The sequence below is a fragment of the Barnesiella sp. WM24 genome, assembly GCF_004570975.1.
Lineage (GTDB): Bacteria > Bacteroidota > Bacteroidia > Bacteroidales > Muribaculaceae > Muribaculum.
In genome coordinates this window covers 1-115343 of the sequence record NZ_SPPC01000010.1, presented here as the reverse complement: position 1 = coordinate 115343, position 115343 = coordinate 1, and the positions used below count along the sequence as shown (strand labels likewise).

At 49.9% G+C, this 115343-nt stretch carries 98 protein-coding genes and 3 tRNA genes (1 of these 101 running past the window's edge); 52 read left to right on the top strand and 49 right to left on the bottom strand.

The features are described from left to right. The 3 genes in view from E4T81_RS11745 to E4T81_RS11735 are tightly spaced (each overlapping or abutting the next) and all read left to right on the top strand, a layout consistent with a single transcriptional unit that may run on beyond the window. Positions 1-286 carry the 3' end of an NADH:flavin oxidoreductase gene (locus E4T81_RS11745; protein ID WP_135044778.1) on the top strand. The gene continues 947 nt to the left of window position 1, outside the view, so 286 of the gene's 1233 nt are visible here — the last part of the coding sequence; the start codon falls outside the window, past its left edge; it ends in the stop codon at positions 284-286. After that, a complete protein-coding gene (locus E4T81_RS11740; protein WP_167761876.1) occupies positions 283-1077 on the top strand; it encodes an SDR family oxidoreductase in 795 nt (264 codons plus the stop codon). The genes E4T81_RS11745 and E4T81_RS11740 overlap by 4 nt, the downstream gene beginning before the upstream one ends. Continuing rightward, entirely contained in the window at positions 1074-1928 is an 855-nt protein-coding gene (locus E4T81_RS11735) for an SDR family NAD(P)-dependent oxidoreductase (protein WP_135044774.1), read from the top strand. The genes E4T81_RS11740 and E4T81_RS11735 overlap by 4 nt, the downstream gene beginning before the upstream one ends. Here E4T81_RS11735 and E4T81_RS11730 read toward each other — a convergent pair. From E4T81_RS11730 to E4T81_RS11690, 9 genes are all read right to left on the bottom strand, one after another. Continuing rightward, entirely contained in the window at positions 1873-2451 is a 579-nt protein-coding gene (locus E4T81_RS11730) for a TatD family hydrolase (protein WP_135044772.1), read from the bottom strand. The two genes, E4T81_RS11735 and E4T81_RS11730, sit on opposite strands and share 56 nt — an antisense overlap. Beyond that, the gene (yidD, locus tag E4T81_RS11725; RefSeq protein ID WP_135044770.1) at positions 2448-2669 is read right to left on the bottom strand and encodes a membrane protein insertion efficiency factor YidD; all 222 of its coding nucleotides are present in this window, start codon (positions 2667-2669) and stop codon (positions 2448-2450) included. Before yidD ends, E4T81_RS11730 begins: the two co-directional genes overlap by 4 nt. Continuing rightward, positions 2669-3058: a ribonuclease P protein component gene (locus E4T81_RS11720; protein WP_135044768.1), complete on the bottom strand. Its 390-nt coding sequence runs from the start codon at positions 3056-3058 to the stop codon at positions 2669-2671. Before E4T81_RS11720 ends, yidD begins: the two co-directional genes overlap by 1 nt. A 5-nt stretch (positions 3059-3063) precedes the next feature. Then, positions 3064-3813 carry a uroporphyrinogen-III synthase gene (locus E4T81_RS11715; RefSeq protein ID WP_135044766.1) on the bottom strand — a complete coding sequence of 250 codons (750 nt, stop codon included), beginning with the start codon at positions 3811-3813 and terminating at the stop codon, positions 3064-3066. Between the two features lie 21 nt (positions 3814-3834). After that, positions 3835-4611, bottom strand: a complete 777-nt coding sequence (locus E4T81_RS11710) for a DUF4271 domain-containing protein (RefSeq protein WP_135044764.1) — start codon at positions 4609-4611, stop codon at positions 3835-3837. Positions 4612-4631: 20 nt separating this feature from the next. Next, positions 4632-5204, bottom strand: a complete 573-nt coding sequence (locus E4T81_RS11705) for a TIGR00730 family Rossman fold protein (RefSeq protein WP_135044762.1) — start codon at positions 5202-5204, stop codon at positions 4632-4634. A 1-nt stretch (position 5205) separates the two neighbouring features. Next, positions 5206-5814 carry a riboflavin synthase gene (locus E4T81_RS11700; protein WP_135044760.1) on the bottom strand — a complete coding sequence of 203 codons (609 nt, stop codon included), beginning with the start codon at positions 5812-5814 and terminating at the stop codon, positions 5206-5208. 27 nt (positions 5815-5841) lie between these two features. Then, a complete protein-coding gene (locus E4T81_RS11695; RefSeq protein WP_135044758.1) occupies positions 5842-7131 on the bottom strand; it encodes an O-acetylhomoserine aminocarboxypropyltransferase/cysteine synthase family protein in 1290 nt (429 codons plus the stop codon). A gap of 174 nt (positions 7132-7305) precedes the next feature. After that, positions 7306-8598, bottom strand: a complete 1293-nt coding sequence (locus E4T81_RS11690) for an O-acetylhomoserine aminocarboxypropyltransferase/cysteine synthase family protein (protein WP_135044756.1) — start codon at positions 8596-8598, stop codon at positions 7306-7308. Between the two features lie 177 nt (positions 8599-8775). On the opposite strand from E4T81_RS11690, the gene E4T81_RS11685 reads away from it, so the two are divergent. Next, positions 8776-9243 carry an Lrp/AsnC family transcriptional regulator gene (locus E4T81_RS11685; RefSeq protein ID WP_371683049.1) on the top strand — a complete coding sequence of 156 codons (468 nt, stop codon included), beginning with the start codon at positions 8776-8778 and terminating at the stop codon, positions 9241-9243. On the opposite strand, the gene E4T81_RS11680 is transcribed toward E4T81_RS11685, so the two are convergent. Then, complete coding sequence (locus tag E4T81_RS11680) at positions 9228-9563, bottom strand: hypothetical protein (RefSeq protein WP_135044752.1); 336 nt, start codon at positions 9561-9563, stop codon at positions 9228-9230. The genes E4T81_RS11685 and E4T81_RS11680 overlap by 16 nt on opposite strands. A 79-nt stretch (positions 9564-9642) precedes the next feature. Further along, complete coding sequence (locus E4T81_RS11675; protein WP_135044750.1) at positions 9643-11208, bottom strand: mechanosensitive ion channel family protein; 1566 nt, start codon at positions 11206-11208, stop codon at positions 9643-9645. 91 nt (positions 11209-11299) lie between these two features. On the opposite strand from E4T81_RS11675, the gene E4T81_RS11670 reads away from it, so the two are divergent. The 7 genes from E4T81_RS11670 to E4T81_RS11640 all read left to right on the top strand — a co-directional run bounded on the left by E4T81_RS11670 (position 11300) and on the right by E4T81_RS11640 (position 16553). After that, positions 11300-11782, top strand: coding sequence for a hypothetical protein (locus tag E4T81_RS11670; protein WP_135044748.1), 483 nt, complete (start codon positions 11300-11302; stop codon positions 11780-11782). 91 nt (positions 11783-11873) lie between these two features. Beyond that, positions 11874-12176, top strand: a complete 303-nt coding sequence (locus E4T81_RS11665; RefSeq protein ID WP_135044746.1) for a septum formation initiator family protein — start codon at positions 11874-11876, stop codon at positions 12174-12176. Between the two features lie 9 nt (positions 12177-12185). Beyond that, positions 12186-12563: a hypothetical protein gene (locus E4T81_RS11660; RefSeq protein ID WP_135044745.1), complete on the top strand. Its 378-nt coding sequence runs from the start codon at positions 12186-12188 to the stop codon at positions 12561-12563. Positions 12564-12611: 48 nt separating this feature from the next. Next, a complete protein-coding gene (locus E4T81_RS11655; protein ID WP_135044743.1) occupies positions 12612-13343 on the top strand; it encodes a type III pantothenate kinase in 732 nt (243 codons plus the stop codon). Next, positions 13330-14568: a hypothetical protein gene (locus tag E4T81_RS11650; RefSeq protein ID WP_135044741.1), complete on the top strand. Its 1239-nt coding sequence runs from the start codon at positions 13330-13332 to the stop codon at positions 14566-14568. Before E4T81_RS11655 ends, E4T81_RS11650 begins: the two co-directional genes overlap by 14 nt. A 19-nt stretch (positions 14569-14587) precedes the next feature. Further along, the gene (lptC, locus tag E4T81_RS11645) at positions 14588-15265 is read left to right on the top strand and encodes an LPS export ABC transporter periplasmic protein LptC (RefSeq protein ID WP_135044739.1); all 678 of its coding nucleotides are present in this window, start codon (positions 14588-14590) and stop codon (positions 15263-15265) included. A 4-nt stretch (positions 15266-15269) separates the two neighbouring features. Beyond that, a complete protein-coding gene (locus tag E4T81_RS11640) occupies positions 15270-16553 on the top strand; it encodes a hemolysin family protein (protein ID WP_135044737.1) in 1284 nt (427 codons plus the stop codon). A 484-nt stretch (positions 16554-17037) separates the two neighbouring features. Here E4T81_RS11640 and E4T81_RS11635 read toward each other — a convergent pair whose 3' ends face one another. The 3 genes from E4T81_RS11635 to E4T81_RS11625 form a co-directional block, all read right to left on the bottom strand. Then, positions 17038-17724, bottom strand: a complete 687-nt coding sequence (locus tag E4T81_RS11635; protein ID WP_135044735.1) for a tetratricopeptide repeat protein — start codon at positions 17722-17724, stop codon at positions 17038-17040. Between the two features lie 153 nt (positions 17725-17877). Beyond that, a complete protein-coding gene (locus tag E4T81_RS11630; protein WP_135044733.1) occupies positions 17878-18573 on the bottom strand; it encodes a LytTR family DNA-binding domain-containing protein in 696 nt (231 codons plus the stop codon). A 12-nt stretch (positions 18574-18585) separates the two neighbouring features. After that, positions 18586-19614, bottom strand: a complete 1029-nt coding sequence (locus tag E4T81_RS11625) for a sensor histidine kinase (protein WP_135044731.1) — start codon at positions 19612-19614, stop codon at positions 18586-18588. Positions 19615-19755: 141 nt separating this feature from the next. Between E4T81_RS11625 and E4T81_RS11620 the strand changes: the two genes are divergently transcribed. From E4T81_RS11620 to E4T81_RS11610, 3 genes are all read left to right on the top strand, one after another. Beyond that, positions 19756-20619: a hypothetical protein gene (locus E4T81_RS11620; protein WP_135044729.1), complete on the top strand. Its 864-nt coding sequence runs from the start codon at positions 19756-19758 to the stop codon at positions 20617-20619. Positions 20620-20810: 191 nt separating this feature from the next. Then, positions 20811-23954, top strand: coding sequence for a TonB-dependent receptor (locus tag E4T81_RS11615; protein WP_135044727.1), 3144 nt, complete (start codon positions 20811-20813; stop codon positions 23952-23954). 12 nt (positions 23955-23966) lie between these two features. After that, positions 23967-25703, top strand: a complete 1737-nt coding sequence (locus E4T81_RS11610; protein WP_167761872.1) for a RagB/SusD family nutrient uptake outer membrane protein — start codon at positions 23967-23969, stop codon at positions 25701-25703. Positions 25704-25901: 198 nt separating this feature from the next. On the opposite strand, the gene E4T81_RS11605 is transcribed toward E4T81_RS11610, so the two are convergent. From E4T81_RS11605 to E4T81_RS11595, 3 genes are all read right to left on the bottom strand, one after another. Beyond that, positions 25902-27671: a RagB/SusD family nutrient uptake outer membrane protein gene (locus tag E4T81_RS11605; RefSeq protein WP_135044723.1), complete on the bottom strand. Its 1770-nt coding sequence runs from the start codon at positions 27669-27671 to the stop codon at positions 25902-25904. Between the two features lie 21 nt (positions 27672-27692). After that, a complete protein-coding gene (locus E4T81_RS11600; protein ID WP_135044721.1) occupies positions 27693-30746 on the bottom strand; it encodes a TonB-dependent receptor in 3054 nt (1017 codons plus the stop codon). 290 nt (positions 30747-31036) lie between these two features. Then, positions 31037-33769, bottom strand: coding sequence for a substrate-binding domain-containing protein (locus tag E4T81_RS11595; RefSeq protein ID WP_135044719.1), 2733 nt, complete (start codon positions 33767-33769; stop codon positions 31037-31039). 255 nt (positions 33770-34024) lie between these two features. On the opposite strand from E4T81_RS11595, the gene E4T81_RS11590 reads away from it, so the two are divergent. From E4T81_RS11590 to E4T81_RS16005, 6 genes are all read left to right on the top strand, one after another. Further along, positions 34025-35869, top strand: a complete 1845-nt coding sequence (locus tag E4T81_RS11590; protein WP_245207071.1) for a DUF4980 domain-containing protein — start codon at positions 34025-34027, stop codon at positions 35867-35869. Between the two features lie 46 nt (positions 35870-35915). After that, positions 35916-37085 carry an MFS transporter gene (locus tag E4T81_RS11585; protein WP_135044803.1) on the top strand — a complete coding sequence of 390 codons (1170 nt, stop codon included), beginning with the start codon at positions 35916-35918 and terminating at the stop codon, positions 37083-37085. A gap of 24 nt (positions 37086-37109) precedes the next feature. Beyond that, on the top strand, positions 37110-37988 hold the full coding sequence (locus tag E4T81_RS11580; protein ID WP_135044717.1) for a carbohydrate kinase: 879 nt from the start codon (positions 37110-37112) through the stop codon (positions 37986-37988). A 140-nt stretch (positions 37989-38128) separates the two neighbouring features. Next, positions 38129-38422 carry a co-chaperone YbbN gene (locus tag E4T81_RS11575; protein ID WP_135044712.1) on the top strand — a complete coding sequence of 98 codons (294 nt, stop codon included), beginning with the start codon at positions 38129-38131 and terminating at the stop codon, positions 38420-38422. A gap of 6 nt (positions 38423-38428) precedes the next feature. Next, positions 38429-39451 (top strand): vitamin K epoxide reductase family protein, encoded by a 1023-nt coding sequence (locus tag E4T81_RS11570; RefSeq protein WP_135044710.1) that lies wholly within the window; start codon positions 38429-38431, stop codon positions 39449-39451. Beyond that, positions 39435-39569, top strand: a complete 135-nt coding sequence (locus tag E4T81_RS16005; RefSeq protein WP_256371516.1) for a hypothetical protein — start codon at positions 39435-39437, stop codon at positions 39567-39569. Before E4T81_RS11570 ends, E4T81_RS16005 begins: the two co-directional genes overlap by 17 nt. A gap of 107 nt (positions 39570-39676) precedes the next feature. Here E4T81_RS16005 and E4T81_RS11565 read toward each other — a convergent pair. From E4T81_RS11565 to E4T81_RS11555, 3 genes are all read right to left on the bottom strand, one after another. Further along, positions 39677-39750 (bottom strand) — tRNA-Asn (locus E4T81_RS11565). Between the two features lie 28 nt (positions 39751-39778). Continuing rightward, positions 39779-39852, bottom strand: a tRNA-Asn gene (locus E4T81_RS11560). A 103-nt stretch (positions 39853-39955) separates the two neighbouring features. Then, positions 39956-40930, bottom strand: a complete 975-nt coding sequence (locus E4T81_RS11555; protein WP_135044708.1) for a polyprenyl synthetase family protein — start codon at positions 40928-40930, stop codon at positions 39956-39958. A gap of 93 nt (positions 40931-41023) precedes the next feature. Here E4T81_RS11555 and polA point away from each other — a divergent pair, with 93 nt between their 5' ends. Next, a complete protein-coding gene (gene polA / locus E4T81_RS11550) occupies positions 41024-43792 on the top strand; it encodes a DNA polymerase I (protein ID WP_135044706.1) in 2769 nt (922 codons plus the stop codon). 69 nt (positions 43793-43861) lie between these two features. Next, the gene (locus tag E4T81_RS11545; RefSeq protein WP_135044704.1) at positions 43862-44269 is read left to right on the top strand and encodes a DUF4332 domain-containing protein; all 408 of its coding nucleotides are present in this window, start codon (positions 43862-43864) and stop codon (positions 44267-44269) included. Positions 44270-44489: 220 nt separating this feature from the next. Here E4T81_RS11545 and E4T81_RS11540 read toward each other — a convergent pair whose 3' ends face one another. The 3 genes from E4T81_RS11540 to E4T81_RS11530 are packed head-to-tail and all read right to left on the bottom strand — an operon-like array spanning position 44490 to position 50236. Then, positions 44490-47660, bottom strand: coding sequence for an efflux RND transporter permease subunit (locus tag E4T81_RS11540; RefSeq protein WP_135044702.1), 3171 nt, complete (start codon positions 47658-47660; stop codon positions 44490-44492). 11 nt (positions 47661-47671) lie between these two features. Next, a complete protein-coding gene (locus E4T81_RS11535; protein ID WP_135044700.1) occupies positions 47672-48799 on the bottom strand; it encodes an efflux RND transporter periplasmic adaptor subunit in 1128 nt (375 codons plus the stop codon). A gap of 15 nt (positions 48800-48814) precedes the next feature. Further along, on the bottom strand, positions 48815-50236 hold the full coding sequence (locus E4T81_RS11530) for an efflux transporter outer membrane subunit (protein WP_135044698.1): 1422 nt from the start codon (positions 50234-50236) through the stop codon (positions 48815-48817). Positions 50237-50506: 270 nt separating this feature from the next. Here E4T81_RS11530 and E4T81_RS11525 point away from each other — a divergent pair, with 270 nt between their 5' ends. Together E4T81_RS11525 and E4T81_RS11520 are read left to right on the top strand one after the other, a co-directional pair. Beyond that, complete coding sequence (locus tag E4T81_RS11525) at positions 50507-52474, top strand: alpha-L-arabinofuranosidase C-terminal domain-containing protein (RefSeq protein ID WP_135044696.1); 1968 nt, start codon at positions 50507-50509, stop codon at positions 52472-52474. 40 nt (positions 52475-52514) lie between these two features. Beyond that, positions 52515-54053 carry an alpha-N-arabinofuranosidase gene (locus E4T81_RS11520; protein ID WP_245207070.1) on the top strand — a complete coding sequence of 513 codons (1539 nt, stop codon included), beginning with the start codon at positions 52515-52517 and terminating at the stop codon, positions 54051-54053. A gap of 135 nt (positions 54054-54188) precedes the next feature. Here E4T81_RS11520 and E4T81_RS11515 read toward each other — a convergent pair whose 3' ends face one another. The 8 genes from E4T81_RS11515 to nfo form a co-directional block, all read right to left on the bottom strand. Continuing rightward, complete coding sequence (locus tag E4T81_RS11515) at positions 54189-54641, bottom strand: hypothetical protein (RefSeq protein WP_135044695.1); 453 nt, start codon at positions 54639-54641, stop codon at positions 54189-54191. Positions 54642-55197: 556 nt separating this feature from the next. Beyond that, on the bottom strand, positions 55198-56505 hold the full coding sequence (locus E4T81_RS11510) for an inositol-3-phosphate synthase (protein ID WP_135044693.1): 1308 nt from the start codon (positions 56503-56505) through the stop codon (positions 55198-55200). A gap of 232 nt (positions 56506-56737) precedes the next feature. Further along, positions 56738-57454 (bottom strand): HAD family hydrolase, encoded by a 717-nt coding sequence (locus tag E4T81_RS11505; protein ID WP_135044692.1) that lies wholly within the window; start codon positions 57452-57454, stop codon positions 56738-56740. Continuing rightward, positions 57441-58397, bottom strand: coding sequence for a CDP-alcohol phosphatidyltransferase family protein (locus tag E4T81_RS11500; protein ID WP_135044690.1), 957 nt, complete (start codon positions 58395-58397; stop codon positions 57441-57443). The genes E4T81_RS11505 and E4T81_RS11500 overlap by 14 nt, the downstream gene beginning before the upstream one ends. 7 nt (positions 58398-58404) lie before the next feature. After that, the gene (locus tag E4T81_RS11495; RefSeq protein WP_135044688.1) at positions 58405-59268 is read right to left on the bottom strand and encodes a hypothetical protein; all 864 of its coding nucleotides are present in this window, start codon (positions 59266-59268) and stop codon (positions 58405-58407) included. Between the two features lie 41 nt (positions 59269-59309). Further along, complete coding sequence (locus E4T81_RS11490; RefSeq protein WP_135044686.1) at positions 59310-60014, bottom strand: NTP transferase domain-containing protein; 705 nt, start codon at positions 60012-60014, stop codon at positions 59310-59312. Positions 60015-60032: 18 nt separating this feature from the next. Then, complete coding sequence (gene pdxA / locus E4T81_RS11485) at positions 60033-61139, bottom strand: 4-hydroxythreonine-4-phosphate dehydrogenase PdxA (protein ID WP_135044684.1); 1107 nt, start codon at positions 61137-61139, stop codon at positions 60033-60035. A 58-nt stretch (positions 61140-61197) separates the two neighbouring features. Continuing rightward, positions 61198-62040, bottom strand: a complete 843-nt coding sequence (nfo, locus tag E4T81_RS11480) for a deoxyribonuclease IV (protein ID WP_135044682.1) — start codon at positions 62038-62040, stop codon at positions 61198-61200. A 123-nt stretch (positions 62041-62163) separates the two neighbouring features. On the opposite strand from nfo, the gene E4T81_RS11475 reads away from it, so the two are divergent. Then, positions 62164-62898 (top strand): potassium channel family protein, encoded by a 735-nt coding sequence (locus E4T81_RS11475; RefSeq protein WP_135044680.1) that lies wholly within the window; start codon positions 62164-62166, stop codon positions 62896-62898. Positions 62899-63132: 234 nt separating this feature from the next. After that, positions 63133-63888 carry a helix-turn-helix transcriptional regulator gene (locus E4T81_RS11470; protein WP_135044679.1) on the top strand — a complete coding sequence of 252 codons (756 nt, stop codon included), beginning with the start codon at positions 63133-63135 and terminating at the stop codon, positions 63886-63888. Here the strand turns inward: E4T81_RS11470 and E4T81_RS11465 are convergent. Together E4T81_RS11465 and E4T81_RS11460 are read right to left on the bottom strand one after the other, a co-directional pair. Beyond that, positions 63880-64413: a hypothetical protein gene (locus E4T81_RS11465; protein ID WP_135044676.1), complete on the bottom strand. Its 534-nt coding sequence runs from the start codon at positions 64411-64413 to the stop codon at positions 63880-63882. The two genes, E4T81_RS11470 and E4T81_RS11465, sit on opposite strands and share 9 nt — an antisense overlap. Before the next feature lie 10 nt (positions 64414-64423). Then, positions 64424-65464, bottom strand: coding sequence for a DUF6624 domain-containing protein (locus tag E4T81_RS11460; protein ID WP_135044674.1), 1041 nt, complete (start codon positions 65462-65464; stop codon positions 64424-64426). A 445-nt stretch (positions 65465-65909) separates the two neighbouring features. Here E4T81_RS11460 and der point away from each other — a divergent pair, with 445 nt between their 5' ends. The 7 genes from der (at position 65910) to E4T81_RS11425 (ending at position 72985) form a co-directional block, all read left to right on the top strand. Beyond that, on the top strand, positions 65910-67226 hold the full coding sequence (gene der, locus E4T81_RS11455; protein WP_135044672.1) for a ribosome biogenesis GTPase Der: 1317 nt from the start codon (positions 65910-65912) through the stop codon (positions 67224-67226). A 36-nt stretch (positions 67227-67262) separates the two neighbouring features. Continuing rightward, positions 67263-69035 carry a DEAD/DEAH box helicase gene (locus E4T81_RS11450; protein ID WP_371683048.1) on the top strand — a complete coding sequence of 591 codons (1773 nt, stop codon included), beginning with the start codon at positions 67263-67265 and terminating at the stop codon, positions 69033-69035. Between the two features lie 32 nt (positions 69036-69067). After that, positions 69068-69709, top strand: coding sequence for a DUF3256 family protein (locus tag E4T81_RS11445; protein ID WP_135044668.1), 642 nt, complete (start codon positions 69068-69070; stop codon positions 69707-69709). 7 nt (positions 69710-69716) lie between these two features. Continuing rightward, positions 69717-71009 (top strand): exodeoxyribonuclease VII large subunit, encoded by a 1293-nt coding sequence (gene xseA / locus E4T81_RS11440; RefSeq protein ID WP_135044666.1) that lies wholly within the window; start codon positions 69717-69719, stop codon positions 71007-71009. 27 nt (positions 71010-71036) lie between these two features. Continuing rightward, positions 71037-71246 (top strand): exodeoxyribonuclease VII small subunit, encoded by a 210-nt coding sequence (gene xseB / locus E4T81_RS11435; protein WP_135044664.1) that lies wholly within the window; start codon positions 71037-71039, stop codon positions 71244-71246. Between the two features lie 14 nt (positions 71247-71260). Continuing rightward, positions 71261-72178: a cation diffusion facilitator family transporter gene (locus tag E4T81_RS11430; RefSeq protein WP_135044661.1), complete on the top strand. Its 918-nt coding sequence runs from the start codon at positions 71261-71263 to the stop codon at positions 72176-72178. Between the two features lie 129 nt (positions 72179-72307). Continuing rightward, entirely contained in the window at positions 72308-72985 is a 678-nt protein-coding gene (locus E4T81_RS11425; protein WP_135044659.1) for a queuosine precursor transporter, read from the top strand. Position 72986: 1 nt separating this feature from the next. Here E4T81_RS11425 and E4T81_RS11420 read toward each other — a convergent pair whose 3' ends face one another. The 4 genes from E4T81_RS11420 to E4T81_RS11405 all read right to left on the bottom strand — a co-directional run bounded on the left by E4T81_RS11420 (position 72987) and on the right by E4T81_RS11405 (position 77975). Further along, positions 72987-73901, bottom strand: a complete 915-nt coding sequence (locus E4T81_RS11420) for a YafY family protein (protein WP_135044657.1) — start codon at positions 73899-73901, stop codon at positions 72987-72989. Between the two features lie 22 nt (positions 73902-73923). Next, positions 73924-75405 (bottom strand): sodium:solute symporter, encoded by a 1482-nt coding sequence (locus E4T81_RS11415; protein WP_135044655.1) that lies wholly within the window; start codon positions 75403-75405, stop codon positions 73924-73926. Beyond that, positions 75402-76601, bottom strand: coding sequence for an exo-beta-N-acetylmuramidase NamZ domain-containing protein (locus E4T81_RS11410; RefSeq protein ID WP_135044653.1), 1200 nt, complete (start codon positions 76599-76601; stop codon positions 75402-75404). Before E4T81_RS11410 ends, E4T81_RS11415 begins: the two co-directional genes overlap by 4 nt. A gap of 87 nt (positions 76602-76688) precedes the next feature. Further along, positions 76689-77975: a DUF2851 family protein gene (locus E4T81_RS11405; protein WP_135044651.1), complete on the bottom strand. Its 1287-nt coding sequence runs from the start codon at positions 77973-77975 to the stop codon at positions 76689-76691. A gap of 132 nt (positions 77976-78107) precedes the next feature. Here E4T81_RS11405 and rlmN point away from each other — a divergent pair, with 132 nt between their 5' ends. The 5 genes from rlmN to E4T81_RS11380 are packed head-to-tail and all read left to right on the top strand — an operon-like array spanning position 78108 to position 81446. Then, positions 78108-79163: a 23S rRNA (adenine(2503)-C(2))-methyltransferase RlmN gene (gene rlmN / locus E4T81_RS11400; RefSeq protein ID WP_135044649.1), complete on the top strand. Its 1056-nt coding sequence runs from the start codon at positions 78108-78110 to the stop codon at positions 79161-79163. Then, positions 79144-80253 (top strand): DNA replication/repair protein RecF, encoded by a 1110-nt coding sequence (locus E4T81_RS11395; protein WP_135044647.1) that lies wholly within the window; start codon positions 79144-79146, stop codon positions 80251-80253. The genes rlmN and E4T81_RS11395 overlap by 20 nt, the downstream gene beginning before the upstream one ends. A gap of 4 nt (positions 80254-80257) precedes the next feature. Next, positions 80258-80548, top strand: coding sequence for a DciA family protein (locus E4T81_RS11390; protein WP_135044645.1), 291 nt, complete (start codon positions 80258-80260; stop codon positions 80546-80548). Between the two features lie 6 nt (positions 80549-80554). Then, positions 80555-80833 (top strand): LysO family transporter, encoded by a 279-nt coding sequence (locus tag E4T81_RS11385; RefSeq protein WP_135044643.1) that lies wholly within the window; start codon positions 80555-80557, stop codon positions 80831-80833. Next, a complete protein-coding gene (locus E4T81_RS11380) occupies positions 80823-81446 on the top strand; it encodes a lysine exporter LysO family protein (RefSeq protein ID WP_135044641.1) in 624 nt (207 codons plus the stop codon). Before E4T81_RS11385 ends, E4T81_RS11380 begins: the two co-directional genes overlap by 11 nt. 1172 nt (positions 81447-82618) lie before the next feature. Here E4T81_RS11380 and E4T81_RS11375 read toward each other — a convergent pair. From E4T81_RS11375 to E4T81_RS11360, 4 genes are read right to left on the bottom strand one after another with little or no spacing between them, the layout of a single operon-like run. Further along, entirely contained in the window at positions 82619-84433 is a 1815-nt protein-coding gene (locus tag E4T81_RS11375; protein ID WP_135044639.1) for a hypothetical protein, read from the bottom strand. Between the two features lie 23 nt (positions 84434-84456). Continuing rightward, the gene (locus tag E4T81_RS11370; protein ID WP_135044637.1) at positions 84457-85341 is read right to left on the bottom strand and encodes a hypothetical protein; all 885 of its coding nucleotides are present in this window, start codon (positions 85339-85341) and stop codon (positions 84457-84459) included. Between the two features lie 33 nt (positions 85342-85374). Next, complete coding sequence (locus E4T81_RS11365; protein WP_135044635.1) at positions 85375-86970, bottom strand: RagB/SusD family nutrient uptake outer membrane protein; 1596 nt, start codon at positions 86968-86970, stop codon at positions 85375-85377. Between the two features lie 30 nt (positions 86971-87000). Then, positions 87001-90225 (bottom strand): TonB-dependent receptor, encoded by a 3225-nt coding sequence (locus E4T81_RS11360; protein WP_135044633.1) that lies wholly within the window; start codon positions 90223-90225, stop codon positions 87001-87003. A 292-nt stretch (positions 90226-90517) separates the two neighbouring features. Between E4T81_RS11360 and lysS the strand changes: the two genes are divergently transcribed. The 12 genes from lysS to E4T81_RS11300 all read left to right on the top strand — a co-directional run bounded on the left by lysS (position 90518) and on the right by E4T81_RS11300 (position 101665). Then, the gene (gene lysS, locus E4T81_RS11355) at positions 90518-92257 is read left to right on the top strand and encodes a lysine--tRNA ligase (protein ID WP_135044631.1); all 1740 of its coding nucleotides are present in this window, start codon (positions 90518-90520) and stop codon (positions 92255-92257) included. Further along, complete coding sequence (locus tag E4T81_RS11350) at positions 92254-93261, top strand: NAD(P)H-dependent glycerol-3-phosphate dehydrogenase (RefSeq protein ID WP_245207069.1); 1008 nt, start codon at positions 92254-92256, stop codon at positions 93259-93261. Before lysS ends, E4T81_RS11350 begins: the two co-directional genes overlap by 4 nt. A 38-nt stretch (positions 93262-93299) precedes the next feature. Beyond that, positions 93300-94643, top strand: a complete 1344-nt coding sequence (locus E4T81_RS11345) for a glucose-6-phosphate isomerase (RefSeq protein WP_135044629.1) — start codon at positions 93300-93302, stop codon at positions 94641-94643. 234 nt (positions 94644-94877) lie between these two features. Beyond that, positions 94878-94950 (top strand) — tRNA-Phe (locus E4T81_RS11340). Between the two features lie 251 nt (positions 94951-95201). After that, positions 95202-96182, top strand: a complete 981-nt coding sequence (locus tag E4T81_RS11335) for a DUF6043 family protein (protein WP_135044628.1) — start codon at positions 95202-95204, stop codon at positions 96180-96182. Positions 96183-96466: 284 nt separating this feature from the next. Beyond that, complete coding sequence (locus E4T81_RS11330) at positions 96467-96778, top strand: AlpA family transcriptional regulator (RefSeq protein ID WP_135044626.1); 312 nt, start codon at positions 96467-96469, stop codon at positions 96776-96778. Further along, positions 96775-97809 carry an AAA family ATPase gene (locus E4T81_RS11325; RefSeq protein ID WP_135044624.1) on the top strand — a complete coding sequence of 345 codons (1035 nt, stop codon included), beginning with the start codon at positions 96775-96777 and terminating at the stop codon, positions 97807-97809. The genes E4T81_RS11330 and E4T81_RS11325 overlap by 4 nt, the downstream gene beginning before the upstream one ends. A gap of 74 nt (positions 97810-97883) precedes the next feature. Next, positions 97884-98771, top strand: coding sequence for a toprim domain-containing protein (locus E4T81_RS11320; RefSeq protein ID WP_135044622.1), 888 nt, complete (start codon positions 97884-97886; stop codon positions 98769-98771). Further along, positions 98758-99237 (top strand): DUF3408 domain-containing protein, encoded by a 480-nt coding sequence (locus tag E4T81_RS11315; protein WP_135044620.1) that lies wholly within the window; start codon positions 98758-98760, stop codon positions 99235-99237. Before E4T81_RS11320 ends, E4T81_RS11315 begins: the two co-directional genes overlap by 14 nt. A gap of 184 nt (positions 99238-99421) precedes the next feature. Next, positions 99422-99808, top strand: coding sequence for a hypothetical protein (locus E4T81_RS11310; RefSeq protein WP_135044618.1), 387 nt, complete (start codon positions 99422-99424; stop codon positions 99806-99808). After that, positions 99789-100745: a relaxase/mobilization nuclease domain-containing protein gene (locus tag E4T81_RS11305; protein ID WP_135044616.1), complete on the top strand. Its 957-nt coding sequence runs from the start codon at positions 99789-99791 to the stop codon at positions 100743-100745. Before E4T81_RS11310 ends, E4T81_RS11305 begins: the two co-directional genes overlap by 20 nt. 2 nt (positions 100746-100747) lie before the next feature. After that, the gene (locus E4T81_RS11300; protein WP_135044614.1) at positions 100748-101665 is read left to right on the top strand and encodes a hypothetical protein; all 918 of its coding nucleotides are present in this window, start codon (positions 100748-100750) and stop codon (positions 101663-101665) included. A gap of 84 nt (positions 101666-101749) precedes the next feature. Here E4T81_RS11300 and E4T81_RS11295 read toward each other — a convergent pair whose 3' ends face one another. The 4 genes from E4T81_RS11295 to E4T81_RS11280 form a co-directional block, all read right to left on the bottom strand. Continuing rightward, the gene (locus E4T81_RS11295; protein WP_135044612.1) at positions 101750-103426 is read right to left on the bottom strand and encodes a hypothetical protein; all 1677 of its coding nucleotides are present in this window, start codon (positions 103424-103426) and stop codon (positions 101750-101752) included. Between the two features lie 11 nt (positions 103427-103437). Continuing rightward, positions 103438-103842 carry a hypothetical protein gene (locus tag E4T81_RS11290; RefSeq protein WP_135044610.1) on the bottom strand — a complete coding sequence of 135 codons (405 nt, stop codon included), beginning with the start codon at positions 103840-103842 and terminating at the stop codon, positions 103438-103440. Between the two features lie 162 nt (positions 103843-104004). Beyond that, positions 104005-104307, bottom strand: a complete 303-nt coding sequence (locus tag E4T81_RS11285; protein ID WP_135044608.1) for a hypothetical protein — start codon at positions 104305-104307, stop codon at positions 104005-104007. A gap of 143 nt (positions 104308-104450) precedes the next feature. Next, entirely contained in the window at positions 104451-106106 is a 1656-nt protein-coding gene (locus E4T81_RS11280; RefSeq protein WP_135044606.1) for a hypothetical protein, read from the bottom strand. A gap of 247 nt (positions 106107-106353) precedes the next feature. Here E4T81_RS11280 and E4T81_RS11275 point away from each other — a divergent pair, with 247 nt between their 5' ends. Beyond that, positions 106354-107073, top strand: a complete 720-nt coding sequence (locus E4T81_RS11275) for a DUF3800 domain-containing protein (protein WP_123478373.1) — start codon at positions 106354-106356, stop codon at positions 107071-107073. Beyond that, complete coding sequence (locus tag E4T81_RS11270; RefSeq protein WP_167761870.1) at positions 107066-107602, top strand: hypothetical protein; 537 nt, start codon at positions 107066-107068, stop codon at positions 107600-107602. The genes E4T81_RS11275 and E4T81_RS11270 overlap by 8 nt, the downstream gene beginning before the upstream one ends. 532 nt (positions 107603-108134) lie before the next feature. Here E4T81_RS11270 and E4T81_RS11265 read toward each other — a convergent pair. The 4 genes from E4T81_RS11265 to E4T81_RS11250 form a co-directional block, all read right to left on the bottom strand. After that, entirely contained in the window at positions 108135-109571 is a 1437-nt protein-coding gene (locus E4T81_RS11265) for a phage integrase SAM-like domain-containing protein (RefSeq protein WP_135044604.1), read from the bottom strand. Positions 109572-110500: 929 nt separating this feature from the next. Next, positions 110501-111814 carry an ATP-binding protein gene (locus E4T81_RS11260; protein ID WP_135044602.1) on the bottom strand — a complete coding sequence of 438 codons (1314 nt, stop codon included), beginning with the start codon at positions 111812-111814 and terminating at the stop codon, positions 110501-110503. A 429-nt stretch (positions 111815-112243) separates the two neighbouring features. Beyond that, on the bottom strand, positions 112244-112666 hold the full coding sequence (locus E4T81_RS11255; RefSeq protein ID WP_135044600.1) for a hypothetical protein: 423 nt from the start codon (positions 112664-112666) through the stop codon (positions 112244-112246). Between the two features lie 118 nt (positions 112667-112784). Next, a complete protein-coding gene (locus E4T81_RS11250) occupies positions 112785-115166 on the bottom strand; it encodes an Ig-like domain-containing protein (RefSeq protein WP_135044598.1) in 2382 nt (793 codons plus the stop codon). Between the last annotated feature and the right edge of the window lie 177 nt (positions 115167-115343).

Here is a 115343-nt window from a genome sequence, read left to right as displayed (position 1 = left end):
GAAGATGCCGCTGATATATGTGGGCGGGTGCTCTACGCGCAGCTCGATAGAGCGGGTGCTTGGCGAGGGCTTTGAATTTGTGCAGATGGCGCGCTCGCTCCTGACGATGCCCGACTTCGTAAGACGCATGCGGGAAGAGGAGCTTGAAAGCTCGGGATGTGACCACGTGAACTACTGCATAGGAAGGATGTATTCGCGCGAGATGGCATGCCACAAGTGTGTCAGCGACCTTACCCCCGGGCTGAAGCGCGAGATTGCCAACATCAAAGCGCGTCAACAGTCATGAAATGGGCGGTTGTCACCGGGGCGTCTTCCGGGATAGGTCTGGAATTTGCCCATCAGCTCGCCGAACGCCGCTACTCGCTGCTCATGGTCAGCAACCAGAGCAATGAGCTCGTGGCATGGGCGGAAAAGATACATGAACGCTACGGGGTAGCCACGATAGCCCACTGTATTGACCTTACCGCGCCTGATGCCGCCGGGAGTGTCAGGGGCGTGTTGCAGGCCAACGGGATTGTGCCGGAAGTGCTTATAAACAATGCCGGGATATTTGACTTCAAAAAAGTGGAGGAGCTCGGTAAAAGGCGCATCGAAGTGTATATCGACCTGCATGTAAGGGCGGTGACGATGCTTACCACGGAGATAGCGATGATGATGGCACAGGAGTCAAACGGCGGCTATATCCTCAACATGTCGTCGATGTCATGCTGGATGCCGATGCCGGGAATAGCGATGTACAGCGCGACTAAAGCCTACATACGCACATTCTCGCGCGCGATGCGAGTAGAGATGAAAGACTACGGAGTGTCAGTGACCGTCGCCTGTCCCGGCGGCATATCGACATCACTTTTCGGACTGCCAGAGAAGTGGAAGCGGTTTGCCGTGAGAATCGGGGTGCTGGTGACGCCACACACATTTGTGCGCCGCGCCATGCGCAAGATGTTCAGGCGCAAAGCCCAGTATATCAACGGCGGACTAAACCGCATGGCAATCGTAGCAGTCGCGATGCTTCCCGAGCGTGGCAGACTGATGATAAAACGCATAGGGCTCGACCGTCAAAAAAAGACCGACAAATGAGCGGAAAGACCTATATCGTAACCGGTGCCACGGGAGGCATAGGCAAAGCCATCGTAAAGGGGCTGACTGAACGCGGCGCGGCAAGAGTGATACTCGCATGCCGCAACATCGCGAAAGCCCGGAAACTTATCGAATCGCTGCAGCCGGGGATGACAGAACTGACTGCAATGGAGGTCGACCTGGAGTCGCTGGAGAGCGTGAGGCGGTTTGCCAAGGCGATTGCGGCGAGCGGCCTAAGCATAGACGGGCTCTTTAACAACGCCGGGACGATGCCGGGCGACGTCATTCTCACCGCCGACGGCTATGAATCGGCGACCCAGACCAATTTTCTCGCCACAGGGCTGCTCACGCGGCTTCTGCTCCCTTGCATGGCGGATGACGGGGCGATTGTGTTCACTACTTCGATGACGCGCCGCATAGCCCGCCTGCGTGACGACTGGCGCGAGCGCGCTGTGAGTCACCACCACCGGTTTACGACCTACGGGCGCAGCAAGCTTATGCTCACCCATTTCGCCCTTGACCTGTCAGCCGAGCTGCGTCACCGCCACATAAGAGTCAACTGCTCCGACCCGGGCATCGTGGACTCAGCCATTATCACGATGGACAACAAGGTAATCGACTATCTGAGCGACAGATTATTCCGCCCCGTCATTTCCACTCCCAGGCAGGGCGCGGCACCTGCACTCGCGGCGATGGAAAGCCGCCTGACGGGTCATATATTCACCTTGTCGGGACACAGCCCGATACCGGCTGGCTATCAGAAACAACGGTTGCACCCCATTGCCACGGATGCCGTCAGAGCGTTGCAGCAGGCATGTGAGGCAGGCGTGCCGCAATCTCGCCTATCGTAAGGGTGCTTTCGTCGGTCTCGGCAAAGAGCCTGTCAGGGGGGATAACCGCCGCGGCGGCTTGATTGAAATTCTCACCAAGCGATATGTAGAATCCGGCGCGCAGCAACTCGGCTGCAAGCTCCGGCTTTCCTCGGAAACCGTGGACTATCCAAGGCTGTGACGGCTTCAGTTCACGCTTCAGCCTGATTATTTCAGGAAATGCCTTGACGACATGAAGTATCATCGGTTTTTGCGCCTCTTCACTTATATCCGCCTGCCGGCGGAAGATTCCGGTCTGCCTTTCCATCGACGCGCCTCGCAGCCTGTCGATGCCCGCCTCACCGATTGCGACCACCTCCGGAAGACGCGACAGACGCCTCACCTCTTCAAGGCGCCGCTCAATCTCGTCATCAGGCAGCAAGGTGTCCCAGGGATGCACCCCCGATGAATACAGAAATCCCGGTTCAGGCAGTTCGCCGGGAGCAAGATTAATCACGGCATCACGGCGGTGATGATGGTGGGTGTGGACATCTGTCACTGTCATGGCACAGGGTCATAACCGCTGCCACCCCATGGATGACACCGCAATATACGCCTCACCGCAAGCCACAGCCCTTTCACGGGTCCATGCTTGCGCAGAGCCTCGATAGTGTACTGGCTGCATGTCGGCACATAGCGGCACGACGGGGGTAGCATCGGGGAGATGGCAAGCTGGTAGAAGCGCACAGGCAAGATAAGGATATTTACAATAAGCCTTTTCATCAGGAGGCGGCACAAGCATTTCTCACCTTTTCCAGAGCCTTGCACATCGCCGCGTGAATCAGCGCAGAAGGCAGCACCTTGTCGGCGACATATATAAACGCGATGTCGACCTGCATGTCGGCGACAGAGCCGAGAATCGCGCGGTTCAGGCGATATGCCTCACGGACACGACGACGCACCGTCACGCGGTCGACCGCATGACGGAGGCGTTTTTTGGGGACTGATATCATGAACTGCATACCCGACTGCCGGGCGGCGTTCTTGCGCCACACAAACCGCAACGGATAAGACGTAGAGGCAGCCGAGCCGCCTGAACGATCAAACAGCAAGTCTATAGCAGTGACCGAACACAGCTTCTCGCGCTTATACAGACGCCCCGAAGCAGCCATCGGAATCAATTGTTTTTAGCATCTTCCTTGAGGAAGAGATCAAGGGCGGCGGTCATTGAAGGAGCCTTCACCGAGGGGGCCTCCATGTCAAGACGAAGACCGGCATCGCGCACAGCCTTGGCGGTAGTGGAGCCGAAGGTGCCTATCTTGATTTCATCCTGCTTGAATTTAGGGAAATTCTTCAACAGCGAGTCGATACCAGACGGGCTGAAGAACAGCAGCATATCGTAGTCAAACGGCTCATCGGGACCGAAATCATTGCTCACCGTGCGATACATCACCGCCTTGGTGTAATTGATATTATTGTGGTCAAGCACGTTCAGGTCCTCTTTATGCACGCTGCTTACCGCATAGAGATAGCGTTCCTTGTTATGCTTTAGCAGGTAAGGCAACAGGTCGTCAAGCTTGCCTGTATTCACAAAAAATATCTTGCGCTTACGATACACGATGTATTTCTGCAGATAGTTGGCGATAGCCTCTGTCGTGCAGAAATATTTCATAGTGTCGGGCACTGTATATCGCATCTCTTCGCAAAGACGGAAGAAATGGTCGACAGCAGTGCGTGCTGTAAATATTATTGCCGTGAAGTCAGAAAGAGTTATGCGCGACTGGCGAAACTCCTTTGCACTAAGCCCCTCCACCTTGATGAAAGGACGAAACTCAATTTCAACTCCGTATTTCTCCGCAATTTCGTAATAGGGCGATTTATCTGATGTAGGTTTCGGTTGAGAAACAAGTACTTTTTTTACTTTCACTCTCTTATCGACTTGTGTAGATTAGCTAATTAAGTTACAACAAAGTGAAACCGTGCCATTAAATAGTAAAATGGGCGGTATAATTTCCACGCTGCAAAGGTACAAAATAAAATAAAGCAGAGAGGCAAAATTCTTATAAAAAATTCTAAATCCCTTATATATGAAGACTAACCTGATGCAAAAATACAATGAAACACTTGCAGTCAGCAACCATTTTGTAGCTGAGGGATAAAACAATATGGCAAGCGCAGGCACCAGCAGCAACGCACCGAGAATCGTCTGGCTCGCATTAAACCCCCGTAGCCACAGCGATGTTGAAAACTTGTCGGAAAACACGTAGCCGATGAATTTATAGACGACCACCTGCCACAGATAGTAGCATCCCGCCACTCCCGTGAGCAGCCCTACCACAAGGAGCAGCCGCGACGAAGGGATGACGACAGCGGTGTTTATCGCCGCGACGACAAGCAGCGCCTCGCAGATAAACATCAATATGACACACACGACAAATGCACGTGTCTCATTGACCGTACGGGCGTCAAACAGATGATTGCGCTCCTTCAGGCTCCAGAGATCATGAAACGTGACACTGAAAAACTTAGGATACTGCCGGATGTTGAACACGACAAGCAGCAACATTGCCATCACGACACACAGGATGTCGGAATTGTATCCGAGCAATTCGGGTCGCAACTCCACCGGCATGCCTTGAGTATAAGGCGTGACCACAGTATTGAACACCCTGCCGCCAACCTCAAAAGGAGCATCGGTAATATGACTCAACAAATCGCCACGCATAACTGACTCACAAAATGAGATTAATACTTCTCGCCGTCAAGGCAAAACTCACTCCGGGCTATCGCCATTTCCACGGCTTCCTCCGGTGACACCGCCACCTGCCACAGATCGGCGGCTCGCATGAAATGCTCGCTGTCAGTGTGGCGCAGATGCTCAAGCAGCAGGTCATAAAACCCGAACGCATTGGCAATCACCACATTTCCTTTATACAGTCCCAGCTGGCGCCAGGTGATAATCTCAAACAGTTCATCAAGAGTGCCCACTCCGCCCGGAAGCGCGATTGCCCCGCGGGAAAGCCGCGCCATCGTAGCCTTGCGCTCGTGCATGGATGCAGTCGAAATCATTTCGTGAAGTTCCGGATGATTCCACCCGCGCTCAATCATGAAATCAGGCAACACACCCGTCACCTCGCCGCCGGCTTCCAGTGCGCCCTCGATAGAGGCGCCCATAAGCCCCGCCCTGCCTCCGCCGTTGACAAGACGGTAACCGCGCCGGGCTATCTCCCTGCCCACCTCGCGGGCAAAGTCATAATAACGGCTGTCAATCTCGGCGCTTGAAGCACCATACACCACTATTCCAAGCGAATTATCCATATCACTCGCCGACCTCCATGAGACGCGCAAGATACTTGCCGATTATGTCAAACTCGATATTTACACGCGAACCTTCCGCGATACGGCAGAAATTAGTGTGTTCAAACGTATAGGGGATTATCGCCACACGGAAAGAATCAAGCTCGGAGTCACAGACAGTAAGGCTGACACCGTTGACTGTCACCGACCCTTTCTCCACAGTCACGTAGCCACGCTTAGCCATAGCCGGCTCAACCGAATAGCGGAAACGGAAATATGTGCTGCCGTCAACGGTCTCTATGTCGTCACACACTGCAGTACAGTCGACATGTCCCTGAACGATATGCCCGTCAAGACGCCCGTTCATCACCATGCTACGCTCGACGTTGACAAGGTCGCCCGGCTTCAAATCGCCGAGATTGCTGCGGTCAAGCGTCTCCTGAATTGCAGTTACGGTGTAAGTATTGTCGCCGGGAAGAGCCACAACAGTGAGACACACTCCGTTATGAGACACCGACTGGTCGATTTTAAGCTCATCGACAAAAGAGCAGGTGAGTGTAAGGTGTACATTTCCACCGTCACGCACTATCGCCACCACTTTGGCGGCTTCTTCAACTATTCCAGAGAACATTTCTATATCTAATTTATATAAACATTTTCACGCATAAGCGGCTTCAAGAGCCTGCTCTATGTCAGCGATTATATCGTCAGAGTTTTCAATACCCACAGAGAAGCGTATGAGGTCGGGGCGCACACCGGCTTCCATCAGCTGCTCGTCGGAGAGCTGGCGATGGGTATGGCTCGCCGGATGCAGCACGCTTGTACGCGCGTCGGCGACATGGGTGACAATCGCGGCAAGCTTCAGGCTGTCCATAAACCTGATTGCCACATCCCTGCCTCCTTTAAGCCCAAACGAAATCACGCCACACGACCCGCCGGGCATGTATTTCTCGGCAAGGGCGTGATAGGGATTGTCAGGCAGCCCGCAATAGTTGACCCAAGCCACTTTGTCGTTGGCGTCAAGATATTCGGCTACAGCCTGCGCATTCTTGCAATGCTGCGCAACGCGAAGATGCAGGGTCTCCAGACCTATGTTGAGCAGAAAAGCGTTTTGCGGCGACTGGATGCTTCCAAGGTCACGCATAAGCTGCGCGGTAGCCTTTGTTATATATGCTCCCTTGCCAAACGCCTTGGTATACGTAAGCCCGTGGTAAGACTCGTCGGGCGAACACAGTCCGGGGAATTTCTCAGCATAGGCATCCCAGTCAAAATTGCCGCTGTCCACTATAGCGCCGCCTACACTTGTCGCATGTCCGTCCATATATTTTGTGGTCGAATGTACCACTATGTCGGCGCCCCACTCGAAGGGACGGCAATTAATCGGCGTGGGAAATGTATTGTCGACAATCAGAGGCACCCCGTGCTTGTGGGCTACACGGGCAAACTTCTCAATATCCAGAACCTCAAGCGACGGATTGGAAATAGTCTCGCCAAAGAGTGCCTTGGTCTCAGGACGGAATGCAGCCGAAATCTCCTCTTCCGAGGCATTGGGGCTTACAAAGGTCACCTCAATGCCAAGCTTCTTCATCGTGACGGCAAACAGGTTGAATGTGCCGCCATATATGGCTGAAGAACTCACAAAATGGTCACCCGCCTCACAGACATTGAACACCGCGTAGAAGTTTGCCGCTTGTCCGCTTGATGTAAGCATGGCCGCCACTCCCCCTTCAAGCGCGGCAATCTTGGCCGCCACTGCGTCATTGGTGGGGTTCTGTAGACGAGTATAGAAATACCCGCTATCCTCCAGGTCAAAGAGTCGCGCCATCTGCTCGCTCGTTTCATATTTGAATGTCGTGCTCTGATATATCGGCAGCACACGCGGCTCCCCCTTGCCCGGCGACCATCCCGCCTGCACACAAAGAGTCTCCGGCTTAAATTGCTTGTCCATGATTTCGTAACTTCTGATTATTTAGTTTAATTACTCACAAAGTTACATAAATCACTCTGACTTTGCAAATCGCCTGCAACAGCCCGCCGCGATGCCCGGTCAGAAATGGGGTAAAAAAAGATGGCGTCACAATGATGTGACGCCACTTATCATAAAACCATTACTTATATTCCCCTAAACCTTGTCGAGTGCCTGAGAAAGATCGGCAAGCAGGTCATCTATATGCTCGGTACCGATTGACAGGCGCACTGTTCCCGGATATATCTGCTGGTCAGCCTTCTGCTCGTCGGTCAACTGCGAGTGGGTCGTTGTCGCGGGATGGATTACAAGACTCTTCACGTCAGCGACATTGGCAAGCAGGGAGAATATTTCAAGCGAATCGATGAAGCAGTGAGCCTCATTTTCCCCGCCGTCAATCTCGAAAGTGAATATCGAGCCGCCGCCGTTAGGGAAATAATGCTTGTACAGAGTGTGGTCGGGGTGGTCGGGGAGCGACGGATGGTTGACACGCTTCACCTTAGGATGCTTAGACAGGAAGTCGACCACACGGGAAGCATTATAGCTGTGGCGCTCAACCCTTAACGACAAGGTCTCGAGACCCTGAAGCAGGATAAACGCGTTGAAAGGGCTTATCGTGGCGCCGGTGTCGCGCAAAAGGACGGCGCGGATGCGGGTTACGAACGCGGCGGGACCGGCTACATCGGCAAATACCGCTCCGTGATAACTGGGGTCGGGCTCGGCAAGCTGCGGGAATTTACCCGAAGCCTTCCAGTCGAAGTTGCCGCTGTCCACAATCACACCACCGAGAGAAGTGCCATGTCCGCCGATAAACTTAGTCGCGGAATGTACTACTATGTCAGCCCCAAGTTCAATAGGACGAATCAGAAACGGTGTGCCGAAAGTATTGTCGATTATCAGCGGAATGCGATGCTGATGGGCAATCTCCGCCACAGCCTTGATGTCAATGATATTGGAGTTAGGATTTCCGAGCGTCTCGATAAAAATAGCCTTTGTCTCCGGGCGTATAGCCTTCTCAAAATTATTAAGGTCGGCGGGGTCGACAAAAGTCGTTGTCACTCCATAGGCAGGCAGGGTGTGGTCAAGAAGATTATATGACCCGCCGTAGATAGTCTTTGCGGCAACAATATGGTCGCCGTCACGGGTTATGTTAAGCAGGGCATAAGTGATTGCCGCCGCACCGGAGGCAACGGCAAGTCCTGCCACGCCGCCTTCAAGAGCGGCGACACGCTCCTCAAAGACCCCCTGGGTGCTGTTGGTCAGTCTGCCGTAGATATTTCCCGGGTCCTGCAGTCCGAAACGCGCAGCAGCGTGAGCCGAGTCACGAAACACATAAGATGTCGTCTGATATATAGGCACGGCGCGTGCGTCGGTTGCCGGGTCGGGCTGTTCCTGTCCCACATGAAGCTGGAGAGTCTCAAAATGAAGTTGATTTCTGTCGAGTGCCATAATTATATGATTTTTATTGTTAATATTTCGTTTTTGTTTTCTGCAAAGTTAGAGCCAATAGAAAATTTTGACAACAAAATCACCTTATTACAGAATAATCGGCTATATTTGCACTCCATATAAGAATTTTCATCACGAAACAACCGTAAAAAAGAGGGTCAAACAGAATAAATGACAATGCTAACCGAACAGCTTGACGACATAGATCTCGGAATATTGCGCGCCCTTCAAGACGACGGACGCCTTACCGTAAAGGAGCTCGCCGCAAAAGTACACCGCTCGACCACCCCCGTATTTGAGCGGCTCAAGCGTCTTGAGACCAACGGCTACATACGCCGTTACGTAGCGATAATAGACGCTGACAAGGTGGGGCAGGGATTCATGGTGTTCTGCCGCGTCAAGCTAAGCCACATGAATCGCGCCATAGCCACAGAGTTCACTAATTATATAAGCGACCTGCCCGAGGTGACAGAGTGTTATAATGTGTCAGGCGACTACGATTATCTTCTGAAAATATACTCCCCTTCGATGAGCGCCTATCAGGAATTTCTGCTAAACAAGCTTGGCGCATTTGAGGGGCTCGGCTCGATAGAGTCGACATTTGTGATGTCAGAGCTGAAACACGACTATCACCTGCCCTTTTGAGCTTTTATATAATTGGACATGTCAATCCGGTCATATATGTCCCACAACGCCCGGTCGGAATAGACACATCCATTGCCGTAAACGGCAATCACGCTGTCAAGGCAATCGTAGACATAGCCGTTGGCATACCGGCCCACGACCTCATTACGCTCGGTCATGATATACCCGTTGCGCGCATAGCCCACTACATCCCAGTCGGAGTCAAGTATATAGCCGTTACTGTAACGCGCTACAAATTCATCCATCCCGGTGACAGTCCTTACCGAGGCACAAGAACACATGATTGTCGCGGCAATTGCCGATAACAAGATTTTCTTCATTACTTCAATGATTATAAATGTTATAGTCTATCGACCGATGCAAAGATAGTCAACATCAACGACATTGGCAAACCGCCGCTCAGTCGGCGGGTGTGGGTGACGATGATGTCGATTCTCCCGGGACGAGAGGAGGCACAGTGCCCTCCGATGCCGGCATCATCGGTATGCCGGCGGCTTTTGCCTCCTTGACGGCAGCCGCTATCGAATCAGGATAAACCGGCTGCGTCGTGTAGGCAAATCCGTGGTCGCCCGATGTGTTGGGCGGCACCATGAAGTTAGTAATCGGGTCATAGGTAGCCATTTCCACCGGAGAGTCGCCGTTATAAGGCAATGCCTCCGGCTTAGGATTGGCGATATTGACCACGTCACGTCCGGTCGGCGACGAGAATGCCGACAGCCCGAATGCGGGAGCCACAGCCATGATATGCTCAAAGATGTCGCTCTGTATGCCTTCGTATGACACCCATTCCGTAGTGTTCAGATAACAGAATATCTGCAACGGCACCCCGGTTGCCGTCTGCTGCATCAGCCTCACCATGCAGGTAGGCCCGCCCATCGCCACATAAGGATGATGATGAAGGTAAAGCCCGACATAGGCGCGGTAACATCCGAGATTGGTAGAGATAGACCCGTTTACCTTTATGTCATCGTGCATCAGGCATGTAGCCTGTCCCTTGGCGGCGTCAGCCTGCATCAGCTCGATATACTCTTTCATGAAAGGCTGCTTTTTGAACTCTTCGAGCATGTCGGGGGTGGTGGGGCGCACCGTTGAAATGTCAATCCACACCGAGCGTTCAATCTGCCTGCGACCACGCTCCTTCATCTTGTTCCAGTTCTGAAATGAAGTCGACACAAGCGTATAGGGAGGCAGCGTCACGGTGGTGTTATCCCAGTTGCGTACCTTGACGGCAGTCAAAGAGACATCGGTGACAATGCCGTTGGCGATAGTGCCAGGCACGGAAATCCAGTCGCCTACCCTCAGCATGTCATTGACCGACAGCTGTAACCCGGCGACAAATCCGAGAATCGAGTCCTTGAATATCAACATAAGAGCGGCGGCAAACGCGCCAAGCCCCGTAAGCAGCACCGCCGGCGACCGGTCGACGAGTATCGACACCGCGATAATCGCGATAATAATCCACACAAGCCCTTTTGCCACATTAAGAATGCCTTTGAGAGGAAGGTTCTTAGTGTTTTCCTTACGGTCATAGTTGGTCCATATTATATTGAACAGGGAGCATATGGTCCATCCAAGCACCACGACAAAATACACCAGCACGACACGCTCTATGATTGCAAGGGTGTGATTGTCGGTCTGGAATGCAAAAGGTATCAGCCCGAGAAACACCAGCGGGGGAATCACATGGCTCATCTTGTTCACGATATTTTCATGCTGCAACTCCTCGACAAATATCGTGTGGCGCGAATACACCAGCTTCTGCACGACAGCGACAACCACTTTCCTGACAACCCAGCCGGCAAGCAGGGCTGTGGCGAGCACAATGATGGCATAAATTATCTCTTCAGCCGAACCCGACTGTTCAAGTCCGAGCCGCGTCAGAAACCTGTCAATCTGCATAAGCAGCCACGCGGCAACCTTATGGGTAGGAATCAGGTGGTGGGACATAAATAAATCGTGAGACATCGATAAATAGATTGAACGTGAATAATCATAGATAAATAACACGCCACATGATACATTGGTTTTGACAAATTATGGTTAACTTTGGACTGTCATGACATCACTCTGGATTGCAATAGGCGAAGTCGAGATATGTGTATTGCTGCTCATTCTCGCGGCGGCAGTGCTTGCCCTCGCCATACGTCCGGGCGCGAGACGCCCTGCCGAGACATATTTTTACTCCGGCGACCTCACAGTGACCGGCTCAGCCTCACCGTCAATATCGCTTGCGGTCGACGACGGCTACCGCGCAGTCCTGTCACGGTCAGGACTGGAGGGAATGGTCAACGCCGACGGCGCCGTAAGCCTTGCGGTGACAGTCGCCGGCACCGACGTGACAATAGAAGAGCGCGTAGTCGCCGGACACATGATGGCGCCCGACGGCATATATCCCGACAGCGCGATATTTTATCTTGACTGCCTGCCGCCCAACACCCGCGTCCACCTGCGCTATAATTCATCAGCGTCAAGCCGCTCGGCATCACTTACATTTACCGTAAAACCGGGATTCAGATACTCGCTGGACCTCAACCAATAGCAGGCGACACCGCCGCCTGCGGCAGTAGAAAATGCAATAGATTGTTAAATCGTTGGCAGTGACAAGGGATTTCGTTAAATTTGCAGCAATTATGAGTAATTGGGTACAAAAGAGCTGGGCATGGTGCCGCCGATATTTTTCGGTGACATTTATCTTTGTTGTCGCGTTCACTCTTCTTGTGCTGTTTTTTAATGACAATTCCATTATAAAGTCAATGGAATATGACGAGCGCATCAAGGAGCTGAAACGTGAGATAAAGGCTAACCGCGACACAATGGAGTATTATCGCCGGCTTAACCACAATCTCGACACCGACCGCGAGACGATGGAACGCATCGTAAGAGAGCAGTACCACATGCAGCGCGAAAACGAGGATGTCTACATAATTGAATAAAGCTACATCATGAATCAAAAAAATAAAAAAATAATATCCTGGGCAATCACTGCCGGAATGTTATTGATTGCAGCAGGGGTGTTGATGCCTTTGCTCGGCTACAGCATGGAAGTCTACAGGTGGATATTCTCGGCGGGCGCATTGATTACTCTTATCGGCAGAATCATGAACCGCTATGACGGCAATGTGCTTAGGGTGAAGCGACTGTATCGCATCGAAGTGTGGTCGTCCATATTCTTTTGCGCGGCCGCGTTTTTCATGTTCTACCCTTACGGAGCCGGGCGCGACTGGTTTGCATTTATCCTTGCCGGCGGCCTCATACTTGTCTACACGTCGATTATGATACCCCGCGAATTGGCAAAAGACCGCAATTCGACCAAAAAATAACCTGATGCAAGCCATTAATTCACGCGGAATTAGTAATTTTGTCACACAATGGGTTACAATCTTGTAATAGACCAAGGAAATTCGACAGCAAAAGTCGCTCTTTTTGAGGGTGACACGCTTATAGGGCATTATCGCCATGAGCGACTGTTGCCGGCTCATCTTGAAAAGATAGCCGACGGCAGACACATCGACGCGGCGCTATATTGCTCAGTCACCCAACATGGCGAAGACATCGTGGTAACGCTGCGTACAATCGCGGAGAGGGTATATGAGCTGACATCAATGCTTCCGCTACCGATAAGCATCGGCTACACGACCCCGACCACACTCGGACGCGACCGCATAGCCGCTGCTGCAGGCGCTTGTGCGCTGCATCCGGGAAGGACAGTGCTTGTGGTCGACGCAGGCACGGCAATCACCTACGACAGGCTGACTGCCGAGGGAGAGTTCAGCGGCGGAAATATCGCCCCCGGATTGTGGATGCGCGCCGAGGCGCTGAGGTCGATGACAAGCAGGCTTCCTTATGTGGATGTCGAGACCGGCGGCGACGTGCCTCTATGGGGCACTGACACCGTAAATGCCATAAAGGCAGGGGTAGTGAGAGGAGCCGTAGGCGAGATTTCCTATTACAGGTCGTTGCTGCCCGATGACGCCATAGTAATGCTTACCGGAGGCGATGCCGCACGTATCGCCCCGTTGCTTGATTGTGAAGCGGAGGTTGACCCGATGCTTGTATGTAAAGGACTTAACAGTATATTGAAATATAATGAAAATCTCTAAAAAAATATCGGCAATAGCACTGCTGCTTGCAAGCTGCCTGACAGCAGCCGCACAGACGCCCTACTCCATGTATGGCTACGGTATCCTTAACGACAACGCCACATCGGCACAACGCGCAATGGGCGGCGTAGGCTACGCAATGCAGTCGGGCAGGCAGATCAATGTCATGAACCCTGCAAGCTACGCGGCGATTGACTCGCTGACATTTCTTTTTGACATGGGCATAACAGCCACTGCCATGTGGAGCAAGGAAAACGGGACTTCCGGAAAAGACTTCGGCGGCGGTCTCGATTACATCACCATGCAATTTCCGATCACTAAATATCTCGGAGCCAGCATCGGACTGCTTCCTTATTCATCGGTAGGATATTCTTTCGGCTCAAAGATGGAAAACGGTGCTGACTCACGCACCGGCTCGGGCGGTCTCAACCAGCTCTATGTCGGAGTCGGAGGACGCCCGTTCAAGGGCTTCACCGTGGGAGCCAACATCGGCTACCTCTTCGGCACCACAATCAACGACATCTACGCTGTGCCTGAAGCCGCCAACAACGCGCTCTTTGAACGCGTCGTCCAAGTCAGGGACTATCATCTGCAATTCGGCGTGCAGTACACCCTTGACCTCAACCGCGACAACAAGCTGACCGCCGGCATCACCTACTCTCCATACAAGTCGCTGCTCGGTCACGCATGGCGTGTCAATTATTACAACATAGGCTCGTCGGATGTAAGCGCCGACACTGTCGCCTACACTTCACTGCGCGACAAATATACGCTGCCCGACACCTGGGGATTCGGATTAAACTACCAGTGGCGCGAGCGACTGATGCTGGAAGCCGACGTGACCTACCAGAACTGGAAAAATGTAAAATATGCCGAACTTGACCAGGAAAACGGCATGATGGAGTTTAACAACCGCCTGCGTTTCGGACTCGGTGCGCAATATGTGCCCTATCACCGAGGCAATTTCGCTCAGCGCGTCAGCTACCGTATCGGAGGATATTACAGCAACGACTATATAAAAATCGGAGCCAACGATGTCAAGGAGTATGGTGTGTCTCTCGGATTCGGACTTCCCGCCCCGGGCTCAAAGACGATGGTCAATCTCGGCTTTGAATGGAAACACCGCCAAGGCACCCCCAATGCCCTCATCAAGGAAGACTATCTCAGCATAACCCTCGGCATCAACGTAAATGAACTCTGGTTCTACCAGAACAAAATCAGATAAACGGAGACTCCCGACCGCCATGTCATCACGCATCAACCACAACCGTAGATTAGGCATGAGAGCCCTGCCGGTAGTGGGGGCAATGCTCCTGCTTGCCGGAGCATGCTCCGATGACAAGACCGATGTGGTACACCGCGCCACCGACGGCGACAGTGTGCCGACGATGATGACTCGCGACGTCACCACCCTCATTTCCGACTCCGGAGTGACACGCTACCGCATCACCACTCCGCTCTGGCTCGTATATGACGAGGCAAAAGTGCCCTGCTGGAAATTTCCCGAAGGACTTTTCATGGAAAAATTTGCTCCTGACTACACCACCGACGCCACTATCGTATGCGACTCGGCAACATACTTCAAGGACAAATCCCTGTGGCGACTCGACGGCGATGTCAACATACTGAACACCAACGGAGAGAAATTTCTCACCCAGCAGCTGTTCTGGAGCCAGCGCGACAGGAAAGTTTACTCCGACTCTTTTATACATATCGAACGCAACGACCGGGTGATTGAAGGCTACGGCTTCACTTCCAACGAGCGTATGACCACCTACACGATACACAAACCATCGGGCATATTCCCGGTATCAGACTTTAAAGGCAACGGTGGCGGAAACGACTCCACAGCTATAAGCCCCGACTCGGCAAGCACAGCCCCTGCGGCTCCTAAAAACGTCAAGGTCAACAAAACTGTCTGAAACAATGGACTCTACTACCCAATGGCTCATAATAGCCCTCGTGTCGCTCATATTCTCCGCCCTGTTCTCCGGAGTGGAAATCGCCTACATTTCGTCCAATCGCGTCAAAGTCGAGATTGATGTAAAACGCGGCGGACTTATCGGACACATCGTCAACCTGTATTACAAGCACCAGGACCTTTTTATCTCAACCATACTCGTCGGCAACAACATCATGCTTGTCATTTACGGCATGGGCGCGGCAGCGCTGCTTGACCCGTGGCTAAAGGAGATTTATGACAATGAAGTGTTTGTCCTGCTGATGCAGACCCTTATCTCGACAGGCGTCATCCTTATCACCGGAGAATTTTTCCCGAAAACGATATTCCGTATCAACCCCAACTCCTCTTTACGGTATTTCTCACTCCCCATCTTCTTCTTTTGGGTGATACTATACCCCATCTCTCAGTTTACGAGCTGGATTTCAAAGGCTCTGATGAAGATGGTAGGCATAAAAAACTCCGACACAACCCTCGGACTGCTCACCATAGGAGAATTGAACCAGTATATTGAAACTACCATCGACGAGACCGCGACACAAGCGAAAGTGGAAAACGAGGTGAAGATATTTCACAACGCCATTGACTTCTCTTCGACCCACATCCGTGACTGCATGACCCCGCGCAACGAGATTGTGGCAGTCAATATCGACGAGACCTCACGCGAAGAGCTTTCTCAGCTCTTCACCTCGTCGGGACGCTCAAAAATCCTTGTATATCGCGAAGACATCGACAATGTGCTCGGCTACATCCATGTGAGCGAGCTGTTCAATCCGGAGTCGGACTGGAAAGAGGCGATAAAACCGGTTATCTTTGCACCGGAGACGCTTCTTGCCAACAAGATGATGAGACGCCTGCTTGCCGAAAAGCGCTCCATAGCGGTTGTAGTCGACGAATTCGGTGGCACCTCCGGTCTCGTTTCACTTGAGGACCTCGTGGAAGAAATATTCGGCGACATTCAGGACGAGCACGACAACCGCCGCCTGACAGCACGCGAAATCGAGCCCGGAATATATGAATTTTCCGGACGATATGAGATAAGCGACCTACACGACAACTTCAATCTCGACCTGCCCGAGTCAGACGAATACCAGACTCTCGCCGGATTCATCTTAAACAACCTCGGAGAGATTCCCGCCCAGGGAGCCACATTCGAGCTGTCAGGAATGACATTCACCATCGTCAAGAAATCGGCGACGCGCCTTGAACTAATCCGCGTGACACTCCCCGCCACCGAAGAAGAAAAATAACCGCGCCATCCCCCATGATGATATAAAAACAGGGTGAAATCACCCGATTAACTTAATTTCTGCTTAAAAAATGGAGTGGTGAAGACACCTTCATCACTCCATTTTTCAGTAACTCCGATGACAACAAAGGAGTTAGCGATAAGTTCACGGTTTTTGATTATTTTAGATTTATTTCATAAACCGGTCATTGCTATCTCGCTAATAAGCAGTAACTTTGCATAAGCTTGATGAAAGCCACATTACTTAGGAAAACACAGTCGTAAAAACAACTTCATACAATCACTCTTCATTCTACATCTACCTACTCGGCTGCCGTTCCTAAGCGTTAGACGACAAGAAATATATATACTTGAATTTTGGTTATGAGGGAGTGTGCTTCTGTGAAGAAGTGCACTTTCGTTTTTTCATCCCATAGTAAAAAAAACATTTGCACCCCGGTTCTGAACTGAACCGGGGTGCAAATGAAAATATACAGATCAGATTTTTATTTCGATTCACCTGCCTGATATTTGGCACGTGCTATATATTTGTCAATATCGATGCGATAAGTTGCGGGATACTGGGGATAATCGGCCTTAACCGCTTCAAGCACCTTTAGCTCGGCAGCAAAGTCTTTCTGCTCGCGAAGCACTGTCGCTTTCTTCATCATGAAGAGCGGAGTATAGAGCGCATTGTTGTCAGACACCTTTATTGCCTTGTCATAAGAGGCAAGCGCGGCTGAATAATTTTTCAGGTTCACGTAGCAGTCACCTTCGAGCGACATGGCAGCGGCACCTACGACAGCTTCCTTTGCATCAAAATTTTTCAGGTCGGCTATAGCTGCCTCGTAATCACCTTTCTTATAGTTAAGAGTTGCAGCCATAAGGGCGGCACGGCTTCCTGCCTCGTAACCGTAGTCAGCGGCAACCTGCTGATACTGGGCAAGGGCGAGCGAGTCATTTCCCTGAGCGAGCGTGATGTCAGCCTGAGAAATCGCTTCATTGGAAGCCTTGACTCCCGGCTGGCGCACAGCAAATATATATATGAGCACAGCCACTGCCACTACTGACAGGGCAATTATAATCCACATGAGATACTTCTGACCGAGGGTCACATTGTTCTTCAGATTCTGATTGTCCTTAGCAAGCTCTTCGAGCTCGGTAGACTGATTGTTTTGATCTTTGTCTGCCATTTTATGTCAAAATTTTCTTATATAACAAATTTATATGGATAATAGTCATTCCAAAATGCAAAATTAAGCCAATTTCCCCATACCTCAAAATTTATATGCAAATAAAACACCGTGTCAGCCCCGGCGCCACATATAAAAATAAAAAGAGTCGGGTCACTGCATAAGCTGTTTCACAATATCAGCCGCATATTGTCGGCCTACGGGCAGAGTGGAGCCGTTGTTAAGATAAATCTCTTGCTTGTTGAAGCTCTTTACCTTTGATCTTGACACAATAAAAGACCGGTGAATGCGGATGAAATCATCGGGCGAAAGCATCGCCGCAAGATTTTTGAGAATCATACGCGTCACCACACACGCGCCCGAAACGCGGAAAATCTTGGAATAGCCCTCCATCGCCTCTATATATATGATGTCGTCGACAGGGATGTTTATATTGTTATAATCCTGCTTTACCACGATACTCTGTCCGCCGCTTCTCATCTGCTTTCGCCCGAGACGCCTCAACGCCTTGTTGAACGCCGATTGAAAGCGGGTGAAAGAAAACGGCTTATGCAGATAGTCGACCGCGTCAAGGTCATAACCGTCAAGCGCATAATGAAGATAGGCCGTGGTAAAGATAAAGCAGGTACCCTCCGGCAGTCGCGCCGCGATATACAACCCGTTTATATCCTCCATCTCAATGTCGAGAAACACGATGTCGGGGTTATTTGCCCCGATATATTCCAGTCCTTCCGACGGATTGGTAAAAGTCGTCAACTCGATTCCACCTATACGGTGACAAAACTGCTTTATGATGTCGAGAGCGAGCGGCTCGTCGTCAATGGCAACACATCTGGTAATCTCAGCCATAAGTAAACCTTTTTAATTCAAATCGATGGTAAGCGAAACTTTGAAAATCGAATTGTCGTCGGTAGTCGTCAGGCTGTGTTTGCCCGGAAACAGTCCTGCCAGACGGCTCTTACAGTTCTCCAGCCCGACAGGCATCTCCTTGCGGAATTCATCCCTGTGACGAAGCACCATATTCTCGGTAGTAAAAGTAAGCTCACCTCCGCTTAATCTTAAATCAATGTAAATCGTGCAGTCGCGACTTGTAGAAGCGCCATACTTGAAGGCGTTTTCGACAAAGGTGAGAAAAATCATGGGAGGGATAAGCGTCTCCTCATTGTCAACGGAGCATGTCCACTCCACCTTTGTGTGGCTGTCAAGCCTTATAAGCTGCAAGTCGATATAATTCTGTATATAGGATATTTCATCTGACAAGGCGACATACTCGTTGCCGGTGGTCACATAAGAATATTTCAACAATTCGGTAAACTTTATGAACGCGTCTTCAGCCTTCGGCGATGTGCCGATCACAAGGCTGTAAAGCGAGTTGAGCGTGTTAAAAAGGAAATGAGGGCTTATCTGCGCCTTAAACGCGGCAAGCTCAGCCTTGTTACGCTGGTTTTCGGCGATATTCTGCAACAGCATCCGTTCATACAGCTCTTTTACAAACGAGATTGTCAGCGAGTAGCATATCACTATCGAGAACATGAACCACAGACTTATCGCCACATTATAATTTCTGACACGTGTCTGATATTCACTCATCGACGGAATCACAAAATCCACCTCCGGCAGAGGATACAATGTAAGGAGATAAGTCAGCACCAGAAACACCAGTGTTATCACCGAAATCTTATAATATGACTTCGACAGTATGAGCTTAGGCAGGTCAAGACGCTTGGTGGCAAAATAACAGCCATAAAGATAAGAGACCGCCAGCACGGCAAACACGGGGAAACTGCTCCACCAATAACGCGCCGGCCCCACCACGGCAAGCAGGGGCATGAATACTATGCAGAAAAACAGGTCAAAGATAAGCCCTGTCTTGTGTTCCAACGACTTCATGTCACAAATTTACTGAATCTTTATAATTTTGACAAATCATGGGCCGACTCACTCATTGACACTTTATTACAGTTTATTTACATCTCTTGCATGATTGACATCCCATTTAGTAATTTTGAGGAGAAATAAACCTCACAAAACATGACCACAAGACATCTAATCACAGTGCTTACACTGTCGACCCAGCTCATTTCCTGCACGGTAACACCTGAAAAAGAATCGCAATCGCTGATGGAAGTGTCAAAGCAGGAGCTTGCCACAGCCCTTGCCGAACGCGACAGTCTGCTTTCCCTGGTCAAAGAAATCTCGGAGGGCATGGAGCAGATCAAGCAGCTTGAAAAAGTCATGACAATAGCGGCGTCAAATCCGCAGGAGACAACCGGTCAACGGAAAAAAATCCTTGCCGACATCAACGCCATAAAACGCCAGATACAACAGAGGCGCCGGCAACTTGACGACCTTGAGTCGAGTCTGCAAAACTCTACCATCAACAACAAGGAACTGACCGAGACAATCAATGCTCTAAGAATCCAGATTGACTCCCAGTTTAAGGAAATCGAATCACTAAGGCAGCAGCTTTCGTCGGCAAACGAACACATAGGCACACTCAATAACACTGTAGACTCGCTAAACTCTACTGTGGCACACGTATCAGACGAGCTCGACGCAGCAAAGGAGACATCCATCCAGCTTGAGAACGAGCTAAACACCTGCTACTACATAATCGCGGGGAAAGACGAGCTGAACAGCCATAACATAATAAAGTCGGGATTTCTCAGAAAGACCAAGCTGCTAAAAGGCAACTTTGACAAAAACTTCTTCATTACAGCCGATAAGCGCACACTTACCACCGTGCCGCTAAATTCACGTAAGCCCAAAATACTCACCAACCACCCTGAAGAGTCATATGAGATAGTTGACGTCAACGGCAGGAAAGTATTGGAAATCGAAGACCCCGACGTGTTCTGGAGCCTGTCCAATCATCTTGTAATCCAGACCGATTAATACCCCGTCTTGACAATAAAGATTAACGGTTGCACGCTGAATGACAGACATTTCCGGAAAACAATTAACTTAATTTAATCTTTTCGCTGTATTTTTACGTTTATTATCAAAAACAAGGTGTTTATTTACGATTAGTTTGAGTGTAATGCTCGCTGCGCTAAATTTACCAAAAAATTTGACAATAAACTTAAATGAGGCATTACTTACTTCTTCCATTCATGTTGCTTGCCGGAACCCCGGTTGCTTTTTCCGGCACAATCAATGAATCAGGCGATTCGGTGAGAACCGAAGCAAGCGCCAACCCTGCCGTCGTCACAGGAACGGTAATTGACGAATCGGGAGAGCCCGTAATCGGAGCTAACATATCTCTCAAAGGCAGTAACGATATTATTGCCGTAAGCGATTCCAACGGACTTTTTTCAATCCCGGGACTCAATGGCGACGAGACGCTGAAAGTGGAATATCTCGGCTATGACGACGAGACGATTAAACTTACAAATGGAGAGCAGTCTTACCGCGTAGTCCTGAAGCCCGACATGTCACAGCTTGACGAGGTTGTGGTCGTAGGCTATGCCACTCAAAAGAAGGTCGATCTCACAGGCGCCGTGTCATCAATAAGCAGCAACGCGCTGTCTGACCGTCCGCTGACAAATGCCACAAGCGCACTCGCCGGACTCGCTGCCGGACTTACCGTGACTAACTCCGGTGGAAACACTCCGGGTTATGAATCGCAGAGCATACTTGTCAGAGGTCAAGGCACCCTCAACAACGCCGCCCCGCTCGTAGTGGTCGACGGAATGACCGGCATAGCCATCAGCGACATCAACCCGCAGGACATCGAAAGCATCTCAATCCTCAAAGACGCGGCCTCGGCTGCAATCTACGGCTCACGCGCCGCCAACGGTGTAATCCTTGTCACAACCCGCCAGGGAGCCGAGCGCGCACCAAGGGTCACCTACAGCGGCAATGTATCATTTGAGACAGTCGCCAAGCGGTTAAACCTTGTGACCGATTATGCCGACTTCATGGAGATTCAGAATGCGGGACTGATAGCCAACGGACAGGCCCCGCGCTTTTCCCAAGGCAAGATTGACGAATGGCGCAATGATGGCGGCAAAAACCCGACAGTCTACCCCAACACCGACTGGCAGGACCATATCTACCGCAACCCGTCGGTCGTGCAGAACCACAACCTTTCAATCACCGGCGGCTCCAGAAGAGTAAGATACAACATCACGCTTGGATATGTCAACAATCCGGGCATGATTTACTATACCGATTATCAGCGCTATCAACTGCGCTCCAACCTCGAAGTGAAGATAAAGCCCTGGCTGAGCGTGGGAACCAACATATTCGGCTACATTGACAAAAACAACCCGTCGTCGGAAAACGCAGCGGCAGGCGGCGACGTGATATTCGGTTCGGGAGCGTTCAACACCGTGCCGGGAATGACACTCTACGACCCCGCCACAGGGCTATATGGCGGTGTACAAAACCCGGAGGAAGAAAACGTAAGCAACTTCAACCCTTACCGTCGCCAATGGTTTTACGACACCAAATACCCGACTAAGACCAAGAGGTCGGTAATCAAGCTGAACGCGCGCCTCACCCCTGTCAAAGGACTGACAATACAAGGGTCATTTGCCTACAACTACTGGGAACGCAACATAGAGCATCACCTGACCGACCGCAACCTGTATCGTTTCACTCTCGACGGTCCCGTATTGCTTCGTGAAGGAAAAGTGCGCACCTACATACGCCGCTACAATTACAAAAACACTTACCGGTCATCGGAAGTGACGGCAAACTATGATTTCAGCGTGAGCCGCCTGCAGGCATCGGTGCTTGCCGGCATGAGCCAGGAGTATAACAAATATGACACCGACTTCTTTATCAAATATGACCTCGTAGACCCGTCACTGGGAGCAATTGACGCCGGAACCACCAACGGCAATATCACCGGAAATTACAACGAGTGGGCAATGCGCTCCTATTTCGGACGCATCAACCTCAACTGGGACAACAGGTATCTGCTTGAGGCAAACCTCCGCGCCGACGGCTCTTCAAAATTCGCGCCCGACAAACGCTGGGGATATTTCCCCTCCGTATCGGTAGGCTGGCGAGTGTCGCAGGAAAAATTCATGGAAGCCTCGGCGGGATGGCTCGACCAGCTGAAGCTGCGCGCCTCCTACGGCTCACTGGGCAATAACGCGACTACAAGCTACTACATGTATCAGAGCCTGTTTGCCACTGCCAACTATATTCTTAACGGAAACATCACCGGCGGACTCGCCCAGACCGTACTTGCCAACCCCGACCTTACATGGGAAAAAACCTACATGACCAATATCGGTCTTGATTTCGCCCTGTTCAACAGCCGCCTGAGCGGTACAATCGACCTGTATAACAAAAACACCAAGGGCATACTTATCTCTCTGCCCGCACCGCTTGAACACGGCACAAGCACTGTCCCCAACCAGAACGCCGGAGAGGTCAACAACAAGGGATTTGAAGTCGACCTGCACTGGAACGACCGCATAGGAAAAGTGTCTTACAACATAGGCGTGAATCTCGGCTTTGTCAATAACAAGGTGACCAAGTTCCAGGGCGACGTGGCGTCAATCAACGATGTCTACAAGACCCAGGAAGGCAAGCCCATCAATCAGCTCTATGTAATAACGGTCGACCGTATCGTACGCGACCAGGCCGACCTCGACTACGTGCAGTCGCTTGTCGACAAGAATCCTGATTACTTCGCCACTTACCAGCGTCCCGAACTGGGCGACTTCCTCTTCCGCGACGCCAACGGCGACGGCAAACTCGACACCAACGACCGCGTAGAGATAGGCCACGGCACAGTCCCGAGACTCAGCTACGGAGCCAACCTCGGCGCAAGCTGGAACAACTTTGATTTCAGCATCCTGTTTCAGGGTGTAGGCAACCATCAGGTATATTACAACAATCAGGCATTCCGCTTTGTCACCGTCATGGGGCAGTCACTGATAAAAGACATAACCGACAACGCCTGGACACCGGAGAATCCCTACAACTCCAAATATCCGATACTCCGCAACAACGCCAACAGCAAAAACAATGTGGCAAGCGACGCCTTTGTACACAATGCCGCGTATCTACGCTGCAAGAATATACAATTGGGCTACACAATACCCTCCGACATCACTAAAAAATTCTTTGTCGAAAGCCTGAAAGTATATGCAAGTATCGACAATCTGTTTACAATCACCAAGTTTCTGGGGCTCGACCCGGAAGTGGGCGCAAATGTAGGCTATCCTACCGTACGCCAGTATTCAATCGGATTAAACATCTCTTTCTAAACAATGACCGACATGAAACTTAAATACATCGCAGGCATCCTTGCCGTCACCATAGCCGCCACAGGATGCGAAAGTCTTGACTATATACCCGGCGACCAGATGTCGGGACAGGTATTCTGGCAGACCGAAGACCATGCCCGACAGGCAGCAGTAGGAATGTATGCCGCCATGAAATCATCATGGTGTTTCGGGCTTGAGTTTACATTTGACATGTGCAGCGACCTTGCCGACGGCACCTCGCCGCTTGCCGACATCTCACGCGGCACCTCGTTTGCCTCCAACAGCAGCGGCGTCCAGAACCATTGGCAATATCTTTACGAGCTTGTTCACCGCTCCAACACTGTCATCCGCAATGTAAAAGACATGCCCATAAGCAGCGAGACCATCGACCGGGTGACCGGCGAGGCAAAGTTTCTGAGAGCGATGGCATATTTCCGTATGCTAAACTGCTGGGGAGGAGTGCCCTATTACGACGAGAGCTGCGACATAAACGAGGAGTTTTCCAACCTGAAGTCGCCGCGATGCTCAGCCGAGGAACTGCGCGGCCATATCATCGACGACCTCACCGAAGCCATTGAAAAGCTGCCGGTAAGCTGGGACGCCGCCGATCTCGGACGCGCAACAAAGGGCGCGGCATACGCACTGCGCGGAAAAGTATATCTGTTCAACGAAGAGTGGGACAAGGCTATCGCCGACTTTGAAGAAATCGTGTATAACAAGACCAATAACTACGGCTATTCACTGCACCCCGACTACAACGAGCTGTTCCGCCTCTACAACGGCAACCACAGCCCGGAGATGATATTTTCCATCCAGTCAATCGACGGCAATACCGCAGGCTACGCGCTTGACATTGTATCCTATTTCGGCAACAAATCCACGATGCGGCTTATCGCAAGCAACCGCATCGTGCCGTCGACCACACTTGTTGACATGTATGAGAATCTTGACGGATCACAGTTTGACTGGGACGATGTATTTCCCGGATTCAACGAGGGCGACTCGCAGCTACGCCGCAAGTATATGTGTGTGGCTATCGACCAGGGCAGCACTACCGTGACAAGCACCCTCGACTGCGACACCACCAAAGTGATGGACGCTTACCGCAACCGCGACCCGCGCCTCTGCCTTAACGTCATCACCCCCTACTCCCATTACCTTGGCACCGACGCCGGCTCCAATCCTATGGACAAGCAGTTTGTCCTCGCCGACCCCACCAAGGGAGGCGCGCCGATGGAAGCGATGGCATTCATACGCAACTCCGAAGGATGGAACTCATATTTCTGGCGCAAATGGATTCCGACAGGCAACCTTGACGGCTACTGGGGCGAATATAACCGCACCCCCTACGAATTTCCGCTGATACGCCTCGGTGACGTCCTGCTCATGCTTGCCGAGGCCTACAATGAGTCGGGCGACATAGACAAGGCGGTGACAGAGGTCAACAAAGTGCGCGAGCGTGTAGGCATGCCCGGACTGAACAGCGGCGACTCCTGGCTCGCTGTCGGCTCCAAGGAAGAGATGGCCGACCGCATACGCAGGGAAAGAGCCTACGAGCTTGCCGGTGAAGGACAGCGCTACTGGGACCTGAAACGCTGGGGCTTGCTACAGTCGTCGGTAAAAAATGCGACCGATATTTTCGGCGACCTGATGTACACCCGCTCCTATCAGTCACGTCACGAAATGTGGCCCATACCACTTGTAGAAATGGAACGAAACACCAACCTGACCCAAAACGAAGGCTGGTAAGCAACTTTTAAAATCTAATACCATTTACACAGGCATGGCGCATCACGACAACCATGATACGCCATGCAATTTATTTACCGAGGCAATTTCACGATGCTCCACCACCTGATACGTGGCGGAGCATCCTTATTATAAATTATAAAAATTATCAATCACTTTGTTCAGAGTGGGGAGAGATGTCATAACGACATCATCCAATCAGAATGAGGGATAACCCGGATTCTGGACATATATGCCACCTGAGAAATTATACTGTGCGACAGGCACAGGGAAATACTCTTCACCGGTTTCAAATGTGGCATTCTGATAGTAGACCCTGTTGTCCTTTTCAGCTGCAAAAAACCTGTTCATTGTTTCCTTGGCGATTCCCCAGCGCACAAGGTCGAAGAAGCGCTCTCCCTCCATAGCCTTTTCAAGACGCATCTCTGTGCGAAGAGCCTGACGTGCATAGTCCTGAGTCCATCCTGCCGAAGGATAAAGACCGATTTTGTAGTTTGCCGCATCCTTTGAAGGGTCATCGAAATCCTTTACATAATCACTGTTCATCGCACGCTGACGCACACGGTTAATCAAGTTGCGGGCTTCATCAAGTCCATTGCCTCCTATTTCAATCAAAGCCTCAGCCTTGTATAGCAACAAGTCGGCATAACGGATTATCTGCCAGTTGAGAGCCGACGCGCCCCACGGCCATCCCTGAGTGGCTTGAGATGACTCCGGCGACAGCCAGAAACGTTTGGTGTTGTTATAGCCATAAGTGTCGCTGTTACGCACCCAGAGCCCACAAGGACGCTCTGAATAAGTCTTATAGCGGATGGTCGGACGACCGGTCACAAAATCAAGACGCGGATCCACATTACCGTTTACATTGCCGAGAGCATAGCCGCCGTTAGAGTCAAATTCCACCGCGCCATAGTCGGGGCGTTCCTGATAGTCAAAGAGGGGCAGACCGTTGGCATCAGTCTGATAGGCGTTAATCAAGTCCTGAGAGGGAAGGAAAAATCCGTCTCCCTGCCAGGGGCAGCCGGGACCTGTCATTGAATTAAGAAGCATACTCCAGTTGATACGTCCCACACTTCCCGAGCCATCATCCTTGGAGAACTGAATGGCAAACACTGATTCAACACCGTTCTCATATTCAAGCATATCCAGCTGCTGGAAATCGTCAAGCAAGTCATAGCCCTGCACGCGGTCAATCAGTTCAACCACCTCTTGGAGAAGAGCTTTATTGACATTTATGACAGCGTTAGTCTGAGAATCCTGTTCATAAGCCTGATAAAGCTTGACCTTGGCAGCATAGGCAAGGGCTATGCGGCGATTCACGCGTCCTATTTCCGATTGAGTGTCGGGCAGGTCATTTGCCGCATCCAACAGGTCTTCGGCGATACGTGCAAGATGTTCCTCCCGGGAGAACTCGTCATTACGGACTGACTGGTATTCGTTTTCAGGAAGATCTATATCCATGTAAGGAATACGGTTAAACAGTCGCACAAGCTCGAAATACCAATGGTCGCGAATCACGCGAATCTCTGCTATGCGGACGCTCTTCTCTCTGATTATGTTCTCGTCAACCTTGCGAAGCGCGCGGATAGCTGAATTGCATCGGGAAATACCGCAATAAACATTAAACCACTTGCCGTCAAGAAAACCGTTGTTAGGCTGAATCTTAGCCGTCTCCATATCATGGACTTCCCAAAGGTCGGTCTCGCCACCGCCACCTTTGTAAGCATTGTCGGCGCGCACCTCACCGTAACTCCAGTTGGTGACAGGAAACAGATGCGGGTCATTGGAATCGGCATAGCGGCAGCCAAATGTGGCATATGCACCGTTTACAAGCAAGTCCACTGCCTCCGGGTCATTCATGTTAGCCTCTGATAGCGGGCCCTGAGGTTTGTTTTCCAGAAAATCATCGCTACATGCGGTCAGAGCCAGTCCGGCAAGCGTAATGGAAAATATATTTTTAAATTTCATTTTTATCAAGATTTAAGAAAGTTAGAAACCAAACTGTATACCGAATGTGTACTGGCGCGGAAGAGCGTAGGGATAGCCAAGACCTTCGGGATCAGCACCGCTATACTTAGTTATTGTGAACAGATTCTGTGCCTGTACATAGACACGCGCACTACTAAGATGGAGTTTTGTGCGTATCTTCTCCGGAAGTGAGTAACCAATTGAGAGAGTCTTCAGTCTTATGAACGAGCCGTCTTCGATAAAGTATTCAGAACTTTCATTCTCACTGTTGGAATTGTCAACCGACGGCGCCGGGACGTTTGAGCCATAATATCCTGTCTCCAGATATTTCTCATAAGCGTTAGCCGCCTCCAGAAGCTGAGTGCCGTGGTTTCCTGTCCAAAGAGGGAAGAAGTCGGTATAGAACTTTGAATTATTCCATGCGTCACGTATGATGCTGTTAAAGAACATGCTCAGGTCAAATCCCTTCCAGTTTGCACCCAGGTTCAAGCCGAACTGTGCTTTAGGCAGGTCAGTGCCGAGCCACGTGCGGTCACGGTCATTGATTTCGTTATCGCCGTTAGTGTCAACATAGCGCACACGACCTACAGCAGGATTACCGAAACTCACATTATACTTCTCCTTATAGGCGTCCACTTCCTCCTGTGTGCGGAATATGCCATCGGTCTTGTAGCCCATCCAGGAGCCGAGCGACTGACCGACAATACTCTTGTCAATACCGTTACCGCCGCCCCATGTATAATATATATCTTCCATTAGACCGGTGACCTCATTTTTCATCGCGGTCACGTTAAGACCTACACTGTAGCTGAAGTCACGGTTTAATGACTGACGCCACTCGGCAGTAATCTCGACACCTTTGTTTACCATCGAGCCACCGTTGTACCAGCAATATCCGCCCTCCCCGATTGTAGCGATGTAGGGTTTCTCGACAAGCATGTCATTGGTCTTCTTATGGAAGTAATCAAACGATAGCGCGAGCTTGTGGCTCAGGAATGAGGCGTCAAAACCCACATTGGTCTGATAAGTCTTTTCCCATGTCAGGTCAGGATTGGTGCTTCGTGAACGGAGCGCACCGGGAGCGAGAACATTACCGCCTCCTATGGCATAGGCCGCCCTGTCAAGATCCATCGCATACTTGGCATAAAACGCGTCGTTAGCGATGATGTCATTACCGTTAACTCCATAGGCACCACGGATTTTAAGGTCGCTCAGCCATGAACGTGTACCCTCCATGAAGCTCTCCTGAGAGATTCGCCATCCTGCCGATACCGAGGGAAACCAGTCATAGTTATGCTGAGTAGACAGTCGCGATGATGCATCGCGGCGCAGGGTGAATGAAACCAGATACTTGTTGTCCCATGCATAATTTATCTTTCCAAACACTGAGAACATCGAATAGTTGGAAGCTCCGGAACCGGTGTTCTTGTTGGCGGTCACATTACCGAGATAAAGATAATTGGGATCTTCTATTTCAAGACCTTTGCCCTCACCAAACATATCCTCGAAATGATTGCGTTTAGCCTCGACGCCAAGAAGTGCCATTATGGAGTTTTTACCGAAGTCAATGTTGTATTGGGCAGTATTGGTCCACACCCAGTCAACAGTCTTGCCTGAATACTGATATAGATTGTTCGTGTTGTCACGGAGATTGGCGGGAGTAAACACCTTGTCGCTGCCGTTATAGTAATTAAGACCGAAATTTGTCTTCAGGATAAGATTCTTAACCGGTTCGACTGAAAGGTAGACATTTCCAAACACTCGCCAATACTCATGAGTGTTGTTGCTCTCCTCTTCAATCTGGCGCACAAGGTTGGGGGTATCGTTCAGTCCAAATGCCACCTGGTCATTATATACACCCTCAGAGTCATATACAGTGCGTGCCGGATGCATCTTGATGGCATTTTCCTCTATCCCGCCGGGAGCGTTGTGCTGGCGCCACCAGTTGACAGTGACATTTCCACCCGCACGCAGACGGTTGTTAATAAATCCATAATCGGAACTGAAACGGGCGTTTGCTTTCTTGAAGTCCGACCCCTTTATTATACCGTCATGGTCGAGCCAGCTTAGCGACAGGGAAGTGGAGCCATTTTCTTCGCCTCTTGAAAGCCCGACACTGTAAGTCTGCATCAAGGCTGTGCGGTGAATCTCATCTTCCCAATTGGTGTTCTGCGGATTCACCGTCACACCATTAAGATTGGTATAGGGCTGGAGCTTTGCTGTGGGTCCGTTGCCATACAATTCCGAATTAGGAGTTGTGCCATAGGTATATTTATATGCTGACCAATATACATCACCCCACTGGTCGGCATTAAGCATGTCAAGACCACTATTGTAAGTCTGAAGAGTCAGCGTGGCATCAAACGTAACACGGCTTTCTCCCTTTTTCGCCCGCTTGGTAGTGATTATGATGACTCCGTTGGCCGCCTGGGCTCCATAGATGGATGCCGATGCCGCATCCTTCAACACCTGGATTGACTCGACATCATTGCTGTTAAGTATAGTACCGGGATTTTCACGGGTCATCACTCCGTCAATCACATAGAGAGGTCCGTTAGCATCGCCTCGGAATGATGAAGCGCCACGGATTGATGTACCGGTGCTGAGACCGCCCGGCGTACCATCGGTAGTTATGTTCATACCTGCCACACGTCCCTGAAGCGACTGAATCACATTACCGGTGGGAGTGTCGGCTACATCCTTCATTTTCACGACTGAAACCGAACCCGTCAAGTCAGATTTCTTTTCAGCAGAGTAACCTACGACCACAACCTCGTCGAGGATTGCCGAGTTTTCGTCAAGATAGACTGTAAGTTCGGGCTGTGCTTTTACTTTCACGGTATTGTACCCCACATATGATATGGAGATTTCCGATCCCTCAGGGACGACAAGTTCAAATCTACCGTCAAAGTCGGTGGAAACGCCAGCCTTGGTAGCCAATGACAGAATCGAGGCTCCAATCAGGGGTTCGTCATCTGACTTTGAAATGACCGTCCCATGCACTGTGATGTTTTGTGCTTGCGCGGCTATTGCTGTAAGGAGCAGCAAAATTGCGCCAAGGAGTGATTTTTTCATGTTTGTTTTGATATTGATTTAGTTAAAATTTCTATCGCAAATTTAAGGTTATCGCAGTCAATCAGCTATAATGGTTGTTGCATCGGCTATCAAAATTGATTCGATGCACGATTTTTGATATAAAAAGCAATAAAAATTATAGTCCCACAATCTATATCCGCAAATATATGATTGAAACCAACAGTCACCAACACATAATCAGGATTTAACATATTTCAGTTAAATCCTGACCGGGGAAATCGATGTCATGCTGACAGGAAACGTCATAACCGGTCAGCCGGCTTCATGTTTTATCGGGAAAGTTTATCGCGCAACTCCGACGGTGTCTCCCCGAAGGCATCACGATAACATTTGGTGAAATAAGCCGGGGTCGAGAAGCCTACCTCATAGGCTATCTCACTTATCGACTTGTCGGTGCCTGTAAGGAGAGCGCGTGCCTGCTTCAGGCGCAGACTGCGAAACAGCTCGACAGGCGAATAATTGGTCAACGCCTTTATCTTGCGATAAAACTGTGACCTGCCGAGCCCCATTTCAGAGGCGATAGTGTCGACACTCAAGTCGGGATTGCCCATCTCCGTAGTGAAAAACTCGATAAACCGGTTGTAAAACTCATTATCAATGTCATTTGACGCGCCCGTCACTCCCGGCGCAGGCAATGACGGCTTGGGGGCAACCGGGGCTTCCTGTCCGGAATGCCATATTTCCTTTATGCGCTTACGATTGGCAATCAGGCTCTTGCAACGGGCTTTCAACACTGCGCTGCTGAAAGGCTTCGCGACATAGGCGTCGGCTCCGCTGTCGTAGCCCTCGACGCGCTGCTCGTCCATAGAGCATGCGGTAAGCATAAGCACCGGTATATGGGAGGTGGAAATCTCCTCCTTGATGATACGGCAGCACTCGAGCCCGTCAAGCACAGGCATCATCACGTCACATATAATAATGTCAGGCACATATTTAGTGGCGAGCCTTACACCCTCTTTTCCGTCGGAAGCGGTTATGATGTTGTAGTCATCTTTCATCAGCTCACCGACAAGCCGGAGTATGTCACGGTTATCATCTATGATAAGCAACAATGGCTTTTCTGAATCATGAACAATCTCTACACTGTCGACAGCGCCAAGCTCCGCACTCACATCATTCTCATTGATAAGCGGACAGGGCGTCACGGCTGACGCCTCGACATGCCTTACCGGAATCCTGACTGTAAACACAGAGCCTTTGCCGAGTTCACTCTCGGCTGATATCGTGCCGCCATGAAGCTCGATAAAAGCTTTGGCAAGCGAGAGCCCGATACCGGAGCCTTTGGGATGAATCTTATCGACCTGATAAAAGCGTTCAAATATGCGGTCGAGATCTTCCTTGCTTATGCCGTGACCATTGTCAGCAACGGAAAAAGTCAATTCACCGTCTCTGATGGATGAAGAGACGCGTATTGTGCCGTTGTCGGGTGTGTGCTTGAAAGCGTTTGACACAAGATTGAAAAACACACGCTCGATTTTTTCAGCGTCAATCGCCAGAACCATCTCTTCTTCAGGCATATCCACGATGAAACGTATGTCATGTTTTCTTGCCATCGACCTGAACGACTCGGACCATTCAGTCATCATCTTGCTGAAGTCCACCTCCGCAAGATTCACATCAAGCTTTCCATTTTCATATTTTCTAAAATCAAGTATCTGATTTATAAGCCGGTGCAATATCTTGACATTTTTATTGGCAATCTGCATCAGAGAGTGTTGCTGCGGAGTGAGATTAGGGGCATTGACCATCTGCTCGACCGGCTCTGCAATAAGGGTGAGCGGTGTGCGCAGGTCATGGGACACATTGGTGAAAAACACTAACTTTGACTGCGTTGCCACACGCAATTGCTCGTTGAGCGACTTCTGCATGTCACGCTGATCCTCAAGCAGACGGTTCTGCTCCACAAGCTGACGCTGATGAGCGCGATTCAGCCAGAAAGAGCGCAACAGCAGGAATATCCATCCGAAAAGCAGCAACAGAATCACTCCGGCGGCATAAAACAACGAAGTCTGAGCCGAATGTTTCGACCAGTAGTCATCCACCTGTGATTTAAGCAATTTAATCTTGCCGGTCTCTTCTTTCAGCGACTCATTCTGCAGCAGCACTATATCGGCGTTAGTTGCATCTACCGGCGACGCCACAGGCAACGATGTGACACGGTCATAAGGCTTTCCGTCAAGTATCGCGAGCGCAGTGCGTATAAGCCGGTGTCCCTCAGTCGGATACAGAAATGTCGCGTCTATTACCGAATCGACGACCGCCCTTATGCCTATCTCAGGCGCAGCGTCAATACCTATTATTCGGGGTCTTATCCCGTGGCGCGCCGCCACTTCCGACACCCCTATCGCCATGCGGTCGTTATGGGCGTAGACAAGATCAACATCGGGATGCAGCCTGAACAATGAGTCGGCGACCCGGGAAGCGTCATCATAATTCCAGTCACCATAGGCCTCGGCGACAATACCAGCGCTGCCCGATTCTTCAAGTCCTTCAACAAAACCGTCATGGCGGCTTGTAGCAGGCGTCGAGCCTTTCAGTCCGCGGATTTCGATAATCTTCGCCTTGTCATTTACCAGATGGCGGGCATAATGGGCGGCGGCTTTACCGATAGCCTTGTTGTCAGCACCTTGAAATGCCGTGAAATAATCGCCGTTGATATTACGGTCAAAGACTATCACCGGGATTCCCGATTCGTACACCTCTTTTATCACAGGGGTTATAGCATCGGCTACAAGAGGCGCGGCGATTATGATGTCGAAGCTATTGTCGGCAAAATAGCGTATGTCGTCAATCTGCTTCTGATTGCTGTCATCAGCAGAACGAATCTCGACCACGACATTTTCATGAAACATCACTTCGCGGTTAATCTCGTCATTCATCTTCATGCGCCAGTCATCCTGACTGCACTGGGAAACACCTATTTTATATACCTTTTCTTCATGGCAGGCTGCAACGGCGACTGTCAACATAGCCAGCACCATCCACACCAGATATTTTCTCATAATTACTTCTCGGTATTGATTTACACCGTAAAGATATTCATAATATCATGAAAAAGAATGCATTTCGTTATAAAAATCGGTCATTGCAACAATTTTGATACATAATGAGCGATTTTTTATAACCATTACCTTATCATTATATTAGTTTTGCAATACCAAAACGGATAAACCACGGTACGGATTTCGACAAGTGTAAAAAAGATTGTTTTTTTAGATTTATCTCAATTGTTAACCATTTAATGTTATTATAACGACATGAAAAAACTGAGCAAGACTGCAATTTCAGCCATCGCAATCACAGCGGCTCTCTCTGGACCGATGCAACTCAATGCGGCAGAAGAAGTGAAAATCGAACACCTTGGGACGAGGAACACTCTTGTGCGGGTTCCTGATGCAGGCAAATATCTGCTTCTGCCCGTCCAGGACTCCAATGATGACGCGAAAATCAACGTACTGGTCGACGGTAAGCTCGACAAGACGATAAATGTAAGGCTTGCAAAGTCAAAGGTCGACTATTACGTGCCCTTTGACCTTACTCCCTACAAAGGTCACGACCTGGTCCTTACAGTAGTGACATCACAGGACCGCAGCTCAGTGCGCGAGGCAAAGGATGACGCCTGCTGGAGCAATCTCACGATAAGCGACACCTTCGACACCGCCAATCGTGAGAAATACCGTCCGCTCTTTCACCACACCCCGCTTTGGGGATGGATGAACGACCCAAACGGCATGTTCTACAAAGACGGTGTGTGGCATCTATATTTCCAGCATAACCCTTACGGGTCAAAGTGGCAGAACCTTTCATGGGGACATTCCACATCAACCGACCTTATAAACTGGGAGCAACAGCCGGAAGCGCTCGAACCCGACGGGCTCGGAATGATTTTCAGCGGCAGCAGCGCCGTTGACAGGACGGGTAGCGCCGGATTTGGCAAGGATGCCGTAGTCGCCATGTACACCTCGGCTGCCGAAAGCCAGATTCAGAGCCTCGCCTGGAGCGATGACAACGGCGCCACATTCACTACCTATCCCGGCAATCCGGTGCTGACTCTTGAATCGGAGGCACGCGACCCCAACATGTTCCGGGATGAAAAAAACAACCGGTGGGTGCTGACCCTCGCTCATGCACTTGAACATGAAATGCTCATATTCACCTCTCCCGACATGAAGACATGGACGCTTGAAAGCGCTTTCGGCAAAGGGATAGGAGCGCAAGGCGGCGTGTGGGAATGTCCCGACCTGTTTGAGCTGACAGTCGACGGCTCCGGCGAAAAGAAATGGGTGCTTCTCTGCAACCTCAACCCGGGCGGCATATTCGGAGGAAGCGCAACCCAGTATTTCGTAGGCGACTTCGACGGCAAGACATTCACCGCCGACACTGACGCAGAAGGCAACATCCCTACCAAATGGCTTGACTTCGGCAAAGACCATTATGCGGCAGTAAGCTGGAGCGACGCGCCCGACAACCGCCGCACCCTGATCGGATGGATGAGCAACTGGCAGTATGCGGCAGAGGTCCCCACCCTGCAGTTCCGCAGCGCCAACACTCTTCCTCGTGAAATAGGGCTGTTCAAGGCCGGCGACGGGCAGATTTATGCTTCCTATTCGCCATCACCCGAACTGCTCGCCCTGCGTGACCGCGCCGTCACAAAGAGCCGTGGTTTCAATATCGGGTCAAAGCCGCGCCGCATAGCCCTTCCATCGGAAAACGACGGTGTATGTGAAATCGTCATTACCCTCAACGGACAGAAAGCCGACAGCATAGACCTTGAATTGCAAAACGAGGCAGGCGAAAAAGTAGTGATGACCTATAACGTAAGCGGAAACTCACTGTCATTTGACCGCCGCAACAGTGGCGTGACCGATTTCAGCCACGACTTTCCCGCAGTCACGACCGCCCCGACATTCAACAGCGACGGCAAACTCTGCTTACGCATTTTCATCGACCGGTCAAGCATAGAGGTGTTTGAATCCGACGGAAAGTTTGCAATGACCAACCTCGTATTCCCCACCAAACCTTACTCTTCGCTATCAGTCAGCGCGAAAGGCGGCAAGGCACGTGTCGACGGCATTGAAGTCTACTCTATTAAAGTAAAATAAGATTATACAGCATTACAGTTATATCAAAATGGAAAATACCTCAGCCATGGCAGCGACCCGCAAAAGCTCGATGATGCAGATTATCCCCGTGATGTTATGCTTCTTCGCTATGGGATTTGTAGATCTCGTAGGCACCGCATCCAATTATGTACAGAAAGACCTCGGTCTTACCGACTCGCAGGCAAATCTGTTTCCGTCACTCGTATTCTTCTGGTTTCTCATATTCTCTGTGCCGACCGGCATGCTCATGAACAAAATCGGACGAAAAAAGACCGTTCTCATAAGCCTTGCAGTGACTGCCGTGTCGCTGATTCTGCCGGTCACCGGCGACAATTACTGGATTATGCTCGCATCATTCTCCCTGCTCGGAATCGGCAACGCCATCATGCAGACATCGCTCAACCCGCTTGTCACCAACCTGATTACAGGCGATAAGCTTGCGTCGACCCTCACTTTCGGACAATTTGTCAAAGCAATAGCTTCATTTCTCGCGCCTATAATCGCGGCATGGGGAGCCACAACCCTGATGCCTACTTTCGGTCTCGGATGGCGAATGCTTTTCCTCATTTATGCAGCGATAAGCTTCCTGTCGATTTCAGTGCTCGGCGCAACCCCTATCGAGGAGGAACGCCCAGACAAGGCTTCGGGAGTAGGTGAATGTCTTAAACTGCTCGGACGCCCCTTCATATTGCTCTGCTTCCTCGGCATCATGTGTCATGTCGGCATAGATGTGGGCACCAACACCACAGCACCCAAGATTATCATGGAACGCCTCGGGCTCCCTCTTGAAGAAGCCGGATATGCGACAAGCGTCTATTTCATATTCCGCACGGCAGGCTGCTTCCTCGGAGCCTTCATACTCCGCTCCATGTCACCTAAAGTGTTCTTCGGATTCAGCGTCCTGCTCATGCTCGCGGCGATGGTCATCCTCTTTGCGGCACAGTCACTGACACTGCTGTATGTAGGCATCGGCATGATTGGATTCGGCAACTCCAACATATTTTCTGTAATCTTCGCCCAAGCGCTCACCTCCTCTCCCAAAGAGAAAAATGAAGTGTCGGGCCTCATGATTATGGGACTCTTCGGAGGCACCGTGTTCCCGCTTGCAATGGGCTATGCAGCTGATTCTGTAGGTCAGGGAGGCGCTGTTGCTGTAATGACTGCGGGAGTCATCTATCTCCTCTATTATACCGCAAAAATAAAATCATCAAAATAACACAAGCATTAAATTCATAACATCATGAATGACATCGTAGTAGGAATGGGAGAAGCCCTGTGGGACGTACTCCCCGAAGGGAAAAAGATAGGTGGCGCACCCGCCAACTTCGCTTATCACGTATCACAGTTCGGGCTGCCCAGCTGTGTGGTCAGCGCCGTCGGCAGCGACGCTCTCGGCAAGGAAATTGTCGACAACTTCACCTCCAAAGGTCTCAACCAGCTTATAGCCGAAGTGCCTTATCCGACAGGCACGGTACAGGTCGAAATCGACCCGGCAGGAGTGCCGCAATATGACATCAAGGAAAATGTAGCCTGGGACAACATTCCCTACACAGCTCATCTTGAATCACTTGCAGAGCGTACAAAGGCGGTGTGCTTCGGCTCTCTCGCACAGCGCAACATTGTGTCACGCACTACCATCAACCGCTTTCTTGACGCGATGCCGCAGAACGGTGACAGCCTTGTGGTGTTTGACGTAAACCTGCGCCAGGGATTCTATGACAAAGAGATTCTATGCAACTCGATGGAGCGATGCAATATCTTAAAAATCAACGACGAAGAGCTTGTCACGGCAAGCCGCATGTTTGGCTATCCCGGCATCGACCTTCAGGACAAGTGCTGGATACTTCTCGGCAAGTATAACCTGAAGATGCTTATCCTCACCTGCGGTATCAACGGCAGCTATGTATTCACCCCGGGCAATGTATCGTTTCAGCCCACACCCGAAGTGGAAGTAGCCGACACCGTTGGCGCAGGCGACTCGTTTACAGCCGCTTTCATCGCAAGTATCCTGAAAGGCAAGTCGGTTGCCGAGGCTCATGTACGCGCAGTCAGGACATCGGCCTATGTATGTACCAAGCAAGGCGCGATGCCTGTATTGCCCCCGGAACTCACCGATTGAAATGACGCAGATTATATGTGACCCTTACCAAGCCCGGAATCTTTCCGGGCTTTTTTATTTAGCGTTTTTTATGTCGTGTTTAACATCTCGGCGGCTACAATAATTGTTATCTGAGAAAATAACAAAAAACAGAGATTACTATGACTTACGATGACGCAATTAAAGCCACACCTGTGACACTTGTAGAGTTTTTCGCGACATGGTGTCCCCACTGCCGCAAGATGATGCCTGTGGTCGAGCAGGTCAAGGAACTTCTTGACGGCGACGCGACCGTCATTCAGCTTGATATTGATGAAAACAGGCAACTCGCCGGTCAGGCTGAAGTAGAGGGAGTGCCCACATTTATAATTTACCGCGACGGTGAAGAACAATGGCGCCACAGCGGTGAAATCGACGGCAACGCCCTTCTTGCCAAAGTACAATCTTACATGTAGAAGGCGATGGGAGTGCCTACGATATTCTCCCGGTTTCTCACAAGGATGGGCGTCCCTCACACCGACGCCTATTCCGACAGTGAGTTCCATAAAATGACCTTCAAGTCACTTTACGGACTGTCACACCTGCTCACTTCCTACGGCATAAAAAACGAAGGACTGAGATTTACCGACAAGTCGGAACTTACCCACCTCTCCACCCCCTTTCTCGCCCAGACTAACTCCGGAGTCTTTGTAATCGTCACTGACATCGACCCGGAAAGCCGCACCGTGCAGTATGACTCGCGGGGTGAAACACTAAATATAGACCTTGACGGATTCATCAACGCGTGGAACGGCATAGCCCTGCTCGCATTTCCTAATAACTGCTCGCGCGAACCGGGCTACCGTTCCCATCGCGCCACGGAATTTATCTCCTCAATATCTAAATATGCCCTTGCCGCAGCGGCTTTGTTTGTGATGGCATATTTCTTTATAATCCACCGTCTCTATGCCGATGTATCAACTGTGGCTCTCACTATGCTTGACTGCGCCGGGCTGTATTTTTCATTTCTCCTGTTGCAGAAGTCACTGAATATCCACACAGCCGCATCGGAGCGGGTATGCGGCATTCTCGAACAGGGAGGCTGCGACTCGATAATGCAGATGAAGGTATCAAAACTCTTTGGCGTCTTTTCATGGAGCGAGGTAGGTTTCGGATATTTCGGTGTCTCACTCGCCACATTGCTTCTCTTTCCTCACCTGCTGCCTCAGCTTGCGCTATGCAATGTGTGCTGCCTGCCCTACACCCTGTGGAGCATCTGGTATCAACGCTTCCGCGCCCACCATTGGTGTACACTCTGTGTCGGCGTACAGGCGACACTATGGCTGCTGTTTTTCAGCTATCTCGGCGGTGGATGGCTCTCGAAATCATTTCCGCTTCACGTCGACCTCATCACGCTGATAGCCGTCTATATATTTACAGTCTTGTTTATCAATCAGACACTGAGAACCTTTAAAAACCTGCCAGATCATGAAAAAAATTCCTGAGCCGGAAAATATCACGGCAATAAGACTTAAACCGGCTGAAATGAACAAGATACATTTCGGTGGCAACAGCACTCCCGTAACACCCACGCAGCTGGAATCGCCCGCCAAGTCTGCGTGACCCATCACGCCAACTCCCATATTCAGCCGGCAATCACGCGGCAGCATATAATACAAAAAAAAAGCAGCCCCACAAATTGTGGAGCTGCATAAGGGGAAGGGGTTTTGCGCTTCAAGATGGACTCGAACCAACGACCCTCTGATTAACAGTCAGATGCTCTAACCGACTGAGCTATTGAAGCTTGTAGTTAAATCTCCTTCCCAATATTGCGCTTCAAGATGGACTCGAACCAACGACCCTCTGATTAACAGTCAGATGCTCTAACCGACTGAGCTATTGAAGCATTATTGGATTTATTAATTTACGTCTCTCCGTAAATTGCGATGCAAAATTACATCGTTTTTTTGAAACATGCAACTTTCCGGCAAAAAATATTTTCAAAAAAATCACACTTTACGTGAGATGACATAATCAAAGAGCGAGACAAATATGTTACGTGTCTCGGAATCAGGGAAATCCGATATGATTTCCACTGCCTCTGCACGCAGCTCTTCCATGCGCCGGTAAGCATAATCAATACCGCCTGCCTCTTTTGCAAACTCGATGAGCGTCGCGATATCCGATGTCGACAGCATGTCGCGGCATGCAAGCTCCCTCATCTCGGCATGGCGAGGATGGTTGGCAAGCGACAGCGCATAAAGCAGCGGCAGCGTCACCTTCCCCTCTCTCAGGTCGTTGCCGGTAGGCTTGCCTATCGCGGTATCTTCAAAGTAATCAAATATATCATCCTTAATCTGAAAGCAGAGTCCGAACAGATAGGCAAAACGGCTCAAGCGCTCTATATCGGCATCGGAAGCGTTTACAGAATATCCGCCCATCTTCACACAAGCGACAAACAGCGACGCCGTCTTGTCACCGATAATGCCAAGATATGACTTCTCGTCAAGGTCATGACCACGCGCCTTGTCAATCTGGTCAATCTCACCCAGCGAAAGAGTGCATCCAAGATCGGATATGGTGTCGATTACCCGAAGGTCGCCGGTGTTGACCGCCTGCCTTAGCGAGGAAGAGACAAAGAAATCACCCACAAGCACTGCGATATGATTATCCCATATGGCATTTACCGTCGGACGGTTACGGCGCATATCCGTGTCATCGACCACATCGTCATGTATCAGCGAGGCGTTATGGAGCATCTCTATCGACGCAGCGGCGGAAATAGTGTTTGGAGTCACACCGCCAAACAGTTTTGCGCTCAGAATGACCAATATAGGTCTTATCTGTTTGCCTTTGGTTTTCAGATAGTTATTGACAATCTCATTCATCATTGCATTGGACGTTGCAAGCGTGTCAGCCATGCATTTGTTAAGCTGCATGATTTCAGGTGAGATAGTCTTTTGTATGTCGTCTAATATGGTCATGTCGGCAATTTGTGGTACAAAATTAGTAAAAGTTATAATTTATATCTAAATTTATGGTGTAATTTCTTGTTATAATAACCAAAATAGAGATTCATGGTTGAGAAAAAACTATTTCTGCTTGATGCTTACGCATTGATATACCGCGCTTACTATGCGCTGATACGCTCGCCGCGCGTCACGTCGAAGGGCCTTAACACTTCGGCTATATTCGGCTTTGTCAACACTCTTGAAGAAGTGCTGAAAAAAGAGACTCCGAGCCACATCGCGGTGTGCTTCGACCCCCACGGGCCGACATTCCGCCACGAGGCATATCCCGAATACAAGGCACAGCGCGAGAAGCAGCCGGAGGACATAACCAAGTCAATCCCCTATATCAAGGACATAATACGCAGCTTCGGCATCCCCATAATAGAGATACCGGGATTTGAGGCCGACGATGTGATAGGCACCTTGTCACGCAAGGCGGAAGAAGCCGGCTACACGACCTACATGATGACGCCCGACAAGGATTACGGACAGTTGGTGACCGACAGGGTGTTCATGTACCGCCCGTCGACAAAAGGTGCCGAAATAGAGATACGCGGGCCTAAGGAGATATGTGACAAATACGGCATAAGCTCCCCGCTGCAGGTGATTGACCTGCTCGCGCTGGAAGGCGACGCGGTCGACAATATTCCGGGATGTCCGGGTGTAGGAGAAAAGACAGCCATAAAGCTAATCAATGAGTGGGGCGACATAGATAACCTGCTTGCCCACACTTCGGACCTGAAGGGAGCCCTCCAAAAGAAGGTGACTGAGAACGCCGAACAAATCAGGTTTTCAAAATTTCTCGCGACAATACGCACCGACGTGCCGGTCGATATCGACATCGCATCGCTCGAACGGGGAGAGATTGACACCGAGGGATTATCGGCAATCTATACGGAACTCGAATTCCGCACCCTGCTCAAGCGCCTGCCGAAAGCTCCCGCATCGGAGTCATCACAGCAGGAGGCCTCAACCTCCGGCAGTCAGCCGCTGATGGGGTCACTATTTGATGATTTCGCAACAGAGCCCGCCGCCGGGCTCAGGACTCTCGACCGGGAGAGCCACGAATATACAGAGCTTACCGACGACGAGGCAATCAGGGCGGCAGTGGCAGAAGCCGCAGGACATGCCGTAATCGGTGTCGCCGCTTATTCAGTCGGCGCTGAAGACATGACATCAAAATGGTATGGGCTCGCATGGTCAGCCGAAAAAGGCAAGGCATTTTATGTCGCAATTCCGGCAATGCCCGACGAGCGCCGTGAGCGCCTCGCCATGCTCGCTCCGCTTTTCACGTCAGGAGCCACAGTCGTGAGCCATGACATCAAGAGAGAGATTCTGTTACTGCGGCGTGAAGGCGTTGAGTTCACGGCGGAATATTACGACACCTCAGTAGCCCATTATCTGCTTGAGCCTGAAATGAACCACGCGTTGCCGCGTGTTGCCGCCGCCTACCTTGAATATCACACACTCGATTACAGCGAAGGCGACCGACTCCGCAAAAAAGGCGAAGCGCTTCCTTCAGGTGAAGAGACGACCAGGATGTGTGAAATAGCCGATATAACCCGACAGCTCCACGACATCCTGTCACGACAAATCAGCGAAAACGGGCTGTCACATCTCATGACTGACATCGAGCTGCCTCTCATTCCGGTGCTCGCCGACATGGAATGGACAGGGGTGAGAATCGACATCAACGCGCTTGCCGAACTGTCGCGCAATTTCACGGCAAAACTGCATGAAATGGAGCAGCGTGCCTACGAGCTTGCCGGAGGTCCCTTCAACGTGGGTTCCCCCGCCCAGGTCGGAGAGGTGCTGTTTGAGAGGCTGAAACTTGACCCCAAGGCAAAACGCACAAAACGCGGAGCCTACTCGACGACAGAAGAGGTGCTTGAAAAATACCGCAGCGTTCATCCTGTCGTCGACCTCATCCTTGACATACGCGGCATGCGCAAGCTGTTGACCACCTATATCGACGCGCTGCCACAGCTGATCAATCCCGCGACAGGCAAGATACATACAACCTACAACCAGACAGTCACAGCCACAGGCAGAATCTCGTCGGCAAATCCCAATCTGCAGAACATCCCTATCCGCACCGAGGAAGGAAAAGAGATACGCAGGGCTTTCATCGCCGACAACGGCGACCTGCTTATGAGCGCCGACTATTCACAGATAGAGCTGAGACTCATAGCCGACATGAGCGGCGACAAGGACATGATTGACGCTTTCCTCTCCGAAGCCGACATTCATCAGGCGACAGCCGCAAAGATATTTCACAAGCAGCTTAATGAAGTAAGCGAGGAGGAGCGACGTCGTGCAAAGACAGCCAATTTCGGCATAATCTACGGCATCTCGGCATTCGGACTCTCACAGCGGCTGCGCATACCGCGATATGAAGCAAAGGAACTTATCGACGGATATTTCCGCACCTATCCCCACATAAAGGAGTATATCAGCGAGTCCATAGAAAAGGCCCAGCGCGAAGGATATGTATCGACTATCATGGGGCGCAAGCGCATGCTCCCCGACATCAACTCCGGAAACGCGGTAGTGAGAGGATATGCCGAGCGCAATGCCGTCAATGCCCCGATACAAGGCTCAGCCGCCGACATCATCAAGCTTGCCATGGTCAATGTGGCGCGCGACTTCAAGAAAGCGGGACTACGCTCCAAGATGATAATGCAGGTCCACGACGAACTTATATTCAACGTAGTGCCGGCAGAATTGGACACAGTAATGAAGATTGTGACCGACGACATGATGAACGCCTACTCCGGAAGGGTGCCGCTCGTCGTGTCGGCAGGCACGGGCACCAACTGGCTTGAGGCGCATTAAGACCCCGTTATAAACTCTTTACTGTCATCAGGTGTTGTAATCATTAGAAACTCTCTAATTGACAAAAACATGAAATACAACATCATTGACATCGAGGGCGTGGGCGACTCTTATGCCGAAAAGCTTAAAGCCGCGGGCATAACCACAGTCGACGGGCTACTTGAGGCAGGAGCGACAGCGAAGGGACGACAGTCTATCGCAGAGACTACCGGAATATCGGAAAAACTCATATTGCGCTGGGTCAACCATGCCGATCTGTTCCGAATCAACGGCGTAGGCCCGCAGTTTGCCGAACTGCTTGAAGCGTCGGGCGTAGACACAGTAAAAGAGATGCGCCACCGCAATGCGGAAAATCTCGCAGCAAAAATGGCTGAGGTCAACGAGCAGAAACATCTTACCCGACGCACACCGTCGGCAACAGAGCTTCAGAAGATGATTGACGAGGCAGCCGCTCTTGAACCCAAGGTAACATATTGACAGCACATGACCTGTCAATTGTAAAAATTAATTCAATCAGTTAAGAATCATCAAATATCGCCGCTTGTCTAAGGATAATCGGCGATATTATTGTTATAGTATCAAACATTGACCCATATATTTAGATAATTGCTAATCTATGAAATTGCACATGTAAAAAGTCGAAGGCGCGCCTTTCATCCCGGGCGCGCCTTCTTCGTCTTTATGCATGAGGCGGATGTCACACTGAGGTCATCTTATCATTGTCACCGGGTGGCACCGTGTCGACATCTTTAAACAGCTTGTCAAGCACCTTCTCCTGAAATCTCTGCATGATTTCCCAGAAGTTGGGGACAAAGAGAGTGCCGAGAAGAGCGTTCATCAACATGCCAAAGACCACAGCAGAGCCGAGTGCGACACGGCTTTCCGCGCCCGCACCGTGGGCAAACATCATTGGCATCACTCCGAAGATGAAAGCTATGGCAGTCATCATGATCGGACGGAATCTTATTACTCCGGCATCTTCCGCCGCCTGACGCAGGTCAACACCCGTGCGCCGGAAATATGTAGCATACTCGACAATAAGGATGGCATTCTTTGCCGACAGTCCGAGCAGAAGTATCAGACCGATTTGAGTGTATATGCTTATGCTCTGCCCCATGATTATCGAGCCGATAACCGTACCGAGGATAGCCACCGGCATTGACAGTACCACGGCTACGGGGTCGGTCCAGCTTTCATACTGTGCCGCGAGTACGAGCAAGGTCAATATGATGGCAAAGGCAAACACAAGAGTGACCGTGGTGCCTGCCTGAGTCTCCTGATAAGCCTCTCCGGTCCAGGCATAGGAGTAATTGGCGCCGAGAGTCTTGTCGACAATCTCCTCCATAGCCTTTATGCCGTCGCTTGAGCTGACTCCCTTGGCAAGATTGGCTGTGATGGATGCCGTGCCATACATGTTGTAGCGCGACGCCGAGGGCTCGCCCATGACAGGCACAATGGTGGTAAACGATGCAAACGGCACCATTTCACCGTCAGCGTTACGAACACTGAGCCTCAACACATCATCTATGTTGCCGCGTGCATTGTCATTACCCTTCACGGTGACCTGGTAAACACGCCCAAACTCCGTGAAGTCATTTACATAGCTGCCGCCCATATAGGCTCCGAGGGTAGAGAATATATCCTCCATCATCAATCCCTGCAATTTCACTTTATCACGGTCGATGTCGAGCCTGTACTGCGGCACAACGCCCTGATACAGACTTGTCACTGAAGCTATGCGGTCATCGCCCTTCACAGCCTCTTGTATACTTGCAATCGCCTTCATCATCTCCGATGCGCCGAGATTATTTATATCAAGCAACTGCATTTCAAGGCCCGATGACATGCCGAGACCGGGAATCGTCGACGGGTTGACCGAGAATACAATCGCCTCCTGATAGCGCGAGGCAATCTTCCCTACGCTGTCAATCATTGCAAATACACTTTGACCGGCACTCTTGCGTTCCTTCCACGGCTTCAGCACTACGAAAAGCGAACCCATGTTGGATGATGCGCCGCCTCCCATGAATGAAAATCCGGAAATAGCCATCACGTCAGCCACTTCAGGCAGCTCCTTTCTTATCTGAGCCGACAGGTCGTCAACCACCTTCTGAGTCCTTTCAAGCGAAGCCCCCTCGGGCAGCTGTATAGACGACATGAAATATCCCTGATCCTCCTGCGGGACATAACTTGTAGGCCACATCAGAAATGCCACCACTCCCGCCACGGCAATAAGCACGTATAGGCAGAGCGACCATCCCGCGTGACGGAGCATCTTCCCTATGCTTTTCTTATAAAGATTCTCCACCGCATTATATCCTTTGTTAAATATACGGTAGACCGGATTTTTAGTATTCTTGTTACGCGGCGTCAGGAAAAGCGCACACATCGCCGGAGTAAACGTAAGCGCGTTGAATCCGGAAAATGCCGTCGACACCGCGATTGTCAATGCAAATTGCTTGTAAAGCTGTCCGGTAATGCCACTGACAAATGCCGTGGGGATAAACACGGAGAGCAACACCAGCACCTCGCCTATCACCGGGCCTGTAAGTTCCTGCATCGCTTTTTCAGCGGCCTGACGGCGCGACAGCTTCCCTTCGTCGACAAGACGGGCACAATCCTCCACCACCACTATCGCGTCGTCGACCACAATGGCTATCGCCAGCACCAGTCCGAACAGAGTCAGGGTGTTTATGGTAAATCCCATAAGCTTCATCACGGCAAACGTGGCTATGAGCGATACCGGGATTGTGAGCATCGGGATTATCACCGCCCTCCAGTTTTGCAGGAATATAAGGATTACGACCATGACTATGAGTGCAGTCTCCACAAAGGTGACAAGCACCTCCTCGATTGACGCGGTGACAAAATCTGACGTGTCAAGCACGACATTATACTTTACCCCCGGCGGAAAATACTGACTGAGGCGGTCAAGTTCGGCACGCGCAGCCTTTGATACGGAAAGCGCGTTGGCGCCCGGCAACTGCTTTATGCCAAGCAATGCCGCCGGCTTTCCCGACACGAGTGTGGTAGCCGTATAGCTCTGGCTGCCGAGATCCACTTTTGCCACATCACGAAGACGGAGGATTCCGTCACCGTCAGTGCGGATTACGATATTGGCAAACTCATCGGCGGTCTGCAGCCCGCCACGCGACGTGAGAGTAAACTGAAACGCATCCTTGCTCTCATTTGGCGCGGCTCCCACCTCACCTGCCGAGACCTCCATATTTTGCGAGCGTATTGCCGAATAGACATCATCAGGCGTAAGCCCCCTCACTCTCATCAGTTCCGGGTCGAGCCATATCCTCATGCTGTATTCACCACCGCCGAACGCCTCAACTCCACCTACGCCCTTGACTCGCGAAAGCGCGTTAACAAGATTTATGTTGGCATAGTTGGTAAGATACAACGCGTCGTAGCGACCGGTGCTGTCACCCTCGACCGAGCAGAAAAGCACTATATTGGTCGACTCCTTGTTGACTGAGATTCCCTGTTCCTTGACAGCGGTAGGCAAAGTCGCCTCCGCCTGGTTCAGACGGTTTTGCACATTGATTGCCGCCTGGTCTACATCAGTTCCAAGCTCAAAGGTGATTGTCAGCATGTAACTGCCGTCAGAGCCCGAGTTGGAGCTCATGTAAAGCATATTCTCCACTCCGTTGACCTGTTCCTCGATAGGGACTCCGACCGTACGCGCCACTGTCTCCGCATTTGCTCCGGGATATGAAGCCATGACGCTCACGGTAGGCGGAGTGATGTCGGGATACTGAGCCACCGGCAATGACTTTATGGTAAGCAGACCGGCGAACACCATTACAATCGCAAGGACTGTGGCAAAAATCGGGCGGTCAATAAAAAATTTAGAAAACATCAGCTTTATTTTTACTTTGTCATGACTGTCTTTACCTGCATCCCGTCGCGCACTTTAAGCATTGCCGACGTGACATAACGCGAGTCTCGTGATATGCCCTTGGTCACGACACGCAACGAATCATGATATACACCCCCTACCTCGACAGGAGTGTAAACCACCTTGTCAGAGTCATTGACCACATAAAGATACTTTCCAAGCTGGTCGGTACCGATTGAGGCGTCTTTCACAAGGATGGCGGCGGAGTCAGTGTCATAAGGCAGATTGACCGTGACATACATGCCGTCACGCAATTCACCGTAAGGGTTATCGACAGTGACTTTCAAGTTAAGTGTACCTGTCTTCTTGTCAATGGTGGGCGACGTGTAAAACAGGTCGGCGGTATATTCATGAGGGAGCTTTTCCTCAAATTCAAGCGGAACCTTATGATACAACGCCGCCACGTCAGGATTGCTCTTAGACCCCATCATACGCTCATACTGCGAATCCTCTATGGCAAACGCCACCACAAGGGAGGAATCGTCATATATACGCGCAAGCGTGAACGGCGAGCCTTCTCCGTTTATGTAATTGCCTACATCGACTGTCGACGAGGTTATATGTCCCGTGAATGGAGCCCTTACGGTGCAATAGCCGAGATTGACATTGGCGGTGCTGAGTTCGGCGCGGGCATTCTTTATAGCCGCCTCAGCTTGCTGCATGTTGCTTTCGGCCTGGATGACTTCCATGCGCGACACTGCATCGCTCTCAAAAGCCTTTTTCATGGCTTGAGCCTGCTTTGACGCGTAATCATACTCGCTCTCTGCTGTGGCGAGAGCCGCTTGCGCCTGACGCACGGCGTCGTTATATTTGGTCGGCTCTATCGTAAACAAGACGGCTCCCTTTTTTACAAGACTGCCGCTGTCATAGTTTTTTGACAGCAACTGCCCGTTTACGCGTGCGACAACATCGGCTGACGCGTTTGCACCGGCATAGCCCGGATAAGACTTGTAAAGGGTAATCGAGTCGGTCACCGGCAACGCGACATCGACAGTAAGCATCCCTTCCTCTTCCTTCGCCTGCTTTTTATTACTGCATGAAGTAGCACCGCCGAGAGCAATACCGGCGATGATAAGTCCTGATAAATAGCTGTTGTTCATAATTCTATGCAGATTTTAATTATTTCCATTCATGTCATCTACACTCCATCCGCCGCCAAGCGCACTATAAAGCGATATAAGCGCTGTTATCGCATCGCCCTGCGCCGCGACAAGCGAATTGGTATTTTCAAGAAGGTTAAGCTGCGACGTCACTACATCGTTGAACGGGTTAAGCCCCCTTTTGTAAAGGTCAAGCGACAGGTCAAGCGACTTACGGCTGTCATTGACCACGGTGTCAAGCACTTCTATTTTCCGCAGCGTGGACAGGTAGGTCGATATCGCGTTGTCGACCTCCTCGACAGCCGTCATCACCGTAAGATTGTAATTGTCTATGCCTATAGCCATCTGCTCGCGCGCCGACGCCACATTATATTTTCTCGCAAGACCGTCAAAGACCGTCCAGCTAAGAGTCGGGGCTATTGAATATGTAAGGCTGTTGTTCTTGAACGTGTTGTCAAGCCGGCGCGCACTCGTGCCTATCGAGCCGTTGAGCGTAAGCGTAGGCAGGAAATCCTTCTTTGCAACGCCGAGAGCCGCGGCACAGCCGGCGAGCTGCGCCTCAGCCTCGACTATATCGGGGCGACGCCTCAACAATTGGGCAGGCACACCCACAGGCACAAGCTGATTATAGTCGGGCAGCTTGCGCGAAGGCTCAAGACGGCTGTAGATTGAGTCGGGATACACGCCAAGCAGTATAGCTATGCCATTGATAGTGCGGTGTATCGCCGATTCGAGTCCGGGCACGGAAGATTTCGTTGAATTATAGACAATTTTTGCCTGAGTCACGTCAAGCATCGACGCAAGTCCCGCCTCATGGCGCGCCTCGGTTATCTTCAATATCTTCTCCTGGGAAGCTATATGCTCCATCGCCACTTGCCATTCAGCCTGCCACACACGAAGCTGTATATAGTTTTTCGCAATATTGGCACACAATGATGTCATGACCGCGGCATACTCTGCTCGCGTTGCATCATAAGCCGACTTCTGCTGCTTTGCCTTCGCCCTGATTTTGCCAAACACATCTATCTCCCAGCTCATGTCAAGCCCCAGCGTGAAATAGTCGTCGACAACGGCATCGGTCATCACTTCGCCCATAGCCCCTGAACTGCGGCTTTTAGTCCAGCCGACATTCAGCCCTATATTGGGGAAATATCCGGCACGCACCGAATTGAGCGACTGACGCGCCATGTTAATGCGTCTCGCCGCCATTATGACATTGTAATTGTTTTCCACTCCTTCAGCTATAAGAGAGTCAAGCACAGGGTCATCGAAGTGGCTCCACCAATTGTCGTCGGTAGGAACCGACTGATTGAAATGCTCGTTATATGACCAGTGGTCAGGAATTGAATCATTCAACACCGTCTGCGCGGAAACGAAAGGAGCGCAAAAAGCCCCCATTACCGCTAATAGCTGAAACGTGAACAGTCTTATTCGCATAATAATAAAATCAATCAATATGTATAACCCCCCGCCAAGCAAAGTGGTTTACTTCATTTCACAGCTATTTAATCATATTTAACCTGACTGAGCAGCATAAAGTCAATGTATCAAACCGTCACCGGCAAGACGATAAGGCAATTTTCAGGCTACAGGGAGAATAAGAGTGTATTTTTTACACTTTTTTCTCTTTTTTTACATCCAGCGCTGTGGATTTTGTTGATTTTGAGTTATATTTGCAAATATTATAGCTTATACTAACTTTTTATCATGAATATCACAGCACGTATTCTTGCCACGGCGATGTGCCTGACAGGAATAAATGCAACGGCAGCCGACATCGAAATAGACCTCGGGAAAAAGGGCTCACCGATTGCACCGACAATGTACGGATTGTTTTTTGAGGATATCAACTATGCCGCCGACGGAGGTTTATATGCCGAAAAGGTCAAAAACCGCTCGTTTGAGTTTCCACAGGCTTTTACCGGATGGACTGTAGCCGGCAATGTGGAACTGCTCTCCGACGGGCCATTTGAGCGGAATCCCCACTATGTGAGGCTGAATCAGTCGGGACATCCCCACAAGCACACCGCACTTGAAAACGAAGGCTATTTCGGAGTGTCATTTGAAAAAGACAAGGACTACAGGTTTTCAGTATGGGCGCGCGCGATTGACACCGACACAAAAATACGCGTAGAGCTTGTCGACCCTGCAGCCGACGGCGAAACCCACGTCATGGCTCAGCAGGTGATAACCGTAGCCCCGGGTGAATGGAGGAAATACACCGCTGTCCTGACACCGGCGGCGACTGTTGAAAAAGGCAGGCTGAGGGTGTTTCTATGCCATGGGAAAGGAGCCGTCGACCTTGAGCACATATCGCTCATGCCCGCCGACACATGGAAAGGTCGCGAAAACGGGTTACGCGCCGACCTCGCACAGGCTCTTGCCGACACCCATCCCGGTGTGTTCCGATTCCCCGGTGGATGCATTGTGGAAGGAACCGACCTGAACACCCGCTATCAGTGGAAAAACACCGTAGGTCCCGTAGAAAACCGTCCGCTCAACGAAAACCGCTGGCACTATACCTTTGCCCACAGGTTTTATCCCGACTACTACCAGAGCGGCGGACTCGGATTTTTCGAGTTTTTCCAGCTCTGCGAAGACATGGGTGCGGCGCCGCTTCCGGTAGTGAGCGTAGGACTCGCCTGCCAGTATCAGAACAACGACGAGGCATGTCACGTAGCAGTCGACAGCCTTCAGCCTTATATTGACGACGCCCTCGACCTGATTGAATTTGCCAATGGCGACACCACTACCGTCTGGGGCAAGGTGCGTGCCGACATGGGACATCCCGCTCCTTTCGGACTGCGCTATATAGGCATCGGCAACGAACAATGGGGCGAGGAATTTATCGTTCGCCTCAATCCGTTTATCAAGGCTATACGCCATAAATATCCCGAGATAAAGATAGTAGGCTCCTCAGGACCGTCGCCCGACGGCAGCGACTTTGACATGCTGTGGAAAGAGATGTCACGCCTCGGCGCCGATCTTGTAGACGAGCATTTCTACCGTCCGGAAAAATGGTTTGTCTCATCAGCCGACCGCTATGACTCCTATTCGCGCAAAGGGCCGAAAGTATTTGCCGGTGAATATGCCTGCCACGGCGACGGAAAGAAGCGCAACCATTTCAACGCCGCCCTACTGGAAGCGGCATTCATGACCGGACTTGAACGCAACGCCGACATAGTGGAGATGGCGACCTATGCACCGCTTTTCGCCCACGTGGAGGGATGGCAGTGGCGACCCGACATGATATGGTATGACAACCTGCGCTCCGTAAAGACAGCGAGCTACCACGTGCAGAAACTGTATTCCGACAACAAAGGCACTCACACCGCAAAACTTACCGTCGACGGAAAGCCCGCGACAGGCGACAACGGACTCTATGCCTCGGCAGTCAAAGATAATGCCGACGGCAGCTACATCATAAAGGCAGTCAACGTGAGCGACAAGCCTCTCGACCTTAACCTTAAAGTAAAGGGGCTGAAAAAGGGAGTTGCCCCCGACTCGGTGACCGTCACAACCCTGCATGCCGACGATGACGCGGAAAACACCCTTGACCGCCCCCAACTCATCGAGCCGGCTATCGAGCGGATTGCTGTTGATAACGCTGCCGACTGGACGACCGTGCTGCCGGCAAAGACATTTGCCATCTACCGATTTACATCCAACAAATGACATTAAGATACAACCAATCAACCAAAACGACATGAACAACATGCTAAAAACATGGGCAGGCGCGGCGATAATCGCGGCACTTGCCATGCCTGTGGGCGCAAAGGAAAATTTTACCATCTCGCTTAACCCGCAAGATTCCGCTCCGGTAATCTCACCGGAGATTTACGGACAATTTGCCGAACATCTCGGACGCTGCATATATGGCGGCATATGGGTAGGCGAAGACTCCCCGATTCCCAACACCAACGGCTACCGCAACGACGTGCTTGAAGCGTTCAAGGCTCTACAAATCCCTGTGCTGAGATGGCCGGGAGGATGCTTTGCCGACGAATATCACTGGGTCGACGGAATCGGACCGAAAGAAAACCGTCCGCGCATGGTCAACAACAACTGGGGCGGAACAGTGGAAGACAACAGTTTCGGAACCCATGAGTTTTTCAACCTGTGTGAGATGCTCGGCACCGAGCCTTATCTGAGCGGCAACGTAGGCAGCGGTTCGGTGGAAGAGCTGGCAAAGTGGGTCGAATACATCACCGCCGCCGACGGGCCTATGGCTAAGGCGCGTAAAGAAAACGGACGCGAAAAGCCCTGGAAACTGAAATATCTCGGCGTCGGCAATGAGAGCTGGGGCTGCGGAGGCAATTTCACCCCGGAATATTATGCCGACGTGTATCGCCGTTACCAGACCTATTGCCGCAACTTCGACGGCAACCGCCTGTTTAAGATCGCTTCGGGTGCAAGCGACTATGACTACAACTGGACTGAAGTGCTGATGGACCGCGCCCGCAACAACATGGATGGCATCTCGCTCCACTACTACACTGTGATCGGCTGGAACGGCAGCAAGGGAGCGGCTACCAAGTTCAGCGACGATGACTATTACTGGACTCTCGGCAAGTGTCTTGAGATTGGCGACGTGATGCGCCGCCACTGCGACATCATGGACAAGCATGACCCCGACAAGAAGGTGGCTCTGCTCGTCGACGAATGGGGAACATGGTGGGACGTGGAGCCCGGCACAAATCCAGGACACCTCTATCAGCAGAACACAATGCGCGACGCGATGGTAGCGGCGCTATCGCTCAATACGTTCCACAACTTCGCCGACCGCGTGAAGATGGCAAACATCGCACAGATTGCCAATGTGCTGCAGGCGATGGTGCTCACCAAAGATGACAAGATGGTGCTCACCCCGAGCTACTATGCGTTCAAGATGTATATACCTCACCAGGGCGCAAAGCTTATACCGCTTACAGTCAACACCACCTACCGCCAGACATCAGACAAACGCCTCGTGCCGGTGGTAAGCGCCACCGCCTCGGAAAAGGATGGTAAAGTGACTGTATCGCTTGTCAATACCGACCTCAAGGAAGGATGTGACGTGGCAATCCCTCTCGGAGCTATCAAGGGCAAAAAGGTGACAGGTGAAATACTGACCGCCGCCGACGCACGCGACTTCAACGACTTTGATTCGCCTGAAAAAGTGACATTGAAGCCATTCACAAAGGCTAAAATCAGCAAGGGCAAGCTTGACGCTGAACTTCCACCGATGTCAATCGTGACACTCACTATCGAGTAAACCACCTGGTTCTAAATAAAATACGCGGGCGCCCCTTGTTAAGGGACGCCCGCGATTGCTAATTTATACTTCAAAAAAACTTATTTACCGTTTATCATTTAGTCTTGGTGAAAGTATATTTTTTCTTATCCGGAGTTATTGTCTCTTCAAGCGGTAGTCACTTCCGTCAAAAGAGATAACCAACTCGTCGCCATCAATATAGCAAGGCTCCGGCTCGATGTCATCATCATATATTTCATCGGGCTCATCAGCGAATCGACCCACAATTGAAATAAGAAAGACTCTTGTCCCATAGCCGTAGTCGTCATCCTCATCAAAATCATATGATGACAGCTTATAAGTACCGCTGAACGACCAGCTATATTCAGGGTAGTTAGCATCCTCGCCTTTAGCCGTCATCTTGCCGTCGGCAGTAAATGTCATTGTGACAACGTCATCTCCATTGTAGCCACCATTGTAGTCAAATGTACCGACCCAAGTACCGACGAGGGCATTTGAACCGGCATCATCATCGTCGTCACCACAAGAGGTAAAACCCGCGCAGCAGGCAATTACCAACATCACTGCAAAAAATTTAAACTTTTTCATTGTTAAAAACTGATATTTAATTAATTAATAAAGTAGCCATATCTACCGCCCGGCCCATGTCATGGCAGAATGAATATCAGTCACATGAAAAGATAGAAATTCCCGACATGTAAAGCCTCATCTGCATCGCCTGATAAGGAGGGCGACACAAATTGCAGCTCTGCAAGACGGGACACAGAGAATCATAAAAATCTAATTATAAAGGAAGAAGAGCCGTCCCATCACTTTCTCCACAGCCATACAGCCGGGCGAATTGCCAAGGTGATGTAATCTTCCTACCGGAGCATATCCGGTTTGCGTTGCAAAGTTATAAAAATGATTAAAATTTAGCCGCCCCACACATGTTAACAAACCTTAATAACATAGTTAAAAAACCGTCCCTGCATTGCTTCCACAGGTTTATTGCCCGGGAACCACATAGCTGTAGCAGCGTAATCGGCTACGCGAGGGAATCAATGTCAGAATACGCCCCCATTGCCGGTGTGGCTTGCGTTTATGCAAAAAAAGCGTGGCTGCCGGGCAGGCAACCACGCTCAAACTATCTATTACGAAAAGATTAGTCGATAAGTTCGTCAGCTTTATAGCCACCCATTTCACGGATAGCGTTCTTGAGCATTACATACTGCTCGAAGAGGTTGTTGACGGGCACTTCGTCGGTAGTGTAGTCGTGCATCGGGCTCTTGAGGAAGAAGCTCAAGAAGCGCTGGATGCCGTAACGTCCGCTACGTGCTGCAAGGTCGATGAGCAAGCAGAGGTCAAGACAAAGGGGAGCTGCGAGGATAGAGTCGCGGCAGAGGAAATTGATCTTGATCTGCATGGGGTAGCCCATCCAGCCGAAGATATCGATGTTGTCCCATCCTTCCTTGTTGTCATTGCGCGGGGGATAGTAGTTGATACGCACCTTGTGGTAGTAGTCGGTATAAAGGTCGGGCTGCTTTTCCGGAACGAGGATTGACTCAAGAGTAGAAAGCTTGCTGACCTCCTTGGTGCGGAAGTTGGCGGGTTCGTCAAGCACGAGACCGTCGCGGTTACCGAGGATGTTGGTAGAGAACCAACCTGCGAGACCGAGGCAACGTACACCGATGATGGGAGCGAAACCTGACTTAACGAGAGTCTGACCGGTCTTGAAGTCCTTACCTGCGATAGGCATCTTGGTCTTTTCGCAGAGTTCCCAGATAGCGGGGATGTCAACGGTAGTGTTGGGAGCGCCCATTACGAAGGGAGCGCCTTCGACGAGTGCAGCGTAAGCGTAGCACATAGAGGGAGCGATGTGTTCACGGTCGTCATCCTTCATAGCCTGCTCAAGGTCAGCGAGCTTGTAGTGAACCTTCTCGTCAACCGGCACATAAACTTCGGTAGAAGCCGCCCAGAGCACAACCACGCGGTCGCAGCCGTTTTCAGCCTTGAAGTCGCGGATGTCCTTACGGAGAGCCTCAACCATTTCCCAGCGGGTCTTGCAGTCCTTAACATTGTCGCCGTCAAGACGCTTTGCATAGTTGTGGTCGAAAGCTGCCTTCATCGGGACGATCTTTTCAAGCTCGTCCTTTACGGGAAGAATGTCTTTTTCTTTAAGAACCTCGCAGTTCATAGCCGACTCGAATGCATTGGCAGGATATACATCCCATGCACCGAATACAACATCGTTCAGATCAGCCATAGGCACGATCTGATTATATTTGAGATATTTCTTATCGGCACCTTCGCCCACGCGCATGATGTCGTACTGGGTCATTGAGCCAACAGGCTTTGCAAGTCCCTTACGAGTCATCAAAACACCAGTCATAAAGGTAGAACTAACTGCACCAAGTCCTACCACGAGAATGCCTAATTTACCTTCGGCTTTCTTAACGTCACTTTGATTCATGATTGTGATAGTTAAATTGTTTCTATTTTTTTACGGTTATATTCTTGATGAATAATTGTCACATCCCCCGATGATTCAAGGGAAAAACGTGTAAAAGTAGTTGTTATTTTTGAGATGTGAAAAGATTTTTCAACTAACTTTCTTTATATTTTGTGAAATTTAGCTAAAAAATATCGGTTTTAGCCAAAATAGCTAAATTTTACACCTTTTAGACCAATTTTATGTTAACAGACTATAACGCTACCTCAAGTAATTCTGACAGTTTTCCGATGATAGACGGATGCATTACAGCGTCTTCTTCGGCAGTCCAGCCCTTACCCTTGATCCAGGCGACCTTGCAGCCTATAGTCTCGGCAGGCACTATGTCCTTTTTATAAGAGTCGCCCACCACGAGCACCTCTTCGGGCTTCATGCCGAGAGCCTCGACACCGAGCCTGAATATCTGCGGGTCGGGCTTCCTGACCCCGACAACAGCACTCTCGATAATCTTGCGGAAATATTTCAGCAGTCCGAAATCGGCAAGCACGCTTTCCACGTTGCCGTAGAAATTGCTTACAAGCACGAGCGGATAACGGGCCGAAAGCTCGTCAAGCACAGGCTTAGCCTCCTCCACACACTCTCTTGCCGCGTCATAGCAGTACATCGCTATGTCGGGAGCAAGGAGCTTGATTTTGGCAGGGTCAATCTTGCCGTTGTCGGCAAGCCAAGTCAGCTCTATGACCATTTTTTTGTAAAGCAGGTCATAGAAATTGTCATCGGGCATTATATGGGGAGTCTTGGCAAGCTCGCGCTCGGCAAATACGTAAGCCTCCCTGAACACTTCCTTGTCAATCTCCACGCCTGAAGCCTGATAGCCGGCCCATATCACCTCGCTCCAGTGGGTGCCACGGCTGTCAATCGTCCCGCCGTAATCAAATATTATACCTTTTATATCTTTAATAGAGTCCATCCTTCAACTGCTTTGTAAAATTACGGCATATGCGCTCATGTCGCACACACATATATATAAGGAGTATATTAAGCACCGTCAGCTCAAACGCGAAGTAGAGCCAGGGCATCTTCAGAAACAACGAAGTGAACAGGGCGATAGTTCTCCAGTTGAACGAGAGGATATTGGTATATTTCATCAAAGGCAGACTTTCCTTACGGAAAGCATCGCGGAATGACTGAGGAATCTTGCCCGAGGGGAAGCGATTATGGAGTTCGGCGCGCAGCTCCTGCATGCGACGTGTATGTGACTCCTGATTGACAGTGTAATTGGTATAAAATGTCAATGTAAGCTTCTTCCAGAAATCATGTTTCCATGACAAAGATGCAAGCTTCTCCTTGAGGTCGCGCGCAGATTCAAGCTCGCTGCCCTCCTCCCCTTTAAGAAAATAGAGATGAAACTGCCTGTAATAGTCGGCACTCGCCGCCTGCTTCGCATGACAGATACCTGTCACCACGGCAACCACCCATATCACCCAGGGATGGGAAGAGAAAAACTCGGAGGTCATATTTTCCCTCAGGCATATCGCCACATATATGGTGGCAAACCATATATCGCCCGAAAGCCCGTCAAGTATCCTTCCTATGCGCGAATACTGCTTTGTCATACGCGCGAGCTGCCCGTCGGCAGAGTCAAACGAGTTGGCCCACACAAGCAGCAGCATACCGACAACGTTCATCCACATGACAGGGTAGAAGAACATCACCCCGGCGCCTATGCCGAGAAATATCGAGGCTATGGTGATAGCATTGGGCGTGACGCCAAGCTTCTTTGCAAGGCAAGCCCACATGTAGCCTATCGGCCGATAGAAGGCGAGGTCGATATGCTCTTCGGTGTCCATTGACTTCAATGTGTCGCGGTAGCTCACATTTTCCGGTGCGGTAGCTTTTATTTCGTTATCCATCAGCGATTTATTTTCGGTCCTTTATTGTCGAGAGTATGCACTTTGCGATATGGGGCGCTGCATCCATGCGGCAGGGGGCGAAACTGGGCCAGTCATTAAAGTCGATGATGCGTATATCGCCATCGGGACTGACTATGCAGTCGCCGCCGTAAATCTTGACATCAAGCACCTCGCTTGCACGCTGGCAGATGTCACGCATGTGTTTCTCGTCAAATTTTATGCCCGTCGACTTGCCGTTGATAGCCTCGTGGCCATATTTCGAGTGTCCCTCGTCGAAAGGATAAAACCAGAAGAAAAACGGAGTGCCCTGCACACCATAGAACTTGATAAGGTCACCGACAAGATGACGATTGATGACCGCGCGCCTGATGCCACGGAGAAAATATTCCTGAAGCACCTCCTGCGCCTCCTCGGGATGACGCACATAGCTGACATCCTCCTTATGCATGGCGTGAAAATCGCCGCGCTTAATCCAGCACTGGGTGAATCCCGACTTTTTCAGCAGAGCGGTGACCCCTTCGTCAGTGTTCACCATCAGGCTCTCGGGATAAGGTATATTGGAGCCGAGAAGTATGCGGGTCATGCGCTCACGCGTACAGTTTTCTATACCGTAGCCTGAATTAATCACGAGAGCGCCCTCGTCCTCACGCTTCTGAAGGAGATGAATCGATTTCATCTCACGACACATATTGATAATAATATCTTCCTTGACATCTCCGGCGATAAACTGGTCCTCGCTGTAGATATTGACCTCACATCCCCGCTTGCGGAGATGGTCGGCAGTGGCATTGAATATTGCGGCATCATTGCCGATATGATTAGGGGAGTATGCCCCTGCCCTCATTATGCCGGCTATCTTTATTTCAGCCATATTTATTGTTGTGTTGATGATTGGTTTTGAAAATCACTGAATCAGTCACCGTTGATAAATGACTCCGCTGTCGCTATGTCACCCGCGTGGTCCACATCCACTATCTTTTTAAACGGATAGGCACGCAGACGCAGCCCCGACTCGACAAGCGCCCGCTGGTAATTGCGCATGCGGCTCACACCCTCGTTCATGCAGCGGTCGAGCACATCGAGCGCGGGAGGTGTCAGCCCGTAGACACCGCCGGAGATATATTTCACCCCGTCAAATGCGGCGTCGCGGAACGCAGTGATGTACATATCGTCGTCGACATCTATGTAAAGCGGCTTTTCATCATCGATAAACGAGGTCACAGCCATGCAGCCGTCGGCATCACCGCTCGCCTCAAAAGCCTCCACGTAATCTCGGAACTCATCTTCGCGGAAGATTGTGTCAACAGTAGTCAGCACAAATTTACCATTGTCGGGAAAAGCCCTGCTCACCTCCCAGAAGGAGTGCATCGAGCTTGGCGTGGACTTCACGACAAGATGCAACGGGACGGGAAGTTCAAGGCTCTCTATAAACTCCCTGACCTCAGTCATCTGTTCGTTGACGATAATCGAGAGAGACTCCGGATTGCACTTCATCATGATGTCGATGAGGCGTTTTATCATCGGCGTCCCGTTAAGATGTACAAGCGGCTTAGGCAGCAGCACACCTTCCTGGGCAAGGCGGGAGCCTTCTCCCGCCGCAATTATAGCATAGTTCATCAGTGAGTGTATATAGGATTAATCGTGGTCGCTGTCATCTTTGGACAGGTCGAGCACAACATTATCTTTGCTCTTATCAAAATATTGCTTGCGCAGCGGACTGCGATAGGCATAATCGTAGTCATTGCGATGACGGAACACATCTATAGCCATATAGATAGCCTCGCGCATCGACTCCTCCGACGCCTCTCCCTTGCCGGCGATGTCAAAGCCTGTGCCATGATCGGGCGAGGTCCTGACAAAGGGCAGACCCGCAGTGAAGTTGACTCCGCTCTCCATAGCGATTGTCTTGAACGGCGCAAGCCCCTGGTCATGATACATGGCAAGCACGCCGTCAAATTTCATGTAGGCCTCGGAGCCGAAAAAGCCGTCGGCGGCATAGGGACCGAACACAAGCATCCCCCCTTTTGCAGCCTCTTCTATAGCCGGGGCTATAACCTCCTGCTCTTCTTTGCCGAGCAGACCGTTTTCACCGGCGTGGGGATTCAACGCAAGCACCGCGATACGGGGTGCCTGTATGGCGAAGTCGCGGCGCAACGAGCGGTTGAAAATAGAAAGCTTTTCAAGTATAGCCTCGCGGGTGATGGCACCCGACACCTTGGCTATGGGCAAATGGGTAGTCACGAGAGCGACCCTGAGGTCACCGCTGCACAACACCATAAGGCTCTTGTCGCCATCGCCCACCGATGCTTCAAGATATTCCGTGTGACCGGGGAAGCGGAATGTGTCGCTTTGTATTGAGTCTTTGTTGATGGGCGCAGTCACAAGCACGTCAATGTCGCCGTTGCGCATGTCGGCAACCGCACGCTCAAGCGCTATGAAAGCGGCTTCGCCGGCAGCCTTTGACGCCACTCCCGGTTCAATCCGGGTGTCCTCGGGCACAACATTTATAATGTTGACCTCGCCATCCCTTACCTCCGAAGCCGAAGCCGCAGTGTACATGTTGAACTGCGGCAGGTCGGCGCCTTTGCGATAGTAAGCGGCTATCTTTGCCGAGCCATATATGACAGGTGTACACAATTCTGTCATGCGGGGATCCTCAAGCGCCTTGAGTATCACCTCATATCCTATGCCGTTAATGTCGCCATGCGTGATGCCGACCTTAATCTTTCTATTATCTTTCATTATGAATTATCCAAATTATCTCGCTAAATTACAAATTATCCCCCACATACACAATTTTTCACTTTTGGAGTGAATACATCCAGGCAATCTCGTCGGCCCAGATAGTGTCGTCGGGAGTTTCGAGAATCAGAGGGATATTGTCAGTGCGCGGGTCATTCATGATAAGTTCAAACAGCCTCGCCCCTATCGCGCCTTTACCAAGGCTCTCGTGGCGGTCGACGTGAGAGCCGACGCCCTTCTTGCTGTCGTTGATGTGCATTCCGCTGAGATAGCTCTGCCCTATAGTGCGGTCAAATTCCTCCCACATGGCTTCGTAGCCCTCATCGACGGCAATATCATATCCGGCGGCAAAAGTGTGGCACGTGTCGATACACACCCCTACCCTCGACTTGTCGTTAACTCCGGCTATTATACGGGCGATCTGGTCAAATGAGAATCCCAGATTACTGCCCTGGCCCGCTGTGTTTTCAATCACCGCCTTTACGCCTGAAGTCGCGTCAAGAGTGATGTTTATAGACTCGGCTATGCGGTCGAGGCATGCCTCCGGGTCAATCTGGTTAAGATGGCTCCCCGGATGGAAATTCAGCATCGTGAGCCCGAGCTGCGAACAGCGCATGAATTCATCAAGAAACGCTTCGCGCGACTGCTTGAGCTTAGCCTCGTCGGGCGATCCGAGATTAATCAGATAGCTGTCATGAGGAAGTATGCACTCGGGTAAATACCCGTTTTCCCTGCAATTTATCTTAAAGGCTTCCGCCTCCTTCTCCGATATAGGTTTGCTTGTCCACCGCGACGGGTTACGCGTAAAAAGAGCAAACGCCTTTGCCCCTATCGCTTTTGCATTAAGCGGCGCGGAACTTACTCCCCCCGCCACTGCAACATGTGCTCCAACATATTTCATAATCGTTCAATATTCATTATTTGTTTAACCAATACAAAGATAATCACTTTTAGCCAAAAGGCGGAGTGACATAATCAAAATGAACCGCAGGTTGTTATAATAAATACTAAAACACCTATCCATATGAAACTTACAGAGAGGGACAAAAAAATCATAAAGCGTATATTGTACATCCTTGTGCTTGGATTGTCGCTGGGGCTCATAGTCTACATCTCCATCGACACATTCACCGGTGTCAATTTTCTGGAAAACAAGAACTACATGACATTCCAGATGTGGGTATGCGTCGTGTTTATGATTGACTTCTTTGTCGAGCTCGCTCTCGCCGACGACAAGTGGAAGTATGTGCGCCACCGCTGGTTTTTCCTCTTGCTCTCCATCCCCTACCTCAACATCATCAACCTGTGGCACATAGACTTCTCGCCGGAAGCGCTATATTTCATCAGGTTCATCCCGCTCGCCCGGGGTGCCCTCGCGCTGGCGATTGTAATCGGCTACATGACCGACAACGCCCTGTCATCATTGCTGCTATCCTACATATCCATCACCTTGTCGGTAATCTACTTCGGAAGTCTCATATTTTTTGAGCTTGAAGCCCCCGTCAACAACATGGTGCCCAATTACGGCGCGGCGCTTTGGTGGGCGTTCATGGACGCCACTACCATAGGCAGCAACATTTATCCGATGACCGTAGTCGGGAAAATACTCGGTGTAGTGCTCGCGGGAATGGGCATGATGATGTTTCCGCTCTTTACCGTCTACATCACCAACTGGGTACAACGCTACAACCGTCGTAACGCTCCGGCACTGTTCAATGCGGAATTTTCCGACAGCGCCCCCGACCCCGACAACATGTGACCCGACACAGCCCTGCCGCCGCCCGCGTTCCGGAAGCTTGGTTGATTTTTGTCCGCCTATTAAGCTGATTATGTGAGAAATTTGTCATATCTTTGCGGTGAATAACTTTGCGCAATGGCATTGCGCACCGGCTTTCAGCCAACCTGCGCTAAGGTTTCACTCGCGAATGTTATTTGTACTTGAATTAGACACAAGGAGATTCTGCATTATCCGCATTTTGAGAATTGCAAACAGATGAAAACGACAGACGATTTCTTCATACCCGATAATGAGGTCAAGCTCCCCGAAGAACTTGATTACAGCCGGGTGGATGAATATATCCGCTCGGCAGAGGCTTTTTCCCGCTCCACATATCAGAGCGTCTATATCATCGACTATTTCAAGCAGAATTTCCTGTATGTGTCGCCAAATCCGATGTTCCTGTGTGGATTGACACCTGAGCAGATGATGAAACTTGGCTATCGTTTCTATCTGGAATATGTGCCGGAAGATGAACAGCAGTTTCTAATAGATCTGAACGAAGCAGGGTTTTCATTTTATCAAACGATTCCGGTTAATGAGCGTAAGGACTGGTACATCTCTTATGACTTTCATATACTTAACGAAGGAAAGAAGATACTTGTGAATCACAAACTTACCCCTCTTGCCGCAACCTCTGACGGCCGTATGTGGCTTGCTCTCTGCGTTGTGTCAGCATCTACCCACACATCTCCCGGTCATATTGAGATGCACCGTGCCGGTTCGCCTGATTATTTTGAATATAACCGAAACACCCGCAGATGGAATAATCGGCAAATGCCGACTCTTACCGATGGGGAAAAGGCTGTGCTCACTCTGTCAATTCAGGGTTACACCATGTCGGAGATTGCCGACCGAATATGTCTGTCACCCGACACCATCAAGAAATACCGTCAGCGCATATTTGAAAAACTGGATGTGCGCAATATCTCCGAAGCCATAGTTGCCGCTACAAACAACAAGCTACTCTAAATTCTTGCATAAATAAAATCGTGGAAAATGCTTTACCTCGCGTCCGACAGCGATGTTGGCTGCAATCCGCGCGCATATATGCGCTGCGGTTTTAAGTGCCGCATGGCTTGTCAAACCGTTTCTAATGTCGGGTAATGAATCACGCAACCACTCGCAACCTTCTACATTCCAAAATGCACAATAACCTGCCATATATGTTGCCGCCAATTGCCTAAGCTCAGGTTTGCTAAGCAAATTTCTTTCATCTTCGGGCATAACAACGATAACACCTGCTCCATTTACAAAATCGAATGGCAATATTAAAGGGACAGTCGCAGCCTTTGATAAACAAAAACTGCCTTCATTGACATTCTCGGCAATAACATCAACATTTCTCGGCATAGGCATTTTATCAGAGCGAGATATTATTTGAATGGACTCAAAGCCCAACTGTTGAAGTTCGGTCCTGATGCTGTCAATAAACTCAGTCGCTCCTACGACTGCTATTCGGCAGTCTGCTATCCGGCGTCTTTCTTCGCTTGTCATTGGTGCGTATTTAATGACGACTCATTAGATCGATGTATTCTTGTAATGTACACATTCCCATTGAGGCTCTACGCGTATTAACATTTTCAGGTTCAAATATGGGAGCCGGTACAAATACTCCATTTTCATCAATATTTCCTTGAGATCCATATAACTGCAACTTGCCGGACCAACAGGCAATCCTATCCTGCATTACTGCTATAAGTTCGCCACGGATTTTCCCGTTATGTGCCGCTCCTATAAATTTAGGCAGATATTTTTGTTGCAGTTCAAGAGAACTATGCTGTATTACAGCCCAAAGGACTTCATTCTCCTCTCCAAAATCCAAATTGTAGTTCTCCAATATGTCGAATACCCGTATAAGATTTATGCTGTCATTATGCCATATTTCTCGGCCTATCTTCTGATGCAAAATGGTGTCCTGAGGATGTTCCTGCCAAGCAGTAACAATTCTGTTGCGGGGTTCCTGATCCAATTTGAGTATTTCTTTCAATTCAGCCCGTATATCATTTGTTTTCCTGCGATATTCAATTTGCAATCCGGCTCTGTAATTGTCAAAGACAATATTCCTTCTACTGTCAATCCAGTTAGCGAGAATATCATCATAAGTATGGTCAAGGAGATTGCCTTTGCTCGTCCAATACCACGGTTGAAAACCCATTGAAGTTGTTTTAGGAGTCGTGGATTGGAAAATATGCAGGCAAGCCATAGGTATTGAGCCATAATGCAATTTATCCACAACGATTAGAGTACCATTCCTTTTATCTTTATAAGTATTGGAATAGATTTCATAAGGTTTTCTATCGCCTTCGTGTATATCATCATCCCATACCCATGAGGTTCTCGGAATGGAATCATTAAGATTAAAGGAAACAGCAGCAGGCTTGACATCACGATAATTTTTTGGCAACTCCACCCACATTGTATTTTCCAGTGGGGCATAGAAATATACAGTGCTATTTTCAAGACCGCAGACTTTCAGAATACGGGTAATATATTTTCCTGCATCCTTGTGAATTGATAAAGAATCGGCACAACTGATGAGAGTCATTGCGGGATTAAGGGCATGGGGCCCAAAGCTGAACCTTAGAGTAGAATCGGAGTTTATAATATCGCCTACGACTCCGGAGAATGACCATTTTTCATTAGAGAATGTAATGGGTTTCGGGCTCGAACACGATGTTATCCATAGAATTGACAACATCAAAAGTATCTTCACTATATTGTTCATAATATCTTGGTTTAATCTGCTGCAAAATTAGAACTATAACACCATGCGTACCATACCCAAAAGTGTATGTTTTCACTCCGAGCTTCATTTGGACATTTGCCGCTGTCCCTGTAAAACTCATCCCAACATGGAGAGGACAAGAGTATCAGGCGACTTCAATTAAGGAAGCAATCCGAAGCGGCGACAAAAAAATAGCGCGGCAGATAGGCAATATGTGGAGCGAAATTGTTATATTTGCAGTTTAGATTGACCAAAATAAAGTAATATGGGAAGACTTGTAGCTATCGTAGGACGTCCGAATGTGGGCAAATCCACTCTTTTCAACCGACTGACGCAGACCCGTACGGCGATTGTCGATGACACCGCCGGCACCACCCGCGACCGCCAGTATGGCAAGGTTGACTGGTGTGGTAAGGAATTCTCAATAGTCGACACCGGAGGATGGGTTGTCAACTCTGAAGACATCTTTGAGAGCGAAATCAACAAGCAGGTGCATCTTGCCATTGAAGAAGCCGACGTGGTATTGTTTGTCGTAGACGCCATGAACGGAGTCACCGACCTTGACGATCATGTCGCCAACATATTACGCCGATCTAAAAAGCCGGTCATCCTTGTCGCCAACAAGGTCGATTCCGGCGACTGGATGTACAATGTACCGGAATTTTACAAGCTCGGACTTGGTGAACCGTTCCCCGTATCGTCGGCAAACGGTTCAGGCACAGGCGAACTGCTTGACGAAATAGTCAAAGACCTCCCCGAAGAAGACACCGAGGAGCAGAATCTTGAAAAGATACCGAGATTTGCAATCGTAGGTCGCCCCAACGCCGGCAAGTCATCGATAATCAATTCATTCATAGGCGAAGACCGCAATATCGTCACCAATATCGCCGGCACCACCCGCGACTCGATATATACGCGCTACAACAAGTTTGGATTTGATTTCTATCTGGTCGACACTGCGGGCATACGTAAAAAAAACAAGGTCAACGAAGACATCGAGTATTACTCAGTCATCCGCTCTATACGTTCAATCGAGGCATCTGATGTGTGTATTCTCATGATTGACGCCACTCTCGGCATCGAGAGTCAGGATGTCAGCATATTCTCGCTTATCCAGCGCAACAAGAAAGGGCTTGTAGTCTGTGTCAACAAGTGGGACCTTGTAGCCGACAAATCACAGGCTGCGATACGCCACTTCGAGGATGCCATCCGCAATAGATTTGCCCCCTTTACCGACTTCCCCATAATCTTCGGGTCGGCACTTACAAAGCAGCGTATCTTCAAGGTGCTTGAGACAGCGGTAGACGTGTATAAGAATCGCCAGCGTATAATCCCGACATCACAGCTTAACACCTACATGCAGGAAGTGATAGGCGCATATCCGCCGCCCGCAAACAAGGGTAAATACATTAAAATCAAGTATGTGACCATGCTTAAAGAGCAGATTATACCTACTTTCGTGTTCTTCTGCAATCTGCCGCAATGGGTCAAAGAGCCCTACCGCCGCTATCTTGAAAACAAGATACGAGAGAAATGGGACTTCTCAGGCACACCTATAAACATATTTATGCGCGAAAAATAAACTTACGCGCGACATTTTACTAATAAATACATAATTATGACATTTGAACAACTGGGGGTAAGAGACGACCTCCTTAAAGCCATACATGAGCTGGGATTTGAATACCCTATGCCCGTGCAGGAGAAGGTGATACCCCACCTGCTCAACGAGGATGGCGATGTAATCGCACTCGCACAGACCGGCACGGGAAAAACAGCGGCATTCGGGCTCCCTGTATTGCAACGCACTGACACATCGAGAGATGTGCCTCAGGCTCTTATCATCGCCCCCACACGCGAGCTATGCCTGCAGATAGGCAGCGACCTCGCCGATTTTTCCAAATATATCAACGGACTGAAAGTCCTCCCCGTCTACGGAGGCTCAAGCATCGAAAGCCAGATTCGCTCTCTAAGGAAAGGAGTGCAGGTGATTGTAGCCACCCCGGGACGCCTTATCGACCTCATCAAACGCGGCGTCGTAAAGCTCGGTGACGTGCACACAGTGATACTTGATGAAGCCGACGAAATGCTTAACATGGGATTTGTCGACGACATCAACGACATCCTCAGTCATGTGCCTGAAAACCGCAAGATGCTCCTTTTCTCGGCAACCATGCCCAAGGAGATTGCTAAAATCGCGGCAAAATACATGCACAATCCGCAGGAGTTTGTCATCGGCACAAAAAACACCGGAGCCGAGAATGTGCGCCACATCTATTATATGGTACACGCACGCGACAAGTATCTCGCGCTTAAACGCATAGCCGACGACACCCCAAACATATACGGCATCGTGTTCTGCCGCACACGCAAGGAGACTCAGGAAATCGCCGACTGGCTTATACAGGACGGATATAACGCCGACTCCCTGCACGGCGAACTTTCTCAGGCTCAGCGCGACATGGTGATGAAGAAGTTTCGCGACAGGGTGTTACGCATACTTGTCGCCACCGACGTTGCCGCACGCGGTCTTGACGTGAGCGACCTCACCCACGTGATAAACTACGGAATCCCCGACGACATTGCCACTTATACCCATCGCTCGGGCCGCACCGGCAGGGCTGGCAAGACAGGAGTGTCGATAGCGATCATCCACTCGCGCGAACGCGGAAAGCTCCGCGATATCGAGAAGCGCATCGGCAAGACATTTGAGCGCAAGGAGGTGCCTACCCCCGCCCATATCATCGAGAAACAGCTGTACAATCTCGCTGACCGCCTTGAACGGGTGAAAGTCGACGATGACGAAATAGGGAAATATCTGCCCGGAGTGCTCCGCAAGCTCGAATGGCTGTCGGAAGAAGACCTTCTCAAGCGCATGCTGTCGCTGGAATTCAACCGTCTGCTCGAATACTACAAGGATGCTCCGGAGATTGACTTCATCGACGAGAAACCGCGCAAGGAGCGCAGGGAAAAAGAAAAGCCCCGTTCGCCGGAAGAGAAAGACCGCCGCACAGCCGACCGCGGAATGGCACGCATATATGTCAACGCGGGAAAGAATGACGGATTTTTTGCCGGTAATCTCATTGACATACTCAACCACGCTATTCATGGCCCGCGCATAGATGTAGGCAGGATTGACCTGATGCCCGGCTATTCGCTTTTTGACGTGAAAAAGGCTGATGCGCGTAGAGTTGTCGAAGGTCTCACAGGCACTGACTTCGTGGGCAATAAGCTGTATGCCGAAATCGCCGATCCCGAAAAGGACTATTCACGCGCGTCGTCACGCCGCAAGCCTGAAGGAGAAAAAGCCTCAAAGAAAGAGAAAAAAGAGAAACACGGCAATTTCGACAAATTCAAGAAAAAGAAAAAAGGCGGTACAGGACGCCGCTGAAACTCTCAACACTCTCAATACCCCCAATCCTCATGAAATCATTACAGACCCGATTTATTGCGATAATGTTGCTGATAGCCGCCGGTATACCGGCGGCTGTAGCCCGCATTACTGCCGCCGGCGCGTTTGCAGATGCTCCGGCATCAATGTTTCCGTTGCTTGACCGAAACACCCGACTTGACATGATTGACTACTTCAACAGCGGGTCGGCTACCGCGTCAACCAATGCCATGCAGGGCAAGTCGCGGATAACTTCGCTGACACCCGATGACATAAAGATTGCAATGACCGATGCTTCGGCCTACCAGATTTCCATATTACCATCGGGCAACGACACCATCATCGCGGTAATACAGACCGTAGCCACACCGGCTCATGACAGCCACATAAACTTCTATTCGCGGTCATGGCAGGAGCTTAAAGGCAACTATTTCACGCCGCCGGTCATGAATGACTGGCTCTCGGAAAGCGGCAAAAAAAATGACGGCGAAGTAGCCGTGATGGTTCCCTTCATGCTTGCCGAGTATGTCTACGACCCGGCGACCGCCACCCTTTCACTCACCAACAATCTGAAGGAATTCCTGTCGCCCGACGTCTATCAGCTTGTAGCCGACTATCTGTTGCCGTCAATCACCTACAAATGGGACGGAAAGCGCATGAACAAAGTTAAATGACCCCTGCGTGGAATCGCTCTCACTCCTACAGCTCAACAAGCGCATAGCGTCGCTTGTCATGACCCCCGCGACTTCCAATATATGGGTCACGGCTGAACTTAGCGATGTAGCCGTGCGCGGAGGCCACTGCTACATGGAACTGCTACAGAAAGACCCCGCGTCGGGAGCGACCGTGGCAAAGGCGAGAGGAGCCATCTGGGCAAATCAGTTTGTCAGAATCCGCTCCGACTTCTATGCCGCCACGGGACAAGACTTCTGCACCGGGCTTAAAGTGATGGTCAGGGCATCGGTCTCCATGCATCCCGTCTACGGCATGTCGCTTGTGATTAATGCCGTCAATCCCGATTACACGATGGGCGACCTCCTGCGCCGTCGCAACGAGATGCTCGCCCGCCTGAAACAGGAGGGAATCCTTGACCTCAACCGCAGCCTTGAATTTACAGAGCCGACACTGCGCATAGCCATAATCTCGGCAGAAGGCGCGGCGGGCTATGGCGACTTCATGAATCAGATTGCAGGCAATCCGCTGCACCTGCGCTTTTCCACGCGACTATTTCCCGCGGTAATGCAAGGTGACAAAGCCGCGCCCACAATTATATCGGCGCTCGAAATGATTGCCATGCAGCAGGATGACTGGGACTGCGTGGTAATAATCAGAGGCGGAGGCGCCACAAGCGACCTTCTCTGCTTTGAGGACTATAACCTGGCGGCACACGTCGCTCAATTCCCCCTGCCGGTGATTGTCGGCATCGGTCACGAGCGCGATATAACCATATTGGACTACGTGGCATGTGTGCGCGTAAAGACCCCTACGGCTGCAGCTGAATGGCTAATCTCACGCGGCAAGGCGTCCATCTACCGTCTCGACCTGCTCGGACAGCAGATAGCCAATATCGCGCGCGAGCATCTCTCCGGATGCAAGGAACAGCTCGGACTCATGGAGGGACGCATGCCGACACTCGCCACTTCAATGATTGAGCGTGCCAAAGCCAAGATTGAACGCCATTCACTTGCCTTACAGCAGATAGCATCCCGTCACATCGCTCCCCGCATGGCAGCTCTCGACACAATCGAGTCATCGCTCAACGTACTGACTGCCAATGCCATACAGAAGCGCTCGGCACGCCTTGACGCGCTTGCACAGATGCTTGACGCTCTGTCGCCGCAAGCCACTCTCAGACGCGGTTACTCAATCACACGTGTCGACGGAAGAATTGTCACGAAAGCCTCCGACATACCGTCAGGCACAGTGATGACAACCACACTTGCCGACGGTGAAATCACTTCAGTAAAACAATGATTTAACTTCTACCATACATATCGCAACATGATACAACAGCCCACATTCACCCCTGTATCGGAAATATCCTATAATCAAGCGATTACCGAGCTTGAAGAGATAATGAAACGCATGCAGAGCGACGCGCTTGACATCGACCTGCTCGCGGCTTACACCCGCCGCGCCACAGAACTGATCGCAGAGTGCCGCCGCAGGCTTACAGCCACTGACGAGGAACTACGCACAATCCTGTCCTGACCCGAGCAACCGGAATGAACGCAAGAAGCGAAGTAGCGGTAATAAGGCACGTGACCTGGATAGGATTCTGGGTAAACGCCGCACTGATGATTCTGAAACTCTTTTTCGGATTCTGGGGTCACAGCGACGCGCTCGTCGCCGACGGCTTTCACTCGTTCAGCGATTTCGGCACTGACTTTATTGTGCTGATATTTGTAGCCGTTGCCTACAAGAGCGCCGATGCCGACCATCCCTACGGACATGGCAAATTTGAGACATTTGCCTCGCTTCTGATTGCATTCGTCCTCCTTGCCGTAGCTGTAGGCATCGGCTGGGGAGGAGTCTCGACCATACTGTCGTTTTACCACGGTGAAGCGTTGCCGCGCCCCGATGTGTGGACAATCGTCGTGGCAATCATGTCAATCGCGGCAAAAGAATGGCTATACAGGATGACAGCGGCAAAGGGCAAGGCGATAGGCTCGTCAGCCCTTATCGCCAACGCATGGCATCACCGCAGCGACGCTATATCATCGGTGGCGACACTTATCGGAGTGTCAGGCGCTTATTTCCTCGGGGTCAAGTTCAGGGTTCTCGACCCCATAGCCTCAGTTCTCATAGGTATCTTCATCGCATGGTCAGCGATTAAAATCGCCCGTCCGTCAATAGACGAGTTGCTTGAACGTGCCCTTCCGCAGGAAGAGGTCGACAACATCCGCGACATCATACTCTCTGTGCCGGGAGTTCTCGGTCTGCACAAGCTCAAGACCCGACGCGCAGGACACTCCGCGATAATAGACGTCGACATAAAAGTAGACCCCGACATCTCCGTTACGCAGGGGCACGACATAGCGTCGCGTGTCGAACACACAGTCAGGACTCACTGGCACCAGGATATAATAATGTACATCCACGTCGAGCCGTTTAACCCCACCGCCACATCCTGCAATTTATAGCCGGCTGCGGTAATAGCTGCGGTAATAAAACTTAAAAACCGCGCCTCACCGCTGATTTATGACGGATTTTCAGTAATTTTGCAGCAGAAAATCTACCGAGTGCTTGCTACCTCGTAAAAAACAAGAATTATGAAACAATTAACTACCGAGCGTTTCTCGCTCCCCTTTCTTCTGTTGACGGTACTGTTCTGTGTGTGCCTCATCATCGCCAATTTAGTAGAAATCAAGACTGTGTCGCTTGGCATCGTGACTGTCACTGCCGGCATGGCGGTATTTCCCATAAGCTATATCATCAATGACTGCCTCGTGGAAGTGTACGGTTTCCGCAAAGCGCGGCTCGTCATATGGCTCGGATTCTTCATGAATCTGCTCGTGACACTCTTGCTTCAGCTTGCCATCCTGCTACCCGGCTCTGAAGCATGGACAGCCCAGAGCGAGATGGAGACTATATACGGCAATGTCCCGCGCATACTTGCCGCATCGTTTCTTGCATTTATATGCGGCTCCATCGCAAATGCCTGGGTAATGAGCCGCATGAAAGTAAAATCGGGAGGAAAGCACTTCTCGGCGAGAGCCATCATAAGCACCCTCTGGGGAGAAGGTGTAGATTCAGTCATTTTCTTTCCGATAGCCTTCGGAGGCATACTCCCAATAGCCGACATTATCGAGCTGATCGTAGCGCAGGCTCTTCTGAAGACTCTTTACGAGATATTGATACTCCCGGTGACTATACGCGTGGTCAAGCGGCTCAAAAAGGTTGAGCAAACCGACACCTACGACACCGACGTCACCTTTTCGCCCTGGTAAATCAGCCTATATTAAAGCCGCCATTTTCATAATTGGCGAGCGACGTGCGGAGCGAGTCGACCATAATGGCACACACTTCAGGCGGGCTGAGTACAGTGATTTTCGGTCCATAAGACAGAAGTTCCTGGATAAAGTCGGGGGTAATCTTTATTTTGTAATAAAATATAGAGTAGGAATCGTGAATCACCTCTGTCTGAGAGTGATGTAACGGAACCGACCGGAAATATTTTGCCTGTCGCGGATCGGTACGTATCGCCACATGCTTCACCATCCCCTCGTCAAATATTATGCCGTAGCTGTCACGGAAATATGCCTCGGCATCAAAGTCGTCGGGAATGACATAGGTAGCCGGAAGCAGCCGCGAATTGCTCATGCGGTCGAGCGCATAGGTCTTTATAGTGTCCTCCTTTACATTGCGCCCGGTCACATACCACCGCTGCTTGAATATCTTTAAGAAATAAGGCTCAACCACGATGTCGTGGGTAGGGTTGATGCGCGAGTAAGGATGATAGCTGAACGTAACCTGACGCTTCTCCTTCATGGCATCCACCACTACAGGCAGATGCTCGCGCGCCGACGGCACTTCCTCAAGGAAAATCTGTCCGCCGATATGACGCGCGTCATTGAGCAGATTACCGACCGATGCAGAGTTGAGCAACCAGTTCATAACGCTGTCATCATGCTCGTTGTCTTGTTCGATATAGTATTCGAAGGTAGACTGGTTGCACTCTATATTTATCTTAAACAGCTCTTCGATAGCGTTGCGATAAGAGTAAAATGTGCGCCTTGGCAACGGCTCGCCATTGGAGTAAGGTGAACGCACCCAAAGTTTATTTATCTCCTCGCGTGATATCGAGCCATAACGCTTGATAGTATCGATTAGCCATATATAACGGCTGAAAAGGTCTTTTGCCATAGTAATAGAAGTAGGTTAAGGTTTATAATGAAGATTCAGTCACAGGCTTCCGGCGGCCGGACTTGACGGCTGAAGCCACTGACAATAACGCAAATGTAAAAAACGCATTTAGCAGCAGCAGCTCGAAGCTCATCTCATAGCCCCACAGACTAAACAGCAGATTTCGTGTAAGCAGACACGCGGCAGGCGCAGCCACGCATATAAAAGGCACAATCCTGTCGTTGACGCGCAACGACGTGAACATTCCGAAAGCAAACAGTCCGAGTATCGGACCATATGTATAGGACGCGAGGGTGTAGACAGCGCTTATGGCATCATCCTCGCTTATTACGTAAAACACAATAATTACCACTCCCATCATCACCGCCATGCCAGCATGTACGAGCCGGCGCACCCGGGCAAGCCTGATTTCGTCAGCCCCCTCCCTGCCGATAATATCGACTGTAAAGGAAGTGGTGAGCGACACAAGCGCCGACCCGGCTGCCGAGTATGCCGCAGCGACAAGCCCCAGCACAAACAGGATGCCTACCACCGGAGGGAGCGAGTCATGGGAAGCCACAAGACCAAATATCTCGTCGCTCTTTTCAGGCATCGACAGTGACGGATTGCCATCGATATATACAACCAGCAGAGTGCCGAGAAGCAGAAACAACGCGATGACAAAAAACTGCATCACCCCGCTCACAAGCATGTTCTTACGGCTACGGGCCGAATCGCGGCATGCAAGATTACGCTGCATCATGTCCTGGTCAAGACCATTGATGGCAATAGCCATGAATATGCCGGCGACAAACTGTTTCCAGAAATATACCCCCTTCGATGGATCGTCAAAGAAAAACACTCTTGAAGAGCTGTGACCGCCCACGGCATCAACCACTCCGGCAAAGTCAAGGTCAAGATTGCGGGCAATGAACACGATACACAGCACAACCGAGAGTATCAGACAGAAACTTTTAAGCAAATCGGTCCATATCACCGACTTGACTCCTCCTCTGAAAGTATAGAGCCACACTATGCCTACCGTGACTGCCACGTTAGCCCAGAACGGCACACCGAGCGGGTCGCAGACAAGCGCCTGAAGCACAATGCACACCACAAAAAATCTTACCGACGCGCCAAGCATCTTGGAGACAATGAAAAACCATGCCCCGGTGCGGTAGGTACTCAGTCCGAACCGCTCCCCCAGATAGCCGTAGATTGACACAAGATTGCGCTTGTAAAAGAGCGGCACAAGCACAAACGCGATAATCCAGTAACCGACGATAAAGCCAAGCACCATCTGCAGATAGCTGTAGCCCTTGTCAACGACCATGCCGGGCACACTGATAAACGTGACGCCCGATATAGCGGCGCCTACGGTGGCAATCGCCACGACAACCCAGGGGGCACGCCTGTTGCCGGTAAAAAATCCGGTATTGTCAGTGCGTCGTGACGCGACATGACTCACGGCAAAGAGCAGCAGGAAGTAAGCCGCGACGGTAACGAGTACGACTACAGGGCTCATGACTCGGGATAAATCAGATATTTTTCACGCAACAACTTGAACTCTTCGACCTCACCGGCCCAGGATTCCTTTATCTCGTCGGCCGGCACGCCGTCTATTATCATGAGTTTCACTTTTTTATTGCCTATCAGCTTGTCAAAAAACGATGTAAAAAACCGTGTCTTCTCCAATTCAGGCATAGACCTATAGGCATCAATGATATAGCTGAGGTCGACACCATTGTCGATGACCGAGTCGACACGCGCCCTTCTCAGGTCGACACCAAAACACCGGCGGTTAAGAAGCGGCGGATTTTTAGCCCCCGCCACGCTGCGCGGCGTGAACGAGAACTCTTTCCCCTTCATCGCCGGATGACCGTAGACCTTAAACGGGAAATCAGTGCCACGACCCACACTCGCGGTAGTGCCCTCAAAGAAGCAAAGCGAGGGATAGAGATATATCGCGGTCATGTCGCGCAGATTAGGCGACGGCGCCACCGGCAACTGATAGCGCGACGCGTGGGTGTAGCCTTCACACGGCACCACCGTAAGATTCACTTTCTTCCCTCCGCGGAGCCAGCGCTCGCCGTTTGCCATCTGCGCAATCTCGCCGAGTGTCATCCCGTGAATCACCGGTATAGGCAGCCTGCCTACTCCGGAGCGCAGCGACATGTCAAGCACTGGACCGTCTACCGTCATGCCAAGCGGATTAGGGCGGTCAAGCACCACTACTGCTTTCCCGGCGGCGGCAGCCTCCTCCATCACCTTTATCATAGTGATGTAGTAGGTATAGAATCGGGTGCCCACATCTTGCAGGTCTACCACAATCACGTCGATTGCGTTCATGACCTCGGGCGCGATACCCTTTGACTTGCCCGTATACAGCGATGATATAGGGATTCCGGTAGCCTCGTCGACACCGTTCTTCACGTGTTCCCCGGCGTCGGCAGTGCCACGGAACCCATGTTCCGGGGAGAAGAGCGTCACCACGTTCACACAACTGTCGAGCATCAGGTCAAGTGTGTGGCGTGACCCTACCATGCCGGTGTGATTGGACAATAACGCGACCCGCTTCCCTTTAAGCATCGGGACATAGACTGAAGTCCGTTCAGCCCCCACCTTTATCTCTCCGGCAGCGAGCGGACGGCAACACAACAGCAACAAAGTCAACACCGTGAATATATATCGGCAAGAAATGAAATGTATGTTTCTAATCATTTGAAAATTCAGTTTATTAGACAAAGATAATGATTTAATTTGTAATCATTATCAAAACTTCGGCATATCCTGCCCTGATAATAAATCTTAACGGCTCTTAACCCTTTTGGAAAGCATTCTGTGACCTATGCGGCAATACAGGCATTTCCGTGGCTCGCAATATTCGCGACGCAATTGCAGGACTGCCTGCGAGGTGAACGCATCGTCACATTTCAGTCCATGCTTGCCGAAAAGCGTCACCACCGAATTGCTTTCGGCACGCATCTCCTGAAGCATACCGACCGCCACATCACAAAGCATGCTGTCGCCCGTAGCGGAGCCGTAGGCATGAAGCAGCGGCACCACCGTATTGATTGTCAACACGTCGACGGCATTACGCCCGAGCGCCACGGCACGGCTGCCGTCAAGTTGCGAGTTAAATGTATAGTGGCTGCTCCAGTATCCTATCAGCTCGGCATTGAAAAGCTTCGCGACATCCTCAGCCTTACGGAGTCCGACGATGCGGCTCATCATCCGGAAGCCGCCGAAAGCCATAAGGGCAAGAAACGCGATGCGCCTGTGAGGGAAATTGGCGGGACGCATTCGCGACATCTTCCATCCCAGACAGCCCGGCTTAGGCAAGGAGAATTTATGGGCGAGGAAAGCATATTCGCGTTTCAGCAGAGTGATGTAAGGGTCAGTCTCCGCCACGCTGTCGAGAAGTCCCGCCTGCCCGAAAAGGAGAGCCTCAAGACTCAACTGCGAGTCGCTGTGCTTGCAGAGAAACTTCAGCGGCACACTGAGCGCAAGACGCTCAAACGGCTCACTATTGGTGCCAAACCCGAGCGAACGGGCAAGAGTCACGAAACACACCGACTCCCAGTCGCCCGAAAAGTGGGTGAGGTATCTCTCTATGCGCCCTGTTTTCGCATACAGGCGTTCATAGGCAAGAGAGTCTATCCAGGAGCGCAGGTGTACAGGCGGCATCGCCGCAATCTCCTCATGACAGGGCAGCTCGCTTGCCGCGCCGGCTACAAGCGCCCGGTAATGATGATGAAAGTCAGCGGCACAGTTCATGCGTAGCTGCGGTATCACCCTGCCGTCGGGGCGCGTGACCCTCCCGTCATCTTTACCGACGACATGCAACACAACCGAATCGTAAGCCCTGTCGCGGTCATGATGATGGCGATACCAGTCGGTCGCCCTGACATGAATCTCGACGTCACCCGCCCACATCTGCCCTCCGATAGAGAGCTTGGCATTGAAAAAGTCAGGTCCGGAGTCAGTGTTCAGCCTGCCGGGGTCAATCACGCTTACACGCTCGCCGTCGACCGTAGTCATTTCGGCTACAGGCCACAGGCGATGTTGCCAGATGTATTGCATCAGTCGTTCCATTGCGATAGGCGGCGGTTGTCATGCAAACATAATCAAAATTATTGAATTTACATCCCGCCAACGCCCTAAAATTGCAAAAAGTCAGTAACTTTGTATAGAAATTCACCCCGTAAGCAACTTACTTGAATCCTGATGAATAAAAACGACCTACAGCCTCTAATAGGGATGACCCTGCAGCAGCTCCGCGAAGTAGCCGCCGGGTGCGGACTGCCCGGTTTTGCAGCCAAACAGATTGCCGACTGGCTATATGTCAAGCGCGTTACGTCGATTGACGCCATGACCAACATCTCGCTCAAAGGCAGGGAGCGCCTGGCAGCCTCATATTGTGTGGGGCGGTTTTCACCGAAAGCCGAGGCGCGGTCAGTCGACGGCACGGTAAAATATCTGTTTGACGGAAAAGGCGGACGCGACATCGAAGCTGTCTACATCCCCGACCGCGACCGCGCGACACTCTGCGTGTCGTCACAGGCGGGATGCCGCATGGGGTGCCGCTTCTGCATGACCGGGAGGCAGGGATTTCACGGCAACCTCACGACAGCCGACATCATCAACCAGATATTGTCAATACCCGAAAGCCAATCGCTCACCAACATAGTCTTCATGGGCATGGGCGAACCGATGGACAATCTCGACGCCGTGTTGCCCGCGCTGGAGATACTTACGGCGACATGGGGACTGGCATGGAGCCCGAAACGCATAACAGTGTCGACCATCGGTAAAATTAAGGAGCTGAAGACGCTTCTTAACACTACCAAGGTGCATATCGCCATCAGCGTACACTCACCCGTGGCGGAGCAGCGCGCCTCGCTGATGCCTGTCGAAAACGCCTATCCGCTCAAGGATGTGCTTTCGCTACTGCGGGGCTATGACTTCTCCCATCAACGCCGGCTCTCGCTGGAATACATAATGTGGGGCGGACTCAACGACAACCTGCGCTACGCCCAGTCGCTGTCGCGCCTGCTGAAAGGGCTTGACTGTCGTGTAAACCTCATCAGGTTTCACGCAATACCCGACAGCGACCTGAAGACTTCTGACGAAGCTACCATGACCGCTTTCCGCGACAGGCTGAATGACCTTGGCATAACCGCCACGATACGCACATCGCGCGGGGAGGACATAGCCGCCGCCTGCGGAATGCTTGCAGGCAAACAGAACAAACAAGAAAACGATGGTTCTCAAGCATCTTAAAATCTGCAATTTCAAGAATATCGCCGACGCCGAGCTTGACTTCTCGCCAAAGGTCAACTGCTTTCTCGGCAATAACGGCATGGGGAAAAGCAATCTTCTCGACGCCATATATTACCTGAGTTTCTGCAAGAGCTTCACCGGGATGACCGACGCCATGCTCATCAGGCGCGACGAGCAGTTCACGATGCTCAACGCCCGCTACGACCGGCGAGGCGTGGAGGAGGAGCTGTCGCTCGGCATGGCAAAGGGACGGCGCAAGTCGCTCAAGAGAATGGGCAAGGAATACCAGCGTCTGTCAAGCCATATCGGTGCGTTTCCGCTCGTGTTGTCATCACCCCACGACATCGACCTCATACGCGGCACCGGTGAAGAGCGTCGGCGTCTTATCGACATGCTCATATCGCAGGGCGACGCCACTTACCTCGACAGGCTCATCCGATACAACCGGGCGCTTGAACAGCGCAACAAGATGCTGCGCGACCACGTGGGCGACCCCGCGCTCTACATGGCGGTGGAGATGCAGATGGACGCGGCAGCAACCTACCTGCACGCCACACGCGCCAAATGGATAGCATCGCTGTCGGAGATATTTGACCGCTATTACCGCGCCATAGGAGGCGATAACGAGCATGTCACGCTCTCTTACCGCAGCTCGCTTGCCGACGACGGCATGAAATCGCTCACCGACGCGCTGGACCGCTCGCGGCGGCGCGACGAGACGGTGTGTCACACAACAGTGGGACCTCACCGCGACGACATCGACATGCTGCTTGACGGAATGGCAATGAGGCGCGCCGGCTCACAGGGGCAGTGCAAGACCTTTGTGATCGCTCTCCGCCTGGCTCAATACGAGTTTCTGCGCGACACCTCCGGAATGCTTCCCATGCTTCTGCTTGACGATATCTTCGACAAGCTTGACGCTTCGCGCGTGGAGCATATAATGGAGATTGTAACGGGCGAAGGATTCGGACAGATTTTCATAACCGACACCAACCGCACCCATCTTGACGAAATAATGTCGCGGACGACAGGCGACTACCGCATGTGGCTCGTAGACTCGGGCGCGCTTGACATAATCAACCACAGCTAACGACATGAAACGCCCCGAGCCACAGCTACTCGCCGACATAATAAAGGAGAAACTGATGACCGACGGTATCGAACCGCAGTTCAATGAGCAGCGTGTGCTCTACCTGTGGCAGGAGGTGGTAGGTCCCGGAGTCAACCGCTATACTACGCGGCGGTTTATAGACCGCGGGGTGCTCCACATCTACATCTCGTCGGCATCGCTTAAAAATGAGCTGTCATTTCTGCGCGCCAAGCTTATTGACGAGCTTAACAAGGCTGTAGGCGCCAAGGTTGTGACCGAAATCCAGTTTCACTGACCGCGCATGACTCCGCTGATTGTACTTTTCTGCAGTATACTCGCCGGCTTCCTACTGCGTCGCCGACGCCTTACGCTGTTACCCCCGGCGGTGTTCAACATCGTGATATGGCTGCTGCTCTTCCTGCTGGGGCTGTCGGTAGGCTCCGACCGCAATGTCATCGACAACCTGTCGCGCTACGGAGTCAGCGCACTCATCATAGGAGGGCTTGCGACGGCTGGCAGTGTGCTCGCAGCCTACCTGTTGTATAAAATAACCACTCGCAATCATCACGATGAAGGGTAGTCTGATTGTAATAAGTTTTTTTATCGCGGGGATTGCCGCCGGTTACTACGGCATCATCCCTGACGCGGAGGAGATCTCCGGATGCTCCATATATGTGCTGTATCTGCTTATCGCGATAATCGGATTTGAATTTGGCTACAAAAATCTTGCCGCAACTATACGCGGACTTAACTCCGTGTCGCTGATGCTACCCTTTTTCACCGTTGGCGGCACACTGCTTTTCACCATCCCCGCATGGATGATTTTGCGCTCGTTTCCGCTTCAAGACTATCTTGCCGTCAGCAGTGCGACAGGCTACTACTCGCTGTCATCGGTCCTTATAATGGAGTACAAGAAAGCATCGGCAGGACTCGGCACAGCTGCCGAGCTTGCCACGATAGCCCTGCTCTCCAACATGATACGCGAGATAATATCATTGACCTGCGCCCCGTTTTTCCGCAGATACTTCGGATGGTATGCCCCGATAGCATCGGCAGGGGTGGCATCCATAGATGTCGTGCTGCCGGTCATTGCAAGGACATGTGGCGAAAAAGCCGTCCCCATAGCAATCATGCAGGGCGTGGTTCTGGAAATCCTTGTGCCGATAATGATTATGTCATTCTGTTCAATATAATACCGACACGCGGGCGCAGGCATATGCGCGGGCGCAGGTAGACACGCGGGCGACCTTCCAGTCGCCCCTACACTGCATGTATGTACAATTCAACACAATGCCTCATCGCGCATGCACGCCCGGCAGACGCGCGGGCGACCTTCCAGTCGCCCCTACACTGCATGTACGGACAATGCAATGCATTGTAAAACACCGGCAATGCCTCATCGCGTAGCTGTAGGGGCGAGTGGAAGCTCGCCCGAAATACACGCAACACATACACAAAACGGCAGCGCATATACGCCCCGTAGACGCGCGGGCGACCTTCCAGTCGCCCCTACACTGCATGTATGTACAATACAACGCATTGTAAAACATCGCAATGCCTCATCGCGTAGCTGTAGGGGCGAGTGGAAGCTCGCCCGAAATACACGCAACGCATACACAACAAGGCAGCGCATACATGCCCGGCAGAAACGCGGGCGACCTTCCAGTCGCCCCTACACTGCATGTATGGACAATACAACGCATTGTAAAACATCGCTATGCCTCACCGCGTAGCTGTAGGGGCGAGTGGAAGCTCGCCCGAAATACATGCAACACATACACAACACGGCAGCGCAGACACGCCCAGTAGACGCGCGGGCGACCTTCCAGTCGCCCCTACACTGCATGTATGTACAATTCAACGCATTGCAAAACACCAGCAATGCCTCACCGCCCGTACATTGCATGTACATACAACACAATGCATTGTAAAATACCGGCAATGCGTCACCGCGTAGCTGTAGGGGCGAGTGGAAGCTCGCCCGAAATACACGCAACACATACACAAAACGGCGGCGCATACACGCCCGACAGAAACGCGGGCGACCTTCCAGTCGCCCCTACACTGCATGTATGGACAATTCAACACACATGCCTCGCGCGTAGGATGCATGTGTGTTGACGGTGGATTGGTGGCGAAAAAATAGGGCGGTGTCTCACGACACTGCCCTATTGACATGTTGTAAAGTGTATACAGGGATGTGATTTATCATTTGCATACGAATTTCATCGTTAACAATACAAATGTATAACATATTTTTAATAATTCCAACAATTTTCCAATAAATTTCAAATAAAATTAGCGAATTTATAAAAAAAGACCCCGATTTCTGTCGAAACCGGGGTCAAAACCTAAGAGGTCAATATTACATATTGCCTAATCTCTTAACATTGGGACGCATGCGGAACGTGTGGCTCTTGCCATTACGGGCAGGATTAAAGCCTGCCATGCTCAATGACTTGGACTTAGCCACCTTCACCGAAGCAGGAGCGTCACCGGCGGGGAGAGTGATCACAGTCTCATAACGTGAGTTCATCGCCGACGAGAGGTCACCGTCAAACATCACGAACGAAGCTCCAACGGGAAGAGTAATCACGTCATTTGCCATTGTACCGAACACAACGCCTGCCTGCTCTCCGGCAGCTACAATGTCATCAATCGTGTAGCCGCAGTCGATATAATTTGCAGCATCGCTGTACCAGTCAAGAATACCGGATACGTCAAGACCTGACGAAGCGAAAGGCACATATACATGGTCGGGGTCAGAGGCATCTACGACAAGCGCACCGTCAGCCTCTCCATTGAGCGGCCAATAGGGCTGAAGCACGCGGTAAAGACCCTCTTTATCATTATGCTTCTGAATCCCCGCCTGCCAGCTCATAGGCTCGAAACCGTCCAAGAGCGGAAGAAGCATACCGTCGGCATATTCACCTACGCCAAGAGAGATCCAGTTAGCGTCATCATAATAGCTGAACAGAGTCGCTACAGTCTCCTGCGCCTCGCCTGCCTTGTCATAAGCCACAGCCACGATAGTGTAAGTTCCTTCCTCACTTATGGTGAAGTCGGCTGTCTGGGGCGCTTCAGAGTAGTTAAGAGTTACAACACCCTCAAGCTCGTCGGCCTCGATAGCCTCGACAGCTGAATCAGAGTCGGCTCCGGAGATGACAGCAACCTTGACGGTCTTGACATCCTTGCCCATAGTAACCTCAGTCACAGCTTTCTTGACGCCACCTACATAGTCGATAATGCCTGCAAGGGGAGCGCTTACGCTGTAATCGCCGTCAACACCACCGGGAAGTATAAGCTTGAACTTGCCATTGGCATTTCCGGTATACCAGCCGTCGCTACCCATCGCGACAAGAAGCGAACCTTTGGGGAAGGTAATTACACCGTTTGTCACCTTACCATAGTTGCCCTCGGCAGCGGCAGGATTGCCTTGCGCGATGCGCAGACCGGCTACAGAGAAGAATGTAAATTCACCATATCCCCAGTCAAAGCCCATCGGCGACTCCTCGATATAAACCTTTGTGGGGTCGACGGCATTGATAGTGAGGTAATAGTTATTGTCCGGGTCATAATCACCGGGTTCATTGTAAGGATAATCAGCGCCGTAAGGATTAACGAGGCGGTAAAGTCCGGGCTGGGTCATGCTCTCCTCAACCTCTACAAGATAGGTCACAGACTCAGCATTAAACACAGATGCGATATAGTCGTCGGTGTACTTGCACATACCGATTGACTTCCAGGGAGCATAAAGCACTACGAAAGAAGTGCTTGAGTCACCGTAAAGGGTGGCGTCTTTCTCGTCAAGCTTGAGCGAGATCGGATAACGCACATTTCCTTCGATTGAAGAGAAGTCGTAGGTCACATGAAGCATTGCGGTAGCCTTACCGTCGGCAAAAGTCACCGAAGAGGGGATATTGAATATTCCCGAGGGGTCATTGGCGGTTATGTTGACGGTAAGCGCGCCGATAGTGTCCTGACGAAGCACCAATATGTCAAACTCATCCTGATCCTCAACGATGTTGATGGTCGACTCCTGAGCGTTGTTGAAATAGACCTGGGCATTGCCGGGCACCTCAGCAGGCACATAGTCGTTGTCGTCATCGGAGCAGGAAGCAAACCCTGCGGCAGTGGCAACGACCATTACTGCGGCAAATAATTTATATAGCTTATTCATTGTTGTTTACATTAAAAAAGTTATTATTCTTCACTAACCGCATTCCAGCCTTCAGGAAGCTTATAGGTCTCCACCCACTGATACTGAGTAGGCCAGTAGCCTGTGCCGTCGGCATTGCTAACGGTGTAGAACTTCAGGTCAAGACCATTGTCAGTCACCTGAGAGTCCTGTCCGCCCCAGTTAAGATAGACGGGAGCGTTGCCTGAACCGGTGTTAAAGATTACCTGATTGTCACACAGCGCCGAGGTAGCAGCCCAGTCAATCTCCTGCCAGTCTTCGTCAAGCACGAGGTCAAGCGAATGGGGGAGCGCCTTTGTTCCGTAAGGATTCTCAATCATGAGATAAGCGGGGTCAATCGCACGTGCCCATATAGTCACTGTGGTGTCGACGGTAGCGTCGCCGGGGTTGCCGCCATTCTTGATGTAGGCAAGGAGCTGAGATTTAAGCTCGGCGGTGCCGACAGAGACAGAGTTGGCAAATTGCACGTTTGCAGTCCACTTGCCCTTTGCAGAAGGAGCTATGCTCTCTGTGCCGAGGGCTACAGTCACTGTTCCCGCGGGGTTAAACCAGGGAGCCGCGTCAAAGTCGGGAGTCAGGTTAACGGTGATGTAAGTCTCGCTGCTTCCATCGGCGAAGTCGACAGAGGCGGGAGCAGTCGCGGTAAGATAAGCGACGTCAGACGAAACTGTCAGGGGCACTGACACATCACCTACCGTAGTGCCGCGGGTCACAAGCAGTGAAACCGGCGCTATGGTCTTTGAATCGGGATTGAGCGTGTAGGACTGGTCGGCGGAAAGAATCGCATACTCCACGCTTGCGGGGACATACTCTTCCCAATAGCCCTTGTCACTGCAGGAAGAGAGCATCACCGGTGCGGCAAGAGCCGCGAATATAGCTAATTTATTCATAATATTCTTGGATGAATCTTTTTCAGTCAGTTATTAATAATCAGCAACGGGTCTGGGGTCGGGAGTAGCGACATCAGTGTACCCGAGAATCTTGTTGGCGTTAGACTCGCCCTGCGGAATGTGGTAGAGAAGCACGGGATCGTCGGGAGCGATGTTGAACACAAGCGAGGGCTCAAATCCTGCACCGCGACGGTCAACACCGGTCTTCAGACGCATGATGTCGAAGTAAGACACACCCTCGCCCCAAAGCTCCACGCGGCGCTGCCAGTAGACAGCCTTGCGGATGTCATCGGCTGTACCGGTAGGATTGACATAGGCGGGGTTACGGTAAGCGCGCACGAAGTCACCGAGAGTGGCAGCTCCGGTCGACGGGCTGATCATCGCCTGTGCCTCGGCAAGGATAAGGTAAAGTTCCTCGACGCGGAGCAGCGGAATATCATTGGCATTGGTGGTCTGTCCGAGCACGTCCTTGTAAGGAGCAAACTTAACCTGTACATAAGCCTTGCCTACATCCTCGCTGATAGCCTCGTCGACATATTCCTGGTAAGCCTCGGTAAGGTTGGCTGACACGCCTTCCTCGTTAAGGAACCATCCCTTGCGCACATCAGAGTCAGGAATCTCGTCATAAAGCGCCTTGGAAATCTTGCGCCATGAACCCACCTGTGCATAACCGTAGGTAAATGTACCCATGTGAGAAGGCCAGTTACAGATACCGGTGGTAACGACACGGTCGCTTTCCTCTACATCAACAGCCCAGAGCCATGCAGAGTCGTTGCAGTCCCAGAAAGTGGGGCGCGACACCTCGGCGATGGAATAAGGAGTACAGCCGGAGTTGGCGATGGCATATTCAGCGTCGTCGGCAGCTTCCTGCCACTTGCCCATACAGAGATAGACACGGGCGCGAAGACCGCGGGCGGTAGCCTCGCTGACAAACTTCTTGGCACCTACACGCACATGCTTGGTGGCGTTCAGGTTATTGATAGCCTCGTCAAGGTCAGAGAGAATCTGAGCGTAGACTTCCTCTACGGTAGAGCATGCAAGACCGCTTGCGGCAGCCTCAAGTGCATTCTCTTCAGTGATGACAGGCACACAGCGCTTGTCTTCGCTGCCGAGATAGGTGAACTGATAATACTGCGCAAGCACGTGATAGTCAAATGCGCGGAATGCGAGCGCCTGAGCGCGGTAGTAGAGAAGAGTCTCGTCCTCAGTGTCGGCAGAGATGCTGCTCAACACGTTGTTGCAGGCAAATATCTGGTTGTAAGCCGTGCGCCATATAAGGTTGGTGAAGGATGAGGTATTGGTCACGTCACTCCAGATGGTTGAAGAGCCGTACCAGTTATAGCCGGTGTTGAGCGCCACCATATCGTAGCCACGGCTGTCGGTTGCGAGCATTACACCGGGATAGCCGATGTCATAGTGAGCGTCGGGGTTGCCGGAAGAGTTACCATAGACTGAAAACAGGGTAGCGATACCGTTTACGCCCGCCTCAGCCATATCCGGGTCATTTTTCAACACACCTTCCTTCTGGTCGGTGGTGATGTTGTTGCCGATAGGATAGGTATCGAGGTCGTTACACCCTACCGCCATTGTGCCCAGAAGGGCTATAGTCAATAATTTATATGATTTCATAACAATTTTCTGATAGGAGAACACAGTTGATTAGAATACCACTTTTAGACCACCTGAGATACAACGCATAGCGGTGTAGAGTGAAGTCGTAGCCACGGTGTAGCTCTGACGCGGGTCAAGACCCTTGCGGGCGCTGAACAGGGCGAGATTGTCGGCTGTTCCGTAGACGCGCACTGACTCGATGCCGATACGCCTGGTAAGACGCTCGGGGATAGTATAACCGAGGGTGATATTGTTGATCGAGAAATAATTTGATGTCACAAGAGCACGGTCGGTAACATTGCTGTAGAACGTGAAGCTGTCACCTGTGTCAAGACGGGGCACAGAAGTGTGCTGGTTGGTCGGGGTCCACGCGTCAAGGATGTCCACATGCCAGTTATGACCGTAGGATGCCGATGTACCCGAACCCATGAATTCCTGATAGCCCTGGTCCCAGATCTTACCGCCAAACTGATAAGCGCAGGCGATAGAGAGGTCAAATCCGTAAGCCTTCAAAGTGGTGGAGAGACCTCCGTAGGCTGTCGGGAGAAGGTCGCCGGTAGGCTGGCGCCATGCGGTAGAATAAGTAGAGGTAGGATAGTCGCTTCCGGGGATGCGGTTGCCATTTTCGTCGGTTTCCCACGCCCAGAAGAGCGGCTTACCGGTAGCGGCGTCCACACCTGCGTATTTCACCATGTCAAACTGATACATTGACTCGCCCTCACGGAAGATGCGATGACCCGACTTGAGTTCTCCGCCAAGCTCGGGAGCAAGCTTCAGCACCTTGTTGTTGATAAAGGTGATGTTGCCGGTGATGCTCCAGGTGATGTTGCGGGTGTTTATAGGCAGATAAGTCAATTCAAGCTCGAAACCGTAGTTACGCATAGAGCCGATGTTCATCGGGATTGAGGCGTAACCGAGCGATGGAGCCACGGGCTTGTTGTAAAGCATGTCGGTAGTCTCGCGGTTGAAATACTCGGCGCTACCTGAGATCTTGCTCTTGAGGAAGCTGAAATCGACACCTACGTTAAATGAGTTGGACTTTTCCCAGGTGATGTCGGGGTTACCCTTGAAGTAGAGTGTACCGTCGCTCCAGCTGTCGGCACCGCTGATGGTGTACTGGTCGAGATAAGCGTAGTAGTAACCGTTGTTGGTGCTGTCTTCGCTTTTGAGGTTGTCGTTACCCTGCTGTCCGAAAGAAGCGCGGAGCTTCAGGCGGTCAAGCCATGTAGTGGTAGACTCCATGAAGCGCTCCTGGGCGATGTCCCACGCAGCCGACACAGAGAAGAAGTCGCCCCAGCGCTTATCGGGCGCGAAGCGAGAAGAAGCGTCGCGGCGGTAGCTGAAGCTGAAGAAGTAGCGGCTGTCGAAGTCGTAGTTAAGACGTCCGAAGATACCGCGTGTAGCGTAATCGAGATATGCGCCGTAACCTTTGCGGTCATTGTTGGCGAGGGTGTTGTTGACAGCCCATGACATCGGGTCGTAAAGACCTGATCCGAGAGCCTGGGTGTATTCATTGTTCCACTCGTAGCTTTCATAACCGAGCAGGAAGTCAAATGTATGATATTCCCAGAAGGTGCGGTTGTAGTTGGCAAGTGCCTGGAGGTTAAGACCCTTGGTGCGCTCAGCAACCTGGATAGCCTGACCGCCCATGTCGGCAAACTGACCGTAGACGGGGTTAAGCACCTGATGCAGACGCTGGTTCTGCACGGTAAGACCTACGCTACCGGTGATTTTAAGACCCTCTACGGGAGAAATCTCGGCAAACCACTTGCCGTTGAAGAGGTCGGTAAGATATTCGGTCTTGTCATAGAGGAGCTGTGACATAGGGTTGGCCTGCGACATGAACTGGCGGCTGAAAGCTGTGCTCTTGCCGTCACCGTAGTCGTAAACGGGGTTGCCGTAAGCCTCGTTGTACATGATATTGCCCGCCGCGTCACGCACATAGAGCGGATAGATGGGGGCGATCGCATTGGCGATGTAGAAGGCGTTGCCTGACGAGCTGGTTGAGTTTTCATCCATGTCATCGGGATACTGTGACTTACCGAATGAATAAGCCATGTTGCTGCCTATCTTGAGCCAGTTGTTGACCTGATATTCCAGTGAGCCACGGGTCGAGAGACGCTCGTAGGAAGAGTTCTGGATGATACCTTCGTCTTTCAGGTAGCTGCCTGACACGAAGAAGTTCATTTTGTCGTTGCCGCCTGACACGCTCACGTTGTATTCCTGACGCAGACCGTTGCGGTAAGCGCCTTCAGCCCAGTCGTCGGGGGTGAAATAGTTGGTGCCGTTGCTGTAGCCGAGCACCGCATTGGGGTTAAGCTTTCCGTCGCGACCGATGAGATACTGTCCGGCGGGAAGGGTCCACACGCGGTAACCGGTCATGTCAAAGAGCTGGTTGGCAGCTGCATAACGGTAAGCGGCATCGGGTGAATAGCCGAGATTGTATTTACCGTTGTTATATTTTGCCTGATAAGCAAGCTCCATATACTGTGCCGGGCTCTTGATGACATCATAGTTGGTGATTTCGCGAGAGTTGGCACCCCAGCGAGCGTCAAATGTCACCTTGGCTTTTCCCTCCTTACCACGCTTGGTGGTGATAAGAATCACACCGTTGGCACCACGGGCACCGTAAAGGGCTGCCGCAGCGGCATCCTTCAACACTGTCATGGACTCGATGTCGGAAGGGTTAAGACCGGTGATGTCACCGTCATAGGGCATGCCGTCAAGCACATAGAGAGGAGCCATAGAGGCGTTGATCGAGCCGACACCGCGGATGCGCACCTTCGCCGCCTCACCGGGCTGACCGTTGGCGCTCAATGTCTGCACACCGGCTACCGTACCTGAAAGGGCATTGGTGATGTTGGAAACGAGACGGTCCTCAATCACTGAGGCGTCAATCACAGAAGCGGCGCCTGTATAGGCACTCTTCTTGGCTGTACCGTATGCCACCACCATAACTTCGTCAAGCTTGTTTTCAGAATCGGCAAGCTTGATGACGAGATTATAGGGGGGGGTACCTGTAATGCTGACCTCCTGAGTGTTCATACCCACGTAAGAGACCTTCAGCTTATTCACTGTGGACGGAATGTTCAGCGAGAAATTTCCGTCGATGTCAGTAGCCGTACCCTGACCGGCGCCCACAGGAAGCACAGTGGCTCCTACAAGCGGTTCATCATCCCCGGCATACAATACTGTACCCTTCACTGTGCGCGTCTGCGCCGACGCCATTGCAAAGCAAACAAGAGTACAGAGCAAGAAACATAGCTTTCTCATACTTGTAAAAATGTAAAAACTAAAAAAATTTAACCTAACAATAGTTGCTAATACGTAACTAAAACGCAAAATTATTAAAAAAGTTTATATTATCAAAATATAACTCAATTATTGTCATGACATATTCACTTTTTAAAAGCTTTTTTCAACAAAGAGTCACACAAAAACGGCATTTTGCAATCAAGTATTTTTTGAAAAATTAATGTACCGGCAAGCATTTCTACATATAATATAGTGGAGAAGTGGCATGAATTGCTTAATTTTGCGGATATTTGATTAATTATATCTGTTTATGAATTTACTTGAACTGAGCGAACAGGAGATTATACGCCGCGGCAGCCTCGACGAAATGCGCCGTCTCGGCATTGACCCCTATCCGGCAGCCCTTTACCCGGTGGATGCCTACACGACAGAAATTAAGGAGACTTTTAAAGATGACGAACCCGCACGCGAGGTGTGTGTCGCCGGCAGAATCATGAGCCGCCGCATCATGGGCAAGGCATCGTTCATGGAACTACAGGACTCTAAAGGCAGAATCCAGGTTTATATAAGCCGCGACGACCTTTGCCCCGGCGAAGACAAGGATTTATATAATGTAGTGTTCAAGAAGCTCCTTGACATCGGCGACTTTGTCGGGATAAAAGGATTTGTGTTCCGCACCCAGACCGGCGAGATTTCAGTTCATGCCAAAGAACTTACAGTGTTAAGCAAGTCGCTGCGCCCGCTGCCTATCGTGAAGGTGAAGGACGGAGTGACCTACGACGCCTTTGACGACCCGGAGCTGCGCTACCGCCGCCGCTATGTCGACCTTGTGGTCAACGACCAGGTGAAAGACATCTTCATCAAGCGCACAAAGGTGTTTAACTCAATGCGCAGCTATTTCAACGACCACGGCTACATGGAGGTCGAGACCCCTATCCTGCAGTCGATCCCGGGCGGTGCAGCCGCGCGCCCCTTCATCACCCACCACAATGCGCTCGACATACCGCTCTATCTGCGTATCGCCGACGAGCTTTATCTGAAGCGCCTTATCGTGGGAGGATTTGAGGGAGTATATGAATTTTCCAAGAATTTCCGCAACGAGGGAATGGACCGCACCCACAACCCCGAGTTCACCTGTATGGAGATATATGTCTCTTACAAGGACTACAACTGGATGATGGACTTCACCGAGAAGATGCTTGAAAAGATATGTCTTGACGTGAACGGCACCACCGAGGTCAAGGTAGGCGACAACGTGATCAGCTTCAAGGCTCCGTTTAAGCGCATCACCATGATTGACGCCATAAAGGAGCATACCGGCATCGACATCGCCGGAATGGATGAAGCACAACTTCGCGAGACCGCACGTTCTCTCGGCATTGAGGTCGACGAGACCATGGGCAAAGGCAAGCTTATCGACGAGATATTCGGTGAAAAATGTGAGGGCAACTATATCCAGCCCACATTTATTATAGACTACCCGATCGAGATGTCGCCGCTTACAAAGCGCCACCGCAACAACCCGGAGCTGACAGAGCGCTTCGAGCTAATGGTCAACGGCAAGGAGCTCGCCAACGCTTACTCGGAGCTTAATGACCCGATCGACCAGTATGAGCGTTTCGTGGAGCAGATGAAGCTCGCCGAGAAAGGCGACGACGAGGCGATGATTATCGACAAGGACTTCATTCGCGCCCTTGAATATGGCATGCCCCCCACATCGGGAATGGGTATCGGCATGGACCGTCTCGTGATGCTGATGACTGGGCAGACCACCATCCAGGAGGTGCTTCTCTTCCCGCAGATGCGTCCTGAGAAGACCCAGCCGCGCGACAAGGCGGAGGCCTACACGGCAATCGGAGTGCCCGAGGAATGGGTGGCTCCACTGCAGAAAGCAGGCGTGATGACCGTGAGCCAGCTCGCAGGAGCCAATCCTGGCAAACTATTCCAGGACCTGTGTGGTTTAAATAAGAAGTATAAACTTGAACTCAAAAACCCATCGCAAGACGACATAAAGGCTTGGATAGCCGCCGTCGAAGAAAAGCAGTCATGAAGCAAAACTCTGAAACATATGGAAAGATAGCCGTCATGGGCGGCGGCTCATGGGCCACGGCTCTTGCCAAGCTGTTGCTTCAGAATTGCGACGAGATAATATGGTATATGCGCCGCGACGACCGCATCGAGTCGTTTCGGCGCCTCGGTCATAATCCCGCCTACCTCTCCGACGTGGAGTTTCCGATTGACCGCATCAACTTCTACAGCGACATTAACGCTGCCTGTGACGCCGCCGACACGCTGCTGATGGCCATGCCCTCGCCCTACTTCAAGAGCCATCTCGCCAAGCTCACCATCGACATCTCTGACAAGAACATCGTAATCGCGACCAAGGGCATTGTGCCCGACGAAAACGAGCTTATCAGCGACTACATGGAAAGCTATTATGGCGTCGACCCGGCAAGGATAGTGGTCGTGGCAGGCCCGTGTCACGCTGAAGAGGTGGCGCTCGGACGCCTCAGCTATCTGACAGTCGCAAGCAGCGACTTAAAGATTGCCGAGTGTTTTGCCAAGGCGCTCAACGGAAAGGCGATGAAGACTCTCGTGTCGACCGACGTAAGGGGCATCGAGTATGCCGGCGTGCTGAAAAATGTCTACGCCATCGCCTCGGGCATGGTCCACGGATTCAAGGCAGGCGACAATTTCCAGGCAATCCTGCTCTCCAATGCCATCAGGGAGATGGACCGGTTTATACAGACGATGGTCGGCAGCAGCCGCAACATATGTGACTCCGTATATCTCGGCGACCTCCTCGTCACTTCCTACTCCCGCTTCTCGCGCAACCATAATTTCGGCTCCATGATAGGCAAGGGGTCGGCTGTGAAACGCGCCATGATGGAGATGGAAATGGTAGCGGAAGGATACTACGGCACCAAATGCATCTGGGAAATCAACCGCGAGCCGCAGGTGGAAATGCCGATACTCGACGCGATGTATGCCGTGCTCTACAAGCAGACCCCGGTGTCGCTCGCAATCGAAGAGATGAGCAACAAGTTTAAATAAACAGTGAGACATAAAACATTATCTTCACAATAATTATTATGAAAAAAATTCAAGTAAACATCAATTCTGTGATTTCGACAGTACCTGAAAACGAAATTCACGCCCTTGAGTCAGCAGCCGCCAAACCCGCCCTCGAAAAGCTCAAAAGCGGAACAGGCGAAGGCAACGACTTCCTCGGATGGCTTGACCTGCCGGCAAGAACACCCGAACATCATCTCGACGAAATCATCGCCGTGGCAAATGACCTGCGCAACTCCTGCGACTATGTCGTATCGGTAGGTATCGGAGGCTCTTACCTCGGAGCAAAGGCTGTGATCGAGGCTCTCGCCGATTCATTTGACGCCTATGCACCCGTAAAGCCGGGAAGCCCCAAGGTGTTGTTTGCCGGACAAAATATCGGCGAAGACTACCTCTACGAGCTTCAGGAATTTCTGAAGGACAAGAAATTCGGCATCATCGTAATCTCAAAATCAGGCACCACCACAGAGCCGGCAATCGCATTCCGCCTGCTCAAGGAGCAGCTTGAGTCACAGGTGGGCAAGGAAGAGGCCGGCAAGCGCATTGTGGCTATCACCGACGCAAAACGCGGCGCCCTACGCCAGCTTGCCACCGAGGAAGGCTACAAGACATTTGTGATTGACGACAACGTGGGCGGCCGATTCTCAGTGCTCACCCCCGTGGGTCTGCTTCCCATCGCCGTAGCAGGATATGACATCAAGAAGCTTGTGAAGGGCGCGCTCGACATGCAGCACGAGTGTCTCAACTCAGGCGACGACAACATATGCGAGCTTTATGCCTCTACCCGCAACGCCCTCTACCGCGCAGGCAAAAAGACTGAAATACTCGTAAACTACAACCCCAAGCTCCACTTCTTCGGAGAATGGTGGAAGCAGCTCTATGGCGAAAGCGAAGGAAAAGACCACAAGGGCATATTCCCCGCTGCCGTAGACTTCTCTACCGACCTCCACTCAATGGGACAGTGGATTCAGGATGGCGAACGCACTATCTTTGAGACCGTAATCTCAGTCGAAAAGAGCGCCCACGAAAAAGCAATCCCCTCCGACGCAGCCAATCTCGACGGACTCAACTACATAGCAGGAAAGCGTGTCGACGAAGTAAACAAGATGGCAGAACTCGGAACACGCATAGCCCACGTAGACGGAGGTGTGCCCAATATCCGCATCACAATCCCCGAACTCACTGAAGAATACCTCGGACAGCTCATCTACTTCTTTGAACTGTCATGTGGCATCTCAGGCTATATCCTGGACGTGAACCCGTTCAACCAGCCCGGCGTAGAGGCTTACAAGAGCAACATGTTTGCCCTACTCGAAAAGCCCGGCTACGAAGAAGCAACAAAGGCAATCCAGGCAAAACTCTAACCACGCCATTGCCGACAACCCTACAAAGCCCCTGCGACACAGCCCTGCCGCAGGGGCTTTCCCTACCCCGCTTCCAAGAAGCCACATCACCATCCACGCAATAGCGCAACAGCACTGCAATTCAACAACTTACGCCATCACCACAAACTATCCTCAAAAAAACATTCAAAAAAATCACCGAAACACTTGCAAAACCCAAAATAACTTCGTAACTTTGCAACGCAAAACAAAAACGGTGCCATAGCTCAGTTGGTAGAGCAAAGGACTGAAAATCCTTGTGTCCCCGGTTCGATTCCTGGTGGCACCACCTCCAAAATAGCCAAGTAGTTGAATTTCAACTACTTGGCTATTTTACTTTCACTCTAATTTTGCCGAGTTCCCTATAAAGTTACCTATGAGAGAGGCGTTTGGACGGTGCTGAACCAGCCTTGACGCAACTGAATGAACGTAAAATAAATCTGTTTACATTTTTTAATAAAGCACGGCGAGTGAACCATTCAATCGGGTTGTCGGTTTGTAGATTGCGGGATAATGAAGTCCCGCCGTTTACATCACAATATGAAAATTAAACCCCGTACAATCAAGCACGAGAAATTCAAGGAAATGGTCAAGGAGTGGCTTGACACCCACCGAGAGGAATATTGCGCCTTTGCCGAGGAAGTAAGCAGGCGCGACCGTTCCGGTTTTATACAGATATTTGAATATGCTCAGTTAGCAGCTCCGGGTTATGCCAACGTTGTCATGGCTAAAATGTCGGAGAAGAATCCTAAGGATCTGGATTCAATAGAGAAATTTTTGAGAGATGCCGACATAGCCTCTACTCTTGTCGATGGGTTCCAGTCGCAGAAGCCTGACTCCATTGTTCCTGCGATGCTGGCATGGATGTATTTCGGCAACAGCTGGGAAACTGTCGTTTCATACAACGAGGAAATGATACAGGACAAGGATACCGGTCTGTCTGACCGTATAAAAGCACGCTTTATGATTCTTGTGACAATCCAAATGAGCATAGTCAACGGACACCGCACAAGAGAAGATTGGCGGCAATTCCGAAAAATTCAGAAATCTATGGGAAGCATTGTGCCGGTTACCGACACCGTCATTGAGGAAATGGAGGAAGAAAGACCGGAGGCTGCTCTGACTGATGATGAAGTATCCGAAGTGACCGATGAAAAGAAAGAGCCGAAGAAACGTGGCAGGAAAAAAATCCGCGAAACCCTTGACAACCTCATTCCCGACGACACAGACCGTATAAAGGGGAAAATATCGGAGTTCCTGAAACTCCGGTCGAGCGGCAATGACCTCGCCATGCTGTATATCTATCTTCACGAGGATTCGCACATACGCAGTTGCGACATCTCCACATTCCACGATGCCCTGTCGGAACATTATCCTGAATACAAGTTTGTCGGTCTGCGCGGAGTGCAGAAAGCCCACCAGCAGCTCACCACTCCGATGATGGGAGGCAAGCGCATGATTGATATGGGGCAGGATAAAAAGAATCTCGACAATATCAGAAACCATTTTGAGGCGGCATAACGCCGGAAATTCACCATATTGAAGCCATCTGACCTTTGCGGTCGGGTGGCTTTTTTCATTTTCGGCAGTTGTGATTCGCGGCTATTCAGTTCGTTTAATTCGTTTAATTACGCCAACGAAATTAAACGAATTTATATGGCTGATATGAAGCGTTTTAGCTATTGCAAAGCGGGCAGTTGTCCTTTATCTTTGCATCGCTGTTCCGACCGGGACAGTGGCTGAACGGTTCATAAAGTCGCCGGAGTCGTTTGGTCGTTTAACAATCGGCGACATTGTATTTGCCTATGACAAATCTTTTAGAGTTAATCAACAGCGGTGTGACCGATGTCACGGTCAATGTTAAACTTGCTGACCTCATTGAACTGATAAAGCAGACAATCGAGGCAGCCAAAGCCGAGCTTCTTCCCGCCATGGTCAGCGCGGCACAGGAGGTTCTGCTCACCAAGAAGGAGGTGATGGAGAAATTCGGCGTGTGCCACACCACCCTCTGGAACTGGAACAAGAACAAGATTCTAATCCCAGTGAAGGTTGGTAAGAAGGTGTGCTATCGTCAGAGCGATGTCGAACGTCTGATACTTGAAAGGGATAGAAAATGATGGATGCGAAAGAATTGAACAAGCTCTGGCAGTCATATCAGCTCAGAGTGACCGATGAGATAGCCAAAAGTCCTGAGGTTCTCTTTTGCAACGGATCGGTTATCGGCACACTTGGTAACTTCTCGGCATCGACCGGAAAGGCGAAAAGCAAAAAGACGTTCAACGTGAGTGCGATTCTTGCGGCTGTACTTACCAATGGAGAGGTTTTGCGCTATATCGCCGAGTTTCCCGATGACAAGCGTACAATCCTGTATTTCGATACCGAGCAGAGTCCACACCATTGCCAGCGAATCATGCGACGTGCGCTTCAGCTCGCCGGGCTACCTCTTGACAGCCATCCGGAAAATCTGATATTCTCCCAGCTCCGCGCCATTACGCCCGATTTGCGCCTTGAACTTATCGACAATGCTATCGCAAACACACCCAATGTCGGACTGGTGATTATTGACGGAATCCGCGACCTTATGTTCGACATCAACAATGCCATTGAATCGTCACGACTTATAGGCAAGCTCATGGAGTGGACTGACAAGTATCAGATACACATACACACGGTTCTGCACCTTAACAAGAGCGATGATAACGTGAGCGGTCATGTCGGCTCCGAACTCAACAACAAAGCGGAGACGGTTCTGCAAGTCTGCAAAAGCACGACCGACAGCGAAGTGACGGAGGTTTCGGCATCGTGTATCCGCTCGATGGACTTCCCGCCATTTGCTTTCATCGTCAATGAGGCAGGACTGCCGGAGATTGCCACTGAATACACCTTTGCCGGGAAGTCAAAGGTTCAGACCTTCTCATACTCGGAGCTTTCACCCGAACAGCACCGACAGGCTCTTGAAATGGCATTTGCCAACGGCGCTATAAAAGGGTGTCAGAACTGTGAGGACAGCATCAAGAGAGCCTATGCCGCCTGTGGGTTCCCATATGGTGACGGCAAGGTGACGAAACTGAAATCTTTTCTAATGAACAAACGGATGGTAATCCGGGAAAACGGCACATACTCATACAACCCCGATTTTTATTACTGATTTAAGTTCGGTTCAGTACGGGGTGTATATATGTGAGCTGAACCCGAACCAAATCCCCAACACAAATTTTAGATATGCTCAAAGAGATTAAATCAATCCCTTTAGCCTACTTCTTGTCTCAGCTCGGACATGAACCGACGGTGAGAAAAGGAACGAGGCTATGGTATAAGTCGCCATTACGACAGGAACAGACACCATCGTTCAAGGTCGAGACAACGCTCAACTGCTGGTATGACTTCGGATTTGGTAGAGGTGGAAACATCATTGACCTTGCAGCCGAGATATATCGGTCAACCGACCTGAGCTATCTCATGCGTTGCATCGCTGACAGTTGCCCGGCGCCATCGGTGCAGACAGTCGCTTCCTCTTATCCCCAGCGACACTCCGCACCGAGCATGGAGCGATTTGAGGTCGTGCCACTGAAACACCGCGCACTTGTCGCATACCTCCAAGAGCGTGGTATCCCGGCACACATCGCCAAAGCGAAATGCAAGGAGGCACATTACTGTGTCAACGGCAGATTTTATTTTGCCGCGGCATTCGAGAATATCAGTGGCGGCTGGGAACTGCGCAACCGATATTTCAAAGGTTGCCGAGGACACAAGGACATCTCATATTTGCCGTGGGCGAGAGATGGCCCGTCAACAGAGTGTGCCGTGTTCGAGGGATTTATTGATTATCTCTCTGCGCTCACACTCGGAATAATCAGTGGAGCCGATGCAATCATACTCAACTCGGTTGTCAATGTCAACAAGGCTGTGCCATATCTCAAAGGCTACACCGCTATCAACTGCTATCTTGACAACGACACTGCCGGACGAACAGCGCTCACCGAGTTGACAGCCATATATGGCTCAACCATGATTGACAGCTCAACTCTATACTCCGAGTTCAACGACCTCAACGAGTTTCTTGTAACTCAAAGTTTCACAAAAAACACACTTTCCAATGAAAGCAAATAAATCCGCCGCATCCAAGTCAACCGAGTTGACCGATGCACCCGAATCCAAAGTATCAACCATCAAACCACAAATAATTATGCAACCAGATAATTCCATCAACTCAACTACTCCTGTCAACTCTGTCAACAGCACTTCTCCTGCCAACACAGACAATCTGTTTGGCAACGAACAGACGGCAATCGGTGCGACAGCCGCAACCGACACAGCCGAACCACCCAAGCAACAGCGCATCGGCAAGCAGCAGCGCAAATCGGATTACGCCGATTTCAAGGCTACCTATCTCACGCCGGCAAAGTTGGAGAAGCGTCATCCGGTCAACATAGAGGGCAGCGTATGGGAGAAGCTCGAACGCATCGCCCGTATCCTCAGTGACCGTGACACCACCGTAGGCAGCTACATCAACGCCGTCCTTGTCGAACATCTGAATCTCTATGCCGACGACATCGAAATATGGCGTAAGCTCTGAAATAATAATGTCGGGATACCACTGCACCCGGTACACCGTGGGGCAGCTTCCCGATGAACGTAGTGAATTGGGAAGGCAAGGATATGTTTCGGGATTTCTTTTTCTCCGAAAATGCTTCCCGAAACTGCGCAGCATAAGCTGCTCTTTGCCTCCCCAATCCACATAAACCACAACAATGTCTACTATGAGTAAACCAACTGTCAGGAAGGGCGGTCGTCCCTCTAAACCGACCGATGAGAAGCGCACCCATGTGGTGACAATCAAACTGAACGATGCCGAATACTCCGACCTTCTGGAGCGGTCAAAAACCGCCGGAGTAAAGATGGCGGAGTATGTCAGACACAGCGCGTTCCGGCTCACTATCGTCAGTCGCCTGAGCGGGATTGAAAAGGAAATTGCCAAAGGAATACTAAATCTCAGTTCCGATTTCAATCAGGCAATGACCTGTTTTCATCAGCTCAAACTTCGCAGCGCGGCAAATAAATTAGCCGCTGTTGTCGATAAGATGTTTGACATTCTCAAAAAATTAAGACCCAATAAAGAGACTGATTATGTTTGCAAGAATACTTAAAAGCGGCACGTTTCACGATGTCGTGGGGTATGTGACGCGCCAATTCCACGACCCGAAAGAGTATCCATCCGACACATGGCGCATCATCGGAAGCGAAAATATTTTCACATCCGACTATGCGAAAATGGTGCAGTCATTTGAAGCGATACATGGATTTATGCCCGGCAAGGAGAATCCGGCAGGACATATTTCAATCAGTTTTGACAACGCCGATGCGCCTCGCCTGACCGATGAATTCATGGCTCAGCTCGCAAAAGAGTATATGGAAGGTATGGGAATCAAGAACACCCAGTATCTTGTCGTGCGCCATCTGGAAACCGAGCATCCGCATTTCCATATCGTCTATAACCGTGTGGATATGTCAGGCAAGGCAGTCGACGAGCGCAACAATTTCAGGCGCAGCGACCGTGTTGTAAAGGCTATCAAGGACAAATACGGACTCACATACTCGCCGCTGAAACAGAAATACGAGGACAAAATTCCAGTATTTAAGGAGCGGATCAGTCAGGCGATTTATGGCTGTAAGTCGTGGGATGAGTTCTCGCGCCGCCTCGCCTGTGCAGGAATTGAGGTAAAATTTCATGACGATCACAACACAGGCAAACACATAGGGGTGAAATTTACAGACGGAGACATAACGGTCAACGGGTCTAAAATCGACCGTGCGTTCACATATCGTCGCCTGAACAACCTCTTTGATTTCAACCGCAGGCAGGAATTTGAGCAATCAGATTCTATCCAGCAGAAACCGAAAGTAACGGTCGAATATGCACCGTCACAAAAGCCATCTCTTGTGGAGGACGTTCTGGACGCAACCATAGGAGCGGTCGGAAATCTGTTCACTCTCGGCCCCGGCTTCGACCCGGAGGAACAGGCGTTTCAAAACGCCATCAAGAAAGAAGAAGCCAGACGTAAACGCAAATCAAGAAGAATCTGAATATGTCAAAGCTATATGATGACGTCAAGAAACAAGGTGAGCAGATTGACGACCTGCAAAAGACAGTTACCAACCACACCACTCGCATCGAGACCCTCGAAACCACGGCGAAGGCAACGCCACCGTCACAAACACAGACGATGCCGTCTGAGGTCAAGGTTGTGCTTCCTGACGATATTGCCAGAAAGTCCGACATAGAGGAAGCCGTGACTAAGATTACCCGCAAATGCAATGCCGGAGAACGCCCGATACCGCAGTCGGTAACGGTGACTGTCAGTGCATTGGACGCACTTGAAAAAGTGGAGTATGACAAGGCTATCCGAAAGGCTGTCAAGGATGAAATTCAGAATACCGATAAAAAAGCCGTAGAGAACAATGCCATCCTCAAAAGAATTGAGAAACGGCAGAACAGCTCTGATAACGAAACCGCGTTGCGCAACAAACTAAATGCCTTCAAAATAGTGTTCGTAATAAACGCGGTCATTTTCATCGCATTCGGCATCATGTTCCTCCATCAAGACAGCGAGATTGAGCACCTCAAACGAGTGGAATGGCTCTACCGCTGGAGCCGCATCGGGAGGACAGACACCGAGGAATATCAGGACTTTGAACGCCGTATGCTCGATGGGAAGAAAGAGGAAAGAAACGGCATGAAGACCAAAATCTTCAATATGGAGCGCAACGCTCCGCAGTTCCTCTACTTCCGACCAGTCGATGACTGGACACCCGAACCGCCGGAGCCACCTAAGTCCGAGGAAACCGAACAATCCAAGGCTCAGGCGGAATCAAAGCCGAAGCCGTTACCTCATGAGCAACGCTCCCGCTTAACTCGGGGAGAAATCCAATCAATTAAGGATATGCGAGCCAATCCCCATATCCCCGAAGACGCCAAACCGGAATTACCCGACGGCTACGAATAATCCCTGCTAACTTAAAGACAGACAACCCCGACAATCACTGCCGGGGGTGCCTGTCTTTGTCTATGTATGATTAAGCTGTTACTCTCACTTCATGATAGCTGAGCTTCCTGCTCCCATGGTCTGAATTTCATCGCCACGCCGAACTTTCTTTCCAAAACCAAATGTGTAGCTTGCGGTAAGGCTAACAAACTGATGGCTTGACGCACTGTATTCGGTAGTATATTGGTCAAACCATTTACTCTCGAGTCTTGATGTCTCTGCCACCCAGTTACGTCGGAAAATATTGACAGCGGCAGCTGTGAAATTCCAAGAGCCGTTGCTCCAGCCGATTTTCAGTTGATAATGAGTCTTACGCTTAACCGAGGTTGCAGTAAGGCTTTGTGATACCAATTCCCTGAAAGCAGGTGAATAATACGCCGAGACATAGAATTTGCCGATATAATAAGTAGCGTTAAGTGAAAGCGACAGATAACTGTTCGTATCGGCATATATTCCGGATATTTTCTCAAACCACATCTGCGGAGTGGCTCTAAGTACCAGTGAGCGGTTCAGCAGTTTGGCTGTTAATGACGTTCCGAAATAGAAATCCTGATAATATCCGTCATTTTCCAAAGTGCGAATCATCAGACCGTCTGGACCATCAGGCGTGAAAACAGGCACTATGCGGTTGAAATCTCTACTCCAGCCTGTAAATGCCGACAATGAAAACTTATTGTTGGGTAGCCAAGTGTAATCAAGAGTGACCTTACTTACTTTCACATTTTTCAGATGAAGATTACCTGTCTTGTACAGCAGTTCATTCTCCTGGATTATGTCAGGTGTTTTTTCAGATGCCTCAACGGGGCGTATATTCAGCATAGCCGAGAGACTGATCTGATTTTTTTGATTAAAGGCATACTGGGTGTTAAGATTTACAAGAGGAATAAAACTATTTGTACGCACTCCGCTGATTTTGTTAGACTCCCCGGCAACACCTGCTGACAACTGTCCGTAAAAACTATCTTTTGAGAAAGTGTATCCGACAATGCCGCCATAAGCGAACTGGTTGAATTCCGGTGTGGCCACAGTATTACCTGTGTATTTCACTCGATTATTATAATAAATGCCCAATATGTTAACGTCAAGAGTGTGGTATCTGTCAAAAGACTTGTTAAGCTGTATCTGCAATTCACCGGTTACTGCATCCTCTGTTGCGTCAGTTCTAATATCAGTATTGTCTGAGGCATATCTGCGGTCAGACTCAGTGTGCTGATAGAAGAATGAAGGGATGGCATTTAGCTTGAATCCGTTGCCTAAGTCAAAGTAATAATTACCTCTCCACCGAGGATAGAGATATGTCGAGTTTAACGAGTTTGTGTAGTCGCTGTTGCCAAACGCATCTGAAGAAAACACCAGTTTACCGTTATAAGAACTGTTAGGGGTGTTTAGTGCAGTGAAAAAGAAACTGTTGGAGATTACAGCCTTGTCTGATGTGTATTTGGCTCGGAACGAGGCTCCGAATTGATTATGCTGAAAGCGGCTGCCGTCAAGTAGATTACTGCGGGTTATTTCATTGATTTCGCCATTATTATCGGGAAATCGAAACACCTGTGTTTGCTCATTCCCCGTGTGATGACGGTCGGTGTATTTATCGTTCACGCTAATGTCGTATGTCATGCGCTTATATGACATCTTTGCGTAAGCAACGCCACTGCCGGAACCTGCCATTATGTTGCCGGTACCGGATACCTTGGCATATCCTCCGTAATTATAATGCTTCAATGTGATGTTTATCACATTGAAGCATGGTTGAAACGCGGATCGGTTGGAAAAACAAAATATTCCACTTTTTTGACGTCCTCCGGGCGTAAGGCATCTTTTTCCTCTTGCGTAGCCGGCTCCATGTCAATATAAATTGACACTTCGTCACCGCTTGGTGTCGTCACTGTGCCTCCAATCGGATTTACGTTTATCTGAGGTATAGCCATACTGCTAAGAAGATCTATTGCATTTTGGGCAGTACGCTTGCTGTTCCTGTCAGGATAATAGGTCGTGACATTGGAAGAGGTACGTTGCATCTGAGCCTCAACCACAACTTCGTTAAGTTCCCGTGCCTTCACGCTGTCAGGAGTTTCTGTCTGTGCAAATGCACACAAAGCACAGAACAGAGTGATAATGAAAATGAATATTGGTCTCATATTTATAGCGTTTTGTGATTATAGATTCTTATATTTTTGCCCATATCGTATGTATGCCATCAAGGACAGTGTTCCGATTGCAACAAGATACCAGACGATAATCGGAGGACGTTTTCCGATACAGATAAACAGACTTGCAAGAAAACAGCCGGTTGCGATATTTTATGAGTACCTTTTCATCAGTTTTCCCCGACAGATTTGGATAACATATTTTTCGGGCACATCGGGATACTCCGATTTATAGTCTGCAACCATGCGCGAAAAGATTCGAGGAAAACAGTATCCGGTAAAGAACACAATTATACCACATATTGCCGACAGAACTGCATTGAAAGGAGAGATAAGGTCGTAGTAGATGTAGCTCATTCCGTTCCCTTCAATCCATGCTGTCAGAGCGAGCAAAACTGTAAGGAGTACCATATATCCCACAGTCGCGGTAAGTCCGTATTTGAACGATTGCATCATACTATTTGGTTTTGATTTACGATGCAAAATTACGTCCAATCAGCCTGACTACAAACTACAACACCTTACATCGACCGATGTAAGGTGTTGATATTCAGATACGCCCGAAAATAAAATCTAACATTGCCTAACAAGGCTCCGCATCAGGCGAAATATTTGAGGTATTCCTCTTTGCGAGGTGTCTCGCTCTTTGAAATTATTGATTTCAGGCGGGATTTATAGACATAGATATTGCGAAGGTCTGTGCCGATGAATATGCTTATCGACGGCAGTGAAAATCCACAGAAAAGATAAAGCGCGAGGCGATATTGCGAGGCCGACAATTTGGGGTAGTCAGCTTTGAAATGTTCCATCAGTCCGTTTTTGTATCCGTTGACCACATCCGTCAGCTCCTGCGTGGCGGTATTGGAACTGAAATCGTTGAGAGAGTTTTTGACATCGGCATATATACGTTTCTGTTCCTGTCCGGTCTCCCTACATTCAAAATATGACGAGGCAAGTCCATCAAGCAGCTTGAAGCGAGTGCCAAACAGTTTTTCAATTCTGTTCGACATTTCCTCTTGCTGTTTACCGGTTTCAAAGAGATTATCCCGCAAATTCCTGATTTGGACTAAATCATTGGCGTGTTCGATTTTTATCCGTTTTACATATAACGAATATGAAAGTATGATGATGCAAAGTAGCATCACTATGCCTATGCTACCCCATATAATTTGGCTCTTCTGTCTCTCCGCCTCTTGTGCTTGAAGTTCTAAATCATGTTTTTCCTCTATAAACTTTTGTTTACGTTCAAATTGGATGCTAAAAATAGAATCCTGTTTATGGGAGTAATCCCAATAAGTCGAAAATGCTTTTTGATAATCCCCTAAATCACGCAAAACAGTAACCAAGATTGCTTGATACTTCAAAGTGTCTATTTTATTGCCACTTTCATACACTTCATCAAGGAGTTGTTTTGCATGTATGTTGTCGCCAAGTATATTATATCCTAATGCAAGATTAAGCAACCCATTTGTATCATATGAATCAATCTTCTGCTTACCAATAATTTCAGACAGATCTTGTTTGGTTCCAAGATTGATAATATATGTCAGTTTGTGCCCATTGAAGTTTCGACTTTGATATTTATCAACCGGAGTGAACGAGGTGCAGATATTATATATGCTGTCGGCAAGCATCTTATTTTTCAGAACAGTTGCACCATTAAGTGCATTCATCAGACAGTCAAACTCATAATAGTCGTATGAGTATTTCTTATATATTTTTGCAGCTTTCAAATAACAGTTTGTGTATGTTCCAAAATCATAAAGATTAGTATACAAACCGCCCTGAGCAACGAGAGTACGGGCGATACACAACGAGTCTCTTGCTCCGACCGTATTATCAAGAGCTTTTGCAAATGTGTTGATTGCATTGTCTTCGTCACCTCTGTTTTGAAATATCCGCCCTTGATAGTAGTATGTCCTTAATTTCTCATCGGGCGTACCATTGTCAAGATAATAGTCAATTGCCGGCTGAAGGACATCAAAGGTCGTGGTGTCAATATAGTTCTTGTCCAGAGCCATTGACATAAGCAAGGCGTAACGAGCCTTCTCTTTCTTGGTTGAAAGAGTTTCTTTGTCAATACCATCCAACAGCATATAGGCTGAATCAGGGTGTTGCTCCATAATTTCCTCCGCCTTGGTCAACTGACGGTCTATTTCCGGATTGCTACCACACGACACAGCCACACTTGCTACGATAAACGCAACAAGCATTATCAGTAATGGGTATCTATGTAGGAGTTTCTTTGTATCCATATTCAATGACAGCCTATTACGCCGCCATTCCAAGATGCAAAATTACAAAAAATCGGTGACAAAACGGCTAACCGTGCCTGTTTATCTTTATCTAAGCATCGATTTTGGTTTGGTTCGGGCACTATATATGCCCGACAAACTAAACCTATCTAATATGTGGGAGGGCGAAAAGAAAAATCCCAGCGGAGTTATATTCTTTGAACGGACAAGGTTTTCATATCTCACGGATTTGTAGTAACTTTGCAGTATGGAGCAACTGCAAAAGGCATATTCAATATTTTGCGATGAGAGTTGTTATCTGCAATTTGATAACAGCGACATTATGTGCATTGGGGCAATAATTGTGCCTGATGCAGACCTTGACGCTTATAAGGTCGAACTTAAACGCATAAAACGCAAATATGGCATCCTCCATGAATTGAAATGGAATACTGTAAGCCGCACGCATCTTGCCATGTATGACGAGATTCTGCGTTTGTTTTTTGAGTCATCAATGGTATTCCGCAGTGTGCTTATCAAGAACAAGTCGAATATTCAGGCTCATTCTTTGAAGCGTGATGAGTATAACCGGTTCTATTATTCAGTCATTGAACGCCTTATCCGGTTTTCTATCCGGCATAATTCCGACAGTGCCAATTCTTACCGAATTTTCCTTGACCTTAAAGACAATAACGGTAAAATCAAACTTGCTTCAATACACAGTGAACTGACAAACATGATAAGGACGAACGATAAAATACAGTCGTTGCAGAATATCCGTTCACATGAATCGCAGTTTATCCAGCTTGCTGATATTATAATCGGGGCTATCACATACAGGTCAAGAGGTCTGAATGGGAGCGAGGCAAAATCCCACATTGTAAGACTTATCGAAGAATTGTCGGGTTACCATCTTGATGAAGGGACTGAGCCAGGAGATGACAAGTTCGCGATTTACGATTTTCAACCGAAGAAAAGAAATGGCTGATAACGATATACTCGGAATGTTGCAGCCATATTTTGATTGCGAATTGTCGGTTGATGACAAGGACAAGATATTAGAGCTGCATGAGAGATTCAAGGATGATGTCTTAATCCAGAAGGTAAATCTTGATGGTGCCGAATTGATAATAAAGCCTTATCCATACAATCGCTCACATAAGGATGGGTTGCCCGATTGGTTTGACGGACTGCTTGAGAAGTTCGTCCATGTCATAACGCGGGATGCCAAAGAGGATAGGCGTAAAACAGCAAAAACGGTGAGAGAGTTTCGCTCAGAGCGAGCTGTGCGCGTCCATTGGATAAAGCCCATTTTAGAGAACGCCTCCGACAAACGTATCACGCGGTTCAGATATATTGAAAATTCCGGTCGGGAACGCGAATATTTTTGGTATCGCGCAAAAGGTTATATGGTTGTCGTGGAATATATAAATCCCAATTTTGCTTTAATTACCGGCTTCTGTGTTGACCAGTCCAATCACGCATACTATATGCGTAAGCTTCAGAACAAGGCATAAAAAAACCGCATTTACGGTAATGCGGCCAACCAAGTCTTTCGTTCTTCGATCGATGACGGTGCAAAGTTAGCGATTTTTTCTAACTCTACAAAATTAAAACAGCAATAGGCTAAGAAAGTTCAAAATTATACCGTCATCCAATAACTGCGACGGGCTGTCGCAGTATTTCTGCTCATTCAGATAGCCGCGCCATATTCTTCGATGCACTTTCGGAGGAGTGTAATTATAGAACTCTTACGTCACGCTTCCAAATCTAAGATTTTATAGCACATTTGGAAGCTTGATGGAATGGAGGGGTATGATAATCGTAGATAACGAAATTCCACGAGAGTGCCAAATCGCATACTTTTTATGCACATTTGGCACCGTGATGGATGTTATAAGTCGGATTGGTTTAGCTCGGGCTTTATATATGCCCGATAAACCAAACCTAATATACGACTGAGCAAAAGAAAAAATCTTAATCCACTACATTGGGGAACTAACTTATGCAAAACGCACAAGTCGGGATACAGGTCAGACATCAAGACCTTTAGAACACTTCTTCTTTTGCGCCATTGACTATTGCGTCTATCTCGTCGGCGATTTCATCAGATGAGAGCTTGATGTAGTCCATGAAGGTCTTTTGCGTTTTGTGTCCGCTGACGTGCATCATCTGGACAATCGTAAATTTGTGGGAGAGGTACATGTTGGTAATGCCACTGCGCCGGGCTGTATGGGTGGTGACACAATCATAGCGCGGCATCATCACGTCTCCTTTCTCGTTACGTTCTACTGCCAGTTCTCCGGATTTCTCCCTCTCTTTCTGTTTCATGGTGAGCTTTGTCGGAACCTTGACAGCAAGTGTCGGCACGCTTTCGGAGAGGTCTTTAAGTATCTCCTTGATATAGCGGTTGAGAATCTGGTCTACTACAGAGGGGAGGTGATAATTATATTTCTCGCAGATGGCTTGGAGGTTGGGATTCATTATTGGAATTTTCACCTCGTTGCGCGTTTTCTGCTGAACAAGACGGATAATCGGAGTGCCTTTCGCTGTTGTCGTAAAGTCCTCCGGCTGGATATTGTTGTAGTCGCTGACGCGCTGACAGGTATAGCAACCGACGAGGAAAATATCTCGCACTTGGTCTTTCAATCCGGTGAGTTCCATTTCTGCCAATGCCTGCAACTCCGTTTCGGTAAGATAGATTTCAGCAGCCTTGTCACTTTCTTCCACTTTACGCTTGGAGAAGCAACTTAATGCACGGTCGTTATTGTGCAGTCCGTCCTCATATGCGTAGCCAACCATAGCGCGGAATGAAACAAGGTATTTGTTGACCGAACTGCCCATGTAGTCGAGCTTCTGAAGGTGGTCAAGAAATTTCGTCACCAACGAGCGGTCAACATCTGCCCATGTCAATTTGTGGCGTGGGTCGAATCCGTTAAACAGTTTTCGGAAACTGCTCCACGCCTTACAGCTACCCGCAGTGTAACGGTTGTTACCATTGAGACGTTTGCCGGATTTTATTTCCTCGACAAAGCGGTCAAGGAAATTCCAGATGTTAGCCCGCTCGGCTTCTGCGGCAATGCGAGCGTTCTCCGCTTCTTCCCGTAGTTGTCGTTCTTCTTTTTCCTTTGCGATAACTTCCGCCTCTTGTTGACGGCGTACTATCTCTGATTTCTCCGGGTCTGCAATAGCCATTATTTCCTGTTTGACCTTTTCGCGGTCAAATTCCGGAGCTTCCATTTCTCGTTTGAGCATGACCTCGATGCGACCGAGTTTGTCATGCAGTCTGGGATACTCCTTGCGATGACGGGCTAATGCGTCCTCGCTCGAAACAGCCACTTTCCACTCCGGCACAGACACACGGAGCCGCGTTGTGAACTGAACATCAATCTTGCGTATGGGGTCTTGTACCCTCACGAAGAGGGTTGCTTTATCCTTGTTCTCGTCCTTTTTGAGGAAGTAGAATCTGGAGAGAGTCTTTGCCATAATTCAAATTCGTTTAATTGTCTGATATACAGGATTGGGTTGTGGTTCAAATTCAAACCGAACCAATCCGATCGCAAATATAGTAAACTTCTCAAAAGTTACCTATAAAGTTACCTATAATTCTTGAATATTAACGCCTGAAAACAAATTCAGTTCAGTTTAATTGCATTGATATATAAGATTATAGCATTTAGTGTCATTCGCCACGATTCATTATAATTCATTAAAAATGGTGCTGGTTGCACCACTGAAGACCGCTAATTCTCAATGAGTTAGCTGTCTTTTATTCAACCACACCTCTCCGAGTCACCACAACCGTCAGCTCGGCGAGGGCACGAGCCATAAGTCACCACGCTCATGCTAATGCGCTGAGATATTGCTTGTTATGCGTGTTACGATAGGTACATATCTTTTCTTATTACGGCTTAATATGCTGATAGTCAGTATATATTTCAAATTTACACAAATCTGTTCAGGTCATTCAACCCCACACCATCGCCTCGCAACCCCAGACTTTAACAGACCTTAACCATATTCCGGCGATAAAACCTTTAGTTCGGCGAGGCTTGTCCGAGTCAAATGTGGAGACCTCAGCCTCATCGGCTTGCCGCTTTCGCCATGCCGAAAGGAAATTTCGCCGGGTCACCACGCTCAAATCTAAAATCAGGTTAAATCTTTGGTTCGGGTGGCAAGGTTTTATGGCATGCACCCGAGCCAATGGAATTGAAATTATCACTGTTCATTCTCCATTTATGATTTAATTCTGCGAAGTACTAAAATACTTGCCTCATAAAGGCCATATATCGGAAGATATATGCATGATAAAAACTCTTTTCTCCTTACAACACTCTGGTTGAGGGTTTTCGTGTCTCTAATGTTTAATTTGGCTTAAAAGTAAACACACTTTGAGATTTGTGCTGTAAGTACCTTCAGTGCCCCATGTCTTCAAGAGACAGTGCGGCATATTCAATATGCCAGCCTTTGCGCTTTGATATGATATTCTGTGATTTTTGCTCCAGATCATGCAGGTCAATACGTCGTGGATTGCGCTTGACTTCGCCGATTACTATTTCACGGTCGGCCTCGTTGACAGCGATAAGGTCAATCTCATTGTTGCCGTCTTTCTCCCAATAGTTTGTAACAATGTTATATAGACCGGCCTCACGGTACATCTGTCTGAAATAGCGTTCCAGAATCCAGCCCGAGAAAGTAGAATAGTCGGCAAGCACCTTTTCCTTTACATAGGAAAGATTCCCAATCTCCACCGCACTCCGGTATTTATATATGAATCTGAACCAGAAATTGAGGAAGTTGTCCTTGATACCGTATTTTACGTTGCGGCTGTTCTCACTCGCGAGATAAGGTCGGTAACGATACACAAGATCATAGGTATTCTCCAGCTTGTCGAGATAACCTCCCGCTTCCACACCGGTATAGGATTTGATTTCTCCGCGTTCATTGAAACCTCCGGCGATTGCAGACAAAATGGAAAAGTAATTCCCATAGTCTTTGCCGAACTCATCGGAGAGAAACTCCTTTCCCTCGTCAATGAAGTAGGAGCCGAATGACAGCACGGATTCCATTATCTTCTCTTTTGTAAATGCCTTCTGGATATGGATCTGTTCCACATATTTTGCGACTCCGCCAGTGATCATATACATTGCAAGCAGGTCATCGGGGGTGTAATCGGGATTATTGTCCCGCATTATCTCACGGAGTGTTGAAAGTGGAAATTCACGAAGACGGATGCGTGAGGTTGCCCTGCCATAAAGAGGTTCATTTTTATCATCGAATATCTTGGTCATCATTGAATATAATGAACCGCATATCACCAGATTTATCTGTGCCTCATTCTTGTTGCTGTCCCAGATATTCTGCATCTCGCTGAAAAATGCCTCGTTGACATATTTGAAATTCTGAAACTCGTCAAAAACGAGTGTGAAATGCCTACGCTTCGCAATCTGCATGACCGATGCAAACAATCGTGCCATACTTGAAAAGTCGCCTAAATCCTCGCCAAGTACATCACGTATCGTATCGGAAAGTTCCTGACACAACAGCGCCTCACTCTTACGAGCCACAAAGAAATAGATCATCTCTCTGCCTTCGTAAGCATGTTTGATTAGCGTTGTCTTGCCGATGCGCCTTCGTCCGGTTATTACAGTCATCTGGGCATACTCCTTGGAAGTATTCTCTATACGCCTCAATGTCTCAGACTCGATCTCTCTGTCGTAGAACTTCATGCTATTGTAACGGCTGTTACTGTAACCGCTGTTGCAAAGTTAACCATAAGTTCTCACCCATCCAAATGATATTTTGAAAAAGTGGCCATTTGACACACTGATATGAGCGCATAAAATAGGTCAACGTCAGCTTACGAATATCGAAAGCGACGGGCTGTTATTTCACGGCGATCTTGCGGGTGGTCTGCCCCTGATGGATGATGTAGATGCCCGCAGGGAGACTGCTAACGGCGTCCATCGGTGCGTTGCGAAGTACAGCGACACCCTGCAGCCTTGATGCAACTGGATGATCACAAAATCAGTCTGAAACAAAAAGAAGGCGGATCATAACGCTAATTACGACACCGCCTCCTTACTCTTTCTATGACTTATCAGTTATAGTCGGCAGAACAATGGTTCATGTCAATATATTTATTGCCGTAACAGCAATCAGTTGAGGCTTATAATTGTCTGGAATTTCCACTCTACAGCCTGAGATGAATGATTCAGAATCTTTCCGGTTTCTATATCGATGACAATCTCTTCCTCATCCCCATTGGCAGTGTTGCGGCCGGAGAAACGTAAGAATCCGTAGTTGATATCATCGGTGGTATGCACATTCATATAATCCGGAACCGGATTCTCATATCTCAGAAAGCCTCCCTCTTTTGCATAGGGGTCATACCAGTCAATGCCTTCTCTAATTGAAGATTCAGAGCTAATTCCATAGAATCTATTTTTGTAATAATAGCGGTAACTTGAAAGTAATGTGTCCAACTTTTTCAGCCAATTCCATTCTTTTTTCACCAAATCCAGTTCCCATAGTTCTGTCGAGTTATCATGCTCTGAGGCAAGGACTATGCGGTCTCCCATTTGGAGGAAGTCGACATGCGGCATGTTGACTGACGTGGCGCTTGCCGACAAACAATCCTCTGGAATGCCGTTAAATTAGACAGCCTCTTGGTTATGACGATAAAAAGCAATCGTCTTATTATTGTCTATTGGTCATACTCGTGGCATTTTTATGCAGGATTTTTGCTTTCACATTCTTGCCGTCGCAGACTACGATATAATAATCAGGGACAAGATTAGCATCAGAATAGATGCCTTCGTAGACGAGAATTCCGCTGAGATTGAAGATCTTGACATAAGAGGATTCATTGGTCAAGATTTCCTCAATCCCTAACAATTCACTCACGACCACTGCACATTCAGCGGAGATGCCAGAACCATCGGTTGTCGATGCCATTATTACTGCTGTACCTTTTTTGAGCAACGAAATCAAGCCGAAATCATCCACAGTAGCGGTACTTTCATCAGATGAACTCCATTCTATGGTTTTGTTGGTCGCATCTTCCGGAAGAACTGTAGCTTTAATCTGTATCTGTTCTCCTTCTTTTCCCTCGGCATACGAAGGATCCAATGAGATAGAAGATACTAAAACGTCTCGTTTCATGACAGAAATATTGCATGTAGCAACGATATCGGAACCATCAGTCGCATAAGCGGTTATTAATGCATGTCCCTCCTTTAAAAGAGACACAAGGCCATTGTTATCGACCGATGCCACACTTTCGTCGGAAGAACTCCAGGCAAGCACTTTGTTGGTCGCATCTTCCGGAAGAACTGTAGCTTTAATCTGTATCTGTTCTCCTTCTTTTCCCTCGGCATACGAAGGATCAAATGAGATATAGGCTACTAAAACGTCTCGTTTAATGACGGAAATATTGCATGTAGCAATGATATCGGAACCATCAGTCGCATAAGCGGTTATTAATGCATGTCCCTCCTTTAAAAGAGACACAAGGCCATTGTCATCGACCGATGCCACACTTTCGTCGGAAGAACTCCAGGCAAGCACTTTGTTGGTCGCATCTTCCGGAAGAACTGTAGCTTTAATCTGTATCTGTTCTCCTTCTTTTCCCTCGGCATACGAAGAATCCAATGAGATAGAAGATACTAAAACGTCTCGTTTAATGACAGAAATATTGCATGTGGCAACGATATCGGAACCATCAGTCGAATAAGCGGTTATTAATGCATGTCCTTCCTTCAAAAGAGACACAAGTCCGTTGTTATCGACCGATGCCACACTTTCGTCGGACGAACTCCAGGCAAGCACTTTGTTTGTCGCATCTTCGGGTAGTACAGTAGCTTTAATCTGTATCTGTTCTCCTTCTTTTTCTTCTGCTGAAGATGGATTTAATGAAATTGAAGATACTTTATTTATCACTATGACATCTTTATAGATAACAGCTCTCCAACCATCAGTATCTGTTGATACACAGATTGTTGTTGTGCCGATATTCTTTGCTGTGATACACCCGTTCTGATTAATTTCAGCAATATCGGAATCGCTTGAAGAATATTCCCAAGTTCGATCGTTCTGATACTCAGGCCGGATAAATGGTTCTACTGTAACTGATTCACCTCGCGACAAGTATATTTTATCACTGTCTAAATTAGACAATCCATACTGGAATGTTTCTTGGTAGACTTTGCATACCGCCTTGATGTCAGGATTTTCTACAGAATGAGCTTCAATCTCAGCGCCATTATTAAATGGTGGGGAAATATACCATTTGTTGTCATGGCCATTAATAGCACTAGTCTTATAGAATGAGATTCGTTTGTCAGTAGCGTTTTCAGGGAGAACTTTTGCATTTATAGTAAAATACGTGTAAAAAGGCACATGAATTTCATATCGGTCAAGTTCTATTGATTTTACCGGTACATATACTTCAACAGGAAAGTTTGCTATCGGAATATTGCATCCTTTTCGATACACAGATATGGTAGTGCGACCGGGAGAGACTCCGGTAATCTTAGCTTCATCACCAGCTATTGCAATATTCTCGTCTTCAGATTTGTAATGGAGTACAGTATATGGCGAAATGTTTCCGAAATATAAAGAATTACTTTTGGTATCTCCTACCCCCACAGTTAAAGAATCCGTGTAAAAATGCATTTTATTCACATTGCAAATACGAACATCACAAATGCCAGATGTAACATCAAAACCATCAGTTGATTTGGCTCGAATTCTTATTGTGCTTACATTGCCGTCCCATTCAGGCGAGACTTCAATTTTATCGTCACACAAGTCAGTCCATCCTAACTGAGATCCATTATTCACTTCATATTTAACGGTTTGTATTGCATTCTCAGGAGATACCTTTGCAGATAAATGAACTGTCTCTCCCGGGAACACACAATCTAAATCAGTACTTAATTCTATACTTTTGACCTTAGCTTCGACAACTATTACGTCAAATGTTTTTGTAGTACCATTTGTCGTCGAAAAAGAGATTGATGTATTTCCAGGTTTAACTGCTCTATAACTAAAATTTCCAATAGCACCACCATTTGCCATGCAATTTGTGCAGGTGTAAGATGGAGTACTATGTTTCCCGCAATTGTAATTAACGTGAGTTCGATATAATAATTCTGCTGTCCAACAATAAAACAATCAGCCATTTAGTATAAAACTAAGTGGCTGATTTTCTTGGTATTATCGCGAAAAATTCGTAAATTTATAGTGTCCAATTAT

Bases quoted from the DNA above. Each gene is read 5' to 3' on its own strand.
- E4T81_RS11255 (WP_135044600.1), bottom strand. From the start codon at position 112,666: ATGGGAGACCGCATAGTCCTTGCCTCAGAGCATGATAACTCGACAGAA.
- rlmN (WP_135044649.1), top strand. From the start codon at position 78,108: ATGAATAAAAACGACCTACAGCCTCTAATAGGGATGACCCTGCAGCAG.
- E4T81_RS11305 (WP_135044616.1), top strand. From the start codon at position 99,789: ATGTTTGCAAGAATACTTAAAAGCGGCACGTTTCACGATGTCGTGGGG.
- E4T81_RS11615 (WP_135044727.1), top strand. From the start codon at position 20,811: ATGAGGCATTACTTACTTCTTCCATTCATGTTGCTTGCCGGAACCCCG.
- E4T81_RS11575 (WP_135044712.1), top strand. From the start codon at position 38,129: ATGACTTACGATGACGCAATTAAAGCCACACCTGTGACACTTGTAGAG.
- E4T81_RS11420 (WP_135044657.1), bottom strand. From the start codon at position 73,901: ATGGCAAAAGACCTTTTCAGCCGTTATATATGGCTAATCGATACTATC.
- E4T81_RS11605 (WP_135044723.1), bottom strand. From the start codon at position 27,671: ATGAAATTTAAAAATATATTTTCCATTACGCTTGCCGGACTGGCTCTG.
- E4T81_RS11460 (WP_135044674.1), bottom strand. From the start codon at position 65,464: ATGACTCTCATCAGTTGTGCCGATTCTTTATCAATTCACAAGGATGCA.
- E4T81_RS11505 (WP_135044692.1), bottom strand. From the start codon at position 57,454: ATGGACTCTATTAAAGATATAAAAGGTATAATATTTGATTACGGCGGG.
- E4T81_RS11425 (WP_135044659.1), top strand. From the start codon at position 72,308: ATGAAACAATTAACTACCGAGCGTTTCTCGCTCCCCTTTCTTCTGTTG.
- E4T81_RS11590 (WP_245207071.1), top strand. From the start codon at position 34,025: ATGAAAAAACTGAGCAAGACTGCAATTTCAGCCATCGCAATCACAGCG.
- E4T81_RS11250 (WP_135044598.1), bottom strand. From the start codon at position 115,166: ATGGCAAATGGTGGTGCTATTGGAAATTTTAGTTATAGAGCAGTTAAA.
- E4T81_RS11630 (WP_135044733.1), bottom strand. From the start codon at position 18,573: ATGGCTGAGATTACCAGATGTGTTGCCATTGACGACGAGCCGCTCGCT.
- E4T81_RS11390 (WP_135044645.1), top strand. From the start codon at position 80,258: ATGAAACGCCCCGAGCCACAGCTACTCGCCGACATAATAAAGGAGAAA.
- E4T81_RS11710 (WP_135044764.1), bottom strand. From the start codon at position 4,611: ATGCGTGGCGATTTGTTGAGTCATATTACCGATGCTCCTTTTGAGGTT.
- E4T81_RS11265 (WP_135044604.1), bottom strand. From the start codon at position 109,571: ATGGCAAAGACTCTCTCCAGATTCTACTTCCTCAAAAAGGACGAGAAC.
- E4T81_RS11720 (WP_135044768.1), bottom strand. From the start codon at position 3,058: ATGGCTGCTTCGGGGCGTCTGTATAAGCGCGAGAAGCTGTGTTCGGTC.
- E4T81_RS11670 (WP_135044748.1), top strand. From the start codon at position 11,300: ATGACATCACTCTGGATTGCAATAGGCGAAGTCGAGATATGTGTATTG.
- E4T81_RS11690 (WP_135044756.1), bottom strand. From the start codon at position 8,598: ATGGCACTCGACAGAAATCAACTTCATTTTGAGACTCTCCAGCTTCAT.
- E4T81_RS11510 (WP_135044693.1), bottom strand. From the start codon at position 56,505: ATGAATCAAAGTGACGTTAAGAAAGCCGAAGGTAAATTAGGCATTCTC.
- E4T81_RS11600 (WP_135044721.1), bottom strand. From the start codon at position 30,746: ATGAAAAAATCACTCCTTGGCGCAATTTTGCTGCTCCTTACAGCAATA.
- E4T81_RS11495 (WP_135044688.1), bottom strand. From the start codon at position 59,268: ATGGCTGAAATAAAGATAGCCGGCATAATGAGGGCAGGGGCATACTCC.
- E4T81_RS11595 (WP_135044719.1), bottom strand. From the start codon at position 33,769: ATGAGAAAATATCTGGTGTGGATGGTGCTGGCTATGTTGACAGTCGCC.
- E4T81_RS11335 (WP_135044628.1), top strand. From the start codon at position 95,202: ATGAAAATTAAACCCCGTACAATCAAGCACGAGAAATTCAAGGAAATG.
- E4T81_RS11445 (WP_135044668.1), top strand. From the start codon at position 69,068: ATGAAATCATTACAGACCCGATTTATTGCGATAATGTTGCTGATAGCC.
- lysS (WP_135044631.1), top strand. From the start codon at position 90,518: ATGAATTTACTTGAACTGAGCGAACAGGAGATTATACGCCGCGGCAGC.
- E4T81_RS11545 (WP_135044704.1), top strand. From the start codon at position 43,862: ATGAAATACAACATCATTGACATCGAGGGCGTGGGCGACTCTTATGCC.
- E4T81_RS11430 (WP_135044661.1), top strand. From the start codon at position 71,261: ATGAACGCAAGAAGCGAAGTAGCGGTAATAAGGCACGTGACCTGGATA.
- E4T81_RS11415 (WP_135044655.1), bottom strand. From the start codon at position 75,405: ATGAGCCCTGTAGTCGTACTCGTTACCGTCGCGGCTTACTTCCTGCTG.
- E4T81_RS11680 (WP_135044752.1), bottom strand. From the start codon at position 9,563: ATGAAGAAAATCTTGTTATCGGCAATTGCCGCGACAATCATGTGTTCT.
- E4T81_RS11695 (WP_135044758.1), bottom strand. From the start codon at position 7,131: ATGGACAAGCAATTTAAGCCGGAGACTCTTTGTGTGCAGGCGGGATGG.
- E4T81_RS11655 (WP_135044743.1), top strand. From the start codon at position 12,612: ATGGGTTACAATCTTGTAATAGACCAAGGAAATTCGACAGCAAAAGTC.
- E4T81_RS11500 (WP_135044690.1), bottom strand. From the start codon at position 58,397: ATGGATAACGAAATAAAAGCTACCGCACCGGAAAATGTGAGCTACCGC.
- E4T81_RS11365 (WP_135044635.1), bottom strand. From the start codon at position 86,970: ATGAAATCATATAAATTATTGACTATAGCCCTTCTGGGCACAATGGCG.
- E4T81_RS11350 (WP_245207069.1), top strand. From the start codon at position 92,254: ATGAAGCAAAACTCTGAAACATATGGAAAGATAGCCGTCATGGGCGGC.
- E4T81_RS11465 (WP_135044676.1), bottom strand. From the start codon at position 64,413: ATGACAAGCGAAGAAAGACGCCGGATAGCAGACTGCCGAATAGCAGTC.
- E4T81_RS11540 (WP_135044702.1), bottom strand. From the start codon at position 47,660: ATGTTTTCTAAATTTTTTATTGACCGCCCGATTTTTGCCACAGTCCTT.
- E4T81_RS11610 (WP_167761872.1), top strand. From the start codon at position 23,967: ATGAAACTTAAATACATCGCAGGCATCCTTGCCGTCACCATAGCCGCC.
- E4T81_RS11380 (WP_135044641.1), top strand. From the start codon at position 80,823: ATGAAGGGTAGTCTGATTGTAATAAGTTTTTTTATCGCGGGGATTGCC.
- E4T81_RS11525 (WP_135044696.1), top strand. From the start codon at position 50,507: ATGAATATCACAGCACGTATTCTTGCCACGGCGATGTGCCTGACAGGA.
- E4T81_RS11705 (WP_135044762.1), bottom strand. From the start codon at position 5,204: ATGGATAATTCGCTTGGAATAGTGGTGTATGGTGCTTCAAGCGCCGAG.
- E4T81_RS11520 (WP_245207070.1), top strand. From the start codon at position 52,515: ATGCTAAAAACATGGGCAGGCGCGGCGATAATCGCGGCACTTGCCATG.
- E4T81_RS11530 (WP_135044698.1), bottom strand. From the start codon at position 50,236: ATGCGAATAAGACTGTTCACGTTTCAGCTATTAGCGGTAATGGGGGCT.
- E4T81_RS11405 (WP_135044651.1), bottom strand. From the start codon at position 77,975: ATGGAACGACTGATGCAATACATCTGGCAACATCGCCTGTGGCCTGTA.
- E4T81_RS11310 (WP_135044618.1), top strand. From the start codon at position 99,422: ATGAGTAAACCAACTGTCAGGAAGGGCGGTCGTCCCTCTAAACCGACC.
- yidD (WP_135044770.1), bottom strand. From the start codon at position 2,669: ATGAAAAGGCTTATTGTAAATATCCTTATCTTGCCTGTGCGCTTCTAC.
- E4T81_RS11570 (WP_135044710.1), top strand. From the start codon at position 38,429: ATGGGAGTGCCTACGATATTCTCCCGGTTTCTCACAAGGATGGGCGTC.
- E4T81_RS11640 (WP_135044737.1), top strand. From the start codon at position 15,270: ATGGACTCTACTACCCAATGGCTCATAATAGCCCTCGTGTCGCTCATA.
- E4T81_RS11325 (WP_135044624.1), top strand. From the start codon at position 96,775: ATGATGGATGCGAAAGAATTGAACAAGCTCTGGCAGTCATATCAGCTC.
- E4T81_RS11360 (WP_135044633.1), bottom strand. From the start codon at position 90,225: ATGAGAAAGCTATGTTTCTTGCTCTGTACTCTTGTTTGCTTTGCAATG.
- E4T81_RS11280 (WP_135044606.1), bottom strand. From the start codon at position 106,106: ATGGATACAAAGAAACTCCTACATAGATACCCATTACTGATAATGCTT.
- E4T81_RS11660 (WP_135044745.1), top strand. From the start codon at position 12,186: ATGAATCAAAAAAATAAAAAAATAATATCCTGGGCAATCACTGCCGGA.
- E4T81_RS11290 (WP_135044610.1), bottom strand. From the start codon at position 103,842: ATGAGACCAATATTCATTTTCATTATCACTCTGTTCTGTGCTTTGTGT.
- E4T81_RS11585 (WP_135044803.1), top strand. From the start codon at position 35,916: ATGGCAGCGACCCGCAAAAGCTCGATGATGCAGATTATCCCCGTGATG.
- E4T81_RS11535 (WP_135044700.1), bottom strand. From the start codon at position 48,799: ATGAACAACAGCTATTTATCAGGACTTATCATCGCCGGTATTGCTCTC.
- E4T81_RS11515 (WP_135044695.1), bottom strand. From the start codon at position 54,641: ATGAAAAAGTTTAAATTTTTTGCAGTGATGTTGGTAATTGCCTGCTGC.
- E4T81_RS11635 (WP_135044735.1), bottom strand. From the start codon at position 17,724: ATGGCAGACAAAGATCAAAACAATCAGTCTACCGAGCTCGAAGAGCTT.
- E4T81_RS11370 (WP_135044637.1), bottom strand. From the start codon at position 85,341: ATGAATAAATTAGCTATATTCGCGGCTCTTGCCGCACCGGTGATGCTC.
- polA (WP_135044706.1), top strand. From the start codon at position 41,024: ATGGTTGAGAAAAAACTATTTCTGCTTGATGCTTACGCATTGATATAC.
- E4T81_RS11555 (WP_135044708.1), bottom strand. From the start codon at position 40,930: ATGACCATATTAGACGACATACAAAAGACTATCTCACCTGAAATCATG.
- der (WP_135044672.1), top strand. From the start codon at position 65,910: ATGGGAAGACTTGTAGCTATCGTAGGACGTCCGAATGTGGGCAAATCC.
- E4T81_RS11260 (WP_135044602.1), bottom strand. From the start codon at position 111,814: ATGAAGTTCTACGACAGAGAGATCGAGTCTGAGACATTGAGGCGTATA.
- E4T81_RS11395 (WP_135044647.1), top strand. From the start codon at position 79,144: ATGGTTCTCAAGCATCTTAAAATCTGCAATTTCAAGAATATCGCCGAC.
- E4T81_RS11345 (WP_135044629.1), top strand. From the start codon at position 93,300: ATGAAAAAAATTCAAGTAAACATCAATTCTGTGATTTCGACAGTACCT.
- E4T81_RS11675 (WP_135044750.1), bottom strand. From the start codon at position 11,208: ATGTCTCACGATTTATTTATGTCCCACCACCTGATTCCTACCCATAAG.
- E4T81_RS11620 (WP_135044729.1), top strand. From the start codon at position 19,756: ATGACCACAAGACATCTAATCACAGTGCTTACACTGTCGACCCAGCTC.
- E4T81_RS11450 (WP_371683048.1), top strand. From the start codon at position 67,263: ATGACATTTGAACAACTGGGGGTAAGAGACGACCTCCTTAAAGCCATA.
- E4T81_RS11475 (WP_135044680.1), top strand. From the start codon at position 62,164: ATGAAACTTACAGAGAGGGACAAAAAAATCATAAAGCGTATATTGTAC.
- E4T81_RS11735 (WP_135044774.1), top strand. From the start codon at position 1,074: ATGAGCGGAAAGACCTATATCGTAACCGGTGCCACGGGAGGCATAGGC.
- E4T81_RS11470 (WP_135044679.1), top strand. From the start codon at position 63,133: ATGAAAACGACAGACGATTTCTTCATACCCGATAATGAGGTCAAGCTC.
- E4T81_RS11665 (WP_135044746.1), top strand. From the start codon at position 11,874: ATGAGTAATTGGGTACAAAAGAGCTGGGCATGGTGCCGCCGATATTTT.
- E4T81_RS11650 (WP_135044741.1), top strand. From the start codon at position 13,330: ATGAAAATCTCTAAAAAAATATCGGCAATAGCACTGCTGCTTGCAAGC.
- E4T81_RS11275 (WP_123478373.1), top strand. From the start codon at position 106,354: ATGGAGCAACTGCAAAAGGCATATTCAATATTTTGCGATGAGAGTTGT.
- E4T81_RS16005 (WP_256371516.1), top strand. From the start codon at position 39,435: ATGAAAAAAATTCCTGAGCCGGAAAATATCACGGCAATAAGACTTAAA.
- E4T81_RS11700 (WP_135044760.1), bottom strand. From the start codon at position 5,814: ATGTTCTCTGGAATAGTTGAAGAAGCCGCCAAAGTGGTGGCGATAGTG.
- E4T81_RS11300 (WP_135044614.1), top strand. From the start codon at position 100,748: ATGTCAAAGCTATATGATGACGTCAAGAAACAAGGTGAGCAGATTGAC.
- E4T81_RS11410 (WP_135044653.1), bottom strand. From the start codon at position 76,601: ATGATTAGAAACATACATTTCATTTCTTGCCGATATATATTCACGGTG.
- E4T81_RS11330 (WP_135044626.1), top strand. From the start codon at position 96,467: ATGACAAATCTTTTAGAGTTAATCAACAGCGGTGTGACCGATGTCACG.
- E4T81_RS11490 (WP_135044686.1), bottom strand. From the start codon at position 60,014: ATGAACTATGCTATAATTGCGGCGGGAGAAGGCTCCCGCCTTGCCCAG.
- lptC (WP_135044739.1), top strand. From the start codon at position 14,588: ATGTCATCACGCATCAACCACAACCGTAGATTAGGCATGAGAGCCCTG.
- E4T81_RS11270 (WP_167761870.1), top strand. From the start codon at position 107,066: ATGGCTGATAACGATATACTCGGAATGTTGCAGCCATATTTTGATTGC.
- pdxA (WP_135044684.1), bottom strand. From the start codon at position 61,139: ATGAAAGATAATAGAAAGATTAAGGTCGGCATCACGCATGGCGACATT.
- E4T81_RS11740 (WP_167761876.1), top strand. From the start codon at position 283: ATGAAATGGGCGGTTGTCACCGGGGCGTCTTCCGGGATAGGTCTGGAA.
- E4T81_RS11580 (WP_135044717.1), top strand. From the start codon at position 37,110: ATGAATGACATCGTAGTAGGAATGGGAGAAGCCCTGTGGGACGTACTC.
- E4T81_RS11730 (WP_135044772.1), bottom strand. From the start codon at position 2,451: ATGACAGTGACAGATGTCCACACCCACCATCATCACCGCCGTGATGCC.
- E4T81_RS11625 (WP_135044731.1), bottom strand. From the start codon at position 19,614: ATGAAGTCGTTGGAACACAAGACAGGGCTTATCTTTGACCTGTTTTTC.
- E4T81_RS11285 (WP_135044608.1), bottom strand. From the start codon at position 104,307: ATGATGCAATCGTTCAAATACGGACTTACCGCGACTGTGGGATATATG.
- xseB (WP_135044664.1), top strand. From the start codon at position 71,037: ATGATACAACAGCCCACATTCACCCCTGTATCGGAAATATCCTATAAT.
- E4T81_RS11320 (WP_135044622.1), top strand. From the start codon at position 97,884: ATGCTCAAAGAGATTAAATCAATCCCTTTAGCCTACTTCTTGTCTCAG.
- nfo (WP_135044682.1), bottom strand. From the start codon at position 62,040: ATGAAATATGTTGGAGCACATGTTGCAGTGGCGGGGGGAGTAAGTTCC.
- E4T81_RS11375 (WP_135044639.1), bottom strand. From the start codon at position 84,433: ATGAATAAGCTATATAAATTATTTGCCGCAGTAATGGTCGTTGCCACT.
- E4T81_RS11385 (WP_135044643.1), top strand. From the start codon at position 80,555: ATGACTCCGCTGATTGTACTTTTCTGCAGTATACTCGCCGGCTTCCTA.
- E4T81_RS11315 (WP_135044620.1), top strand. From the start codon at position 98,758: ATGAAAGCAAATAAATCCGCCGCATCCAAGTCAACCGAGTTGACCGAT.
- E4T81_RS11685 (WP_371683049.1), top strand. From the start codon at position 8,776: ATGCTAACCGAACAGCTTGACGACATAGATCTCGGAATATTGCGCGCC.